Genomic DNA, 110,825 nt, shown 5'->3' on the forward strand with positions numbered 1-110,825 from the left:
GGCCGCGCCGCCAAGAACTGGCGAGAGGCAATGAACCAATTTGCCATCCTCTACGCAGACCGATTCACCAGGACCGGCTCGTAGCCTCGTAGAAGCGCCTCAAACACAGAATTCCTGACACTCCCTCGCGTGGTACCTCGACAGATACCGCGAGTTCTCCCGTGAGGAACTGGAGGCACTGCTGCAATTGCTGATGCAGCACGCCCCTGATCGAGAGATCAGCGTTTCCGTGTACCACGACATCGACACCGGCCACCGTCACCTCTGGTTCACTGTCTGGGGCTTCTCGGATGACGATTGGGATGACACTTCGGCGTTGATGCTGGCATTCGCAACGCACTGGGCCTCCATGCCCGGACTGAATCATCTTCTCTGGACGATCGATGTTTCCGCACAGCCGGGGTCGTTTGAAGCCAGGGAGCAAGCGGGGAGCAAGTAAATGATGCAGACACAAGTCTTTGACCCGCAAGAGCTTCTGGAACTTGCTGAGGACCTGTCCAGGCAACCGGGTGAAGCGCGTGAGCGCAGCGCCATCTCGCGAGCCTATTACGGTGCGTTCCTCATGGCTCGCGACGCCGCTGGCATCCAGGACGAGACGTCGGAGGCGCATTTCGCAACTTGGAGGCACTACGCTGATCGCGGCGAGACGCAGCTTGCCAAGGACCTGCGAAAGTTGCGGAAGGCGCGAAATCTCGCCGACTACAAGACCGACGTCCATGTCTTGCCTCACGTCTGCGACGAGGCGATGCAAGCTTCTCGCCGCATCAACTCGATGCTGAAGCGCATGCTCGGGCGCAGGGACTATCACGCTCGGCTGGCTCTCAGTTCGGTGAACGACTGACGCTCGCGGGTCAGTCCTGGCGCATCGATGTCGGCCCCGCTCAGACCTTCCCCGGCTCTGCCATCTTCCGATGCTGCTCCGCCAGCACTTCGGCCGGCGTGACGTTGGCCAGCACCGCTTGCAGCTTGTTCTTCCACCCAGCGACCACCGCGCTCTCGCCGTCTTCCATCGCCTCGTAGCCGGTCTTGGCGACTTCCTCGGGCGGCTGCTTCTTGTCGGTGCCGACCTTGGTGTCCATCAAGCCGGCGCGGTGGAAGAACTCGGTATCGGTCGGCCCCGGCATCAGCACCGTCACCGACACATTGGTGTCCTTCAGCTCGTTGCGCAGCGCGTAGGCAAAGGAATCGATGAAGGCCTTCGTGCCGTTGTAGACCGCCTGGAAGGTGCCCGGCATCAGTCCCGCGATGGAGCCGGTGATCAGGATCTTTCCCGCGTTGCGATCACGCATCCCCTTGCCGACGCGCTGGATCACGTCGAGCGTGCCCGTCACGTTGGTGTCGATGACGTGCCGCACCGCGTTGAAGTCCTGGTCGAGGAACGCATGTCCCAGGCCGTGGCCCGCGTTGGCGAGCAGCGCATCCACCGCCCGGCCGCCGATCGCCGCATGCAGCGATTCAACGCCCTGGGGCGTCGCCAGGTCCGCCTCGACAGTCTGCACTTGGGCCCCTTCGGCGCGGCACGCCGCCGCGCTCTCCTCCAAGGGCCGGTCGGCGGCGATCAGCAGGTCATAGCCATGCCGCGCGCATTCCAGCGCCAGCTCGCGGCCAATGCCCGACGACGCGCCCGTGATCACGGCCAGCGGCCGTCCCGAGATGTCATTCATGGCTCACTCCGTTCTGCCATGGGCGCCGCCTGCGTCAGCGGCGGCTCGAAGGGCGAGAGCACCACCTTGCGGCAGTCCTCTTCCTTCTTGTTGAAGATCTCGTAGCCGCGGGCCGCCTCGACCAGCGGCAAGCGGTGACTGATGATGACTTCCGGATTCAGCGTGCCGCGCGCGATGGCGCCGAGCAGCTCCGGCATGAAGCGCTGCGCGTGCGTCTGACCGCTCGCGAAGCTCAGCCCCTTCTCGAAGGCGTCCCCGAACAGGAAGCCATGGATGAAGCCGGCATACACGCCGGGCACGCTGACGGTGCCGCCGCGGCGCGTCGCCGCGATCGCCCAGCGCAGCGAGGTCCCGCTCGAGCCCTCCAGCTTCAGCGTCGACAGCACCGTCTCCACGGTGCTGCCCTTGGCCTCGAAGCCGACCGCGTCGATCGAGGCGTCCACGCCGCGGTGGTCGGTCTGCTCGATGATGACCTGCGCCGGATCGTCGATCTGGTCGAAGTCGATCGGCAGCACGCCGTAGGTCTCCTTCGCGAACGCGAGCCGGTAGGGATGGTGGTCGATCATGAAGATCCGTTCCGCACCCATCATCCGCGCGCAGGCCGCAGCCATCATGCCGACCGGCCCCGCGCCGAAGATCGCCAGCGACGAGCCCGGCGTGACCTGCGCATTCAGCGCCGCCTGGTAGCCCGTGGGCAGGATGTCCGACAGGAACAGCACCTGCTCGTCGCTCAGCGTGCTGTCCGGAATGACCAGCGGCCCGACATTGGCCTTGGGCACGCGCACGTACTGCGCCTGACCGCCCGGATATCCCCCGTAGAGGTGGCTGTAGCCGAACAGCCCCGCGCCGGAGCGCACGTCCTTCTTGTTGAGGATCGCGCCGCGGCCCGGGTTGGTCGTCTCGCAGGCCGCGAACAGCTTGCGACCGCAGAAGAAGCAATCGCCGCAGGAGATCGTGAACGGCACGACGACGCGGTCGCCGCGCTTGACGTTGACGACGCCGCGTCCCACCTCCTCCACCACGCCCATGAACTCGTGACCGAGGATGTCCCCGTCCTTCATGTCGGGGATCTTCCCGCGATAGATGTGGAGGTCGGAGCCGCAGATCGCCGTCGCGGTCACGCGCAGCAGGAGGTCGTCATCCGCGGCGAGCACGGGATCGGGCACGGTCTCGACGCGCACGTCGTGCGCGCCGTGGTAGGTCAGAGCAAGCATGGAGGGCCTTTCAAACGGGAGGACAGCAGCGTCTGGCGTTGATCAGGCAACGCCAACTCCCGCCCCCACCCGCCCGCGCCGGCATCCGCTGCCGACGCCTTGACGGCAAGGAATCGCGCTTCTGAGCCGCGGGGGCGAGGCGCCGCGCCGTCAGTGCTTCATCTGCTGCTCGGCCATCAGCTCGTCCTTGCGCTGTTGCAGCCGCTCGCCGAGTTCGGCCAGGTCCAGCCCCGCCTTCTTCGCCTTGGGGAACATCTCGTTCTGTTCCTCCTTGACGTGGTGCTTGACCCACTCGCCCATGACAGTGACCTTGGCGTCGTAGTCCTCGCCGTCGGGCGCGACACCTTCGACGGCGGCGATCAGGTCCTTGATGCTCTGGTGCTCGACCTTGGCTTCGGGCACCAGCTCCTTGTCCTTCAGCGCGGCCTGCACTTCGGGATAGAAGATCTCTTCCTCGATCTGCGCATGGACGGTCAGGGCGATGCAGATCTGCTCGACCAGCTGCTGCTTCTTCGCGGTCGAGCGCGCCTTCTCGAACTGTTCGAACAGGGCGCTGACCTCCTTGTGATCGGCACGCAGCAGGCTGATGGCGTCCGGGGTCTTGCTCTTGGCCGCGGTGCGGCGCGTCGTGGTTTTCCGGCTGGCGGTCCCGGTGGAGGAAGAAGGCATGAGAAGTCTCCTGGCGTTGATGGATGCTGGGAGGCGCGCCCTCGCGGCACGCCGGCACACAGGCTCTGGCAAGGCCGATGCCCACCTCAATCCCCCGTATCAGCGCAGGTACGCCCCTTGCTGGATGAGTCGCCTCAGCGCTTCTCCCCTCATTCAGGACCCTTCCATGAGCAGTCGTTTCGTCACCGAAGATCTGGCGCGCGCCGCGTTCGACGCGATCACGCCGGCCATCGCCGCGCAGCTCGCCTCGCCCGACATCAGCGGGCTCGGCGTGCTGCATCTGGTCGTGCTCGATCCCTCGGTGCCCTGCATCGATGCGGCCTCGCAGCCGAAGGTGCTGGCCGAGCACTCGATCGGCGACCGCGCCCGCTGGGACGTCGACTACGCCGACTACGCGCGCCGCAAGGCGCTGCTGTCCTGGCGTCACCGGATGGACAGCCGGCGCCTGCAGCTGCTGGAGCCGCACCGCCTGACCAGCGACGACAGCCTGCTGTGGGGCGGCATCTGGCTGGACGGGCTCGTCGTCGCGGCCAGTGGCGCGTTTCCGATCTGGGACGAGTGCTTCTCGATGATGGTCGCGGTGCAGCTGCGCGCCCGCGCCTGCGCCGCCGCCGAGCGCGCGCGCTGAACGCGCCCGGGAACGCGCGTCCCCGCATTCCGCTTCCTTCTCCCTTCTTTTCTCCCTGCTTCATCCACCCTGCCGGAGTTCCGACATGATCGACAGCCCTTCGACGAGCGCCACGGCCGCCTCGTCCGCCACGACTTCCACCCGCGCCGATTCCCAAGCCATTCCCCAAGCCATTCCCCAAGCCGAGCTCCAGGCCGCCGACGCGCCATCGCTCCATGGCCAGATCGCGCTCATCACCGGCGGCAGCCGCGGCCTGGGCGCCGCGATCGCGCAGGTGCTGGGCGAGTCCGGCATGCGCGTGCTGTTGGCCGACATCGACCTGGACCGCGCCAAGGACCGCGCGGCACTGCTCGGCGAGCGCGACATCGAGGCCGTCCCCCTCTCTCTGGACGTCTCCGACCCGCGCCAGTGCGAGGAGGTCATCGCCGCCGCGGTCCGTGACTTCGGCCGTCTCGACGTGCTGGTCAACAACGCCGCGGTCGACGTCACGGCGCCGCTGACCGAGCTCGCGGTCGAGGACTGGCAGCGCGTGCTCAACACCAACCTGTCAGGCCCGCTGCTGATGACGAAGTACGCCTCGGCACGGATGCTGACCCAGCCGCGCGGCGGCCACATCGTGAACATCGCGTCCACGGCGTCCAAGCGCGCCTGGCCCAACGCGAGCGCGTATCACGCCACCAAGTGGGGCCTGCTGGGCCTGTCGCACGCGCTGCACGCGGAGCTGCGCGCGCAGAACGTGCGCGTCTCGGCGATCGTGGCCGGCGGCATGAAGACGCCTTTCCTGCTCGACCGCTTCCCGGGCATCGACGAGACCAAGCTGCAGGACCCGATGAACGTGGCCCGCGCGGTGCGCTGGGTGCTGCAGCAGCCCGAGGGCACGGTGATTCCCGAACTCACCGTGCTGCCCACCCAAGAGACGTCCTGGCCGTGAGCACGCCCGTCGACCCCGTCAGCATGCTGCCGGTGCAGGACCTGGACCTGTCCGCGGCGCCCGGCGAGCGTCTGCCCGCCGGGCCCCTGCGACCCTGCCTGTTCATCGACAAGGACGGCACGCTGATCGAGAACGTGCCCTACAACGTCGACCCGGCAAAGCTGCGCTTCATGCCCGGCGCGGGCGAGGCGCTGGCGCGGCTGGCGCGGGCCGGCCTGGCGCTGGTGATCGTCACCAACCAGAGCGGCCTGGCGCGCGGCTACTTCACGCGCGCGCAGTTCGCGCAGCTGCAGGACGCGCTGCTCAAGCGGCTGCGCGACGAAGCCGGCGTCGTCATCGACGACGTGATGCTGTGCCCGCACGAACCCGATGCCCAGGGCCGTCCCGCCTGCCTGTGCCGCAAGCCGGCCCCCGGCATGCTGATCAGCGCCGCGCGCCGTCATGGTCTGGACCTGACGCGATCGTGGATGGTGGGCGACACGCTGGACGACGTCGAGGCGGGCCGCCGCGCCGGTGCGAGCGGCCTGCTGTTCGACAGCGGCGGCGAGACGGTGTGGCGCCGCTCGCCGCTGCGCGAGCCGCAGGCGGTGTTCACCGACTGGACCTCGCTCGCGGCGCATGTGCTGGCCGGGCTCGCGCTGCAGGACGCCGCCGGCAGCGCGCGCTCGGGAACGCCGGCTGCTCCGGCATCGGCATGACCCCTCGCCTCCTTCGCCCCGACACCCTGGCCCCGCCCCCTGGAGACCGTCATGCTCGATAAATGGGACAGCTCGCTGAAATGCCTGCCGCCCGAGCGGCTGCAGGAGATGGTGCCGCGCCTGGCGCGGCCGCTGGTCTTGACCAATGGCGTGTTCGACATCCTGCATGCCGGCCACATCCGCAGCCTGGAAGCAGCCAGTGCGCAGGGCAGCAGCCTGGTGGTCGCGCTGAACACCGATCGCTCGGCCCGCGGGCTGGGCAAGCGCGGCGACCGGCCCTATCACCCGCTCGAGGACCGCGCCCGCGTCGTGGCCGCGCTGGCCTGCGTCTCCTGGGTGACCTGGTTCGACGATCCGACGCCCGAGGCGCTGCTCAGCGCGCTGCGGCCGGACGTGTACGTCAAGGGCGGCGACTACCGCGTCGAGGATCTGCCCGAGACGCCGCTGGTGCGCAGCTGGGGCGGCCGCGTCTCGATCGGCCCCTATCTGCCGGGCCACTCCAGCACGCAGTTGATCGAGCACCTGAGGGCCGCCGCGCCATGAACAACGCCCTGCCGCCCGAACTGGCGCCGCCGCAGGTGCTCATCGTCGGCGACTGCATGCTGGACGTGTACCTCGAAGGCGCGGTGCATCGCATCTCGCCCGAGGCGCCCGTGCCCATCCTCCGGCTGCATCGGCAGTCGCAGCGGGCCGGCGGCGCGGCCAACGTGGCGCTCAACCTCGCGCGGCTGCGCTGCCCGTGCACCGTCAGCGGTCTGGTGGGCACCGACACCGCCGGCGCCTGCCTGGCGGCGCTGCTGGACCAGCCCGGCATCACGCAGCACTTCGTGCGCGGGCCCGACATCGACACGATCCAGAAGATCCGCATGGTCAGCCAGCGCCAGCAGCTGCTGCGCATGGATGTCGAGTCCGAGCCGCCGCAGCGCCGCATCGACGAGCTCACCGCGCTCGCCGGCGACCTCGCGGCCCGGCATCGGTGGATCCTCGTCTCCGACTACGCCAAGGGCGCGCTGCGGGAGGTGCGCACGCTGATCGAGCGCAGCCGCGGCCTGCCATGCCGCGTGCTGGTCGATCCCAAGCGCAAGGACCTTGAGGCCTACCGCGGCGCCTGGCTGATCAAGCCCAACCTGGCCGAGCTGCGCGAGGCGGTCGGCGACTGGCGCACCGAAGACGAGCTCTGCGAGCGCCTGGCCGCGCTGCAGCAGCGGCTGGACATCGACCACGTGCTGCTGACGCGCGGCGAGCAGGGCATGAGCCTGTACTCGCGCGGCGGCGGCTGTCTGCACATTCCCACCGAGGCCCGCGAGGTCTACGACGTCAGTGGCGCCGGCGACACTGTGCTGGCCGCGCTGACCTGCTTCCTGGCCCGCGGCGCGGCGCTGGAGGACGCGGTGCGCGCGGCCAACCGCGCGGCTGGGCTGGTCGTGGGCAAGTTCGGCACGGCCTCGGTCACGCTCGAAGAACTGGGAGTCCCCGCATGAGTGCCCTGCCCCTTTTCCCGCCCGCCGTGGAGGCGCCGTTCGAGGACGGCCTGCGCGAGCATCGCGCGCTGTTCGACCGGCTCGGCGCGATGGGTCCCGAGATCCTTCGCGCCGCCACCATCATGGCCGACACGCTGCGCGCCGGCCGCAAGCTGATGCTGCTGGGCAATGGCGGCTCGGCCGCCGACTGCCAGCACCTGGCGGCCGAGTTCACCGGCCGCTTCAAGCTGGAGCGCGCGCCGCTGGCGGCGGTGGCGCTGACAACGGACAGCTCGGCGCTGACCTGCATCGGCAACGATTACGGCTTCGAGCAGGTGTTCGCGCGGCAGGTGGCCGGCATCGGCGCGCCGGGGGACTGCGTGATCGGGATCTCGACCTCGGGGCGCTCGCCCAACGTGCTGCGCGCGCTGACGCAGGCGCGCCAGCTCGGCATGACGACGATCGGCCTGTCCGGCCGCGATGGCGGCGAGATGCACGCGCTGTGCGATGTCTGCCTCGTCGTGCCGCATGCGGACACGGCGCGCATCCAGGAAGCGCACATCTTCATCGGCCACACCTGGTGCGCGCAGGTGGAGCAGATGCTCATCGCGCAGCCGTGAGCGCCGGATCGACCGGGCGCGCGCCGTTCCGATCGTTCTGGATGGGCGGCTATGAGGGGGCCGACCACGTCAATGGACGAGGCGACGCGCTGGACATGGTGCGTGCGACGGGACATGACCGGTTCCTGGCGCTGGACTACCGCGAGGCGCGCCGCCACGGGCTGCGCTGCGTGCGGGAGAGCGTCGGCTGGCGCCTGAGCGAGCGCGGGCCGGCGCAGTGGGATTTCAGCCGTGCGGAGCGGATGGCGCGGACCGCGCGCCGTCATGGCGTGCAGGTGCTGTGGACGCTGATGCATTACGGCGTGCCGCCGGATCTGAGCTTGCTCGACGACGCATTGATCCCGCGCTTCGCGCGCTTCGCGGCGGAGGCGGCGCGCGCGCTCAAGCCGCTGTCGCCAGGGCCGCGCGTGTACACGCCGATCAATGAGATCAGCTTCCTCGCCTGGGCGGCGTCGTCGACGAACGCGATGGGACCGGCGGGCGCGCATCCCGATGACGCCGGGAAGGAAGATTCGCGCATCAGCGGCTACGAGATCAAGCGGCGCCTCGTGCGCGCGGCATTGGCCGGCATGGCGGCGATCCGCGATGTCGATCCCGAGGCGCGCTTTCTCCACATCGATCCGGTGATCCACGTCGTGCCGTCGGACGATGCGCCGGAGCACCAGGAACTCGCCTCGCGGATTGCGTCCTACCAGTGGCAGGCGTTCGACATGCTGGCGGGCATGCAGGAGCCGGAACTCGGGGGATCGATGGAAGCGCTCGACTGGGTCGGGCTCAACCACTATCACAGCAGCCAGTGGGAAGTGCCGAGTGAGAAGCGGCTGGCGTGGCACCTCGGGGATCCGAGGCGGGCCCCGTTGTCGGCGTTGCTCGGGCTGGTGTGGGAGCGCTATCGGCGGCCGTTGATCGTCGCGGAGACGGGGCACATCGGGCGCGGGCGCGCGGACTGGCTGAATGACATCGCCAGGGAAGCGCGGCGGGCGATCGAGCGGGGGATTCCGCTCGCCGGGGTGTGCCTGTATCCGATGCTGGACCGGCCGGATTGGCATGAGCCGCAGCGCTGGCATCGCAGCGGGCTCTGGCATGTGCCGCGCGATCCGCGCGGCCGACCAGCCGGGCGACGGCTGGTTCGGCCCTATGCGCGGGCGCTCGCGAGTTGGACACGGGGGTCCCGCCTGGGAGGCGTGGAGACGGAGCGGTAAGGCGTTCTTGACGGGACGACGGTCAGGCCACCGTCACGCTCCGCTCGCCCAGCACGCCGCGGAAGTGTTCGATGGTGCGGCGCAGGCCATCCTCGAGCGGCACCTCCGGCGCCCACTTCAACAGCGTCTTCGCCCGCGTGATATCGGGGCAGCGCCGCCGCGGATCATCCTGCGGCAGCGGCCGGAACACGATCCTCGACCGGCTCCCGGTCAAACCCAGGATCATCCGCGCCAGCTCCAGCATCGTGTGCTCCCCCGGATTCCCGATGTTGATCGGACCGAGGTGCTCCCCCTCCATCAACCGTATCAAGCCCTTCACCGTGTCGTCGACATAGCAGAAGCTGCGCGTCTGCGTCCCGTCCCCATAGACCGTCAGATCCTCGCCCTGCAGCGCCTGCACGATGAAGTTGCTCACCACGCGCCCGTCCCCGGGCCGCAGCCTCGGTCCATAGGTGTTGAAGATCCTCGCCACCCGCACATCGACGCCGCGCTCCTGGTGATACGCCATCAACATCGCTTCCGCGCAGCGTTTCCCCTCGTCGTAGCACGACCTTGCGCCATTCGGATTCACATGGCCCCAGTACTCCTCATGCTGTGGATGGCAGTCCGGGTCCCCATAGACCTCGCTCGTCGACGTATGCAGCAGGCGCGCCCCGCTCTGCTGCGCCAGCTCCAGCAGCCGCCACACCCCCAGCACGCTGCTGAGCACCGTGTCCACCGGCGCGGTCTGGTAATACGCCGGACTCGCCGGACATGCCAGGTTGTAGATGCGGTCCGCCTGCATCATCTCCGGCGTCGGTTCCAGGCACACGTCACGGCGATGGAAGGTGAATCCCTTGTGCCCCAGCAGCCGGTCGAGGTGGTCGATGTCGCCGGTGCTGAGGTTGTCGACGGCCATCACCCGATGGCCGCGCGCCAGCAGCGCCTCGCACAGATGGCTGCCGACGAAGCCGGCCGCGCCGGTGACCAGCACCGTGCGCGGCGCCTCATGGAGAGCGTCTTGAGCTTGGTTCATGTCGTGACCTCGTGAAGGACCTGCATCCAGTCGGCGACGAAGCGGTCGATGTTGAAGCGCTCGCGCGCCAGTTGCCGGCCGCGCTCGCCCCATTCGCGCGCCAGCCCGGGATCGCGCAGCAGCCGCCCCATCGTGTCGGCGAGCGCCTCCGGCCGGTTGTCGATGTAGCCGTTCTCGCCGCTGCGGATCACCGTCGCCAGCTCCGTCGTGGCCAGGCCGACGACGGGCTGCCCGATCAGCATCGCCTCGATCAGCGCGAGCCCCAGGCTCGTGTACCGGACCGGGTGCAGGAAGAACCGGTGCGAGGCCATGTGCTTGGGCAGCTCCAGCTGCGACGCCTCGCCCCAGCCGCCCGGCATCGTCTCGCTGCCCATGCCCACCAGCGTCAGCGGCACGCGCTCGATGAGCTGCTGATAGAGATCGGCCCCGAGCCGCCGCCCGCGCCGCTGCAGATGGTTGACGACGACCAGCCCGCGCTCCACGTCGCCGCGATAGACGTCCTGCGTCAGCGGCCGCACGCCATGCTCGACCACGCGTGTCGGCGTCACGCCGGCGTTCCACATCAGCGCGTTGAAATGGGTGCAATGCACCAGCAGCGCGCCGGGATCCTGCACCCAGTGCAGCGTCTCGGTCGGATGCTGCTGCGGCGGGTCGTGCTCGAGATAGATCGTCGGCAACTGGCGCTGCGCCTCGGACAGCCAGCGCGGACGATCCTCGTCCCAGCCGGCGCGATGCTGGTACAGCACGACGTCGAACGGCAGTTTCGCGATCTGATCGATCGGCGCCTCATGCACGTTGTCGCCCCACGGCAGCGTGCCCACGCGCCCCACCCGGCCCGGCGTGCGCGCCGGATCCGTCACCAGGTGGAAGTCATGCGGTACCTGCGTGAGGTTGTAGAGGTAGTTGCCGTGGACGTGCCAGGTCAGGATGCGCAATCGGCGGGGCATGGGCGCCCTCCTTCGGAATCGATGAGGAATCGGATGAGGACCCGCCGCCATCCGGCGCGGCGAGCGGCTGGCGGAGCACCTCCTGCAGCGCCTGCAGCACGTCGAAGACCGACAGCGCATGCGCGCAGGCATGGCCGTTCGGGCATTCCGGATAGGCGCAGGGCCGGCACGGCGCGGGCTTGGCCAGCACGCGGTGGCGAGCGCGGTCCGGCGGCGCCCAGCGCATCGGCTCGCTGCCGCAGGACAGCACCACGCTGGGCACGCGCAGCGCCGCCGCGATGTGCGACACGCCGGTGTCGTTGCACACGAGCACCCGCGCCCCGCGCAGCAGCGCGCCCAAGGTCCAGAGCGTGGTCTCGCCCGCCAGATCGACGCAGGGCACGTCGAGCGCGGCCAGCATCCCGGCCAGTTCGGCGGTCAAGGCGCGCTCGCCCGCGGTGCCTGTCAGCACGACCGTGTGGCCACCGTCATGCAACGCCTGCGCCACCGCCGCGAAGCGGCGCAGCGGCCATCGCCGCGAGGCGAGCTGTGCGCCCACGTGCAAGCAGGCATAGGCGCCCACGCCGGCGCGGCCGGGCCAGGCGCGCAGCAACTCGTCGTCATCGGCCTCACGCAGGGGGAACTCCAGATGCTCGTCCTCGACCGGCAGGCTCAGATGCCGGCACAGCGACAGCAGCCGCTGCGTCTCGTGCCCCAGCAGCGGCCACGGCGCGAAGCGCTCCGCATCCGCCGGCGGCGCCCAAGCCGCCGTGCCGCGGAAGCCCGCGTTCCAGCGCGCGCCGAGCAGCGCCACGAACGGATTGGTCGACTCGCCGCTGCCGTGCAGCTGGATCGCGAGATCCCACTCGCTGGCATGCATGGCCGACAGGAAGGCCGGCAGCTCCCGCACATCGACGCCGCGCTCGGGCAGCCCTGGCCAGCCGGGAAATGGCCGCCATTCGTCGACGCAGTCCAGGCGCGACAGGTACTCGCGCGCCACCGGCAACCCCATCAGCGCGATGTGGGCCTGCGGCCAGGCACGCCGGATCGCTCGCAGCGCCGGCACCGCGCAGATCGTGTCGCCCAGCATCAGCGCGCGCAGCACCACGATGCGGCGGACCGCGCCGTCGATGAAGGCCGGCGGCGGCGATGACGGGGACGAGGCATTCATGGCGGACTCACAGGAAAGGCGTCCGGAAATGCCACGCGCCGCGCAGCCGCCAGTACACCGAGAGGAAGGGAATCGCCGCCGAGGTGCAGAGCATCTCGCACACATGCGACGGCGCGAGCGAGGTCCGGCGCAGCCGCTTCACCGCGATGCGCAGGACCAGCAGCAGCGCGGCGGCCAGCATCAGCGCCGCGGCGCGCGGCTCGCCCCGCATCTCGACGAAGGGCGCGGCAACCGTCAGCGCGACGATGGCGTAGTAGTCCCACGGCGGCACCGGCCGCACGCGGGCGCGGTAGATCGCCGGATGCTTGCGGTACAGCAGCGCGTCGAAGAAGACATTGCGCTGCTGCCGCAGCGACACGCCCCAGCGCTCCGGCCGGACCGGATGCCACACCAGCGCGTCGTCGATGCGGCCCACGGGCCCCTGCGCCTGCAGCCGGAACTGCAGGTCGGAGTCCTCTCGCCACGCGCGCAGGAAGCGCTCATCGAAGCCTTCGATCGCCACCAGCACGGGGCGCCGCACGAAGGCGTTGGCGGTGACGAACTCCGCGGTCTCCAGGCCGCGCGTCATCAACTCGTGATCGGTGGGACGCGCCGGCCGGTCCGCGCCGCCGAGCTCCAGGGGCGGCGGCACGCGCACCTGGCCGGCCGCGGCGACCCATTGCGGATTCGCCCGCATCGCCGCCAGGCCGCGCGCGAGCCACGCCGGATCCGGCATCGTGTCGTCATCGGTGAAGGCCACCAGCGGCGCCCGCGCCGCGCGCCAGCCGGCATTGCGCGCCACCGCCGGACCGCGGCCGACCGCGGGACGGCGGTACATGATGGTCGGCTGCGGCGTCATCGCGGCGATGCGCTCGACCTGCTCGCGGCAACGGTCCTCCTTGCCGTCGTCGACGACCACGATCTCGTAGCGGTGCGGCTCCAGCGTCTGCGCGAGCAGCGCCTTCAGACAGCGCGCCAGCAGGTCCGGCCGCCGGTAGGTGGGCATCACGACGCTGATCTCGGGCGTGGACGCGCTCATGCGGCAGCCCCCAGCGCCGGCTCCGCAAGGGCTGGCTCGCACGTGCGCCGCGGCATCAGGGTGATCGCCGCATCGGCCACCTCGCGCGGACTGACGCCGCGCAGACAGGTGTGATGGGCTTCAGGACAGACGCTCTTCTGGCAGAAGCGGCATGGCACGTCGCGGAACAACACGCGCGATGGGATCTGCCACGGCATGTGCTGCGGATTGGTCAGCGCGTACAGGTCCACGACCGGCGTGCCCACCGCTGCGGCCAGGTGGACGGGACCACTGTTGTTGGCGATCAGCAGGCTCGAGGCCTCGACGAGCGCCGCCAGCTCGCCCAGCTTGGCCGGAGGCGGCGGCAACAGCGCCTCGCCGCCCAGCGCGTCCAGCGCTTCGCGCACCAGCGGCTCCTCGCCGGGGCCCGCGCAGAGCACGATCGCCGGCGCCGGCCGTCCGCTCAGGCTCGCCTCGGCCGTCAGCGCCTGACGCAGCAGGCGGGCCGATTCGCCGAGACGATCAGCGGGATAGCGCCGTGACGGCGCGCTCGCGCCCGGATGCAGCAGCACGAAGGACTGGTTCGGGCGCAGACCCGCGGCTTGAAGCCCGCGACGCACGGCGACCCGATCGTGTTCGAGCACGCGAAAGCGCAGACGCTCGTCCTGCGTCCTGAAGCCGGCGGCGGCCACCAGATCGAGCTGCCGCCTCACCTCGTGCCGCATGCCTTCGGCGACCACGTCGCGATCCGCGATCTCGTCGCTGAGCAAGCCATAGGCGCGTTCGCGCGCATGACCCAGCACGTTGGGGATGCCCGCGAGCCGGCACAGCGTCGCCGCCGGAAAGACGCTCTGGGTGCACACGGTGAAGATGATGGCCGCGTCATAGCCCTCCACCGTCAGCCGCGCCAGCAGCCGGCGTTCGTGTCCGCCGCGCGAGATGACCCCCGGATCCAATCCCGAGGTGCCGCCGGCGTCGAGCGCATCGAGCGCGTCCAGTGCCGCGGCGCCCGCCTTCATCCACGGCGCGTGGAAGCCGACGATCTCGTCCACCTGCGGCAGGTGCGGCGCGAGCGCCTTCATCGCGGGCGCCGCGAGCAGCGTCAGATGGGCCTCAGGCAAGGACTCGCGCACCGCCGCGATGGCGGGCGTCGTCATCAACACGTCGCCCAGGTTGTCGAGCCGGATCAGCAGCACACGGCGCGCCGCGCTCCAGCGCTGGATGCGATCCCGATCGACCGCCGCCTCGCCGCTCATCCCTGCGCCCCCGAGGTCTGCAGCGGCATCGGCACGACGCTGCCATCGATGCTCTCCGCCACGGTCGCGAGATGCGGCCGCGACAAATGACGCAGCGGCATCGCCTCGGCGCCCGCCGCCGCGTCCAGTGCCGGTTCGAGCAACCGGATGGGCTGCGCGCCGAGCATCGCCCGCCGCGCCGCGACTTGCGCATAGATGCCCGCGAGGCGGAAGGCGACGCTGTCCCAGGTGAACTCGCGCTGCACGCGCAGCAGGCCCGCGCGGCCCATCAGGCGGCCGATCTCGGGATGGCGGCGCAGATCGTCCAGTCGCAGCGCCAGGGTCTCCGGATCCTGCGCGGGCACCAGATAGCCGGTCAGCCCGTCCACCACCGTGTGCTGGATCCCGCCGACCGCCGCGCCGATCACCGGCGTGGCGCAGGCCATCGCCTCCAGCGGTGTGATGCCGAAAGGCTCGTACCAGGGCGTCGTCACGAACACGTCCGCTGCGCGGTAGTAGTCGCGCAGCTGGTCGCGATCGCGACGCCCGACGAAGGTCACGCGCGCGTCGACGCCCGCTTCCTGCGCGATGCGGCGCAGCCGGCCGATCTCCGGTGTGCGCGTCTCGTCGGGCACCGTCGATTCGCCACCGACGATCAGCAGCCGGAAGGCCCGCCGCTCCGGCATGCGCTGCATCGCCGCGACCGCGCGGATCACGTTGTCCACGCCCTTGCGCGGGACCAGCCGGCCCAGCTGCAGCACGATGAACTCGTCCTCCGGCAGATGCAGCTTGCGGCGCGCCTGCAGCTTGTCGCCGGGACCGAACTCGTCGAGATCGACGCCGCAAGGCACCTGCGCGATGCGGTCGGGCGACGCGCCGCAATGCTCGATCAGGTCAGCCGCGTCCTGTGGACATTCGGCGACGACGCAATCGGCTTCGCGCGCGATGCGGCTCTCCAGCTCGATGCGCTCCGGCGGAAAGCGGTCCGCCTCCTTCTGATGCAGGCGGCGCACCGCGCCGAGCGCATGGAAGGTCTGCACCAGCGGCAGATTCAGTTGCCGCTGCAGCCGCAGCCCGACCAGCCCCGACATGAAGAAGTTGGCGTGCACCGCGTCATGGCGCAGGCTGCGGCGCATCAGCCGCAACGCCGCCGTGCCGAACGCGCGCATGTGCGGCAGCAGCTGCTCCTTGGGCACGAACTCCGGCGGGCCGGCATCGATGTGCAGGACGCGCACGCCGGGCCGCATGTCCACGGCGGTCGGCAGCGCGCGGCTGTCGCGGCGCGTGAGCACGTCCACGTGATGGCCGCGCCGCGCCAGCGCCGCCGCGACATGAGCCACGTAGACGTTCTGGCCGCCGGCATCGATGCCGCCCTGCTGGGCCAGCGGGGAGGCGTGTTCGCTGATCAGCGCAACTCTCAAGGGGGCTTCGATCATGACTGCTCCATCTGCCCCGGACCGGTGCCGGGCTCGTGCTTGAAAGGCAAATGACATGCCGCTTCCCGGCGAAGCGGCGCAGGCGCGGTGATTCCCGCACCTGCGTCGTTTTTCCCCGTGCTCATCGGGCCTTCCGGCCGCCGGCCTGCGCGGGTCCGGCCGCCATGCGCGGAACGCGTGCCACGGCAAGGGTCGACGCGGCACCTGCCGGCCGCGCGATCGCGCGCATCCGGTCCGCGAGCCGTTCCAGCGCGCGGTCCAGCCGGTGATGGCGCTCCATCCGCGCGCGCGCCGCCTCGCCCATGCGGCGGCGCAGTTCATGCAGCGTCAGCATCTGATGCATGCGGCCGGCCAGGTCTTCATAGTCGCGCGGCGCCACGAGCCAGCCGGTGCCGCCGTGCTCGACGATCTCCGGCACCCCGCCCACGCGCGTGGCCACCACCGGCAACCCGCTGGCCATGCCTTCCATCAGCGCCAGCGGCATCGCCTCCGAGTTGGAGCTCGACACCAGCAGGTCCAGGTCGCGAAGGACCGGGCGCACGTCGTCGACACCGCCATGCAGGTGGATGCGCGAGGTCAGCCCCATGCCGGCGATGGTCTCGCGCAGCTGGGTCTTCATCGGCCCCTCGCCGATCAGCACGAAGTGCGCGTCCGGCAGTCGTTGCAGCAACAGCGCCGCGCTGCGGACGAAGACCTCGGGCGCCTTCTCCGGCGAGAGGCGGCCGACGAAGCCGGCCAGCAGCGCATCGCCAGCCAGGCCCAGCGCGGCGCGCACGCCCTGCGCGGGGCGCGGCCCGGGGCGGAACTCGTCGACATCGACGCCGTTGGGCTCCAGGCTCACGCGCTCGCGATCCACGCCCAGGCCGAGCGCGTGGTAATAGCTCTGGCGGCAGACGACGCTGAGATGGCTGCCGACCATGCGGTGGATCTCCAGGTCCGGCAGGATCACCTGGCGGCCATGGATGGTCGTCATCACCGGCACGCCGGCCAGCCGCGCCGCCAGGCCGGAGAGCAGATGCGCGTTGGGCAGATGCGCATGGACCAGGTCCACGCGCTCCGCCGCGATCAGCGACGCCACCATCTGGATCGACGCCCAGGGCGGGTCCTCCGGCATGGCGACGATGCCGATCTCTGCGCCAGCGGCCCGGATGCGTCCGGCGAAATCGCCTTCCGACGGGCACAGCACGGTGAAGCGGAAGGCGCCGGTGCGGCCGAGGCCGGCCACCAGGCGTTCGACACAGCGCTCCATGCCGCCAACGATGCCGTTGCCGACGATCTGCAGCACATGCAGTGGCGCGAGGGAGGGAGGAGAAGGCGGCACCGAGCGCAGCGGGCTGTCGGAGGCGATGTCCATGGTGGAGGCAGGTTCGTCAATGGGCACCGCGCCGGGATTGAAGGCGCGGTGGGCGATGCGGATCAGCAGCAGAGGGGACGCCAGGGCCGCGGCGCGTAGTCGCCGCCGCTGCCCGACAACGAGGCGCCGGCCAGCAGCCCGGCATGGGGGCGGCCGGCATGCGGTCCCTGGCCTTGGAGCCCGGGATGGGCGCGATCGAGATGAGGCTTCTCCTCGATGCCCAGCCAGGCCGCGGCCGTGCCGCTCCACAGGCGCTGACGCGTGTCGGCGCCGAGATCGAGCTCATCCATCAGGTCGACGACCCACTGCTTGCGCTCCAGCACATGCGCGCCGGAACACGGCAAGAAGCAGTCGCTGCCGAACTGCAGCGAGCCCGCGCCCAGCACGTCGAGCATCCGTGCCAGCACCTCGCGGCGGTACGGCGGCGGCGGGCCGAAGGAGATGTCCAGCCGGAACTGCGCCTGCTCATGCGGCACGCCATGGATGCGGTCGATCAGCGCGACGGCCAGGGCCTCGTCGGTCCACGGCCAGCCCATGTGGGCCAGCGCGACCCGCGTGCGCGGATGGTCGCGCAGCGCCTCGAAGTAGGTGGGCCGGCAGAAACGGCCGGAGCGGCCGTCGATGAAGATGCCGCTGTGGAAGAGCAGCGGCAGCGCATGCTCGTTGGCCACCGCGAAGACGGGCTGCACCCGTTCTTCATAGGGATACCAGCCCGTGGGGACCATCTTGCAGCCGCGCAGTCCGAGGTCCTCGATCGCATGGCGCAGGTCGTCCGGAGCGTCGGCATGACGCGGGTCGACGACCGCGAAGCCGATGAGGCGGTCGGGATGATGGCGCACCAGCGCCGATAGGTGCGCGTTGCCGCGGCGCAGCGAGGCCGCGTCGTCCAGCGAGTAGCCGTCGCCGAGGAACGGCGCCAGCAGCACGCCGACGTCAATGCCGGCCTCGTCCAGTGTGCGCAGCACGTCGTCGGCCGTCTCGCGGCCGGTGCAATGGAGGTGGGCGTCGATGATCATGACGATCCCGCCTCAGGCGGCGCGCAGCGCGTGGCCGATGATGGGCGCGTCCGGCCGCGCGGGCCGGGCGACCTCGTCCAGCCACGCGCGCACGCGCCGCGCGCCCGCGTCCCACGAACTGGCTTGCACCACCGCCGCGGCGCTGCCGTGCCAGTACTCGCGGGAGGCCGCGTCCTCGTCCAGCACCTCCTCGCACGCGGCCACGAAGGACGCCGCATCAGCGCCGATGCGCACCACGTCGCCATAGAGGCCCACCACGTCCCGGATCGGCGTGCTGACCACCGGCTTGCCGCCGGCCAGGTACTCCAGCGTCTTGGTCGGGCTGATGAAGCGCGTGGAGTCGTTCATCGCGAACGGCATCAGGCACAGGTCCCAGCCCGCCAGCAGATACGGCAGCAGCTCGTAGCGCTGCATGCCCAGCCAGTGGATGTTGGGATGACGCGGCAGATCGCGCTCGGAGATCTTCACGACCGGCCCGACCATGACCAACTGCCAGTCGGGCCGCGCCTGGGCGACGGCCGAGACCAGCGCGAGGTCCATGCGCTCGTCGATGACGCCGAAGAAGCCCAGTCGCGGGCGCGCGATGTGGCCCTGCAGCTCCTGAGCGCGCCGCGCGAGGGGATCGTCGGGGCGGGTCGCCGGCGGCGCGAAATGCGCCGCGTCGACGGCGCTCGGCAGGCAGTGCAGATTCGGATGCTGGCCGCGCCGTGCTTCGTACAGCGCCGGTCCGCCGCAGAGCACCAGGTCGGCCGCGCTCATCAACGCGTTCTCGCGCTGGCGCAGCTGCGCCGGCGCATTCTTGAACGCGGACAACTCGTCCATGCAGTCGTAGACCAGCGCGCGCGGGTGCATGCCGGCGATGAGCGGCAGCGCCATGGGCGTGTACAGCCAGATCAGGTAGTCGCGGATCTCGCGCTGCGCGAGCTCGCGCTCGAGCAGCGGCAACAGCAGCGGGAGATGCGCGTCATCGAAGCCGGGGGCCGCCACCGGGGTGAACGGAATCATCACCTCGATCTCGCCCGCGGGGCCGACACGCCGCGTCTCGACGCGCGGCGGGCCGGCGGGATCATGCACCGGCTCCTCGATGAAGATCACGCGATAGCCGGCGGCCAGCCGCGACATGAGGTGCTGGGGCCGCTGGAACACGAAGTCCCAGCGCAGATGCGAGAACACAAGGAGGTGAGGCTGTGGCATGGAGGGTCTCTTCGGGTGTGCGTGACCACCGGTTCGGCAAGCCCGAATCCCGAGGTGTTGCCGTACACCGCTCTCCATCGCATCGGAGCGCGCCCGTCGCGCGTTCACGGGACTGTCATGCGCATGAGTGCGGCGGAGCACATCGCTTCGCACCGCGCTTGCCGGAGCGCCGCTTTTGCCGAAGCGCTTGCGGCTCCCTCTTCACGCTGGATTACCGATGAACAGGGACCTCCCGGCCTTTCCACGCTGTCCCAGCGTGTTCCCGTACCGATGACGTGCCGCTGACCTCGCGCCGTCCAGGCATCCCGCTTGCGAAGAGGCGCGTGATGGACGCCGCCCCCGCCGCCCCCACTGCCCTCCCCGAACGCTCTTCCTCGCGCCAGGTCTTCGCCGGCCTGGCGCAGGCGCTGTGGCGCTGGCGCGCGCGCACGCTGCTCGCGATGGCGCTGCTCATCCTGTCCAAGCTGGCGGCGGTGGGCGTGCCGGCGATGCTCAAGGCCATCGTCGATCACCTGACGCCGGCGCAGCCCGCGGCCACGGGGGCCTCGGCGGCAACCGCGCTGGCGGTGGGCCTCTCCGTGCCGGTGTGGCTGCTGATCGGCTATGCGCTGCTGCGCTACGCGAGCACCCTCTTCACCGAGCTGCGCGACCTGGCCTTCGCGCGCGTCGGCAAGCAGGTCGTGAGCAGCTTCTCGGAACGCGCCTTCGCGCATCTGCTGGCCATGAGCCCGCGCTTCCATGCGCAGCGCAACACCGGCTCGCTGGTGCGCGAGGTCGAGCGCGGCACCGACGGCCTGGGCTATCTGCTCGGCGCCGGCGTCTTCACCGTCGTGCCCACCGCGGTGGAATTCGGCGCCGTGCTGGTGATCATCCTCAGCGGCTACGGCGCCAAGTTCGTCCTCATCATCGCGGGCGCGATGGCGGCGTACAGCGTCTGGACCGGCTGGATGACGCGCAGCCGCGTCGAGAAGCAGCGCGTGATGAACGAGTACGACTCGCGCGCGCACGGGTTGCTGGTCGACACGCTGCTCAACTACGAGGCCGTCAAGACCCACGGCCGCGAGGACAGCGAGCGCGCCCGCTACGGCGGCGTGCTGGCGCAGTGGGTCGAGGGCAGCGTCAGCAGCCAGCGCACGCTGTCCACGCTGCATCTGGGACAGGCCGCGATCATCGCCGTGGGCGTGGGCTGGGTGATGCTGCTGGCCGGCTTCGACACCGTCGCCGGCCGCATGAGCATCGGCGACCTGGTCATGGTGAACGCCTACCTGATCCAGGTCTTCCTGCCGCTGAATACGCTGGGCTTCGTCTTCCGCGAGACACGCGATGCGCTGCTCAACACCGAGATGCTCTTCAAGCTGCTCGCGCGCGCGCCCGAGATCCAGGATGCACCGGGCGCGCGGCCGCTGCCGCCGGGCGACACGACCGTGCGCTTCGACGACATCCGCTTCGGCTATGAGCGCGAGCGGCAGATCCTCAAGGGCCTGACGCTGGAGATCCCGCATGGCCAGACTTTCGCGGTGGTGGGCAGCAGCGGCTCGGGCAAGTCGACGCTGGCGCGGCTGCTGATGCGCATGTACGACCCCGACGCCGGCGAGGTCAGCATCGGCGGCCAGCCGCTGACGGCGCTCACGCAGCAGAGCCTGCGCCAGGCGATCGGCGTGGTGCCGCAGGACCCGGTGCTCTTCAACGACACCATCGCCTACAACATCGGTTACGGCCGGCCCGAGGCGGGACGCGAGGCCATCATCGCGGCCGCGCGGGCGGCCCAGGCCGACGAGTTCATCAGCCTGCTGCCCGAGGGCTACGAGACGCGGGTCGGCGAGCGCGGCGCGCGGCTGTCCGGCGGGGAGAAGCAGCGCATCGCCATCGCGCGCGCGTTCCTGAAGAATCCGCCGATCGTCGTGCTCGACGAGGCCACCTCGGCGCTGGACACCAAGGCCGAGCGCGCGATCCAGGGCGCGCTCGACGAGGTCGCGCGCGACCGGACCTCGCTGATCATCGCCCACCGCCTGTCGACGGTGGTCGACGCGGACCAGATCATCGTCATGGACCGCGGCGAGATCGTCGAGCGCGGCCGGCATGACGAGCTGCTCGAGCGCCGCGGGCTGTACGCGCAGCTCTGGGAACTGCAGCGCCAGCAGCAGCAGACCGAATCGCTGGAGCGGCGCATCGCCCAGCATCCGGTCAACGTCGCCGGCCTGCTGGTGCTCAGCCTGGACGGCCTGCGCGACACGCTGGCCGACGCCGACATCGACCTCTACACCGACATCGACCTGAACGTCGCCAGCATCCACGGCGACGCGAGCCGCATCGCGCGCATCGTGCAGCTGGTCTGCCTGCTGGCGCTGCGCGGCGCGACGCAAGGCCGCATGGAGGGCCGGCTGCTGCGCGTGGACCGCACCAGCCAGCTGACAGTCGGATTCCATGGCCGGCTCGACCCCGACACCGGCCCGCCGGACACGCTGGAGCTGCGCACGCTGGTCAACGAGGCGGGCGGTCATCTGGGCATCGAGCGCGACCCGGACGCCGGCGTGCAGCAGTACATCGTCGACTTCCCGCTGCCCGCGCTGGCCGAGGCGCCGCTGTCCGAGGATGAGCTGCGCGCCGCGCCGCCCGAGCTGGCGCAGGCGGCGATGGAGCAGCGGGAGACCGCGCTGGAGACGGTGTTCGGGCTCGATCCGCATCCGCTGTCGGGCCTCAACGTCATGTGCGTCGATGACGACGAGGACGCGCTGGAGTCGCTCGGACAGCTGCTCGAACTCGACGGTGCGCGCACCGAGCGCGTCACCTCCGGCCGCGAGGCGCTGCGCCGCCTGGCCGAGCGCGATCCATCGGCCTGGCCCAATGTCTTCGTCTGCGACATCGCGCTGGGGCCGGAGGATGGTCACGCGGTGGTCCGCGGGCTGCGCACGCTGGAGGCGCAGCGCCAGGTGCCGCTCGAGCGCCGCCTGCCGGCGATCGCGCTGACCGGCATGGCCCAGCCGGAGGACCGGCTGCGCGCGCTGGTGGCCGGCTTCCAGCGCCACATGGCCAAGCCGGTCGTGCCCGAGGACCTGATCCGGGCGCTGCACGACCTCGCGCACGTGCCGGCCTGAGCGGCGGCCGCATCGGTCGATCTTTCCGGACATCGGCACGAACTTCAAATCTGCAGAAGCTTCTTCACCCCTTGGAGCCCTCATGAACCCGACATCACCCCGCCCCTTGCTGACGCTGGGCATCAATGCGAGCTTCCACGACTCCGCGGCGGCGCTGATGCGCGACGGCGAAGTCATCGCGGCCGCGGAGGAGGAGCGCTTCACCCGCATCAAGCACGGCAAGCGGCCCGTGCCCTTCACGGCCTGGGAGCTGCCGTACCACGCGATCGACTACTGCCTGAAGGAGGCCGGCGCGACGCTGGCGGACGTGTCGCACGTGGCGTACAGCTTCGACCCGGCGCGCTTCCTCGGCGACCGCGCACCGGACGGCCGCTTCACGCTGCCGCTCAAGCCGTCGGACTTCGACGCCGGGCCGTGGGAGAACCCGTGGGATCCGCTGTTCGCGGCCTATGTGCTGAATGCGCCGCGCATGCTCACCGACGCCGTGCCGCACCACTTGCGCAAGCGCTTCGCCGGCGTGAAGCACGCGAGCGCGCCCTATCGCTGGCACTTCGTGCCGCACCATCTCTGCCATCAGGCCAGCGCTTTCCTGGCGGCGCCGTTCGACCGCTGCGCGGTCATGACGCTCGACGGCCGCGGCGAGCAGGCCAGCACCTGCTACGGCCGCTACCGCGACAACCGCTACGAGCCGCTCGGCGAGGTGCATGTGCCGCATTCGCTGGGCCTGCTCTACGAGCGGGTCACGGCCTACCTGGGCTTCCTGCATTCGAGCGACGAGTACAAGGTGATGGCGCTGGCCGCGCTGGGCACGCCGCGGCATGCCGACGTGCTGCGCGAGCATCTCGCCGTCGGGGCCGACGGCCAGTACCGCAACCTGCCGCTGGATCTGGTCGAGCGCTTCGGACCGGCGCGGGTGCCGGGCACCAAGATGACCGAGACCTGTCTGGACCTGGCCGCGTCGCTGCAGGACGTGCTCGAGGAATCGGTGCTGCAGCTGGCCGTCTGGCTGCGCGAGCGCAGCGGCGAGGACCAGCTCGCCATGGCGGGCGGCGTGGCGCTGAACTGCGTCATGAATTCACGCCTGCGCGACGCAGGCATCTTCCGGCGCGTCTGGGTGCAGCCGGCGGCGGGCGACGCGGGCACGGCCCTGGGCGCGGCCCTGTGGGTCGACGCGCGCGAGCGCGCCGGGCAGCCCGCCGAGGCCGGCGAGGACCAGCCGCTCGAACTGGCCGAACGCCGCTGGCACATGGATCACGCCTACCTGGGCCCGGCGTACGACGACGGCGACATCGAGGCGCTGCTCCAGTGGGCGCAGCTGCGCTACCGCAAGGTCGAAGACGTGGCGAAGGAGACCGCGACGCTGCTGGCGCAGAACAAGATCATCGGCTGGTTCCAGGGCCGGATGGAGTTCGGGCCGCGCGCGCTCGGGGCGCGATCGCTGCTGGCCTCGCCGGTCGATCCCCACATGCAGGCGCGCCTGAACGAGCTCAAGGACCGCGAGGACTTCCGGCCGGTCGCCCCGGCGGTGAACCGCGAGGACATGGCGGACTGGTTCGAGCCGGCCGACGCCAACGAGGGCGAGTCCCCCTTCATGCTCTTCGTCTACCGCGTCAAGCCGGGCCAGTCCGAGCGCATCCCTTCGGCGCTGCACAGCGACCGCACGGCGCGGGTGCAGACCGTGGATGCGGCGACCAACCCGGTGTTCCACGATCTGCTCACGGCGGTCGGCGAGAAGACCGGCGTGCCGGTGCTGGTGAACACCTCGTTCAATGTGCGCGGCGAGCCCATCGTCGGCACGCCGAAGGCGGCCATCGAGGCCTTCTTCAGCACGCCGCTCGATGCCCTCGTCATCGGCTCCTTCATCCTCGAGAAGTAGGGGCCGCGGCGCGCGCCAGCCGGCTCAATGCGCCAGCAGATAGCGCGCCATCAGGCGCGCCTGGGTCTCGCTGATGCCCAGCGCCGGCATCGCGGAGTGGGCGTCGATCGCCTGCGGATCGCGGATCCAGGCAGCGATGCCGTCCTCGGTGGGAAAGGCCTTGCCGCCGATGCGATCGCGGCCGGCGAGTCCGCTCAGCCGCGGTCCGTTCGAGGTGTCGGGGCCGACCACGCCGGGAATGACATGGCAGGCGGTGCAGCCGTGCTGGCGGAATGCGCGCCGCGCGAGCTCGACGGTCGTGAGCGGCGGATCCAATGGCGCGGGCGCATCCACGATGCCGTCGCAGCGTGGCGCCGCCGTGAGCGCCCGGTACTGGTCGGGCGTCATCAGAGGCAGTGCGTCGAGAAACGCGACCACGGACCAGAGTTCGCGCTCGTCGAGCCGGTATTCCCACGCCGGCATGCCGCTCATCTTGATGCCGTTGCGCGTGATCCAGTACAGGTCCTGCCGGCGCCAATGGCGGGTCGCCTCGATCAGCGACGTCGGCACCGGCTGCATGCCGAGCGCGAACCGTTCAGGCGCCACGCCAGGCGCGCCATGGCAGGCGACGCAGCGATCGCGGAAGCAGGCGGCGCCCTGCATCACGCGGGCCGCGGTCACCAGATCGGGCGGCGGCGGGTGGGCGTCGGCGCGGCGCTGGACCGCGCGCTTGAGCGCGAGCTCCAGCAGCGAGTGCACGGGTTGAAGGTGGGGGCCGGTCGCGGACACGTCGTACACGCCGAACCAGACGAAGGCCGCCGCGCCGGCAGCGCCCAGCACGCCGGCCGCCGCAAGCGCGGCGAGCGCTGCCATCGCCGGGCGCGCGGCGCGCGCGCTTGCGCCGTCCGAGGGTCGTGGGGGATCGCTCATGGCCGCAGCAAGGCAAGCGCGATGCCGGACTGCTGCCAGGGCAGGCACTTCGTGTGCCGGGGAGCGCGCATGACCCGCCTTGACAGCAGTCACCGCCTCCACCGGAAAGACCGCCCCGCTCGTCAGCCCCTGCCCCGTTCGCCGGCGGCGGTCCTGGCCGCGGGGGCGCTGCTGCTGGGCGTGGCGCTCGCCGCCTGCGGTCCGGCGCCTGACGAGCCGATGCAGCGCTGGCAGGTGGAGACCGCGGATCTCGCGCGCGGACGCCAGTTGATGGCGCATTACCAATGCGGCTCCTGCCACGCCGCGCCCGGCGTGCCGGGCAATGGCCAGCGCGCGCCGGAGCTGTACCGATTCGGCCGCCGCAGCTACATCGCCGGCCAGGTGCCCAACACGCCCGAATCGCTGCAGCGCTGGCTGCAGGATCCGCCCGCGCTGGTGCCGGGCACGACGATGCCGCGGCTCGGGGTGTCGGAGCGCGATGCGCGCGACATCGCCGGCTACCTGCTGTCCCTGCAATGAAGGCCCGGCCATGAACGGCGGCGTGCTCGGTCCGGCGGGTCCACAGGCCGAGGCGCTCGCCGGCGTCATGAACACGGCGCTGATCGTCTGCGCCCTCGCCTTCGTCTTCGCGATGGTCTGTCTCGCGGCGGCGCTGTGGTGGCGAGGCCGGCGCCCGGTGCCGGCGGCGCTCTGGTTGTGGGGCGGCGGGCTGGTGCTGCCGGTGCTGGTCTTCGGCGGCCTGCTGCTGCACGGTGAGCGCGCGGCGCAGGGGCTCGACGGGCCGGCGCCGCCCGGCGCGCTGCGCGTCGCCGTCACGGGCCACTTGTGGTGGTGGTCGCTGCGCTACGAGGCCGAGGGCGACGCCGCCGCCTTCGCCACTGCCAACGAACTGCGCGTGCCGGTGGGGCGTCCCGTGACGCTGACGCTCGCGTCGGAGGACGTGATCCACAGCTACTGGGTGCCGGAGCTCGGCGGCAAGGTCGACCTGGTGCCCGGACGCCTGAACCGCCTGACCTTCACGGCCGCGCGGCCGGGCGTGTTCCGCGGACCGTGCTCGGAGTACTGCGGGACGCAGCATGCGGCGATGGTGCTGCAGGTGGTGGCGATGGCGCCGGAGGACTTCGCGCGCTGGCGCCGCGCGCAGGCGGGCGACGCGCCGGAGCCGGTCTCCCGCCAGGCCCTGCGCGGCGCGGCGCTCTTCCGCGAGCACGGCTGTGTCGCCTGCCACGCGGTGCGAGGCCTGGATCGCGCCGGGGACGGGCGCGAGGCGGCGCGCGGGGCGCTCGATCCGCCGCCGCTGGGTCCGGACCTCACGCATGTGGCGGACCGCCTGTGGCTGGGCGCGGGCGCGCTGCGCAACCGCGATCCGCTCGGCGATCCGCGCACGGCGCTGCGGCAATGGATCTCGGACGCGCAACAGGCCAAGCCCGGTGTGCGCATGCCTTCCTACCAGCAGATCCCCGCCGATGAGATCGATGCGCTGACCGAGTTCCTCGCAGGACCGCCGCCCGCGGGCAGTGGCACGGAGCGGCCCCTGGTGGCCGCGGCGCCATGACCGGGCCGATTCCCGCCCGCCCGGCCAGCCGGCTGCCGCGCCCCGACGGCGAACTCGAGCGCCTGCGTGCCGCGTGGGCGCCGCCGGCAGGCTGGCGCCGCATCAGCAGCGTCAACAACGTCTTCATCGGCAAGCTCTACATCGCGACAGCCTTCCTCTTCCTGCTGCTGGGCGGCGTGCTGGCGCTGCTGATGCGGGCGCAGCTGGCGGCGCCGTCGCAGACGCTCATCGGCGCGCCGCTGTTCCAGCAGCTGTTCACCATGCATGGCACGGTGATGATGTTCCTGTTCGCGGTGCCGATGGTCGAGGCCATCGCGGTCTACCTGCTGCCCAACATGCTGGGCGCGCGCGACCTGCCCTTTCCACGCCTGTCCGCCTATTCGTTCTGGATGTACGCCTTCGGCGGCCTGGCCTTCTACGCGACGCTGTTCTGGGGCCTGGCGCCGGACTCGGGCTGGTTCATGTATCCACCGCTGAGCAGCGCGGCCTACTCGCCGGGACTGAACGCGGACTTCTGGCTGCTGGGCATCGGCTTCATCGAGATCTCCGCGATCGCCGGTGCCATCGAACTGATCACCGGCACGCTGATGACGCGGGCGCCGGGCATGACGCTGGGCCGCATGCCGGTCTATGCATGGTCCATGCTGGTGGTGGGCGGGATGATCGTGCTGGCTTTTCCGGCCGTGATCGCCGGCACCGCGCTGCTGGAGATCGAGCGCGCCTTCGACTGGCCCATCTTCGATGCCACGCGGGGCGGCGATCCGCTGCTGTGGCAGCACCTGTTCTGGTTCTTCGGTCATCCGGAGGTCTACATCATCTTCCTGCCCGCGGCGGGACTGGTCTCGACAATGGTCCCGGCGCTGGCGAGGACCTCGCTGATCGGCCGGCAGGCGGTGGTGGCGGCGCTGATCGCGATCGGGGTGGTCAGCTTCCTGCTGTGGGCGCATCACATGTTCACGGCGGGACTGGGCGGGCTGGGCATGAGCGTCGTGTCCATCCTGAGCGTGGCCATCGCGATTCCCGGCGCGCTGCAGGTCTTCGCGTGGATCGGCACCTTGTGGCGCGGCCGGCTGCAATGGACCACGGCGACGCTGTTCCTGATCGGCTTCCTCGTCACCTTCGTGCTGGGCGGACTGACCGGCGTGATGCTGGCGTTGCTGCCGATCGACTGGCAAGTGCACGACAGCTACTTCGTCGTGGCGCATTTCCACTACGTGCTCATCGGCGGCATGGTGCTGCCGATGTTCGCGGCCATCTACCACTGGCTGCCGCTGTGGAAAGGCCGCGCGCTGTCGGAACGCGCCGGACGCTGGGTCTTCGGGCTGGTGGTGGGCGGCTTCCATCTGACCTTCTTCCCGATGCACATCGCCGGGCTGCTCGGCATGCCGCGGCGCGTGCATACCTATGCGGCGGGGCTGGGACTGGAGTGGCCGAATCTGCTGTCCTCGCTGGGCGCCGCGGTGATCGCGGCGGGCGTGCTGCTGTTCGTCATCGACGTCGTGCGCAGTCAGCGCGGACCGGCGCGGGAGCATCACGATCCGTGGACCTCGTCGACGCTGGAGTGGCTGCCATCGGAGCTTTACGGCACACGCAGCATCCCGCAGGTGGAGCATCACGAGCCGCTGTGGCATCGGCCCGAGCTGCATGAGGAGGTCGAAGCGGGCGCGCATTGGCTTCCCGGGACGATCAGCGGCGGGCGGGAGACGCTGCTCACGAGTCCGGTGCAGGCGCGCCCGCTGCGGGTCGTCGTGCTGGCCAAGGACAGTCTGTGGCCCTTCCTCGCGGCGGTCGGCACCGCCGCGTTCTTCCTGCTGATGACGGTGAAGTCGGTGGCGGGCACGGTGGCGGGCGGCGTGCTGGCGATCGTCGCGCTGTGGGCGTGGCTGTGGCAGACGGATCGGGCGCCGCCGGTCGAGGACGCAGAGGCCGCGGCCGGCGTGCTGCTGCCGATGGGCGCTTCGGGGCGGCAGTCGCCGTCGTACTGGGCGGTCGTGATCCTCATCGTGGTGGAGGCGACGATCTTCGCGTCGATGGCGTTCGCGCATCTGCATGTCGCGATGCGGCTGGAGGTGTGCCCGCCGCCGGGCGTGGGGCTCGCGGACACAAGCACGCTGGCGATGCAGACACTGGGCTATGCGCTGAGTCTGGCTTTCGCCGCGTGGGCAGGCGCGGGCGCGTGGCGCGCGCCGGTGCCGAGATGGCGGGGAGCGCTGATGGCGCCAGCGTTCGCGATGGCGGCACTGGCCTTCCACGATGGATTGAGAACGGCCTGGCCAGCGGAACGGCCGCCGACGCTGGATGCCTGGACAGGGACACTGGCCGCGCTGCATGGGCTGCAGGGACTGCAGTTGGCGGTCGCGGCGATGCTGGCGCTTTACTACGGCGCGCGTCTGGCGAGCGGCTTGATCCGGCCGAGGCAGCATGCGACGCGAGAGGCCGTGGTGCTGCTGTGGGCGTGGATCTGCCTGCAGGGCGTGGCCACGGTCTGGTGGCCGCGTCTGGCGCCTTGATCGCTTGTTCGGGCGCTGCTGCCCTTCCACGACCCCCTCTCCCCTGCCCTCTCCCCCTGTGGGGGCGAGGGAGTTCATGCAGAGGCTGGGGAATTCATGCGGGGGCGAGGGAGTTCATGCGGGGCGGTACAGGTCTTTGCCGACCGCGCGGACTTCTTGAAGCAGCGCGCGGGCGCCGGGGGATAGTAGGTGGTCCTCGCGCGTGATGATGCCGAAGGCATCCATGCTGCACGGCAGCTCGATCGGCAGGATCGCCAGCGCCCGCAGCGACGCGTAGTAGCGCGCCACCTCGACCGGCATCACGTGCAGCGCATCCGTCTGCTGCAGCAGCGCCGTGATCACCAGCAGCGCCGTCGTGTCCACCGCATCCGCCGGCGGATCGATCGCCGCCCGCCGGAACATCAGCTCCCATCGGTGGCGCAGCACGCTGCCCGGCGGCGGCAGGATCCACGGCTGCGTCGCCAGGTCCTGCAGCGTCAGGTCCGTGCGCGCCAGCAGCGGGTGACCGAGCCGCGCCACCGCGCAGGCCGGCTCGCCGCTCAGCTCCTCGTATTGCAGGCCGCCCGCGCTGTCCTCCTCCAGGATCCGGCCGATCATGAAATCGAGCGTCCCCCGCTTGAGCTGCTCCAGCAGTACCTTGCTGGTGTCCATCTGCACGCCGATGCGCAGCAGCGGCGCCTGCGCCTTCACGCGCGCGATCGCGCGCGGCAGCAGCGCCATCCCCGGCGTCATGATCACGCCCACCTCGACCTGGCCGGTCAAGCCCTTCTTCAGCGCGACGATGTCGTCATGCGCTGCGGCCAGACTCGTCAGCGCCATCCGCGCATGGCGGATCATCGTCTCGCCGAACAGCGTCGGCTCCATGCCGCGCGGCAGGCGCTCGAACAGCCGCACCTCCAGCATGTCCTCCAGGTCCTTGAGCTGCTTGGAGGCCGCCGGCTGCGTCATGCACAGCGCCTCCGACGCCCGGTGGATGTTGCGGTGGTCGTCCAGCGCGATCAGCAGCAGCAGTTGGCGCGTCTTCAGCCGCGCGCGCAGGAACCAGTTGGGATTCGGGGCGTCGTCCATCACAGTGCTCCGTCAGGCCAGGTCCACGATGCCCTTGGTCGACAGCACGCTGCTCAGGTCGTCGCCCGTTTCCTGCAGCTGGACCAGCGTGGCCTGGCGGGCGCCCAGCGGGTCGCGGTTGCGGATCGCCGTCAGGATCGCCTCGTGGCGCGGCAGGGACAGTTCGTGGGTGTTGGGCAACTGGCTGCTCAGGATGATGGATTCGCGCAGCGCCAGCGACAGCATGTTGCCGATGTAGGCCATCAGGTCGTTGTTGGTCGCCTCGGCGATGTGGCGGTGGAAGGCCAGGTCGGGCTCGAGCAGGTGCTCGGTGTCGGTGGCCGCGGACATGCCGTCGAAGGCCTGCTCGATGCGCTCGAGCTGCTCGGGCGTGGCCGCCTTCGCGGCCAGCGCGGCCGCGGCCGGCTCGAACACGCGGCGCACCTCCATCAGCGTGTTCAGGAATTCCTGCTGCGGCTTGGACTGGATCAGCCAGTACAGCACGTCGGGATCCAGCAGATGCCACTCGTTGCGCGGCCGCACGATGGCGCCGGCACGCTGGCGCGACACCACCAGCCCCTTGGCCACCAGCACGCGCACGGCCTCGCGCAGCACCGGGCGGCTGATGTCGTAGCGGTCCAGCAACTGCTGCTCGGCCGGCAGCCGGTCGCCGGGCCTGAGCTCGCCCGAGACGATGGCCAGCCCCAGCTCGCTGACGATGCGGCCATGCTGGCTCTTGCCCTCCGCGCGGCGCGCGCGCGGGTTGTAGGTCGAATGATCGGCGCGGGTCTTCATATCGGGCGGCAGGCTATCACGGGCGCCCGCCCTCGAAACTCGCGACAAATCCTCCCTTGGCGCGCCGCGCCGCGCGTTGCAGGCCAGCGCCGGCCCGCCCGGCCAGTGGCGGCGCGGCATGCCGGCGCGTCATGCCTGCGCCTCCTGAACCGGGCCGTCGGGCTGCGGCTGGCCGAACGCCGGCAGGCCGTCGGCACGCCATTCGAAGGGCTGCACGCGGGCATGGCGGTTGGGATCATGCAACGGATCGCCCACGATCTCCCGGTAGTTGCGCGCGTGATAGACCAGCAGGTCCGTCTTGCCGTCCGGCGTCGTCGTGAAGCTGTTGTGGCCCGGGCCGTACTGGCCGTTGGCGCTGGCGAAGACCGGCACCGGCGACTTGTGCCAGACCGAGGCATCCAGCAGCTCCGCCGCCGCGTCCGCCCACAGCAGGCCCATGCAGTAGTTGGCGTCGGTCGCCGCCGCCGAGTAGGCGATCAGCACGCGGCCATGCCGCTGCAGCACCGCCGGCCCCTCGTTGACGGCGAAGCCGACGCGCTCCCAGGGCAGCACGGCCTCGCTGATCCGCGTCGGGGCGCTCTTGAGCGTCCAGGCATTGGCCAGCGCGGCGAGATAGAGGTTGGTCTTGCCCTGGCGCGAGGGATCGGCCTCGGCCCAGCACAGGTACTGCTCGCCGCCATGGGCGAACGTGGTCGCGTCGAGCGCGAAGTCATCCAGCGGTGTGCGGATCTGGCCGCGCTCGATCCATTCGCCTTGCGCCGGATCCTCGTGCGCGTTCTCCAGCACATGCATGCGGATCTTCCAGATGTCGTCGCGCTCGCCGCCGGCGAAGTAGATCAGCCAGCGTCCATCGACGCGATGCAGCTCCGGCGCCCAGATGTGCCAGCTCGCCGGTCCTTGCACGCGGCGCGTCCAGATGGTCGTCGGCGCCGCGTGCGGCAGATCCTCGATGCGCGCCGCGCTGCGCAGCTCGATCGCGTCGAAGCCCGGCACCGACGCGGTGAACCAGTAGCGGCCGCCATGCAGCGACAGGTGCGGATCGGCACGCTGGGGAATCAGCGGGTTGGACCAGTTCAGCGTCATGGCGTCGTCTCGCGCTTTCATCGTCTGACCTTCTTCAAGGCCTTGTTGACCTGCTTCTCCACGTCGGCCTGCACCTCGGCGATCGGCTTGTTGGAGACCATCAGATTGCTCACGTCCTCGCCGATCAGCAGCTCGATCGCGCGCTGAGTCGGCACGTTGCCCGGCATCGACGTGCCGGTGCGGGTGATCTCGGTCAGGTTCTGGCGGAACGGCAGCGCCTTGAACGCGGCGCTGTCCGCCACCGAACGCCGCACCGGCAGGTGTCCCGTGCGCGCCCACTCGGCACTGCGCTTCCAGATGAACTGCAGCAGCTTGAGCGCGGCCGCATGCTGCTCGGGCGTTGCGGCGCCGCCCTTGAACAGCGCCCAGCTGTGACCGTCGGCGAACACCGCCGGCCGCTGGTAGAGCTGCGGGAACGGCACCACGGTGTAGCCGCCCTTGAGTGGCGAGCCGGGCTTGCGGGCCTCGCGCAGGAACTGGTCGATGGTCCAGGTGCCCACGACCACCACGCCCGCCTCGCCGTTCAGGAAGGCCTGGTTGGCGCCGCCGTAGTCGAGGTTGGGTTTCACCAGCCCCTCGGCATAGAGCTGCTGCATCAGCGCCAGCGCGTTGACCACCTGCGGCTGATGCATGTCGATGCGCTTGCCGTCCTCGCTGAAGAGCGGGGTCTCCTGCTGGGCGATCAGCGTCTGGAAGGTGCGGTTCGTGGCCGCCGTTTCCTTGACGATCGCCCACGCGAAATATGGCTTGCCGGTCCGCTGCTTGAATTGCCGCGCCATCGCCAGCAGCTCGTCCGGCGAATGCGGCAGCTTTGGCTTGCCGTCCGCGCCCATGAGGCCGGCCTGGGACATCAGCGTCGTGTTGACGTGCCACAGCCAGGCCCAGGTGTCGAAGGGCAAGGCGTAGATCTGGCCGTTCAGCGTGACGCCGCGGCGCGCGTGGTCGGTGAAGTCGGCCGTGTCGATGCCCAGCGCGGGAAGCTCGGCGTCCAGCGGCTCGATCAGCCGGCGGCGCACATAGTCGCCCAGCGCCGATTCATGCATCACCGCCACCGTCGGGATGTCCTTGGCCACCAGGCGCGCGGTCAGCTGGTCGTAGTACGGCGCCCATTCGGCGACCTGCGTCTTCACGACGATGCCGTCGGGATTGGTCGCGTTGAACTCGTTGACCATCGCGGTCACGATGCCGCACTCGCCCACGCCCTGGCTCGCGTCGTTCACCGCGCCGAACTTGGCGTCGCAGCTGCCGAAGAAGCGCATCAGCGTGATCTCGGTCTTCGCCTTCGCGCCCGGGCCTGCCGCCGTCACGGCGCGGTCGCCACAGCCGGCGAGCAGCGCCGCGCCCGCCAGCGCCGCCATCCACAGGGAGCGTTTCATCATGACCGCCCCGTTCCCGCCACCGCGGTGACCAGGTGCTTCTGGAAGAAGAGATAGATCATCAGCACCGGCGCGCCGGCGAACACCGCCTGCGCCATCAGGAAGCCCAGTCCCTCGGACTGCGCGAAGTTGGTCTGCGTCGACGCCAGGCCACGCGTCAGCGTGTACATCTCGGGCTGCGTCGCGATGACCAGCGGCCAGAGGTAGTCGTTCCAGCAGGCCAGGAAGGTGAAGATGCCGAGCGTCGCCTGCGCCGGCAGCGTCAGCGGCAGCACCACGCGCAGGAAGGTCTTGAAGCGCGAGGCGTTGTCCAGCAGCGCCGCTTCCTCCAGGTCGATCGGCACGGCCTTGAAGTACTGCGTCATCAGGAACACGCCGAACGGCGCCGCCAGGCCCGGCAGCGCCAGGCCCGCGTAGGTGTTCTGCAGGCCCCAGTCGGAGAACAGCCGGTGCAGCGGGATGAAAACGCTCTGCGACGGCACCGCCAGGCCGAACAGCACCAGCGGGAACAGCCAGCGCCGCCCCGGGAACTCGCAGCGCGCGAAGCCATAGCCCGCCAGCGACGACAGCACCAGCACGCCCAGCGTCTGCAGCGCCGCGACCAGCGCGCTGTTGCCCAGCCAGCGGAACACCGCCGAGGTCTGCAGGATGTCCGCGTAGTTGGCCAGCGTGTACGGTGGCGCGAGGAAGACGTCGGTGCGCACCATGAGCAGTTCGTTGGGCTTGAACGACAGCGCCAGCACCCACAGCAGCGGCAGCATCCACAGCGCCGCCAGCACGATCAGCAGCGCCATCACCGCGCGGTCGAACCAGCCCTTGCGCAGCATCGGGGTCATCGGCGCACTCCTTGCGCGGCCTCGCGCCGCTCCAGCCACATCTGCACCGAGACGCCCACCAGCATCACGGCCAGCAGCACCTGCGACACGGCGGTCGCGTAGCCCAGCGAGAGCTGCATGAAGGCCTGTTCGTAGATGAACTGGACGATGGGCCGCGTCGTGTTGTTGGGGCCGCCGTTGGTCATCAGCATGATCTGCGGGAAGACCTGGAACTGGCGGATCACCTCGATCACCGCCACCAGCGCCACCGTGCGCTTGAGCGCGGGCAGCGTGACATGGGTCAGCGTGCGCCAGCGGCTGGCGTTGTCCAGCGCGGCGGCTTCGTAGACATCGGAGGGGATCTGCTGCAGCGCCGACAGGAACAGCATCATCGGCAGGCCGATGATCCACCACACCGTCACGAGCGCCAGCGTCGGCAGCGCCAGCAGGTCGCTGGTGAGCCAGGGCAGTTGAGGCAGGCCCAACGCCGCGCTGCCCTGCGCGACCAGACCGCGCTCGGGCATCAGCGCCAGCTGCCAGACCAGCGTGATCAACGTCACCGAGAAGACGCTGGCGCAGAAGAAGATCGCGCGCAGCACGGCCGCGAGCCGGCCGGGGCGGTTCAGCGCGAGCGCCAGCATCAGCGACAGGACGACGAAGACCGGCACGCTGATCAGCACGAAGCGCAGGGTGTTCCAGACGACCTGATGGAAGACATCGTCGTCCAGCAGTTCGAGGTAGTTCTGGAAGCCGACGTAGAAGCTGTCGTTGGACAGCAGGTCATGGTCGTGGAAGCTGATGAACCAGCCCTTGGCCAGCGGCCAGAGCAGCAGCAGCGCGTAGACCGCGACGAAAGGCAGCACGAACAGCGCGTGCGCCGGACGCGAGGCGCGAAGACCCACCGCCGCGCGCGCGCGGCCGGCGGCCTCCGCACCGCTCGGGATCTCTGGGCTCATGCCGCAGCCCCTTGCGCCACCGCATGGTGCGCCAGTCCCTGCTTGTCGAAAAGATGCGCCTCATCCATGACGAGATCGAGCTGCACCAGCTCGCCCGCCGCCGGCGACGCGCCCGCGACGGTGGCGATCGCGCGCGTGCCGTCGACGAGCCGCACATGCGCCAGGCTGCGTTCCCCGAGGAATTCGACCATCTCGACCTGCGCCGGCAGCGGCCCGCGCGCCGCGGTGACCAGATGCTCGGGCCGGATGCCGAGCGTGAGCTCGCTGCCCGGCACCGCCGCCGGCACGCGGGTCAGGAGTTCCTGCCCGCCAGGCAGCTCGATGGCCGCCAGGCCCTGCCGGTCCGCCAACCGCCGCACCGGCACGAAGTTCATCCCCGGTGTGCCGATGAACCCCGCGACGAATCGCGTCGCCGGACGCCGATAGAGCTCGGACGGCGGCGCCACCTGCTCGATGCGGCCCGCGTTCATGACCACGATGCGGGTCGCCAGCGTCATCGCCTCGATCTGGTCGTGGGTCACGAAGATCATCGTCGCGCCCAGCCGCCGGTGCAGCTGCGCCAGCTCCAGCCGCGTGCGGCCGCGCAGCGCCGCGTCGAGGTTGGACAGCGGCTCATCGAACAGGAATAGCGCCGGCTCCTTGACCACCGCGCGGCCGATCGCCACGCGCTGCCGCTGACCGCCCGACAACTGCCCCGGCTTGCGCGCCAGCAGCGCGTCCAGCTCCAGCATCCGCGCCGCCTCCTGGATGCGGCGATCGATCTCTTCCTCCGCCAGCGCGATATTGCGCAGGCCGAAGGCCAGGTTCTCGCGCACCGTCATGTGCGGGTACAGCGCGTAGTGCTGGAACACCATCGCCAGCTGCCGCTGGCCCGGCGCGGCATGGGTCACGTCCTTGCCGCCGATCTCGATGCGGCCGCCGCTGACCTCCTCCAGGCCCGCGATCATGCGCAGCAGGCTGGTCTTGCCGCAGCCCGACGGGCCGAGGAACACGATGAACTCGCCCGGCGCCACGTCGAGCGACAGGTCGGGGATGACCTGCACCGCGCCATAGCGCTTGCAGATCTGCTCCAGCTTGAGGGCTGCCAACGGAATGTCTCCTGATGTCTTCTTGTCTTCTTGAAGCGCCGCGGCCTTCTGCGGGCCGCGTGCCGGTCTAGCGCTCGCCGGAGGCCAGCGCGGGCCAGCCGTCGCCGGTCCATCGCAGCTCACCCAGACGCAGCTTGGGCTTCCCGCGATCTTCGCCGTCATAGGCATGCCGGACGATCCATCGGCCAACGACGTCCTGATGGCCCGGCCCGATCCAGCGGCCGGCACCCTGCTCCACCAGCGTGCCGCCGCCGTCCATCAGGTCGCGCCCTTCCTGGTCGAGGAAGGGCCCTTGCGCCGAGCGCGAGCGCCCGACGCGGATGTTGTAGGTGCTGGCCGTGCCGCGGCAGCACAGGTCATGCGAGACGAACAGGTAGACCCAGTCGCCGTGCCGCACCATCGTCGGCGCCTCGATGCCGGCCTTGCGCCGCGCGATGAAGCGCGCCGGACCGCTCGGCCGCATCGTCTCCGGGTCGAAGGCGGTGACGCGGATCCCGCCCCAGAACGAGCCGTAGCTGAGCCACAGCCGGCCATCGCCGCCCTGCTCCTTGGCATCGATGAAGAGGTCCGGATCGATCGCATTGAAGTCGTCGCCTTCGACGCTTCGCGCGACCATGCCCTCGTCCTGCCAGGGGCCGTCGAGCGCCGCGCTGCTCGCCAGACCGATCGCCGAGCGGTTCTTGCCGAAGGTCGAAATCGAGTACAGCAGCCAGTAGCGCCCCTTGAGCGCGAACACCTTCGGCGCCCAGACATCGAGCCCGCGATGCGCCGGCACCGCCTCGGCCCACCAGGCCGGGGCCTCGGTGAGGGCCGGCGCCAGCCGCCGCCACTGGCGGCCGTCCTCCGAGCGCAGGTGTTGGATGCCGGGCCCCGTCGTGAAGACGTGGAAGGCGCCGCCCTGCTCGATCAGCGTCGGATCGTGCGCGCCGGCGGGGTCCTCAAGGCCCGGAGCGGGCACGCCCGCGGTCGAGCAGGCCGGCAGCACCGCCGCGGCGATCACCGCCGCGGCGCCGCGGACCCGAGGCGCGATCGTGGCCATCAGCCAGCGAACGTGTAGGCGGTCTTGACCGTCGTATAGAACTCGCGCGCGTAGCTGCCCTGCTCGCGCGGACCGTAGCTGGAGCCCTTCGTGCCGCCGAACGGCACGTGGTAGTCCACCCCCGCCGTCGGCAGGTTGACCATCACCATCCCCGCCTGCGAGTGCAGCTTGAAGTGGGCCGCGTGCTTCAGCGACTGCGTGCAGATGCCGGCGGACAGGCCGAACTCGGTGTCATTGGCCAGCGCGAGCGCCTCGTCGTAGTCGCGCGCCCGCACGACGTTCGCCACCGGGCCGAAGACCTCCTCGCGGCTGATCGTCATCGCGTTCGTGGTGTCCGTGATCAGCGCGGGCAACTGATAGAAGCCGGCCGTCTCGCGCTCGACGACCTCGCCGCCGAAGGCCAGCGTGCCGCCTTCCCGTTTCGCGATCTCGACGTAGCGCAGGTTCTGGTCGAGCTGGCGCTGGTCGACGACCGGGCCGATGTCGGTGCCGGCCTTGAGCGCGTGATCGATCTTCAGCGTCCGCAGCTTCTCGACGACGGCCTGGACGAAGCGGTCGTGAATGCCTTCCGTGACGATGATGCGGCTCGACGCCGTGCAGCGCTGCCCGGTCGAGAAGAACGCGCTCTGCACCGCCGAGTTGACGGCCACCCCGAGGTCCGCGTCATCCAGCACGATCAGCGGGTTCTTGCCGCCCATCTCCGCCTGCACCTTGGCCTGGCGCGCGGCGCAGGCCGAGATGATGCGGCGGCCCGTCGCCACCGAGCCGGTGAAGCTCAGCGCCTTGACCTTGGGCGAGTCCACCAGCGTCTGCCCGACCTGCGAGCCCGCACCCATCACCAGGTTGAAGGCGCCCTTGGTGAGCGCGGTGCGCGACAGGATCTCGGCGATGGTCCAGGCGCAGCCAGGCACCAGCTCGGCCGGCTTGAAGACGACCGTGTTGCCGTAGGCCAGCGCCGGCGCGATCTTCCAAGCGGGGATCGCGATCGGGAAGTTCCATGGCGCGATCAGGCCGACGACGCCCACCGGCTGCCGGATCACGTCGACCGACACGCCGGGCCGCACCGACGCCAGCGTCTCGCCGCCGCAGCGCAGCGCCTCGGCGGCGAAGAACTTGAAGATCATCGCGGCGCGGTGCGTCTCGCCCAGGCCTTCGGCCAGCGTCTTTCCCTCTTCGCGGGAGAGCAGGCGGCCGATCTCGTCGCGGCGCGCGAGCAGCTCGTTGCCGACCGCGTCCAGCACGTCGAAGCGCTGCTGTGGCGTGCTCGAGGCCCAGGCCGGGAACGCCGCCTGCGCCGCGGCGATGGCGGCCTCGGTCTGCGCCGCATCGGCCTGCGCGTAGAGGCCGATCACGTCGCTGGTGTCGGACGGATTGATGTTGGGACGCTGGTCGACGCCGGCGACCCATTCGCCGCCGATGTAGTTCTTGAACTCGGGAATCTGGCTCATGACAGGGCTCGGGTTGATGTCGAAGGGATTCAGCGCGCCCAGCGCAGCACCAGCGGATCGAGGCGCCTGGCCGCGTCCAGCAGGCCCGCGCGCACGTACGGGTTCATCGTCGGGAACGGATGGCGCGGCAGGTCGCAGGCGATCACGCCGCCTTCCTTCATCAGCGCCTTCGCGGTCAGGATGCCGCCCTGGCGGTTCTCGTAGTTGATCAGCGGCAGCCAGCGGCCGTACTCGGCCACGGCGGTTTCGCGGTCGCCGGCGGCGTAGGCATCGACGATGCGGCGGATGCCGTCGGGGAACGCGCCGCCCGTCATCGCACCGGTCGCGCCGGCGTCGAGGTCGGCCAGCAGCGTGATCGCTTCCTCGCCGTCCCACGGGCCTTCGATGGCGTCACCACCCAGCGCGATCAGCTCGCGCAGCTTGCTCGCGGCGCCAGCGGTCTCGATCTTGAAGTAGCGGATCTGCTCCAGCTCCTTGGCCATGCGGGCCAGGAACGGCGCCGGCAGCGGCGTGCCCGACATCGGCGCGTCCTGGATCATCACGGGGATGCCAATCGCATCCGACAGGCGGGCGTAGAACTCGTGGATGCCGGCTTCGCCCACACGCAGCGTCGCGCCGTGGTAGGGGGGCATCACCATCACCATCGCCGCGCCCAGCGACTGCGCCATGCGGCTGCGCTCGATGCAGATCTGGGTGCTGTAGTGCGTCGTCGTGACGATCACCGGCACGCGGCCGCCGACATGCTCCAGGATGGTCCGCGTCAGCACGGCGCGCTCGTCGTCGCCGAGCACGAACTGCTCCGAGAAATTGGCCAGGATGCACAGTCCGTTGGAGCCGGCGTCGATCATGAAGTCGATGCAGCGCTTCTGGCTCTCGAGGTCGAGACCGCCCTGCTCGTCAAACGTGGTCGGGACGACCGGGAACACGCCCTTGTAGGGCCGAGGGAAGCTCAGGCTCATGTTGTCTCCAGGGTTCTCAGGACTCTTGTTGGGATCGAATTAAAGTATTACTTTATGACGACTCGTATCCGGGCAAACCCTCAATCGAATGGATTTGACTTAAGAAATAGTCAGACTTATAGAATCCGGACTCCAGGAGCCGCCCGCGTCGCGGCGGCTTCGCGCATGACCCCACGAAGAGGCGCGACACTCGCGCCCGCAGACACGGAGACGACATGACCAGCGCCATCTATCCCAGCCTGCGCGAGCAGCGCGTGCTCATCACCGGCGGAGCGACCGGCATCGGCGCGACGCTGGTGGAGCGCTTCGCCGCGCAGGGCGCGCGGGTGGGCTTCATCGACATCGCGGCCGAAGCCGGCCACGCGCTCGCGGCAAAGTTGCCGGGCAGCGCCTTCGTCGCCGCCGATCTGACCGACATCGCGCAGTTGCGCGGCGCCATCGCGACGCTGCGCGAGCAACTGGGCGGGCCCTTCAAGGTGCTGCTGAACAACGCCGCCAACGACAAGCGCCATGCGCTGGAGGACGTCACGCCTGAGTTCTGGGACCAGGCGATCGCCGTCAACATCAAGCATCAGTTCTTCGCCGCGCAGGCGGTCGCGCCCGACATGAAGGCGCTGGGCGGCGGCTCCATCATCAACTTCGGCTCGTTCAGCTGGATGCTGATGCAGGGCGGCATGGCGGCGTACACGACGTCCAAGGCCGGCGTGCAGGGGCTCACGCGCTCGCTGGCGCGGGACCTGGGTCCGTTCAACATCCGCGTGAACACGCTGGTGCCGGGCTGGGTCATGACCGAGAAGCAGCTCCAGCTCTGGGTCAACGACGAAACCAAGAAAGAGATCGACGCCAACCAGTGCCTCAAGCAGCCGCTGATGCCGGACCACGTCGCGGCGCTGGCGCTGTTCCTGGCGGCCGACGACAGCGCGATGTGCAGCGCGCAGGACTACATCGTCGACGGGGGCTGGGCATGACGGCGCCGGACCGCGCGGCGGCCGCGGCCCGGGTTCACGTCGATTGCCGGGAGCGGCTCGGCGAATGCGCGCTGTGGTGCGAGCGCGAGCAGGCGCTCTATTGGACCGACATCGATGGCCAGAGGCTGTCGCGCTGGCAGGCGGCGCAAGGCGACGCTGACGGTCAGATCACGCACTGGGCCATGCCGGAGCCGCTGGGCAGCTTCGCGCTGTGCGATGCGCCGGGACGGCTGCTGCTGGGACTGGCGTCGGGGGTGGCGCTGTTCGACCTGGCGAGCGGGGAAATCGGCCCGCTGGTGCCGGTCGAAGCCGACGAGCCGCGCACGCGCATCAACGACGGCCGCTGCGACCCGCAGGGGCGCTTCGTTTTCGGCATGTTCAATCCCCATGGCGCGTCCGTCGGCGGCTACTACCGCGCGGAGATGGCGGGCATCGGCGTCGGGCGCGGCCTGAAGGTCGAGCGCCTGCCGCTGCCGCCAGCGATCGTCGGGAACTCGCTGAACTTCAGCCCCGATGGGGGAACGCTCTACTACACGGATTCCCCCACGCGGACGATCTGGGCGATGGACTATCACGCCGATGGGCGGCTTGGCGAGCGGCGCGTCTTCGCGCAGCTGCCGATGGACGGCGGCGAGCCCGATGGCGCAGCGGTCGACACGGACGGTGGCCTGTGGTCGGCGATCTGGGGCGACGGGATCGTGATCCGCTTCGACGCGCAGGGCCGCGAAACCCTCCGTCTGCCCCTGCCCGCCTCGCAGCCCACCTGCCCCGTGTTCGGCGGACCGGCGCTGGACCGCCTCTTCGTCACCACCGCCCGCAAGCAGTGCGAACATGAGCCGCTCGCGGGCGCGCTGTTCGAGCTTGACCCGCAAGGCCATCGCGGCCTGGCGCCTCACCGATTCCAGATCACATGACACCGATTCAACGCAAGGTCTATGGTCACCTGCCCGACGGGCGGCCGGTGCACGAGTACACGATGGACAACGGCCGCGGGCTGCGGCTGTCGGCGATCACCTATGGCGGGCTGGTCACGCGGCTGGAGGTGCCGGACGCGCGCGGCGAGCTCGCGAACGTGGTGCTGGGGCTGCCGACGCTCGAGGACTACGTGCTGCGCAATCCGCACTTCGGCGTGATCGTGGGCCGCTACGGCAACCGGATCGCCGATGCGGCGTTCCGCCTCGATGGCGAACGCCATGCGCTGCAGGCCAACGATGGCAGCAACTGCCTGCATGGGGGGCCGCGCGGCTTCGGTCTGCAGCTCTGGCGCGCCGAAGCGGAGAGCGACAGCTGCCTGCGCTTCGATCTGGACAGCCCTGACGGGGATCAAGGCTTCCCGGGACGGCTGCAGGCGGTGGTGCGCTACCGGCTGGTCGAGGACATGGGCTGGCAGATCGAGTACGAGGCGACGACCGACCGGCCGACGGTGGTCAATCTGACGCACCACGACTACTTCAACCTGGCGGGGCATGGCTCCGCGCTGGGTCACGAGCTGCAGATTCCCGCGAGCCGGTACTGCGAGGTCGACGCGGCGGCGATTCCGACCGCGATCGCGCCCGTGGCCGACACCCCTTTCGATTTCCGCGAGCCCCGGATCATTGAATCGCGCCTGCGCCACGCGCATCCGCAACTGCAGCGTGGCAAGGGCTATGACCACAGCTGGGTGTTCGATGCGCCATTCGACGGGGAACTCCACCTGGCCGCGCGGCTGCGCGATCCGGTGTCAGGCCGGACGATGGAGGTGCTGACGACCGAGCCGGCGATGCAGTTCTACTCGGGGAATTTCCTTGACGGGAGCCTGCTCGGCAGCGGCGGGGAGTTTCATCGCCAGGGCGATGGCATCTGCCTGGAGACGCAGCACAACCCCGACTCGCCGAACCGTCCGGTCAGCCCGGACTGGCCGTCCACCGTGCTGAGACCCGGGGAGGTCTATAGGAGCCGGACGCTGCATCGGTTCTCGGCTCGATAGGTTCCGAGGGACCCGCAGACTCTCGATCCACCCGCAGCAATTCAGCATCGGGGAGCTTTGCTGCACGCCTGTCGAAGGTGTGAAAGGGCCCTTTCCCTTCCCACGCGGTAATTCGAGCGTGCATGCAATCCGCAAGGTCGGCATCGCTCAACTCGAACAGTCGCAGGGCATCGTCCATTGCCCATTCCCGGTCGATGTCCAGGTCCTCCGCTTGGAGGACTTGAGTCATCGCATCAATCACCTCCGTCTTGCTGAAGCCCAAACAACTCCGAAGCACCCACTCGAGTTCCAGCAGGACGGTGATGGGAACGAACAGCTTGCAGGCTTCGCGAGCATAGCGCTGGCGAAGACAGGAGACCGCTTCGACCTGATGTGGGTCGTCCTGGACGATGCAACGAACCAGGACATTGGTATCGACAGCACCCATCAACGAAATGGACTCATGTCTTCAATAGACACGCGCTTGCCGTCGCGCGGCGTCAGGATGCCCGCCAAGTCTTCCAGCGCCAGCGTCTTGGCTCGCACATAGAGGCTCCCGTCCTCCCTGACATGCCACACGAAGCGGGTGCCGGGCTTTGCCTTCAAGGCTTTCAGGACTTCCTTGGGCACCCGCAAGGTGCCCCGCGTGGTCAAGAACGTGTCATGCATCGTCAACTCCATTCTCTGAATCGCCAACTTCCGATCGCGCCTCTTCCGGCGCCTTGAACCTTCTTGCCTTCGCAGTGACGCGAACGCTACCGTCGTCCATCATTTCCCAAATGAACTTTGTTCCCAGCTTGGCACCAACGGCCTTGCGGATGTCCTTGGGGACCACGATGCGGCCGTTCATCTCCATCCTCGATGTCGACAAAGCGCTCTCCTTTCGAAGCGAGGCACCCACTGTAGGAACACCCCGACGCCGGTTCCATGACTCGGACCTGTGGACCTGGGCTCAGGCCGACTCGGACGAGGCATCCCGCTCCCGGGGATGAGTCGTGTCGCTCGACACCCGGAAGGCCCGCATCTCGTCCACCTGCGTCGCCAGGTGCAGATTGACGCGCACCGCCGTCCACGCCTCCCGGCCACGCGCGTACACCCGCCCGTTCGAGGCCTCCTGGATCTCGTGTTCGCCCCACAGGCCGCGCTCCCCGAACGACGGCGCCGCCGCGACGATCGCCAGCGCCGCGTCGCGATTGGCCTCGTCGCTGGTCTCGCGGCGGCGGCGCTCGAAACGCCACTCGCCCTGCCACGGATAGTCGATCCGCACCACGCCGCCCGGCAGCTCGGGCCCCGGCTCGCTCGGCACATGGATGGCGCCGTGGTCGCCGTAATCGACCAGCGGCCATCCGCCCAGCCGCTGATGCAGCTCCCGCTCCAGGATCACGAGCCGCCCCGAGCGCGGCGTCTCGCCCAATGGCGCCCTGCCCACCCACTGCGCGGTCGCAGGAAAGCTATTGCCCATCGCCACCACCCGCAGCCGCGGCCACCGCGCCCGCCAGCGCGCGAGCAGCTCCCGCCCGTTGCCCGCGCAGCCCAGCAGCCATTCGCGCTCGGTGCCGAAGTCCAGCACCACGATCGCCCGCTCGGGCCGGGCCAGTCCGTCGATCGCCCGCTCCATCGCGGCCGCCGATGGCACCGGCCCCCGCAGCCGGAACACCACCAGACCGAAGTCACGCTCGATCCAGGCCGCCTGCTGCGCGATGGCGCGATCACCCGCGACGGCGCTCAACTGCACGACCGGAATGCCGTCGTGCCGAAGCCCGCGCGCGAACTCCCGCCAGGCGCGGAAACCCTGCGCCGGATCCGCCAGGCGGCGCCAGGCCAGCGCATGCTGCAGCGGCGCCCGCCCGAGGTCGATCAGATGCGGCAAGCCCTGCATCACCTCGGCGGCCTGCTGCGCGGCGCGGCGGAAATCACCGGCATCCGGCATGCGCGCCTCCGGCACGAGCTGCATCAGCGGCAGCATCCCGCGCTTGCGCGCCTTGTCCAGCTCGCGCAGCGCGCGCAACTCCGCCGGCTGCGTGCGCAGCGACGGAAAGTAGACGATCTCGTCCAGCGACACCTCGACCATTTGCATGCTCCTCGGGCCCTCGCCCCGTCCACCCGGACGCACCGCGCGCCCGGACGCGCAGGCTAGGAACGCCTGAGCCCGAAAGCCAGGGGATGGTTTGATCGATGTCAGAGATCGCGACGGTCAGGGTCTCCTCGCCCTGCTTCCCTCGCCGCGTCAGCGTTTGTATGGCCGTGTATCAGCGCCCATGCCGCTCACAGCCCCATGCAAATCTGCCTGCCAGTCGACAACGCGGAGATACGCCGCGCCGGTCCACTGCGGTTGTCGCCACCCCACATCGAGACCGACATGACCGACCCGATCCAGACTCCCCTGCCCCGCCGCCAGTTCCTGCGCCTGGGCGCCTCCTTGAGCGCAGCCGCTTCGGCCGCCACCGTCCTGCCGCTGGGCGGCCTGCTGCCCAGCGCTGCGTTTGGCGCCGCGGCCGGCGCCCCGCCCGCCGGCGGGCCAGCCATCGCGATCGCGCCCGCGTTCGGGACGCTCAAGCACATCGACGCTGGCGACCTGCGCGTCGGCTACGTCGAAGCCGGTCCCGCCGACGGCCCGCCCGTGCTGCTGCTGCACGGCTGGCCCTACGACGTCCATACCTATGAGGAGGTCACCCCGCTGCTGGCCGCCGCCGGCTATCGCGTGATCGCCCCTTACGCCCGCGGCTACGGCACGACGCGCTTCCTCTCGGACACGACGCCGCGCAACGGTCAGCAAGGGGCGCTGGCGCTCGACGCCATCGCGCTGATGGACGCGCTGCGCCTGCCCAAGGCGATCGTCGCCGGCTGCGACTGGGGCGCGCGCACCGCGGGCATCCTCGCCGCGCTGTGGCCCGAGCGCTGCCAGGCGCTGGTGTCCGTCAGCGGCTACCTGCTGGTCAGCCGCAAGGTCAACGAGCAGCCGCTCCCGCCCGCCGCCGAGCTGCAGTGGTGGTACCAGTACTACTTCGCGACCGAGCGCGGCCGCCTCGGCTACGAGAAGTACCGCGCCGAGTTCTCCAAGCTGATCTGGCAGCTCGCCTCGCCCCAATGGCGCTTCGACGACGCGACCTTCGCCCGCAGCGCCGCCGCCTTCGGCAACCCCGATCACGTCGCGATCGTGGTCCACAACTACCGCTGGCGCCTGGGCCTGGCCGAGGGCGAATCCCGCTTCGACGACATTGAGGCCCGTATCGGCGCCGCGCCCCGGATCACGCTGCCGGCGATCACGCTCGAGGGCGACGCCAATGGCGCGCCGCATCCGGCGCCATCGGCCTACCGGACCAAGTTCGCGGGCCGCTACGAGCATCGCGACCTGAGCGGCGGCATCGGCCACAACCTGCCGCAGGAAGCGCCGAAAGCCTTCGCGCAGGCGGTCATCGACGTCATCCGGCTCTGAGCCCGCGCGCGGCCGGCGCGTTCCGGCCTCCGCCAAATGAAAGCGGGGCTCCCGCGTGGGAGCCCCGTTGCTCGAAGTGGAGGATCGTTCGTTCCTGGTCGGATCCTCCCGGCGTCTGTCCTTCGGTCCGGCTGGCCGGCACGGTCTCGCTCGGACCCGGCGTGCGGATCGTCGCGGCCGGTGCCGCGCAGACGGAGCGTTCAAGGACGCGACGAATGCGCCGCCTCGAACTCCGGCGCATACCCCTGCTCGCTCCACATGCGGTCCAGCGACCCATCGGCGCGAGCGCGTTCCAGTTCATCGATCACCTGGGCACGCGTCTTGCCGCCTGCCGCTGGAGCCCCGAAGCGCAGCTCCGAGTTCGTGTCTGAAGACATGCCCACCGTCGTGTCGGCCTCGGCCTGCCGGTTGGAGTAGTGGACATCCATGCCCCTGGCTTCATCGAAGTCGGGCGCGTAGGTCTGTTCGCCGCGCATCTTGTCGAGCGCACCATCGGCCCGCGCCTGTTCAAGCTCGGCGATGACCTGGTCACGCGACTTCGGGCCGGACATGATTTCCTCTTCGACCTGCGCGAACGCAGGCACAGCCAGCGCCGCGGTCACCGCGGCGATGCCGATCGGGATCGACAGCTTCTGGAAGTGACGCATGGTGAAACTCCTTTCAAACACGTTGGGATCCACTCTACGGCCCGCGTGCTGACGCGAGGCGGACATGCGGATGACCGTTTTGTCATCGCTGCGCAGCGCCGGCGGATTGCTGCGCGCGCTGCGTCGGCGCGTGGATCAACTCAACGCGATGCTCGAACGCCAGCGGCGCTCGTACGCGCAGATGGAGGCCTTCAGCGCCAACGTGGCGCATGAGCTGCGATCGCCGCTGGCGTCGCTGATCACGGGCACTGAACTGGCGATGCGCGACCGCGAGCTGCCGCCGCAGGCGGTGGACCGGCTGGGTGCCAACCTCGAGGAACTGCGGCGCATGGACGGCATCGTGGGCGACATGCTGTTCCTGGCGCGCGCCTACGGCGGACAGCGCGCCCGGCGCGAGCGCGTGGACAGTCTGGCCGCGCTGGCCCGGGAGGTGGTCGAGTTCCACGACGCCGCGCTGGAGGATGCCGGCCTCTCCTGTCGCGTCGAGGGCGAGGCCGCCGGAGACTTCGACGCGGCGCTCCTCAAGCGCGCGTTGTCCAACCTGATTGGCAACGCGACCCGCTACGCGCCCCCGGGCAGCACGCTTCGCGTCGGCATCGAACGCTCGCGGTCGGCGCTGGTGCGCCTGTGGGTCGCGAACCAGGGCCCGGTCATTCCGGCCGATCGCCTGCCGCGTTTGTTCGACCGCTTCTACCGCGCCGAGCCCACACCGTGCCGCGCCCGCGGGGCGGACCACCTCGGCCTGGGTCTGTCGATCGTCGACGCGATCGCCCGGATGCATGGCGGCGCGCCCTTCGCGCGCTCGGACGCGGCGCAGACCCGCATCGGGTTCACCTTGACTGGCGGGGACACCACGCGCGCCTACACTGCGCGCCGCTCCCAACCCGCGCCGGCCTCCGCGCCCACACCGCCGACATGACCGACCGCCTGCTCTCGTTCGTCCAGCATCCGCTGGGCCGCCGCCTCGCGCGCGCCCTGAACCTGCCCCAGCCCGTGACGCTTGCGCGGCGTCAGGATGCCTGGACGGACAAGGAGCTCGCGGGCCGGACGGTCCTCGCCATCGCGCCCGCCAGCACGGCGCCGATGCCATCGCTGCTGGCCGCGATCGTCGCGGAGGGCGGCTCGTCCAGCGGCGACGCTCCGGTGCAATCGCTGATCGTCGATGCGACGGGATGCCGCGACGTGGCCGCGCTGCATGCGCTGTTCGAGCAGGCGCAGCATGCCGTCGCGCGCCTGGCGCCGCGCGGGCGTGTGCTCGCGCTGACCTCCAGCGGCGTCACGAGCGCTGCCGAGGCCGCCTGCCTCCAGGCGGTGCAAGGCTTCATCCGCGCGCTGGCCAAGGAGATCGGCCGGCGCGGCGCGACCGCGAACGCGCTCGTGCTGCAGGAAGGCGCCGCCTCCGCCACGGCGCTCGCGGGCGCGCTGCGCTTCTTCGCGACGGACCGCTCGGCCTATGTGTCGGGCCAGGTGCTGGCGTGGCGCAAGGAGCCGGACCCATCCACCGCCGCCTCGATCGACGCCACCGATCGGGTCCGCGTGGCGCTGATCACCGGCGCGGCCGGCGGCATTGGCGCGGCGACGGCGCGCCGGCTCGCCCTCGACGGCTGGCGCGTCCTGGGCATCGACGTCCCCGCCGCCCGCGCGCCGCTGGAAGGCCTGGCGCGCGAGATCGGCGGCGCCCTGCTGGCCGCCGATCTCACGGCGCCGGGCGCGCTCGATGAACTCATCGACGCGGTGCGGCGCCTGGGCGGCATCGACCTGCTGGTGCACAACGCTGGCATCACGCGCGACCGCACGCTGGCGCGGATGTCAGTGGCGGAGTGGGATGCGGTGATGGCGGTGAACCTCGCGGCGGTCCTGGCGATCGACGCCAGGCTGGACGAGGCGGGGCTGCTCAACGCCGGCGCGCGCGAAGTCTGCCTGTCGTCGATCAGCGGCATCGCGGGCAATGCGGGACAGACGAACTACAGCGCCTCGAAGGCGGCTTTGATCGGCTACGCGGCAGCCCGGGCAGCCGCGATGGACGCGATCGGCGGCACGATCAACGCGGTCGCCCCAGGTTTCATCGAGACCGCCATGACGCGCCGCATGCCGGTGATGGTGCGCGAGGCCGGCCGGCGGCTCAACGCGCTCAAGCAAGGCGGCACGCCAGGCGACGTGGCGGAGGCGATCGCCTTCCTCGCGTCGCCGGGCGCGCGGGCGCTGACGGGCCAGGTCTTGCGCGTGTGCGGACAGTCGCTGCTGGGCGCCTGAGCCGCACGAGCCGGCATTGGCGCGATGACGCCGTCAGATGTAGCCCAGCAGCAGCAGGATGATCAGGATCACCACCACCAGGCCCAGACCGCCGCTGGGGTAGTAACCCCAGCCGCGGCTGTGCGGCCACGACGGCAACGCGCCGATCAGCAGCAGGATCAGGACGACAAGCAGGATGGTGGTGATCATTCGGACCTCCGGGTCTCGTGAATCGGATCCGCGTCCGGACGCCAGCGCGCCGCGACGCGGGGATGTCCGGGACTTGGCAACCCCTGTGCCCGCCATGCGGACGCGACCGGGCGCACACGCGGCGTGATTCGGGCGCGCGGCTTGCTCGTAAGGCGCGGCCTGCCCTTGGCCCAGCTCCCGACACCCTCATGCCCGCACGCCGCCGACCGCCCGCCGAGAAACTCGTCCAGCAGCAACTGCGCCGCTTCGGGCTGCGAGTCTGGCGGCCCGGACAGAAGGACGTGGTGGACCGGGTGCTGCGCGGACTCGGCACGCTGGCGGTGATGCCCACCGGCGCCGGCAAGTCGCTGTGCTATCAACTGCCGGCGGCGCTGCTGCCGGGGCGCACGGTGGTGGTGTCACCGCTGATCGCGCTGATGAAGGACCAGTGCGAGCGGCTGCAGGCGTTGGGCATCCCGTCCGCGCAGGTGCACAGCGGCCTGGATGCCGCCACGGCCGCGGAGCAGGAACGCGCCGCGCTGGACGGCAGCGCGCGGGTCGTCCTGCTCACGCCCGAGCGCCTGGCCGATGACGACTGGCTGGACCGCCTGGCCGAGCGGCCGACCGATCTGCTGGTGGTCGACGAAGCGCATTGCATCTCGGCCTGGGGCCACGACTTCCGGCCCGCCTTCCTGCGCATCGGCCAAGCGCGCGAGCGCCTGGGCAGGCCCCCGGTGCTCGCGCTGACGGCAACCGCCAGCGCCGAGGTCGTCGAGGACGTCGCCCGCCTGCTCGACATTCCGGCGGCGGGCTGCCTGGTCGGCGGCAGTTTCCGGCCCAACCTCCACTACCGCGTCGAGCCGCTCGTGGACGAGGAGGACAAGCGGCGGCGCCTGCTGGCGCTGTTCGAGGACGCCGCGGATCCGCCCTCGACGATCGTCTACACCGCGACCGTCAGGGCCGCCGAGTCGGTGCATGAGGCGCTGCTCGGCGCGGGCGTCGCGTCGACGCTCTATCACGGCCGGCTCCGCGCGGCGGCGCGCCATGAGGCGCAGGACCGGTTCATGCGCGGCCAGGCGCGCGTGATGGTGGCGACGAACGCCTTCGGCCTGGGCATCGACAAGCCGGACATCCGCCGCATCGTCCACTACCAGGTGCCCGCCGGGCTGGACGTCTACTACCAGGAATCGGGACGCGCCGGCCGCGACGGCGAGCGCGCGGACTGCACGCTGCTGTTCGTTGCCGGGGACCGGTCGTTGCAGCAGTTCTTCCTCAACGGCCGCTATCCGTCCGAGGCGGATGCGCAGGCCTTGATGGAGGCGCTGCGCGCGCCGCCGCCCGATGGCGCCGGCTGGACGCTGGAGGCGCTCAAACAGCGCACCCGGCGCCCGCTCACCAAGCTGAAGGTGCTGGCGGGGCTGCTCGCCGGCGAAGGCTGGCTGGCGCAGGAGGACGGAGCGCTGCGCGCCATCGCGCAGGGGCCGGAAGCCGCCCGCACGCTGGCCGAGGCGATCGCGCGCTACGAGGCCAAGGCGGGCCTGGATCGCCGGCGGCTCGAGCAGATGGTGGACTACGCCCAGAGCGGCCGGTGCCGGTGGCGGCTGATCCTGGAGGCCTTCGACGAACCGGCGGCGTTCGAGCGCTGCCATGCCTGCGACAGCTGCGAGCGGATGGACGCGCACGAACGCGAGACCGCACCGCGCGCATGAGGCCGGCCCTCCGGCGCCGGTGGCGTCCCCACGCGGCGCGCGGCGCGGTTAGGATGGCCGCTCCCGCGCTCATCCGATGGAACGACCAGCCCCCTACACCCCTCGCTCGCTGACCCGGCTGGCCGCCTGGCTGGCGGCGGGCAACCTCGTCATCGCCGCGGCCATCATCACCGCGACCTGGCTGGCGCTGCAGGCCGGCCGCGAATCCGACCTGACCCGCGCCCGCGAGACCACCGAGAACCTCGCGGCCAGCCTCAGCATCGAGATCGGTGCCGAACTCAAGCAGGTGGACAACGCGCTGTCGACGCTGGCGCTCCAGTACCGCCGCACCGCCGGCACGCCGGAGCAGGTCGCGCAGACGCTGGAACGCGCCCTCGCCGACCAGCGCAGCCTGCTGCCGCAGGTCGACGCGATCCGGATGACCGACGCGCGCGGCCAGGTCGTCCACGGCCTGTCGGCGGGCGAGAGCGCGGTGAATGTCGGCGACCGCGATTACTTTCAGCGCGCCCGCGATGGCGACGGCGCGGTGATCTCCGAGCCGCTGTTCGGACGCGTGCTGCGCAAATGGGGCATCGTCGTCGCGCGGCGGCTGGAAACCGATGACGGCGCCTTCGCCGGCGTGGTCTACACGACGCTGTCGACCGAACACTTCATCGAGGGCTTCAAGGGCCTGACCATCGGATCGGAGGGCGCCATCTCGCTGCGCACGCGCAGCCAGCGGCTGATCGCGCGCTATTCGGCCGCCGAGCCGCACTCGATCCGCGGCGTGGGCGACGTCATCGTGTCCGAGGACCTGATGCGCAAGATGGCGGCCAACCCGCAGCAGGGCTGGTACATGACGCGCACCAAGCTCGACAACATCGAGCGCATCACCTGCTACCGGCAGGTGCGCGGCTATCCGCTGGCGGTCTTCACCGGCGCCAGCACCGCCGACTTCCTGGCCGCCTGGCGCGGCGAGGCGCTGCAGCAGGCCGCGCTGGCCGCGGCGGTGATCCTGACGGTGCTGGGCTGCTCGGTGCTGGTGTTCCTGCAGCAGCGCCGCGACCGGCGCGCGGCCGCCGGGCTGCAGCGCCTGGCGCTGGAGCAGGCGCTGATGCTGGACAACGACATGGTCGGCATGATGCGGCTGCGCGATCGCACGGTGGTGTGGAAGAACCGTGCGATGGCGACGCTGTTCGGGTATGCGCCAGGCGAGTTGATCGGGCAGCCGACGCGGCTGCTGTATCTGGACGACGAGAGCTTCCGCGAGGTCGGCGACGCCGCCTATCCGGCGATCGAGTCGGGCCGGCGCTTCCGGCGGCAGCTGCGGATGCGGCGCAAGGACGGCACGCCGGTGTGGATCGACCTGAGCGGCGCGTCGGTGTCGGCGAGCGAGTCGCTGTGGATGATGGTCGACATCACCGCGCTCAAGGAGAGCGAGGCGACCGCGCAGCATCTGGCGGTGCATGACGGCCTGACCGGCCTGCCCAATCGCGTGCGTTTCACCGAGCGGCTGGCCGGCGCGATGACGCTCCTGGGCGAGCGCGTCGGGCTGGTGGCGGTGTGCTGGGTCGACCTGGACCACTTCAAGGAGTTGAACGACGAGTTCGGCCATGAGGCCGGAGACGTCGTGCTCCGGGTGGTGGCGCAGCGGCTGCAGGCCGGGGTGCGTCAGCACGATCTGGCCGCGCGCATGGGAAGCGACGAGTTCGCACTGCTGCTGACCGCGCTGCGCGCCGAGCATGAAGCGGAGCCGGCGCTGCGGCGCATGCTGGACGCGCTGCGGGAACCGGTGCGGCTGCCCGACGGCGGCCATTGCGTGGTGACGGCCAGCATCGGCATCGCGTTTGCCCCGCACCATGGCCGCCAGGCCGAGGCGCTGATGCGCCTGGCCGAGACGGCGATGACCACGGCCAAGCGCGCCGGCAAGAGCCGGATCGTGTCGGCCAGCAGCCTGCCGGGAAACACCATGAACGCCACGAACGCGCCCGCGACCTCGGTCGGACCGGATGCGCCAACACCGGTCGACGCGATCGACACCAATTCGAGCCCTGCGCCGGAACCGGGGACGGATCGGGCGGCAGGGGCGGAGCCGCCCAGGCCCAAGGATCCGGGGCCGCCGGCCGTACCGGACCATTCATTCGACGAATCCGTCGCCGGGGAGGAAGATCCCGGCGCCACGCTCGATGGCGAGGACAGCAGCCGGCTGCCGCCGTCGAAGAAGGCCCCTTGAGGGAGAGCGCCATGACCGAGGAAACCTCCAGCCCGCACGCCAGCGACCGGCATCGGGTCAACGTGCAGGACGACTATGAGCTGCGCTATTGGGGCGAGCGCTTCGGGGTCTCGCCGGAGTTGCTGCGGCACGCGGTGGATGCGGTCGGGACCAGCGCGAAGTCGGTCGAGGAGTGGCTGCAGGCCCATCGCTGACCGTCTTGCGTTCTCGCTGTTCTCACTGCACCGGGGGGGCTCGGAAGTTCGTCGCCTCGACCTCCGCCAGGAACATCGATTGCTGCATCTCTGGTTTGCCGATCCCGGCCAGCCAGGAGTGCCCAGCATGGATGCCGACACGGACCTCGCGTCTTCCCTGTCTCCCCCCGACCCCATCCCATGCGACGCTGACGCCCGCGCGATCTCGCGCCGGGGCCTGCTGATCGCCGGAGCGGGCGCCTCCGCGGCGGTCGCCGCCGGCGCGCCGCTCGACGCCGCCGCCCAGCCGGCCGCCCGCTCCGTCCCGTCCCCTCAGGAGAACCTCGTGGCCAGCACCCGCGTCACGCTCACCGTCAACGGCCAGCCCCACACGCTGGTCGTCGACAACCGCACCTCCCTGCTGGACCTGCTGCGCGAGCACCTGCAGCTCACCGGCACCAAGAAGGGCTGCGATCACGGCCAATGCGGCGCCTGCACCATCCATCTGGACGGGCGCCGCGTGAATGCCTGCCTCACCCTCGCCGTGATGCATGAAGGCGCCGCCATCACCACCATCGAAGGCCTGGGCACGCCGGAGAAACTCCACCCGATGCAGTCCGCCTTCGTCCGCCACGACGGCTACCAATGCGGCTACTGCACACCAGGCCAGATCTGCTCGGCGGTCGCGGTGCTCGACGAGATCAAGGCCGGCCAGCCCAGCCACGTGACGCCCGACCTGAGCACGCGCCCGCTGCTCTCCATCGACGAACTCCGCGAGCGCATGAGCGGCAACCTGTGCCGCTGCGGCGCCTATTCCAACATCATCGACGCGATGGCCGAGGTGGCCGGCGTCCCCGTGCCGGGCGCCGGCGACCGGAGGCCGGCATGAAGCCCTTCACCTTCGAGCGCGCGCCCTCCCCGGCCGCCGCCGTGGCCGCCGCCGCGCGCCAACCCGGCGCGCGCTTCATCGCCGGCGGGACCAACCTGCTCGATCTGATGAAGCTGCAGATCGAGACACCCGCCCACCTGATCGACGTCAACGGCCTCGGCCTGGACCGCATCGAGCCCACCACCGAGGGCGGCCTGCGCATCGGCGCGCTGGTGCGCAACACCGACCTGGCCGCCGATCCGCGCGTGCGCCGCGATTACGGCGTCCTCTCACGGGCGCTGCTGGCCGGCGCGTCGGGGCAACTGCGCAATCGCGCCACAACCTCCGGCAATCTGCTGCAGCGCACGCGCTGCCCCTACTTCTACGACACCGATCAGCCCTGCAACAAGCGCCGGCCGGGCAGCGGCTGCTCGGCGATCGGCGGCATGAGCCGGTCGCTGGCGGTGATCGGCGTCAGCGACGCCTGCATCGCGCAGCATCCGAGCGACATGGCCGTGGCGATGCGCCTGCTCGACGCGACCGTCGAGACCTCGCGCGCCAATGGCGCCCCGCGGCGCATCCCGATCGCCGATTTCCACCGCCTGCCCGGCGACACGCCGCACATCGAGACGGTGCTGGAACCCGGCGAGCTGATCACCGCCGTCACGCTGCCCCGCCCGCTCGGCGGGACGCAGCTGTATCACAAGGTCCGCGACCGCGCGTCGTATGCGTTCGCGCTGGTGTCCGTCGCCGCGGTGATCCAGCGCGATGGCAGCGGCCGCTTCGCCGTTGGCGGCATCGCGCCCAAGCCGTGGCGCGTCGAGGCCGCGGAGGCGGCGCTGCGCCAAGGGGCCGCCTCGGCGGCGCGCCTCGTGCTCGCCGGCGCGAGGCCGACGGCGGACAACGCCTTCAAGCTGCCGCTGGTCGAGCGCACGCTCGCCGCCGTGCTGGCGCAGGCCTCGACCTCCGGGAGGACCGCATGAAGTTCGACACCCCCGCCACCACCAATCCGATCGACCAGGGCCGGATCGTTGGCCGGCCGACCGACCGCATCGATGGACCGCGCAAGACCACCGGCACCGCGGCTTACGCCTATGAGCGCCACGACGTCGCGCGCAACGCGGCCTATGGCGTCGTGGTCGGCGCCGGCATCGCCAAGGGCCGCATCGCCGCGATGGACGTCCATGCCGCGGAGAACGCACCTGGCGTGCTCGCCGTGGTCACCGCGAAGAACGCGGGCAAGCTGGGCAAGGGCCGCATGAACACCGCCTCGCTGCTGGGCGGCCCGGCGATCGAGCATTACCACCAGGCCATCGCGGTCGTCGTGGCCGAGACCTTCGAGCAGGCGCGCGCCGCGGCGGCCTTGATCCGCGTCGACTACGCGCCGGAGCCCGGCGCCTTCAGCCTGGCCCGCGCGAAGGATCAGGCCAAGCCGCCCAAGCAGGACGACGGCCCTGGCGGCACGCCGGCCGAGACCCGCGTCGGCGACTTCGACACCGCCTTCGCGCAGGCTGCGGTGAAGCTCGACGAGACCTACACGACGCCCGACCAGACCCACGCGATGATGGAGCCGCATGCGACGCTGGCCGTGTGGGAAGGCGAGCGGCTGACGGTCTGGACCTCCAACCAGATGATCGACTGGGGCCGCGGCGACCTGGCGCGCACGCTCGGCCTGCCGCGCGACAAGGTGCGGCTGATCTCGCCCTTCGTCGGCGGCGGCTTTGGCGGCAAGCTGTTCCTGCGCGCGGACGTGCTGATGGCGGCGCTCGGCGCCAAGGCCTCAGGCCGGCCGGTCAAGGTCGCGCTGCAGCGCCCGCTGATGATGAACAACACGACGCACCGGCCCGCGACCATCCAGCGCATCCGTATCGCCGCCGGCCGCGACGGCCGCATCACCGGCATCGCGCACGAGAGCTGGTCCGGCGATCTGCCCGGAGGCAGCCCGGAGACCGCGGTCGCTCAGACGCGGCTGCTGTACGCCGGCGCGCACCGGATGACGGCGATGAAGCTGGCGGTGCTCGACCTGCCGGAAGGCAACGCGATGCGCGCGCCCGGCGAGGCGCCCGGGCTGATGGCGCTGGAGATCGCGATCGACGAGATGGCGGAGCGGCTCGGCATGGACCCGGTGCAGTTCCGCATCCTCAATGACACGCAGGTGGATCCGGAAAAGCCGGAGCGCCCCTTCTCGCAGCGGCGCCTGGCCGAATGCCTGCGCACCGGCGCCGAGCGCTTCGGCTGGAGCCGCCGCGCCGCGCCCGGCCAGCGGCGCGAAGGCCCCGGCGGCCGCTGGCTGATCGGCCTGGGCATGGCGGCGGCCTTCCGCAACAACCTGGTGATGAAGTCCGCCGCGCGCGTGCGCCTGGACCGCCATGGCCTGGTCACCGTCGAGACCGACATGACCGACATCGGCACCGGCAGCTACACCATCCTGGCGCAGACGGCGGCGGAGATGATGGGTGTCGGGCTCGAGCAGGTCGTGGTGCGGCTGGGCGATTCGGCGCTGCCGGTGTCGGCGGGCTCGGGCGGCCAATGGGGCGGCAACAGCGCGTGCTCCGGCGTCTATGCGGCCTGCGTCGCGTTGCGCGAGGCCGTGGCGAAGAAAGCGGGACTCGATCCGAAGGACGCGGTGTTCGCCGAGGGTCAGGTGCGCGGCGGCGGGCGCAGCGCCGCGCTCGGCGACGTCGCGGGCGTCGAGGGTCTCGCGGCCGAGGACCGCATCGAGTTCGGAGAACTCGACAAAAAGTACCAGCAGTCGACCTTCGGCGGCCATTTCTGCGAAGTGGCCGTCGACGCCTACACCGGCGAGGTGCGCGTGCGCCGCATGCTGGCGGTGTGCGCGGCGGGCCGGATCCTGAATCCGAAGTCCGCGCGCAGCCAGGTCATCGGCGCGATGACGATGGGCGTGGGCGCGGCGCTGATGGAATCGCTGCACGTGGACGAGCGCCGCGGCTTCTTCGTCAATCACGACCTCGCCAGCTACGAGGTGCCGGTCAACGCCGACATCCCGCACCAGGAGGTGATCTTCCTGGACGAGACCGACCCGATCTCATCGCCGCTGAAGGCCAAGGGCGTCGGCGAACTGGGCATCTGCGGCGTCGCGGCGGCCGTGGCCAACGCCATCCACAACGCCACCGGCGTGCGCGTGCGGGACTATCCCGTCACGCTGGACAAGCTGTTGAAGGGCTTGCCAGCGTAGAGACTTCACTCGGGATCGTCGTCCTAGTCCTCGCCATCGGAAATGATCTCCACGTCATAGGTGTAAGCCGGCGCCGTAGCCGGCTTCGATGGCGAGCGCGCCAGGACTGGAGAGCCACCAGCAAGGCCACGCGCATCGCCCGACGCCGAAGTGGTGGGTCGCGGCGCACCGATCGTGCACTGCAAAGGTCCGCGGAGGTGGCGCAATTCAATGGTCCGTCCAAGGGTGTCCAACTGCGCCAGACGGATGTACGCGTCGCGCCCCAGGTCGAGTCGCAGCGCGCTGCCCTCCACGTGCAGCACATCCAGTTCAGTCCCGTCACCCAGCGTCAGTTCCTGCTGCGCGCCGCTGGGCGCGCTGTGCCGGATCCTCATCACGATCTCTTTCACACTGGACCGTGCGCCGACGCGCAGGCCGAGCGCCTGCAGCGTCAGCTTGCCATCGATGTGAACGCCGTACCCGAGACCGACATCCCCTCGCTCGGAGGTCACGTCCCCTGCGATCATGCAATGGTCGAGTTCGATGTGCCCCCGCTCGGTGCAGATCGATCCTTCGAGTGAAGCGCCCTTGCACAACGTCACTGGACCGTCCTCCGTCCGAATGGCGATCGGATCCTGCCTGCGAACCAGGGCATCTTTGAGGACCATGGCGTTCTCGAGCGTGACGCCTCCGTGCGTGGCCACGATGCGACCTCGGTGCGTGTGACCGTTGCGCAGGATCAGCGGGCGATCTTCGCGTTCCAGCAGGCCATTTGTTTCTCCCCTGCCTTCATGGACAAGGGGACGAGGCCTGCGGATTTCAGCATCCGCGTTCGAGGCTGAAAGAGACGATTGCGCGGTCGTCGCAAGAGAAATCGACTGAGGAAACATCGCGGGCGTCCGAAGCTGGAAAGCCCATCAGTTGGCATCTCACCGGTTTCTGGTTCAGGAGCGGCGACAGTGCGAACAGTCCGGCCCGCCGCTTGCCCACCCCATCGCCAAGGATCACCTCCGATGAAACTGCTGCTGATCGAAGACGAAGACAAGCTCGGCGACTACCTGCGCAGCGGCCTGACGCAGGAGGGCTATGTCGTGGACCTCGCGCGCGATGGCGTCGACGGCCTGCACCTGGCCAGCGAAGCGGCCTACGACCTGGTGTTGCTGGATGGCGTGCTGCCGGGCATCGACGGCTTGGCGGTGCTGGCCGCGCTGCGCCAGCAGGATCACACCCGAGCCCTCCCCGTGCTGATGCTCACCGCCCGCGCCGAGGTCGAGGACCGCGTCCGCGGCCTGCAGGCCGGCGCCGACGACTACCTCGTGAAGCCCTTCGCGTTCTCCGAACTGGTCGCACGCATCCAGGCGCTGCTGCGCCGCGCGAACGCGGCCCCGCCCGCCGAGGCGGCGGTGCTGCGGCTCGCCGACCTGGAGGTCGACCTGCTGCGCCGCAAGGTCCATCGCGCAGGACAGCGGCTCGATCTCACACCCAAGGAACTCGCCCTCCTGACGCTGCTGCTGCGGCGCGAGGGACAGGTCTTGTCCCGCACCGAACTGGCCGAGCAGGTCTGGGACATGAACTTCGACAGCGAGACCAACGTGGTCGAGGTGGCCGTGCGGCGCCTGCGCGGCAAGCTCGACAAGCCTTTTGGCCGGCCGCTGTTGCACACGGTGCGCGGCATGGGCTACGTGCTCGAGGACCGCGCACCGGCAACCGCCGGCATCGCCTGATCTGAAACGTTTCGCCACACCTGTGACGGCGGCGCAAGGCCACCGGGCACGCCGATTGCCATGCGTCCTGGTTGGAACAGAGGTCCCGTTCCAGGAGCGATTGATGTCCTTGTCCCTTTCCGAAAATCCTGTTGCCGCACCCGCGCGCGCGAACTACCTGCTCGCCCAGATGCCGGCGGAGGACCAGGCGCGCTGGGCCTCGCAGCTTGAGACCGTCGAGCTGCTCAAGGGCCGCGTGCTGTTCGAGGCGGGCAGCCCTGCGCTGCACGTGTACTTCCCCATCACGGCGATCGTGTCGATGATCCACACGACGCATTCCGGCGACGCGGCGCAGGTCGCGATGATCGGTGTTGAGGGGGCCGCCGGCCTGGCCGCGGCGATGGGCGGCGAATCGCCGGCCTGCCGCGCCGTGGTGCAGCGCGCCGGTCTGGCGTTCCGCATGCGCGTCCCGGCGGTGCGCGAGGAGCTGCTGCGCAGCGGCCCCGTGGTGCAGCGCCTGCTGCGCTACCTGCAGTCGCTGATCACGCAGATCGCGCACACGGCGGTGTGCAATCGCCATCACTCGCTGGAACGTCAGCTGTGCCGCTGGCTGCTGCTGTGCCTGGACCGGCAGCATGGCCATTGCGAGCTGTCGGTGACGCAGGAGCTGATCTCGAACCTGCTGGGCGTGCGCCGCGAGGGCGTCACCGAAAGCGCCCAGCGCCTCCAGGCCGCCGGCCTGATCCGTTACTCCCGCGGACATATCGCGGTGCTGGACCGGCCGGGGCTGGAGGCCCGGGCTTGCGAGTGCTACGCCCTGCTCAAGCAGGACTTCCTTCGCTTGCTGCCCCAGGAACCCGACGGCGTGGACGCGGCCACCTCTGCCACCTTCGCGCCCGTCGCCGTGCAGGCCTGAGGACCACCAGCCCCGGGATCGAGGGCACCCGCATGCCCTGTGGGGATCCCGGGACCTGCGACCGGCCCGCGCGGGGCCGGTCTCCCGATCACTTCTCCGACCGGGTGCGGCGACGCGCCACGAAGCCGACCGCGCACAGGCCGGCCAGCAGCATCGCGTAGGTCGAGGGCTCCGGCACGGCAGCCGCGAAGTTGATCGAGCCACCGCCCTGACGGATGCGGAAGCCGCCGGCAAACGGCTCCACCTGCGAGGTCGTGTTGGAGAACGACGTCAGCGCCATGTTGTAGAGCGGCAGCGAGGTCTGGAAACCGGGCACCAGCCAGTTCATGGTCAGCTTGGCGTTGGCCGACGGGTTGAAGGTGCCGTCGCCCAGCGGCGTGGTCGCCACGGTGCCCAGCACCAGCGAGCCCGAAGCCAGCGCGACCTCATTGGCGGCCGTTTCGGTCGGGTTGTTGCCGCTGAAGCCGAACGATGCCGTGCCGTTGTAGCCGTACAGCGTGTAGGTCAGCGAGGTCAGCGTGCCGCTGGTGGACACCTGGCCGGGGTTGCCGTTCTGCGTCAGCGTGCCGGCGCCGTCGAAGCGGATGTAGAACCCGTAGTCCGAGTTCAGACCGCTGGAGGGCAGCGTGGTGCCGCCCAGCTGAGCCGCGCTGACCGACAGGTAGCCCGATTCAGTGAACGAGTCGTTCGCGCCGAAGGTGATGGTCGAATAGTTGGAGACCAGCAGGTTGTCGGCGGTGAACGAGGAGCCGTTCAGGCCGGCGGCGGCCGGGTCCCAGGTGAATTGCGGCAGCGCGGAGGCGCTGGCGCTTGCAGCCGCGAGGGCGAGGGCCAGCAGGGTACGCTGGAACGCCACGGGCTTGCGGGAGAGCAAAGGCAGGGTCATGGTGGTTGCTCCGATAGAAAGATGTCCGCACATCGCGGACGCTGAAGTTCACCACCCGCTACAGAGGGAGTCTGTGCGTCCACCCACATAAAAAACCGCCCCTGCGCGGATGTACCGCGAAGGTGCGACGAAAGGGGGACGCCGTGCCTGGAAGGCCCCCGCATTCGCGGGGATGGGCCGCGTGGCGAAAATCCCGCAGCCCCCGATGCCATCGGGGCCAAATCGAATCACGAGGCCGCGAATTACTGCGCTCGCGAACGCCTTTTCCGCGTCTCCGGACAGGGACCCGCGCCGGAGAATCGCGCATCCCGACGTTCATTCCCCGCGCCGCCCCGGGCGCCCGCACCTCTTGTCCGCCATGCCGCAGTCGCCTCGCTCCGCCGCTTCCTCCGCTCTCTCCTCCACGGCCGCTTCCGGCATCGCCGGGCTGATGCTCGGCCAAGTGGTGCTCGCGCTCGCGATGCATCACGGACGCTCGGTGGAGGGTCTGGGCTTCGCGCTGGTGTTCCTGCTGGCGGGCGGTGCGGCGGTGGCCTGCTTCCTGGCGCATCGTCATCAGCAACGCCGTCCCAAGACCGAGCCCGCGCCGCTGCGCTTGTGGATCGCCGCGCTCGCCGCGGGCGTGCTGGCTTCGATCTACGCGACCGGGTCGCTCTGAGGTGCGCCGTGGGAAGCGTGGCGGGCACAGTGCTTGCCATCCATCGCGCGATGCCAGCCTTCTGTCACATCGCTACCTCCCCCATCGTCGCGTCGCTCGCCCGTGAGTGCTCCGCGCCGGTGACACCTTGGTGTGGTGGAAGGCCGGCTTCGCCGCACCGGCCCCGCAACCGGCGCGGCTGAGCAGCGCCGGCGGCGCCCGGGCGCTGCCGGCGGCTTCTCTCGCCGCCTCGTCCTTCTGAACCGCGTTCGCTAGTCCTTATCGGCGTCGGCGTCGGCGTCATCCGCGTGCTCGGGATCGGGGCCCGCGGACGGATCGTCGCCGCTGGCCAGGTCCTCGACGTCGATCGACGCATCGATGTCATCGGGCTGCGGCTCGCTGCTGACGCGGTCGGGCAGGATGTCCGCCGCATCCAGCTCCCCGCCGGGCGTGGCCGAGGCCCGCTCGCCGGTGCCGAAGCGATCGGTATCGCTGCCCTTGTCCGCCGGCGTCGCGCCCAATTCGTCCGGATCGTCCGGTCCGGTGCTCATGCGGCGCTCGCCAAGCACATCGCTGCCACTGTCGGAGCTGTCGCTCGGACCGAGCGCGTCGGTCCCGCGCCCCTTGGACTGCTCCGGCGCCGGCGTGCCGCCAAGAATGCTGCTCGTGGCCATCATGGTTCTCCTTTGCAAGACCTCGCGGTCGTTGCAGGAGATTCGGCAAGCTTGGGGCCCGCGGCACCAGCGCGCGCGACGCGCAATCTGCGCGCGATTGACGCGCGCTCAGTGCGCGCTCAATGCGAGCTCAATGCGAGCTCAGTGGGCGTGCTCACCGTGGCCCATCTCCTTGGCTTCCTTGCCGTCCTTCGCCATTGCCGGCGTATTGAGCGCGCGCGCCGTCGCCTTCACTTCGACGGTCTGGCGAGCGCCGGACTTGTCCTCGAAGGTCAGTGTCAGCGGCACCGTGTCACCGGCCTTCACCTGCGCGGGCAGGTCCAGCAGCATCACGTGGTAGCCGCCTGGCTGCAGCGCGACCGGCTTGCCGGCCGGCAGGTCCAGCGCGGTGATCTGGCGCATGCGCATGACGTTGTCCTGCATCGCCATCTCGTGGACTTCCGCCTTGGGCGTGAGCGGCGTGCTGACGCCAACCAGCCGCGTGTCCTTCGCTGCGGTGAGCTGCATGAACGCGCCGGTGGCGCGCTGCTGCGGCACGGTGGCGCGGACCCAGGCGTCCTTGACGACCACCTGCGCCTGCACGGCGGCCGCCAGGGTGAGGCCTGCGATGAACGTGAAGGCGCGAGCGGGGTGCTTCGAAGAGATCAGGGAAACGGTCATGGGAATGTCCTTGTTGAAACGAGGCATGGGAGGAAGAAGGAGAAGACAGCGAGGAAGGGGCTCACGGGATCAGCAGCTGACGCACGTCGCTGGCGACGTCGGCGGCGCTCATGTCGCGCTTGATGGCCAGGCGCAGCCGCCCCTGAGGGTCGAAGAGGTAGCTGAGCGTCGTGTGGTCCAGCGTGTAGCTCGAGCCGGTGGGCATCTTCTCGAAGTAGACCTTGAAGTCCTTCGCCACCGCGGCCGTGCCGGGCAGGTCGGTCCACAGGCCGAGGAAGCCCGGATCGAAGGCGGTCGTGTAGCTGCGCAGCACCGCCGGAGTATCGCGCTCGGGATCCAGCGTCACGAACAGCACCTGCAGGTGGTTCGCGTCCTTGCCGAGCAGTTGCCGCACGGCGGCGGCGCGGGTCAGCGCGGTTGGGCACACGTCGGGACATTGCGTGAAGCCGAAGAACAGCAGCACGGCCTTGCCGCGGAAGTCGGCCAGGCGGCGAATGCGGCCATCGGGATCCTTCAGCGCGAAGTCGCGCCCATAGGACGCGCCGGTGAGGGAGACGCCGTGGAACGGCGGTTCCTTGTCCTGGCACGCGGCCAGGGCGGAGAGAGCCGCCAGCGCGCTCACGAGAGCGGCGCGGCGGCTCATGTCGGTGTTCAACATGAGAGGGTCCTGTCGGAACTCGGGCCCCCGGGCGAGCAAGCGCGCAGCCTCACCGCCTTCCGGGGGATCAACGGGGGTTCAGGCCAGGAGGGGCGGCGCGCGCGCGAGGGCCGGCGTCCACGCGAAGAGCGGACGCGGCGAGGACAGGAACAGGCGAGGCGCCTCGAACCGCAGCGCGTCCGGCGGCGTCCACTGGACGCCGGCTGGCGGCAGCGCCGGCGCGCCATGGTGGATGGCGCAGTACGGGCATTCCATGGCCGCCTTCATCGGCGTGTGCTCGCCGGAGCCGGAGCCAGCATTGGCCGCGGCCTCGATCAGCACGAACCTGGCGCCGGTGGCGGAGCAGATCTCCGCGAAGGTCGCCCCCTGTTTCGCGAGCACCGCATGCGACAGCGACGGCAGCATCGCCGCCAGCAGGATCGTGAAGGCCACGAGCCATGCCAGGCGTTGGATCGAGGTCCGCGTCGCGTGCATGGGGCGGCATTCTAGGGGCCGGAACCGGATCATGCCGGCGCCCGCTCATCCGCCGGAGCGCTTCTGGTAGATCCGCTCCTTCGCGGCGATCTCGACGTACTGGCCCGCATGCTGCGAGAAGCGCAGCGTCTCGCGCGACCCCAGGCCCAGGAAGCCGTTGCGGCACAGCGCCTCGGTGAAGAGGCCGAAGGCACGGTCCTGCAGCGCGCGGTTGAAATAGATCAGCACATTGCGGCAGGACACCAGCTGCACCTCGGCGAACACGCTGTCGGTGGACAGGCTGTGATCGCTGAAGACAATGCGGTCCTTCAGCGACTTGTCCATCAGCACGTGGTCGTACGCGGCGGTGAAGTGCTCCGAGAGCGCGCCCTTCCCGCCTGCCGCGCGGTGATTGGCCGAGAAGCCCGCCGCCAGATCCAGCCGGTACACCCCCGCCTGCGCCTGCGCGAGCGCCTCCTGGCTGATGTCCGTCGCGTAGATCAGCGTGCGTTCGAGCAGGCCCTCCTCCTTCATCAGGATGGCCATCGAGTACGCCTCCTCGCCCGCGCTGCAGCCCGCCACCCAGATGCGCAGCGACGGAAAGGTGCGCAGCACCGGCACCACCTGCTCGCGCAGCGCGAGGAAGTACTCCGGGTCGCGGAACATCTCGCTGACCTGCACCGTCAGGTCGGCCAGCACCGAGCGGAACACCTCCGGCTCGCGCAGCACCCGCCCCTGCAGCACCGAGAGGTTGCCGCAGCCAAAGCGCTGCATCGCCGCGCGCAGCCGGCGCCGCAGCGAGCTGCCGGCGTAATCGCGGAAGTCGTAGTGGTAGCGCTCGTAGATCGCTTCGAGGATCAGCCGGACCTCGATGTCCTGCTCATGCGATCCCGGCGGGCCGGCGGGTCCGTGCGCCATCGGCCGCCGGTCCTCAGCGCGGCATCCAGACGCGGACCAGCGAGAGCAGTTTCTCGATGTCCAGCGGCTTGGCGATGTAGTCGTTGGCGCCAGCGGCCATGCACTTCTCCTGATCGTCCTTCATCGCCTTGGCGGTCAACGCGATGATCGGCAGCCGTTTGAGCTCAGGCCGAGCGCGGATCTCGCGCATTGCGGTGTAGCCATCCATCTCCGGCATCATGATGTCCATCAGCACGAGGTCGATCGGCGCCTTCGCGCCGGGCCCCTGCAGCGGCGCATCGAGCCGCTCCAGCGCCTCGCGCCCGTTGCGCGCGATGTCGACCTTCACGCCCTTGGGCTCCAGCACCGCCGACAGCGCGAAGATGTTGCGCACATCGTCCTCGACGATCAGCACGCGCCGCCCCTCCAGCATGTTGTCGCGCGCGCGGACCTCCTTGAGCATGCGCTGGCGCTCGGGCGGCAGCTGCGATTCGACCTGGTGCAGGAACAGCGTGACCTCGTCCAGCAGGCGCTCCGGCGAGCGCGCGCCCTTGATGATGATGGAGCGCGAATAGCGCCGCAGCTGCTGCTCCTGCTGCGGTGACAGCGAGTGCCCCGTGTAGACGATCACCGGCGGGAAGGCCACGTCCTCCTGCCGCGCCATCTGGTCGAGCAGGTCGTAGCCGCTCATGTCGGGCAGGTTCAGGTCCATGACCATGCAGTCGAAGGTCGACTGGCGCAGCGCGTCCAGCGCCTGGGCCGCGGTCGCCACGCCCTGGATGCGGACCTCGTCCGCGGCCAGCAGGTGACGGATGCTGTCGAGCTGGCGCGCATCGTCCTCGACCACCAGCACCGTGCGCATGCGCTGGGAGAACTTGGCCTCGAGCTTCTTCAGCGCGGCCTCCAACTCCTCGCGCTTGACCGGCTTGAAGGCGTAGCCGATGGCGCCGCGCTCCAGCGCCTCGTGCGTGTAGTCGGCCACCGAGATCACGTGCACCGGGATGTGCCGCGTCAGCGGCTCGCGCTTGAGCCGGTCCAGCACCCCCAGGCCCGAATGATCCGGCAGGTTCATGTCGAGCAGGATCGCACTGGGCGCGTAGCGCTGCGCCACCGACAGGCCGTTCTCGGCCGTGTGCGCCATCAGGCAGACGAAGCCCATCTCGCGGATCAGGTCGCGCAGGATCAGCGCGAAGCGCGGATCGTCCTCGATGACCAGGATCGCGCGGTCGCCCGGCACCCAGGACAGGCGGTCGTCGTCGAGCTGCGGCAGGCGCGGATCGGGCGCGGCGGGCGCCGGCTCGCGCAGCAGCGAGACGGCCAGGTCGTCGGCCGCTTCCTCGTCGGAGCCGGCCGGCAGCACCGCGCCGAACGTCGATGCCGAGACCGGCGCCATCGCGGGCGGCGCCGTCAGCGGCGCCTGCGCGGGCGACAGCGGCCGCGGGCGGTCCTCGTCGGCGGGCGCCTCGTGGCGCAGCGGCAGCACCAGGCTGAAGGTCGAACCCTGCCCCGGCTCGCTCTGCAAATGGATGTCGCCGCCCAGCAGGCGCGCCAGGTCGCGCGAGATCGAGAGCCCCAGCCCGGTGCCGCCGTACTTGCGATGCGTGCTGCCGTCGGCCTGGCGGAAGGCCTCGAAGATCAACGCCTGCTGATGCGGCGCGATGCCGATGCCGGTGTCCTTCACCGCGAAGGCCACGCGCCCGTCCGCAGTCGCGCCGACCTCCATGCGCACCGAGCCGCGCTCGGTGAACTTGAGCGCGTTGGACAGCAGGTTCTTCAGGATCTGACCCAGCCGCGACTCGTCGGTCTCGATCCACTCCGGCGCCCCCGGGGCCATCTGCAGTCCGAAGGCCAGGTTGCGCTGCGCCGCGATCGGCGCGAACACCTGCGTCAGCTGCTGCAGCAGGCGCGGCAGCGACACGCGGTCGACCTGCATGTCGACCTTGCCGGCCTCGATCTTGGACAGGTCCAGGATGTCGTTGATCAGCGTCAGCAGGTCGTTGCCCGCCGAGGTGATGGTCTGCGCGAAACGGACCTGCTCGTCGGTCAGGTTGCCTTCCTTGTTGTCGGAGAGCAGCTTGGCCAGGATCAGTGTCGAGTTCAGCGGCGTGCGCAGCTCGTGGCTCATGTTGGCCAGGAACTCGCTCTTGTACTGGTTGGAGCGCTCCAGCGCCTCGGCGCGCTCCGTCAGCAGCGTCTGCGCCTGGGTCAGCTCGCTGCGCTGCATCTCCAGCTGCCGCGCCTGCTCTTCCAGGCGCACGTTGCTTTCCTCCAGATCGGTCTGCTGGCGCTCCAGCCGCAACTGCGAGTCGCGCAGCGCATTGCCCTGCTCCTCGAGCTCCTCGTTGGATGCGCGCAGCTCTTCCTGCTGCATCTGCAGTTCCTCGGCCTGGCGGCGGCTTTCCTCGAGCAGCGATTCGAGCCGGCTGCGATCGCGCGCGGCGCGCAGCGCCATCGCGACGGGCTCGGCGACGCGAGCGAGCAGCTCGCGCTCGGCCTCACCGACCCGGTGCAGGTAGCCGAGCTCGACGACGCCGTGCACGCGGCGATCCAGGCCGACCGGCGCGATCAGCAGCTCGGCCGAGCCGGCGCGGCCCAGCGACGAACTGACCGGCAGGTAGTCCGCCGGCAGCGCCGTCACATGGGCCGGGCGGCGATCGCGCACGGCCTGGCCGAGCAGCGTGTCGCCGCCGCGCACCACCGGCGGCGCATCGGCCTGCGGCACCGGCAGCGCATAGCCGCCCACGCGCAGGAAGCTGCCATCCTCCTGCGACACGTAGAAGGCGCCGACCCGCGCGCCGGTCCAGCGCGCCAGGAAGCCGGTGGCGATCTCGGCCAGGCGCTCCACATGCGGATCGCCTTGCAGCTCGGTGCCCAGGTGGGCCAGGCCGGCCTTGATCCACTCCTCCGTCTTGGCCGCGCGATAGGCGCGCGAGCTCAGCACCGCCGCGACGATGGTCAGCACCAGCAGCAGCGCCGATCCGCCCCACATGACCGCGGTGGTCTGCTGCACGGCCGCGTCCCAGAGCGCGCGCCGCTCGGTCGCGCGTTCGCGTTCCTCGCGCTCCATTTCGCCAAGCAGCGTGCGGATGCGTTCCATCAGGATGCGGCCGCGGTCGCCCTGCACCACCGTCACGGCGCCGACGCCATCGCCCTTGCGGCGCATGACGATCGATTCCTCCATCTCGCCGAGCTTGGCCTTGAAGAGCTGCTCGACGGTCTCGAGCCGCGCCAGCTGCGGGCGGTAGTTCTGGAACGCGGCGCGCAGGCGCTCGGTCGCCGCGGGGATGGTCACCTGCGCGGTGTTGAACGGAATCAGGTAACTGTCCGAGCCCGTGATCAGGAAGCCGCGCTGGCCGGTCTCCGCGTCCTTCACCGCGGAGCCGAGCGCCTGGATCTGTTCCTGTACCGCGAGCGAGCGCGCCATGGCGTCGGCCGATTCCGACTGCCATTGCTGAGAGCGCCAGGAGAACCACGCCGTGACCAGGATGGTCAGCGCGGCCACGATGAAGCCCAGCAGCGTCGGCAGCGGCAGCCAGTCCAGATGACGGGGCGTCGATCCGCGAGAGAAGCCGGAATCCAGGGGAGTCTTCGTACCGTTCATTCGTTCATTCAATCATTCGCGGGGCTCGCCGCGGGCGTTGACGGTCACGGTCGCGCCCGGCGGCTGGCGGGTCTGCATGTAGTGATCCTGCCCCTTGAAGCGATAGGTGACGTCCCAGTACTGCGGCGCGCCTCGGTCCGGCACCGCGCCGCAGCGCTGCACGTTGCGCACGTCCTTGCGGTTCACGTTGCTGCCGACCACCGCGCCGCCGATGGCGCCGGCCGCGGTCGTCACCGCCTGACCGCTGCCGCCACCGAACTGGTGCCCCAGGATGCCGCCCAGCACGCCACCGATGACGGCGCCGCCGACGTTGGGCCGGTCGCGCACTTCTTTCTGCTCGATCCAGCAGCGCTGTTGCTCGTCGCCCATCACCGCGCGCACGGACACGACCTGCGCCTGATAGAGCGCCTCCTCGCCGCGGCGATAGAAGGTCGGCTCCGGGTCGGGGCCGTAGCGATCGCGCCCGACGTCCATCTTCTCGTCGACGCGGCGCGCGGAGCTGATGCGGTTGTCCAGGCCCATCGAGCGCAGCGACGGATAGCTGCCCGGCTGCAGCACCCGGCAGCGGCCGTGGTAGCCGCGGTCCTCGCAGACCTCCCAGCGCTCGCCGCGCACCTCGATCGAGGACGCGCGGTCGTCGAAGCCGATCTCCTTCAGAAAATTCACCTGCGAGTCGATGCCGGCCGTGCGGCCGCGGAAGTTCTCGTTCTCGTAGAAGGTGATGTCGGCCATCGCCTGGCTGGCCAGCGCGCAGGCGGCGGCCGCGACGGCCGCCTTCATCGCGCGAACGGTGCTTCGGTTCATGACGGTCCCCATCGTGGTTGGAATCAACGCTCCGACTGCAGCCGGGGCAGGAGCAGCTCGAACAGCGTGCCCTGCCGGGCTCGCGAGGCGCCGATCAGCGACCCGCCATGCGCGCGCGCGACCCGCTCGGGCTCCTGCAGGCCCGGCCCCACCTGGGCCGCGGACATGCCCGAGACCGGCTCGCCGCCGCCGAACAGATGCAGGGAGGCCTCGGTGTCCAGCACGTTGTCGAAGCTGATCCGCAGCGCCAGCGAGCGCTGCGCGCCACCGTCGACCTGGATGCGCAGCGTGCTGTCGCCGGCATGGGTGGCGGCCTGCATCAACAGCTGGTCGACGGCCTGGGCCATCAACTCGGGATCGAAGTCGCCGCGCGTGTCCCCGATGCGCTCGAAGGCCGGCGGCGACCACAGCACCGTCTGGTTGCTCTCGATGTCCAGCCGCTGCGCGGCCAGCGTGGCCAGATCGCCGCTCACCGCCCGCACCTGCAGCAGTTCGCACGGGCGGCGCGCCAGGCTGCCCAGGTGGTCCACCTGGCGCCCCAGCAGCGTCGCCGCCGCCTTCACGCGCTGGCCGGCCTTCTGCAGCGAGGGGGACTCGGTCTGGCGCAGCAGCAGTTCGGCGTTGAGCATCATCACCGACAGCGGGCTGCGGATGTCGTGGCTGAGCGCGCTCAGCATCAGCGCGTTCACGCGCGCCAGGCGCTCCTGCTCGACGATGCGCTCGGCCAGCAGCAGGCGCTGGCGATGCAGGTCGGCGAAGACCGCGACCTTGCTGCGCAGCACATGCGCGTCCACCGGCTTGTAGATGAAATCGACGGCGCCGGCCTCGTAGCCCTTGAAGCTGCGCAGGGTCTCCTGCGAGCCGGCGGTCAGGAAGATGATCGGCACGTGGCGCGTGCGCTCCGCGCCGCGCATCAGTTCGGCGAGCGTGAAGCCGTCCATGCCCGGCATCTGCACGTCCAGCAACGCCAGCATGACGTCGTGCACGAGCAGCAACTCCAGCGCCTGCGCACCGCTCTCGGCGGTCAGGACCTGCAGGCCGGAATCGGCCAGCAAGGCTTTCATCGCGAGCAGGTTCTGCGGCTTGTCGTCCACCACCAGCACGCTCATCGCTTGCGTCACATCACTCTCCCAATCGTTGGTCTTGTCGTCGATGACAGCGGCAACCGGCAAGGGACGTGCCCACGACATCTCGGGAGAAACCCGCATGCCGCACGGTGGATGCCGCGGCTCGAACCCGCCGGCGAGTTCGGTCGCATTTTCCACGCGACGCGATCGGCGGATGACGGATGTCAACGTTCGGAGTCGACCGACAACGTGCCGGCGGAGGACACAAGGTGCCTGTCCAACAACGGAGATGCGGCATGCAATCCGGTTTCCATGGCGCGCAGCGATGCTGGTCCGCCGCCGCGCGGCGCGTGCAGGCGTCGCTCGATGACCTGACCCCGGTGGTCCGCGAGCGCTGCGCACCGCTGCCCGACGCCGCCACCATCGACGAGGCGCTGGCGGACGCGATCGACGAGATCACGGCCGGCCTGGAGCGCTTCGGCGAGGCGCTGGCGATGCTGGGCGATGCCGATGCCGATGGCGGCGCTGCTTCCCAAGACCCGGCTGCCGGCCTGCGCGCTCTGCTCTCGCGAGCCGGCGAACTGCTGCCGCCCTCCGACCTGATCCAGCTGATGGACGAGAACGGCTTCATTGAGCTTTCGCTCGAGACGACGCTGAAGGCGGCGCTCCGCGACCTGGAGCGCTTCGCGCAAGGAGATCGTGCCCATGCTTCCCGTTGATCCCTTCCAACAACACGCCGTCCCAGCGCAGGACGAGGACACCCAGGACGCCGTCGGCGACGAGGGCTTCACCGAGTTGAGCGCCGAGGCGCCGGAGCTCGACGACCCGCTGGCCGTAACCGCGTGGTGGCGTCAGGAGGCGCGGCACGGCAAGCTCCGAACCTGGCCGGAGCGGAGCGCATTCCAGCGTTTGTGCAAGGCCGGGACCGGCGCGTACGTGGCCGCTGCGATCGCGCAGGCCGCTCCGGAGCAGTACGTGGAGAAACTGCGCCAGACCATCGCCGATGCCGATGGCTACCTGGAGGAATCGAATCGCGGCCAATGGGACGAGTCCCGTCGCCATAAGGCGGAGGCAGTGAGACACGCCGCGCGTGTTCGATTGAGCGCCTTTCATCAGGAGCGCTTGACACAAGCGCTGGCGCGCCCCGGTGCCGATCCCGTTGCTGCACACAAGGAGCACGCGATCGCGTTGCTCGGCGACTTCGGCGGGCAGCCCCTCGATGGACGCCCTTCCATTCATGTCATCCAGGACGCGCATCGACCGCGCTACTTCTTCCGCATGACCTTGCGCCCAAGCGGCATCGTCGATATGACGGCGGTCGCCAATGCCTGCGGCGATCGCATCCGTTCGGTGGTGCTGCGGGAGATCGCACAATGGGCCGGATGGACAGCGGTGCCGTTCTGCGGCCATTGCACGCTGCCGGACCGCGGCATCGGAACGCTCACGCGCATCGAGACGGGTGACCTCGCGCGCCTGTCCGACCTGCTTTCCCTGACGACGCCGGGGCTTCAGCATCCGAATGCGGAATTCGATCTCTACCAACCGCCCGCCAAGTCCCTTGCGGAGTGCCTGTCGACGGGGCTCGCACAAGCGATGCAGCCGGTCGATCTCATCGCGCTCTCCGGCTGGATGGAACTGGAACGTCAGAACGCACTGGCCGATTTCAAGATCTCCCTGTGTCTCGATCAGGAGGAGGCCGAAGCGCTGCTGCCTTCGCAACGGCTCGAGGGCCTTCGGGCCCAACTGCAGAATCTGAAAGACCGTGCAGATCAATGGCTCGCCAGCACAGCTCCCGGGATCTCGGCGGCAGGGTCGCCCCCACCGGACTCCGAGAGCCTGCAGGCGCCGATCGATCCTGCCGCACATCGGGAAGAACTCCGCCTGGAGGACCGTGCACGTCTGCGCGGGATCGAGGACCAGGCCATCCTCGACTTTCGACGGCGTATCGCGTTCCGGGAAGGCATCGTGCTGCCACCTTCCCCGCAGGTGTGGCCCCAAGACCACCGCGACGCGGTCAAGGCCGCCTACGTCCACGACTGCGTGCGCCAGTACGACGAAGCGCCCCCCATTCGTCAGAAGGTCCATCCCATGGGGGACACCGAACTCCGCAGGCTGCATGCACAAGTCGCGCCAGCGCGCTGGACGAAGCCTGGCCGCGATTCCGAACTGGCGGCGTTCTGCGTGCGCGGCCTGCAGCTCTCCGAAATGCATCGGAAGTCCCCGGGCAGCGCGGTCGAGTCGGCGCTGGTGCTCATGGCAGACATCGGCCGGCTGATGACACAGGTCCACAACGCCCCGATCGCCGTCACCGCGCGGCAGGACACGCTCGAGCGCGTGCGCAGGCTGGAGGCCCTGGCCGGCCATGCCCGCGCCTACTGTTGGGAGCTTCCTCGCGCGCTCAGCGACAAGCCGATCCAGAAAGCGCGCCCGGGCGCCGGCTCGTAGAAGCGGCCGTTGCCGTCGTTGACGATGACGCTGCCGGCATAGCGGCGGCCGGCGGCGTTGTCGACGCGAGCGATCAGCTCCGCGCGTGTCGCCCCGATGCTCCACGCGCGGCGCGCGCGCAGGTTGAGCACGCCGTAGCCCGCCGCCCATTCGCTGTTGACGTCATTGACGGCGGTGCGCTTCACGCCGCGCCATTCGAGGGCGAGCTCGCCCTCCTTCACCGCCGCGAAGGGGCGCCAGGCCAGTTCGGCGTACGCGCTGCCGCCGTTCGTGCCCGCGATCCGGTTGCCGGCGGCGACCGGCGCGTTGGCCGCCGCGCAGGGCGAGCCCAGGCAGGTCAGGAAGCCGTCGCGGTAGCTCGCACTGAGCGTGCCGACAGCCCCCATCGCCCGCCACCGCGCCGCGAAGTCCCAGGCGCCGGACAACTCCAGGCCGCTGCGCCGCGTGCGTCCGACGTTCTGATAGCTCGACCGGCCGCCGCTGTTGGACAGCACGGCGATCTCGTCCCGCGTGGCGACATGGAAGGCGGCGATGTCCCACTCGACCTCCTGTCCGCGCCACTTGGCGCCGATCTCCTGTTGCAGGCTCTTCTGGGGCCGCAAGCCGCCGTTGAATCCCCCCAGCCCATCCGCGCGGTAGGCCAGTTCGTTGAGCGTGGGCGACTCGAAACCGCGGCCGACCGCGGCATGCAGCAACAACGCCGGCGTGATCCGCCAGCCCAGCCCCGCCACCGGGTTCACGTAGCCGTAGCGGCGCGAACCCGAGTCGTCGCCGTTGGACAGGAAGCGATCCCGCGCCGACAGCGTCACGCGCCCGGCGCGCGCGCCGGCGCTCGCGCTCAGCGTCTCGGAGAGCGGCAGCTCCAGTTGCGCGTAGGCCTCGCGCGTGACGGCCTCGTTCGCTTCATCGCGCCGCCGGGCCCCGGTCACGCCGAGCTGCTGGGCGGCACCGGTGCCGATGAAGTTCTCGTAGCCCTGACGGTCATCGCGCTGGCGCTCGACATTGAGACCGGTGGCCAGCCGGGCATCGCCGATCCGCCACACCGCCCGCGCATCGGTGCCGCCATACCGCCGCGCGAAGTCCACGACACCGCCGCCGCTGCCCGGAGGCGTCTGCGCACCGATCGGAATGGCTTGCCACTGCGCGACCGCGCGGCGCCCGGCATAGGCGGTCAGCGCGGTTTCGGCCAAGGGCCCGGGCACGTCGAAGCGATGGCGCCAACGTCCACCCAACTGGGTTTGACGCGCGTTCTTGCGGGTGTTGAATTGCTCCGCCTGCGGCGCCGTCTGATCCGGATCGGCGGCCATCTGCGCCGCGGTCAGGCCGAGCGGATCCTGCGCGCGCTGATCGATGCTGTTGAGCAGCACCAGTACCTGGTCGCGCGGGCCGTTCCAGGCCAGGCGCCCCTCGGCCAGCGTGCGGCGCGCGGCACTGTGCGGCCGCTGGCCATCGAGTTCCAGATGCGATGCGCCGACTCGCGCCTCCCAGCCGTTGCCGAATGGCAGTCCCGCGGCGATGCGCGTCTGACGCAGTCCCGCATCGCCGGCGTCGAGTCCGACTTCGGCGAAACGCTCCCGGACCGGCGCGCCGACCAGCGCGATGACGCCGCCGGAGCTGTTGCCGTATAGCGCGGAGAACGGGCCGCGCAGCACCTCCACGCGCTCGGCGCCGGCCAGGTCGAAATGGGTGACCTGCCCCTGGCCATCCGGCATGGTCGCGGGAATGCCATCCGTGTACAGCCGCAGCCCGCGCACGCCGAACGGCGCGCGCGCGCCGAATCCGCGCGACGACAGCTGCAGATCCTGCGCGTAGTTCTGGCGGTTGTTGGCGGTGAGCCCCGGGACGCGGTTCAAAGCCTCCGACAGTTGCAGCCGGGGACCAGCGGCGCGCAGCGTGTCAGCGTCGATCACCGTGACGGCGTAGGGGGCGTCATCGCTTGCGCGTTCGGACACGCTGCCCGTCACCACCACGGCCGGCAGCGTCGCCGGGCCTGCCTGCGCGACCGCGGCGCCGGACAACAGACTGCCCAGGACCGCCAGGGCCCCCGCTCCCCGATGCATGCTCGTCATATCTCTCCTCGATTCGAACGAACCAGACGTTAAGCGAACAAGCAGCAGGTAGAGCAAGCGGGGTGCCAACCGACATCACAGCTTCGGCCTGCGACCAAGAACCCGCGGGAGGCGTGCTGAGACAGACGAGCAGGTGCTCCCGCAGCAGTTCCTCCGGATCTGGCGGCTGAGCGCCAAGAGGGGCCAGCCATGCCGCCACTGTTCTCGCTGTCGCGCACGACGCACGCCGGCACGTCCGATCCGTTCCAGGCCCCCGCCGGCAGCGGGGCCTTGCCCGCCAAGCAGCAGAAATTCAAGAAGGGTCTACTGGGTCGCTGGCGCCGTACGAAGGAGAAGGAGGCCGCCCCGATCTCGATCGAACGTCATTCGCCCGGTTTGGCGGCCGCCCGCGCCGCCCCACAGGCAAAGCCGGTGAACTACGCCGTGCTCAAGGAAATGAACCGTGACCGCTTGACGGCCGCTGAGGCCGCTCGCCACGGAGATCCGAAAGCACGGGTGAAAGCGGACGAACTCGCGCGAGCGCTCCTCCCGCTGGCGGAAGGCTATCTCGCCTGGGCGCAGCAGCAGCGAGGCCAGGACAAGGTGGCACTGCGTCGCCGCAAAGTCGCCGGCATGGTCGCCCAGACGATGGAGGCCGCGGCCGGAGGAACACGCCCGTCCACGGCGCCAGCCCCACCGGCCGGAGACAACAGCCCGCCGCGACGCTCCAGCGTGTCATCAAACGGCTCGTCGCAGCGCTCCAACGCGGCGTCAAGCAGTTCGTCGCAGCGCTCCAGCGCGGCCTCATCCGTCGGTGATCCGGAGGCACTGTCGCCGGCCCCGGCGGAGCCGTCCGGCATGTCGAAGCAGTTTTCCTTCAGACGCACCAAGGAGGCCCTGGCGAGCTTCCGCAAGACACTCACGGCGCCAGATCCGGGCACCTTCAAGGAGCTGGAGATGACCTTCAAGGAGGCGGAGAGCGCATACCCGTTCGATGAAGGCAAGGCCTTGTCCGTACGCAAGCTCGCCGGGCAATACCTGGCTCGCCACGCCAACGCAAGCGGGCAGAACGAGGTGCGGGGAGCCCAACTCGATCTTGCGCAACGCTACATTTCCCGGATCGACGCCCTTATCCTGGAAGATCGGCGGCAGCGCCAGCGAGACATCGATACCTCCTGCCCCAAGCTGCAGTCTCCAAGCCTGACGGAACGCAGCCGCCATCGGCAACGGCACGCGGCACATCTGGTCTTCAGACTGGCGGCTCTCCATGACGCCTGGGATGGCACGTCTGAGCGGATCGTGAATCAAGCCGATGGCCGCCCGCTCTATCGCTTTCGTCCCATGCCGACCCGGCAGGTCGCGGCTCAAACGAACATCGTCCCGCAATACGCGGTCCTGGCATCGGTCCTGCACCGCAAGCTCGATGAGCTGGCGGGTTTGAATCTGCGTTTCCCGTGCGCCACCCCGGCGATTCTCGACGGCGTCCCAGGCGTGCTGGCGGACGAGCGGGAATCATCACCGCCCGACGACATCCAGCTTTCAGCACTTCCGGACGCCGAACTTCAGCGCGCGGTACTGGCGCAATGGGTGTTGGGTCGACCCAGGGCGACCTGGGCGAACGTGAACGTCGAACCTCAGACGGGTCTGCTGCGTCCGGGCCGATTGCCGGATACAGCGCATGAGCCGCTCCACATCGCGCGCCAGGCGCTCCAGGGCGTGTCGCCAATGTTCTCCTACCCGGGGAGCGGAGAGCCGATTCCTGGCCTGCACCGCCCCATCGACAAAGCCCTGAGCGACAGGCTGCTCTCCCTCGACCTTGGGGCCCTGGCCGAGGCGATGGACTTGCCGCGGGACCTGATCGACGTCGCCAACGCGGCAAACGGCACGCGGGCCGGTCTGAAAGCGCGGGATCTGGCGGTTTGCGCCTCGGATGCCGTTTCGCGCCTTTTGGAACCGCTGCGCGCGTTGCAGTCGGCGTTGAGGGCGGATCCGCAGCTGCCGCTGGCGATGGTGCTTGCCGATGCCGCGGAAGCGCTGTCGCTGTCGCCGCACAGGTAGACGGTCGAGAGCGCCGCGCCGGGCACCCCGCTTGCTGACAGTTCCGCTGTCGCCGGCCGCCCTGGCACGGCGTCTCGATGGAGAAGCCGATGAACAACAAGACCTCCCTTCATGGCCGCCGCGGCGGCGCGCGGCTCCTGATCCGCGCGGCCGCGATCGCGGCCTTCGCCGTGATCGGCGCCATGAGCGCGGGCGCCGCGCTCGCGCTCGAGGCCCAGCCCGCCACCCCGCCGGGCTATGGCCCCAACCCCACGCTGCCCGAACCCCAGAAGGGCCTGCTGCCCACCATCAACGTCGCCAAGGCGGTCGGCTGGCCGGCGGGCGGCAAGCCGCAGGCCGCCGCCGGCCTGGCGGTCGCGCGCTTCGCGGACAGTCTCGATCACCCGCGCTGGCTCTACGTGCTGCCCAACGGGGACGTGCTGGTCGCCGAGACCAACGCGCCGGCGCGCCCCGACGACGGCAAGGGCCCCAAGGCCTGGATCACCAAGCAGTTCCAGAAGAAGGCCGGCGCGACGCCCAAGAGCGCCAACCGCATCACGCTGCTGCGCGACACCGATGGCGACGGCGTCGCGGACCAGCGCTTCGTCTTCGCCGAGGGTCTGAACTCCCCGTTCGGCATGGTGCTGATCGGCAACCAGTTCTACGTCGCCAACACCGACGCCGTCGTGCGCTTTCCGTATGCCACCGGCCAGACCCGGCTCGGGGGACAGCCGGTGAAGGTCGCCGACCTGCCCGGCGGCTCCATCAACCACCACTGGACCAAGAGCCTGGTCGCCAATGCCGAGGGCACCAAGCTGTATGCCGGCATCGGCTCCAACAGCAATGTCGCCGAGAACGGCATCGAGAACGAGCAGCGCCGCGCCGCGATCCTGGAGATCGACCTGCAGAGCGGCTCCACGCGCGTGTTCGCCTCGGGCCTGCGCAATCCGGTCGGTCTGGCCTGGGAGCCCACCAGCAAGGCGCTGTGGGTGGCCGTGAACGAGCGCGACGAGCTCGGCGACGACCTGGTGCCCGACTACATCACCTCGGTCCAGGACGGCGGCTTCTACGGCTGGCCCTATAGCTGGTACGGCCGGCATGTCGACGACCGCGTCAAGCCGCAGCGTCCCGAACTGGTCGACAAGGCCCTGGTGCCGGATTACGCGGTGGGCGCGCACACGGCCTCGCTGGGGCTGGCGTCGGCCGACGGCAATGCGCTCACGCAGGCCTTCGCGCACGGCATGTTCGTCGGTCAGCACGGCTCGTGGAATCGCAAGGTGCCGTCCGGCTACAAGGTCATCTTCGTGCCCTTCGTCGGCGCCAAGCCCAGCGGGATGCCGGTCGACGTGCTGACCGGATTCCTGAACGCCAAGGGCGATGCCCAAGGCCGCCCGGTCGGCGTCGCGCTCGACCGCCAGGGCGCGCTGCTGGTGGCGGACGATGTCGGCAACGTCATCTGGCGCGTCACCGCGACCGGCACCGCGGGGCCCAAGGCCGCCTTCCCGCCCGCCGCCGGCGCGGCGAGCACGCCGGCCTCGCAGTGAGCCCGCGCAGCGCCGCCGCGGCTCGATGCCGTCAGTGATGCGCCTTCGACCCTGATCGCTTGGCGGGCACCTTGGCGCCCGCCTTGCGCGCCTTGGACAGGCCGATCGCGACGGCCTGCTTCGGGTTGGTCACCTTCTTGCCGCTGCGGCCGCTCTTGAGCTCGCCATGCTTCTCCTCGTGCATGGCCTTGTGCACTTCCTCCTGGGCCTTCTTGCCGTATCGCGTGGTCATGGCCTGTCCTTTCATGTGTCAGGGGTGACAAGGGAATGCCCCGGATGCGGCAACCCGCATGCCGTGCGGCGGCATCGCGATTGCCTCCCTGGCGTGACGGCTGCTCGAGCAGCCACCCCTCCACGTCACTCAAGGACATCGCATGGCCACCAAGAGAACCGCCCCGTCCCCTGCCGCCAAGCCTGCGGCCGGCCCGTCGAACGAGGGCCTGGGCTCCGCGCTGAGCACCTTCGGCGGCCCCGCGCGCGCCGAACTCAGCGCCGCCGCGGGCCTGACCGAATCGCAGGTGCGCCTCGCGCGCAAGGCCGGCGGCACGGCGGCGCTCGCGGAATCGATGCCGGCCAATCCGCTCAAGGCGGTCGAGCACAGCCGCGACAACGCCGTCAACCCGGTGCCGGGCGCCGCCACCGGGCCGTCCGACGAACTGGTCGCCGGCAGCACGGTGAGCGAGGATTTCGCCTCCGACAAGGTCGGCGACGGCCTGCCCGAGGCCGGCTACAACGCCACCACCGAATCGCTGGACCGCGTGCGCGTGGACAGCGGCGGCCAGCCGCTCACCACCAACCAGGGCGTGCGCGTGGCCGACAACCAGAACTCGCTGAAGGCGGGCCTGCGCGGGCCGACGCTGATGGAGGACTTCATCCTCCGCGAGAAGATCACCCACTTCGACCACGAGCGCATCCCCGAGCGCGTGGTGCATGCGCGCGGCTCGGGCGCGCATGGCTACTTCGAGTGCTACGACGCGCTCAACGAGCTCACGATGGCCGCACCCTTCGCGGCGGCCGGCAAGCGCACGCCGGTGTTCGTGCGCTTCTCCACCGTCGCCGGCGAGCGCGGCTCGATCGACACCGCGCGTGACGTGCGCGGCTTCGCGGTCAAGTTCTATACCGACGAAGGCAACTGGGATCTGGTGGGCAATAACATCCCGGTGTTCTTCATCCAGGACGCGATGAAGTTTCCCGACCTGGTCCACGCGCTCAAGCCCGAGCCGCATCACGGCATGCCGCAGGCGGCCAGCGCGCATGACACGTTCTGGGATTTCGTCTCGCTGATGCCGGAGTCCACGCACATGCTGATGTGGGCGATGTCGGACCGGGCGATTCCGCGCAGCTACCGGATGATGCAGGGCTTCGGCGTGCACACCTTCCGCTTCGTCAACGCCCGGGGCGTGGCGCGCTTCGTCAAGTTCCACTGGACGCCCAAGGCCGGCACGCACTCGCTGGTCTGGGAGGAGGCGGTGAAGATCGCCGGCGCGGATCCGGACTTCCATCGCCGCGACCTGTGGGAGGCGATCGAGGGCGGCGTGCTGCCCGAGTGGGAACTCGCGGTCCAGGTCTTCACCGAGGAGGAGGCCGAAGGCTGGTCCTTCGACATCCTCGACCCGACCAAGATCGTGCCGGAGGAGCTGGTGCCGCTGCGGCCGATCGGGCGCATGGTGCTGACGCGCAATCCGGACAACTTCTTCGCCGAGACGGAGCAGGTCGCGTTCTGCACCGCGCACGTCGTTCCCGGCATCGACTTCAGCAACGACCCGCTGCTGCAGGGCCGCATCCATTCCTACGTGGACACGCAGATCTCGCGCCTGGGCGGGCCGAATTTCCACGAGATCCCGATCAACTCGCCGGTCGCGCCGGTCCACAACAACCAGCGCGACGGCATGCACCGCCAGGCGCTGAATCGGGGGCGGGTCGCGTACGAGCCGAACTCGCTCGGCGGCGGCTGTCCGTTCCAGGCCGGTGCGAGCGGCTTCATCTCGTTCCCGCAGCCGGTCAACGGCGAGTCGCTGCGCGGCAAGCCGGAGCGCTTCGCCGAACACTTCGCGCAGGCGACCTTGTTCTGGAACAGCCAGAGCGAGGCCGAGCAGGCGCACATCGTCAACGCGTTCCGGTTCGAGCTGACGCGGGTGCAGGTGCCGGCGATCCGGCAGCGGATGGTGTCCAACCTGCTGCGGGTCGACGCGGGCCTGGCCGCGCGCGTCGCCGAGGGCCTGGGCATGGAGCTGCCGGCGCCGGCGCCGGACCTGCTCGCGCCGACGGCGGTGGGCGCGGCGGTGGAGGGCTCGGTGCAGGCGCCGGAGGTGCGGCGCTCCCGCGCGCTGTCGCTGACGGCGCATCCGGGCGACGGCACGCTGCAGGGACGCAAGGTCGCGCTGCTGGTGCACCAGGGCGTCGAGGCCGACGGATTGCGCGCGGTGCATCAGGCGGTGCTCGAGGCCGGTGGCGTGCCGCGCTTCGTGGGCCACCGGCTGGGCGACGTGGTGCCGGCGGGGGGCGACGACCCGATCCAGGTCGAGGTCACGGTGGACACGGCGCCGGGGCCGGTGTGGGACGCGGTGGTCGTGCCGGCGGAGGCCGAGGAGATGCCCACGCTGTCCACCTCGACGCTGGCGGTCAACTTCGTCCAGGACATCTACCGCCACTGCAAGCCGATCCTGGTGCTGGGCGCCGAGAGCGCGCTGCTCGAGGCGGCGCGCGCGCCCTCCTCCGCCGACGAGGCCAGCGATGACGCGATGCTGTTCTTCCAGGGCGCGGCGGGAAGCGACGCGATCGCGGCCTTCGTCACCGCGCTGGGTCAGCCGCGGCGGTTTGATCGGGAGAAGGAGCCGGTGTTGCGATGATTCGGCGCCCGGCCCTCATGAGGCCGGACCGCTCATGGCAACAAAGTTCCAATTCGGCCGAAATTGGAACTTTGCTGCTGTGCAGTGGCGGTCAGCCGACAACCTTGTCGCTCACGCGTCCTGCTGCCGCTCGTACTCCGAGCTCTCCTGGCTGAGTTCATCGCGCCACTGGCGCTCGAGCTCGTCGCGGCGGCGCCGCAGCGCGATGGACAGCGAGCGCCAGTCCACCGATGACGCATGCGTGAGCCGCGGCAGGATGCCCTGCTCCACGTCCTTCGCGTGGTGCGAGACGTAGCGGCCCAGCACCCCCACCAGCGGCGCGAACTGCGAGTCGTCGGAGCGCATGCGCCGCAGCTGCGACATCAGGATGCGCACGACCAGATGCTCGATCTCGGCCTCGTTGATCAGCCGCCGCTCGACGGCGCCGATCTCCGGGCACTTGCGCACCGCCGGGTAGAACAGCTCTTCCTCCAGCGTCGCATGCACCGTCAGCAGCGCGCAGGTGCGGCGCACGAGCGCCTCGCAGGATTCGTGGTCGCCGACGGCCCACAGCCGGTCGAACTGGTGGAAGGCATGCTGCGCCCGCTGGTGGTCGTCGACCAGCAGCGCCACCACCTCGTCGCGCGCCATCAGGTCGGCACGGAAATCGCTCCGCGGCAGGACGTGGGATCTCATGCCGGCACCCCTTCCTCCGCGCTCTGACGCGCTGGCGTCGCATGGTCGTCGTGATAGCGGCGCGGGCCGTCGGGATGCACGCCGGGATCATCAGGATGCTCGTGCGGGGCCTGTTCGGGACCGGGCGGGGGCGGCTCGGCCGGGCGCTCCCGGCCGCCGGACTCCTTCCCGGCGCCGGGCTCGGGCTTGGGCGAGCCGCTCGCGGCGATCGATCCGCGCGGCAGCCGCTCCTCGGCGCCCTCGTCCCACAGCTGCTGCCAGGACGGCTCCACCGGCGCCCGCGCATCCAGCGGCACCTCGCCCAGCCCTTCGACCACGCCCAGCGTCCGCAGCGCGCCGCTGCGCGGGTCGCGCCGGCGGAAGCGCCGGTCGCGCACGCGGTAGACATGCAGATCGGCGCCGATCATGCGGTACTCGCGGACGAAGCCGTCGCCATGCGGCAGGTCGTCGGCACAGAACGGACGCGGCAACTCGCCCGCGTCCGCGGGCAGCACCGCGTGATTCCACTGGATCGGGTCGTCGATCAGCGCCTGCGCGGACAGGCCGAGCGCCTGTTCGACCGAGGCGCTGACGTGCAGCAGCCGCTGGCTGGCCACATCGGCGCACCAGACGAGTTGCCAGGGCGTGTCGAAAGCCTTGTCGTTCATGGGGCCACTCCTTGATGCGGCTGTCGGCAATCCGGATGCCGTCCCGGGACCGGGAACGCGCGCCTAGATCGCGCCGACGCTGCCCGTCACCGGCAGCACGATGCCCGTCACATAGCCCGAACACACCGGCGACGCCAGGAACACATAGGCCGGCGAGAGCTCCTCGGGCTGGGCGGCGCGCTTCATGTCGCTCTTGGCGCCGAACTCGGAGACCTTGTCGGCGGGCGCGTCGGCCGGATTGAGCGGTGTCCAGACCGGCCCGGGCGCGACGGCGTTGACGCGGATGCCCTTGGGCAGCAGGTTCTGCGCCAGCGACTTGGTGAAGGCGTGGATCGCGCCCTTGGTGGAGGCATAGTCGAGCAGCGTCGCGCTGCCCTGCAGCCCGACGACGGAGCCGGTGTTGATGATGCTCGCGCCCTGCTTCAGATGCGGCAGCGCGGCCTGCGCCATGTGGAAGTAACCGAAGATGTTGGTGCGGAAGGTCAGTTCGAGCCGCTCCTCGGTGATGTCGGCCAGACCCTGCGCGTGCTCCTGGAAGGCGGCGTTGTTCACCAGCACGTCCAGCCGGCCGAAGCGCTGCACGACCTTCTGCACCGCTTGCAGACAGAACTCCCGGTCCTGCACGTCGCCCTTGATCAGCTCGCATTGGCGGCCCTCGGCCTCGACATGGCTGGCGGTCTTGCGCGCGTCCTCGTCCTCGTCGAGGTAGACGATGGCCACGTCGGCGCCCTCACGGGCGAACAGCACGGCCACCGCGCGGCCGATGCCGGAATCGCCGCCGGTGACGATCGCGGTCATGCCTTCGAGCTTGCCGCTGCCGCGGTAGTCCGGAGCCAGGAAACGCGGCGCGGTCGCGAGATCGCCCTCTTCGCCGGGCTTGTCCAGGTGCTGCGCGGGAAAGCGGCTGGGTTCCTCGCGCGCGCCGGCCTGCACGGGCTCGTCCTTCGAGGGCTTCCTGCCGCCCTCCCTGGCCTGCTTCTCCTGGTCCTTGACGTCCTGCTGATGCTGGGCGTGCTGCTGCTTCTCCACGGTGTCCTTCGCGGTCTTCGTCGTCATGGGGGTACTCCTTGGGAACGGTCACTGGTGCCTGGAATCGGCAAGCGCGGGACCGGGCCGTCCTTGCGCCGCCACTTGAAAACCGGGCGCGCCGCTTGCAGGCTCCCGTGCGCCACAAGGACCGCCCATGACGCCATTCGCACTGCCGCTCCACGCCCACACCGTGCCGCCGAGCCCGCCACATCCGAACGAAGTGCCCTACGTCCCGCCGCCGCCGCACGGCCCCACGCCCGAGCCGGACAGCGATCCCCCGGACGTCATCGATCCCCCGATCCCAGGCGAGGACCCCATTCCGGTGCGTGAACCGCCCTACATGCCGCCGCCCACCGCGCTGAACTGATGCCGCACAGGGGACGGCACGGCGATTGCCTCTCTGGAGGGCTGTTTCCCTCTGTCACAGGAGTCGCCTTTGAATGCATTGCTGCTCCCGGCGCTGCGCCGGGCATGCGCCGACGGCGTGTTGGCCAGCCTGTTCTCGGGTCTGGCGCTGTTGCGCGGCAGCGGGTCCGACCAGGCTCATCTGGTCGGCCGTTCCGAGTACCGTGTCGGCCGTCCGCCGCTGAAATCCTCCGCCGCCAATCTCTTGTTGCACACCGCCACCGGCCTGGTGTGGGGCGCGCTCTACGACCGCTTGCGCGCGCTGCGCGACCGCCCGACCCGCGGCAACGCCGTCACCGACGCGCTGCTGCTCACCGCCGTGGCGGTCGGCGTCGATCGTGTCGTCACCCCCAGCGTGCTGACGCCGGGCGCTGACAAGCGCGCCACCGCCTCCGGCACGCGCCCGCCCTCGGCGCTGAGCCTGCTGATGGTCTATGGCGGCTTCGCGGCCGGCCTGGCCCTGGGCGGCCTGCACGCGCTGCGGGATCATCCCCGGGAGACCGGGGACGCCGGCGGCTACGGCGACTATGACGAGGACTTCAGCGTCCTGGCAGACCCTGCGCCCCGACGCGCGGGCGGCCGCGCATGAAGTCGCTGCATCTTCAGATCCGCTTCCTGGTCCCGCTGCTGATCACGCTGACCGTCGCCGCACTGCTGGCGCTGCCGCTGCTGGACCGGATGACGCTGCGCTGGTTCTCGCGCGACTTGAGCGCTCGCGGCGAGATGGTGGCCAAGACCCTCTCGGTCGCCATCGCCGACATCGACCCCACCGCCAAGCGCGACCGCCTGCGCAACCTGCTCGAGCGCGGCGTGCTCGACGAGCGCCTGGTGGGCATCGCGATGTGCGCGGCCGATGGCACGCAGGTGCTCAGCACCAAGGGCTTCCCCGACACGCTGAGCTGCAAGGAAGCCGAGATGACCGCCGCGCGCAAGGACCCGCGGCTGGAACTGGCCAGCGGCGCGGTGCACGTGGGCGTGTTCCCGGTCAATCCGCAGCAGGCCGATTCCGACCGTCTGGTGCTGCTGCACGACCTGAGCCTGCCCGACCGCCGCAGCCTGGACACGCGGCGCTACATGATCATCTTCATCACGGTGCTGGGCCTGGCGGTGGCGGGCATCACGATGATCGTCGCGCAGCTGAGCTGGCGCGGCTGGGTCTCCGGCATGCGCGCGATCCTGCGCGGCGAGGGCCTGGTGCGCCCGCTGCTGGGCGGCGCTCCCGACCGCGGCGGCCCGCAGTCCGCGCCACCCGAGCTGCAGCCGCTGGAGGTGGAAATCCGCCAGCACATCCGCGAACTCGAGGACAACCTCTACCGCGAGCACGGCCCGCTCACGCCCTGGGACCCCGACCGCCTGCGCGGGCTGCTGCGCACGCAACTGCGCGGGGACCAGGTCATCGTGGTCTCCAACCGCGAGCCCTACATCCACCAGCGCGGCCCGAACGGCATCACCGTCAGCCGGCCGGCCAGCGGCCTGGTCACCGCGGTGGAGCCGGTGATGCGGGCCTGCTCGGGCACCTGGATCGCACATGGCAGCGGCACGGGCGACCATGACGTGGTGGACGCGCAGGACCGCGTCGCCGTGCCGCCCGACACGAAGGAGTACGTGCTGCGCCGCATCTGGCTCACCGACGAGGAAGAGCGCGGCTACTACCAGGGCTTCGCCAACGAGGGGCTCTGGCCGCTGTGCCACGTCGCGCACGTGCGGCCGGTGTTCCGCGAGTCGGACTGGGCGCAGTACCGCGCGGTCAACCAGCGCTTCGCCGACGCCGTCGTGGCCGAGGCGCGCAGCGACGACCCCGTGGTGCTGGTGCAGGACTACCACTTCGCGCTGCTGCCCGCGATGGTGCGCGAGAAGCTGCCCAAGGCGACCATCATCACCTTCTGGCACATCCCCTGGCCCAACCCCGAGTCCTTCGGCATCTGCCCGTGGCGGCGCGAGCTGCTGCAAGGCATGCTCGGGAGCACCATCCTGGGCTTCCACACCCGTTTCCACTGCAAGAACTTCACCGAGACCGTGGACCGCTATCTGGAGGCGCGCATCGAGCACGAGCACTCGACCATCAGCTACCAGGGCGAGCCGACGCTGGTGCAGAGCTATCCGATCTCGATCGCCTGGCCCAGCGACGAGGAGCGCGCCGGCTGGCCCTCCCCGGCCGACGCGCGCGCCGCGGCGTTCGAGCGGCTGGGCCTGGCGCCCGACACCGTGATGGCGGTGGGCGTGGACCGCTTCGACTACACGAAGGGCATCCTGGAGCGCTTGCATGCCGTCGAGCGCCTGCTCGAGAAGTACCCGCAGTGGCAGGGCCGCTTCGTGCTGGTCCAGGTGGCGGCTCCCACGCGCAGCGCGCTGGAGGAGTACCGCGAGTTCCAGGACCGCATCCACCGCGTCACCGAGCGCATCAACCTGCGCTTCGGCGGTGCCGGCTACAAGCCGGTGCTGCTGCTGGCCGAGCACCACGATCACTCGGCGCTGATGGAGCTCTACCGTGCCGCGCACATGTGCGTGGTGACCAGCCTGCATGACGGCATGAACCTGGTCTGCAAGGAGTTCATCGCGGCACGCGACGACGACCAGGGCGTGCTGATCCTGAGCCGCTTCGCCGGCGCCGCGCGCGAGCTGCCCGAGGCGCTGGTGATCAATCCGTACCACGTCGAGGAGACCACCGATGCGCTGCACCGCGCCGCGACCATGCCGGCGCAGGAGCAGCGTGAGCGCATGGCGAGCCTGCGCATGACGGTGCGCGAGTTCAACGTCTACCGCTGGGCCGGCCGCATGCTGGCCGACGCGGGGCAATGGCGGTTGCGCGAGCGCATCACGCGGCGCGTGCAGCGGCGCGCGCGCGAATCCGGTCAGGAGGCGCTGTCGCCATGATGCCGACCCGCTCCCTGCTCGATGCCGAGGGCCGCGCGGCGCTGGGCGATCTGATGAAGCGCCGGCCGCTGCTGGGTTTCGACTTCGACGGCACCCTCGCCCCCATCGTCATGCACCCGGACGAGGCGCGTATTCCAGAGCCCACCGCGCGCCTGCTGGAACAGCTGGCCACGCGGCTGCCGGTCGCGGTGGTCAGCGGCCGCCAGGTGCTGGACGTGCGGCACCGGCTTGGCTTCAAGCCGACCCACATCGTGGGCAACCACGGCGCGGAGGACGAGTTCGACGGCCCCGACCCGCGCGTGGTGGCCGCGCTCGCGCCCTTTCGCCGCGAGGCGCGGCGGCTCGAGCCGATGCTGAACGCGGCCGGCGCGACGATCGAGGACAAGGGCGCCTCGCTCGCGATCCACTACCGCATGGCGCCCAACCCGGTGACCGCGCGCGAGGCGATCGCCGAGCTGTTGCGCGAACTGCCGCCCGGCGTCGAAGCCGAGCACGGCAAGCGCGTCGTCAACGTGCTGGCGACCGACGCGCCGCACAAGGGCGACGCGCTGGTGCGGCTGGCGCGGCGCTACGGCACCGAGGCCGGCTTCTTCATCGGCGATGACACCAACGACGAGCCGGCCTTCGAGCAGGTCGGCGACGGATGGATCACCGTGCGCGTCGGACCGCGGCTGGACCACAGCCATGCGCGCTACTTCCTCAACGAGCAGGCGGAGATCGATGCGGTGCTGCGGCTGATGCTCGAAGCGATCGGCTGATCCGGCGTGATGCCGGGATCGATCCCGGCTTCACGGCGCCGGCGACGGCGGCAACGACGGCTTGACCACCGGCGCCGCCGGCGCGGGCAGGTCTTCCACGAGGGCCCGCACGCGCGGCAACGACTGCGGATGCGTCTTCTGCAGCCAGGCGATGAGCCCCTCGCGCAGTTCGCATCGGAGGTCGAAGGCCTTGCCAGAATCCTTCGCGCTGACCAGCACGCGGATCTGCATCGTGCGCTCGGTGGTCTCCACCACCTGCACGCCGCACACGCGGCCATCCCAATGCGCCGAGGCCTTGCACATCGCTGCCGCCTTCTCGCGCAGCTCCGACACCGGCAGCGTGAAGTCCACCCACAGCATCACCGTGCCCAGGATGCTCGCGCTGGTGCGCGTCCAGTTCTGGAACGGGTTCTCGATGAACCACTGCAGCGGGATCACCAGGCGGCGCTCATCCCAGATCTTGAGCACGACGTAGGTGGAGGTGATCTCCTCCACCCGGCCCCATTCGCCCTGGATGATGAGCACGTCGTCGAGCCGGATGGGCTGCGCCATCGCGATCTGGAGCCCGGCCAGGAGGTTGCCGAACACGGACTTCGCCGCCAGGCCGAAGACCAGCCCCGCGATGCCCGCGGAGGCCAGCAGGCTGGCGCCGACCTGTTTCGCGCGCGGGAAGGTCATCAGGATGAAGGCCAGCGCGGTCAGCATCACCGCGCCCTTGGCCACGCGCGCCAGCACCTTGGTCTGCGTCTGGATGCGGCGCGCGGAGAGGTTGTCTTCGACGTCCGCCGGATTCAACAGCGCCACGCCGTTCGCCACGCCGGTAATCGCACCGGCCGCCACGGCGGCCAGGGCGACGATGCACAGGACGCCCAGCAGATGCTGTACGCCGTCGATGCCCGGCATCGCGTCGGGCACGCCCTGCGCGGCGATCAGCAGGCCGATGAGGGGCAGCGCCCATCGGACCGGTTTGTCGATGCGCTGAACGACCGAGGTCAGCAGCGGCGAGAACCGCGCCAGGCGCTGCGCGATCGGCCGCAGGATCGCGTGCAGAAGCAGCGCGCCAGCGACGATCACAAGCGCGCCGAGCAAGAGACGCCCCCAGAGCAAGAGGTCGGCGTCCAACAGGGAGAAGCGGGATTGCCATTCATTCATGCCGCCCGGCGTGCAAGCGTCATTCCCGCTACCCGCACCCGCGCGCGGAGCGCCCGACGGGCGCTCCATGCAGGTTCATCGACCGGCGCGTTCCATCAGGGGGCCAGGATGGCGCGCCCGCTCCGCCGCCTCCAGAAAAGCGGGGCATTCAGCGTCGGACGGGCTGGGCGGGTCGAGCTGCATCAAGCCGTCGACCATGGCGGGGGCCGAGGTCCGGCCACTGTGGACAGGTTCGGTGACCGCGTGCGGCGCTCCCACGCGCGACAGACGATCGACGAATTCGAAGGCGAACATCTCCTCCTCGAGCACATCGTGACGGATCAAGTCGAACGACAGGGCCACCTGCCGCACCGCTTCGACATTGATCACCGTGCCGTCGGGCCGCCAACGCAGGGCCGCCTGCTTCAACCGTCCCTCCATGCTCTCGAGCACGGTCTGCAGTCTCCACGCATCCGGGCCGCCTTCTTGCAGCACGCCATGGATGCTCGACAGCGTCAGGCCGCTGTCGAGTGCGTTCCTGATCTCCGCACGGATGCCGAGCAACTTGCGTAGAAAGTTCGTCGCCGGGGAAGGCGGTGCCGTCCCGACGCCTTCTTCCGCCTGCGGCGTCTGGGCCAGAGCCTTCACGGACCGGACCAATGAATCGTTCATTCGGGCCAGCCGGCACTGGCGCGGGGAGGTGTCCTTCTCGTGCGGAAGCGCCGCCGCCAGTTCCTGGCACGCGGCGCCAAGCCGATCAATGGCGATCTCGCAGGCGACCAGGACGCCGTAGGCCTGGGCCAGATCTTCGAGTGCCTTGGCGCGCGCGGGGATGTCGTCGTCGGAAGCACCGGTCTTCAGCCCGTTGCCGATGCTCAGAAGTTCCGACCAGGCGGGTGCCGACCCGCCACGGCTTTCGTGGCCTCTCGCGTGCAACAGCATCTTGTCCAGCTCTGTGCGGAAGGTATCGGCCGCCCCCAACGCGCGATTCGCAGAGGCCAGGCGGAATGGCTGTTCCGGCAGTCCCTCCTTCTGGTGGCGCGCGAGGGCGTCACTGAGGATGGCGGGTGCCGCGGCCAGCGAGGCGCGCGCAGGCTCATCGCGCAGCGACGAGCAGGCGATCGGTTGAAAGTCTCTGTAGAGAGAAAGCATGTCGATGGCTGGGGCTAGGAAGTAGCCGCCTGAGAACGGGACATCATGAGTTTCAGGATGCACGCGAGGGTTCACCCGGCATGGGTGGCCCGATTGCCTGGACGACCCATCACCACGAACCAGGAGTCCGTCATGGCAGCCCCCATAGACAAGCAGGGAGCCGATCGCACCGCGAAGGCCGAGGATCCACGCCGCATGCTGGACAAGGCGCCGGTGGCTCCAGGAACCGTCGATCCAGGTGACGCCGACCCGCACGGCGACGCCCAGTTGCCGCACGAACGCGATCAAAGCATCGGCGGCGACTCGACGGGAAGCCTGGGCACCGGCGCTGCGGGCGACCGGCAGCGCGAGGTGATGGGTCAGGCCGGCAAGGACCTCAGGCAGGGCCAGGTCGATACGGACATGCGGGCCACGCCTGGCATGGACGCCGAGCGCCGGGAGCACCTCGTCAAGAACCCGCAGTCCCTTGATCGTTCGAAGGATCCTTCGGACGAATAATTTCCGGCGCGGTGTGGGCTGGCTGCGAAGGTCGTGAGGCCGGCCAATTCGGCGGATAGGCGACCCTCTTGCCGTCGACGAACTCGTACCTCACTTGCAAGGACGGCGACTCGAAGTCCGATTTCCGAATGCCCTTGAGGGACTCCCCTGCGCTGCGCACCGCTCCATTGCTCAGATCGTGCATCTTGCGGCGATCCAGCGCCCCCAGACTGCCCTCGACCCGAGGCCTTGGAAGGCGTGCTTCGACCTGCGCGCTCGCTCCGCCACCGGGCACCGGAAGGTGGTGTTCCAGCTTTTCCAACGCCGGCCACATCTGGCCGCGAAGGTTCTGCATCTTCCTCAGCACGTCCTCGCGCGTGCTCCACTTCGCCTCGGCAATAGGAGCGGCCGCTTCCCCCGTTTCCAATGCCGACTGGCGTTCAAGCTCCAAGGTCTCGTCAATGTCCCGAAGTTTCAGGTACTGCTCAACGATGCCGAGCAGCGTCTTCATGTCGAGGTCATCGTTGTCCAACTCGACGATGCGAAGGTGAGCCCACCGCAGATCTTCGGCGCTCGTGCCAGCGATCTCCTTTGCGCTGGAGGTGTTCAACTGCTGGTGGATCCAGTTCCAGAGTTGGAGCTTTTCAGAGGTCGAATTCGCAGGGAAGGAGCTTTTCTGTTCAGCGGCGTACGCCAACGCTTCGGCCCGATTCAGCGGGCGTGCGGTGACGGAGTGCACCGCGTTTTTCGTTCCTGTCAGCTGAAACGCCTGCGCGATTGCTTCTCCCCGCAGGAAATCCAAACAGGTTGGCGCGCGCGCACACGAAGTGGCGCGCCCTTCCGGGACCTCGCAGGCGGCGCGCAGCGCCTGTGCGGGTGATTGACCGATGGAAAACATGGAAAGCTCCTCAACCAGCCGCGGACGTGGAATCGCCCATGCTCGGCCGGAGCTCATCAGTTCCCTCTACGCCGGGCTGGTTCGGCCAGCGCGCTGGCGCACCGCCGGTACGCGCGATCAGCTGTGCTGCCGCCGCCGCTCCACCGCGTCGATGCGCAGCATCTGGCGGTACTTGGTCACCGTGCGCCGCGCGACCACCAGGCCCTGACGCGCCAGCTGGCGCGTGATCTCGGCGTCGGACAGCGGATTGTCCGGACGCTCGGCCTCGATGATGTCCTTGATCAGCCCGCGAATCGCCGTGCCCGAGCACGCGCTGCCGTTGCTGCTCACGATCGCGCGCGAGAAGAAGTACTTCAGCTCGTACACGCCGGTCGGCGTCGCGAGGTACTTGTTGTTCGTGACGCGAGAGACCGTCGACTCGTGGATGCCGACCTCGTCGGCGATCTCCTTGAGGCCCAGCGGCTTCATCGCCATCGCGCCGAACTCCAGGAAGTGGCGCTGCCGGCGCACGATCGCGCTGGCCACGTCCAGGATGGTCGAGAAACGCTGCTCGATGTTGCGCATCGTCCAGCGCGCCTCCTGCAGGTGGTTGGCCATCTCGGCATGCCCCTGCTGGCGATGGCGCTGGAACAGCTCGGCATAGACCTGGTTCATCCGCACCTTGGGAATCACCGCGGGATTGAGCTGCACGCGCCACTGGCCGCGCACCTTGGTCGTCAGCACGTCCGGCACGATGTACGCGGCCTGCGTCGTCTCGTAGCGCCAACCCGGCCGCGGATCGAAGCGGCGCAGCTTCAGGCAGACCGCCTCCGCTTCCGCCACGCTGACGTCCAGCAGCTGGGCCAGCGCCGGAATGTCGCGCGAGGCCAGCAGGTTCAGATGCTGCGTGATGATGCGTTCGGCCAGTTGGCGGCTGCGCGGATCCTCGATCTTGGGCAGCTGCAGCAGCAGGCATTCGGCGACACTGCGCGCGCCCACGCCCAGCGGATCCAGCGCCTGCACGCGCTTGAGCGCGATCTGCATCTCCTCGATGGCCACCGGCGGCTGCATCTGCGCCACCGCCACGAGCTCCTCGAGCGAGCTGCGCAGATAGCCGTCGTCATCGACCGACTCGGCCACGATCGTCGCCAGCACCAGGTCGCGCGGCGACAGCCGCAGCACGTTGAGCTGGCTGCGCAGGTGCTCGCGCAGGCAGGTCTGCGCGGCCGTCATCTCCAGCGCGCTGAGCTCGCCGTCATCGGCGCGCCGCATCGAGCCGGCGCTCTCCGCGCGCCAGATCTCGCGGTCGTCGGGCAGGGGCTCCGGTGTCTCGGCCATCACCGGCGACGGCGCCACCGGCACATCGGCGTCCAGCGGCAGCGCGTCGTCGCTGCCTTCGGTCACCTCCAGGAACGGATTGCGTCCCAGCATGTCGGTGACCATGGTTGAAAAGTCCAACGAGGACATCTGCAGCAGCCGCACGGCATGCTGGAGGCGGGGCGACAGCGTCTGGGTCTGTTTGTGCTCGTGCCTGAGTTCCATTGCTCCCACTTGCGAGACTCCTGTGCGAAAGGGATTGAAACCGCCTGCAACCGATTCCGGCGTTTCCGCGCAAGAAGGAACAGGTTGTAGGCAGTGCCGATGAACGGCCCGATGGAACCCACTGCGCAAGGACCATGCCATCGCCCCGGCGCGGTTTCACATCGCGGACCTGCCGTCATGCGGCGTGCCTGCCCATGTCCCGCAAACCCTTTAGGCACGGGGCCTGCCGGCTTTTCGTCCGCCCATGCGACGCCGCGCGGGCGCGGGCGGCGAAGACGCCGAGTCCGGGATGACCCTCGGTCGCTCACGGCCGCGTCGCGGCAAGGCTTTCCGCACCGTTTACCGATCGGGCCCGCCGATTGCCCTGCGGTCCACGCCGTAACGCCTCGTACCCGCGTCCGCGTGGCGCTTGGCCCGGCGCTTGCTTGGAAGGGCTCGCCCCGTTCCCGTGACGTCATCCTTACCATCTTGCGTTCCGCCGCCCTGCCCCCGATCGCGATGCGCCGCTGGGCGACGCGCGGCCTGCTGTTGATCGCGCTGGTCTTCCTGCTCAAGGAAGCCAGTGCGATCGTGCTGCCCGTGCTGGTCGCGCTGATCCTGACCTTCGTCCTCGCGCCGGTGGTGCGGACCATGCGCCACCACGGCATGCCGGAAGCGGTCAGCGCCGCGATGCTGGTGACGACGCTGGTCGGCTGCACGGTGCTGAGCGTGGCGCTGCTCGCCGAGCCGGTGGCCGACTGGTGGCAGCGCGCGCCGGTGGCGGTGTCGCAGGCGCTCAACCGGGTCGACCGCTGGCGCGCATCCATCCCGGGCTTCGGCCCGCCGGCCGAGCGCCGCGCCAGCGGCCGCGCGCCGGCACCCCCCGCCGACCCGCTGCGCGAGCGCCTGGCCAGCGAGGGCGTGGCGCTGACCGCGCAGGTGCTCGGCACCAGCGTGAAGTTCCTGATCTCCGCCGCCGCGACCACCATCCTGCTGTACTTCCTGCTCGCGTCCGAGCACTGGGTGCTGTCGCGCTGCATCGAGCTGCTGCCCCACCGCCCGCGCCTGCGCGCGATGGTGCTGGGCGGGCTCCGGGCCGCCCAGCGGGACATCTCGCGCTATGTGGTCTCGGCGTGCTTGATCAACTTCTGCGTGGCCCTGATCGTGGCCGGCACGATGTGGTGGGTGGATCTGCCCAATCCCGGCCTGTGGGGCGCGCTCGCGGGCCTGCTGAACTTCGTGCCCTACCTCGGTCCGCTGATCCTGTCGGGCCTGCTGCTGGCCGCGTCGCTGGCGTCCTCGCTCGGCGACGCGGGCTTCACGGCGCTGGCCGCGCCGGTGGCCGCCTACCTGTGCATCCACGCGGTCGAGTCCAACGTCGTCACGCCGATGGTCATCGGCAAGCGGCTGTCGATGAATCCGCTGTCGGTGCTGCTGTCCGTGATGTTCTGGGGCTGGCTCTGGGGCGTCGCCGGCGCGGTGCTGGCCGTGCCGCTGCTGATCTGCCTGCGCAGCATCAGCCAGCGCAACCGCCACATGCGGCCCGTGGCCGTCTACCTGCGCGGCAGCGACCGTCCCTGCGCGCCCCTGAACACGCTGTTGCGGCCTGCGGCCGCTCCCTTCCCCGCCACCAGCGCCGACGCCGCCGCTCCGCCCGGCCGCCCCGACTCCCTTGAACAGCACCGCCCATAATCTGCCGCCCCGGCGCCTCGGCGCGCGGGCACTGGCTGCCGCCTGGGCGCGGCGGTCCGACCGTTCCTCCGCCACCTCCCCCATGCCGCTGCCGATCCGATCCCGCCTGCTCGTGCTCGTCCTCTCCGTGATGCTCCCGGGCATCATCGCGGCGCTGTGGGTCAGTTGGCAGACCTGGAGCGACGAGCAGGAAGCCACCGTCCGCCACATGCGCGACAGCACGCGCGCGCTGTCCATGGTCGTGGACAAGGAACTGGCGCGCCGCGCCGGCATCGCGCGGGTGCTGTCGCTGTCACAGATGCTGGACAGCGCGCCGCAGATCGCGCCCGAAGACCTGGCCATGCTGGAACTGCAGTCGCGCCGCGCGATGCAGGGCCTGTCCGGCTGGGTCGAGCTGACCGCACCGGACCGGACCCTGTTCAGCACGCGTCTGGCCGCCGGCCGCGCGCCGGAGGCCCCGCTGAATGCTCCCGCCACCGCCGCGCAGAACACGCAGAACGCGCCGGCCGCCCCGATCACGCCGCTCACACCGGTTTCGCCGACCCCGCCCTCCACCGCCGCGTCCGCGCCCGCCGTCGCCGCGCGCCCGCCCGGCCTGCCCAACATCGCCGCTTCGCGGCCGGTGCTCGCACGAGAGGCGGTCCCGCTGCTCGAGCAGGCGGTGATCGGCGATCTCGGGCCGGATCCCGCCACGGGTCAGTTGCGCGCGCAGATCGTGCAGCCCATCGAGCGCGGCGGCCAGGTCTGGCTGAACATGAGCATCACCGTGCTGCCGCAGGAGCTGCAGCAGATCATCGACGGCCAGCGCCTGCCCGCCGACTGGACCGCCACCATCATGGATGGCCACGGCACCATCGTCGCGCGCCATCCCGGCGGCATCAGCTACGCCGGCCGGCTGCCCAGCGACGACCTGCGGCGCCTGATGGCCACGCGCGACGAGGCGCGCTTCGAGTCCGTCAACCTCGATGGCCAGCCGGTGGTGGGCTACTTCAGCAAGTCGCCGCAGGGCTGGACCGTGGTCACCGCCGTGCCGCGCGACTTGGGCCTGGGCGGCCTGGGCGGCCGCACCGCGCTGCAGCCGATCGCGATCGGCGCGCTGCTGCTGGTCCTGGTGGGCATGTTCGGGGCGCTGTGGATCAGCCGGCGGATCTCCGGCCCCATCCACGCGCTCAACGAGATCGCCAATGACCTGCGCGCCGGCGAGCCGGTGCGCGCGCCCAGGACCGGCATGCTCGAGTGCGATGAGGTCGCGCTGGCGCTCGAGGACGCCAGCGCCGCGATCCGCCAGGGACGCTCGGAGCTCGAGGAACGCGTCAACGAAGCCATCGACCGCACCCGCGAGGCGGAGCAGCTCAGCTCGCGCGCGCAGCGCATCGCCGCGCTGGGACGGCTCACTGGCGGCGTGGCGCATGACTTCAACAACCTGCTGGGCGTGATCAGCAACAGCGCCCACCTGATCCAGCGCAGCCCGCACGCGGAGTCGCTGGCGATGCCGCTGGGCGCGATCATGCGTTCGGTCGACGTGGGCAGCCGCCTGACCCAGCATCTGCTGCGCGTGGCGGGCCGGCAGTCCGTGCACCCGCAGGTGATCGACCTGCGCTCCACGCTGGGAGAGATGAACGAGCTGCTCGCGACCGTGCTCGGCAAGCGCATGCAGCTGACGACCACGATGGCGCCGGACCTGCCCAGCGTGCGCGTCGATCCCTCGGAACTGGAACTGGCGCTGATCAACATCGCGCTGAACGCGCGCGACGCGACGAGCGGCATGGGCGAGATCACGCTCGAGGCCGGCCGCGCCGCGCCGGGCGACACGCAGGACCTCGCGCCGGGCGAGTACGTCGCGATCAGCGTCACCGATCGCGGCCCCGGCATTCCGGACGACATCCTGTCGCGCGTCTTCGAGCCCTTCTTCACGACCAAGCAGGTCGGCAAGGGCACCGGCCTGGGACTGAGCCAGGTGATGGGCTTCTGCGTCCAGGCCGGGGGCACCGCGCGCATCGCGAGCCAGCCCGGCGCCGGCACCACGGTGACGCTGCTGCTGCCCTCGCAGACCAGCGCACCGGCGCGCGAGCGTCCCGCGCAGCCGCGCGAGGCCGCGCCGCCCAACCAGCTGGCCGGTACGCGGGTGCTGCTGGTGGAGGACAACGAAGAGCTCAACCGCGTCACCGCCAGCCTGCTGCGCAGCTTCTCGTGCCAGGTGCTGTCGGCCAAGGACGCGGACGAGGCGCTGCAGCTGTTCGGCAGCGGCGCCGCCGTCGACGTGGTGCTGTCGGACGTGGTGATGCCGGGCTCGATGGACGGCCAGGCGCTGGCGCGCGAGCTGCGCCGCCGCCGCGCCGGCCTGCCCATCGTGCTGATCAGCGGCTTCAGCGAGGCGCTCACCGCCGAGTCCTCGTTCATCGTGCTGCGCAAGCCGGCCTCGCCCGCGCAGATCCTGCAGGCGCTGCAACGCGCGATGGGACTGCCCACGGGAATGTGACTTGCTGATTCCCTGGCATCTCCACTCCCTTTCTGGAAAGGACTGCCATGGACAACAAGGACGTGATCGACGAGCTGAACACGCTCATCGAAACCTGCAAGGACGGCGAATACGGCTTCCTGAGCAGCGCCGAGCACGTGAAGAGCGCCAGCCTGCGCGAGGTCTTCGCGCAGCGCGCCGCGGACTGCCGCCAGGCCTGCGCGGAACTGCAGCAACTGGTGCGGCAGCACGGCGGCCAGCCCGAGGACGAAGGCAGCACCAGCGGCGCGGTGCATCGCGGCTGGGTCGCGGTCAAGGGCACGCTGACCGGCTACAGCGACAAGGCCATGCTCGAGGAATGCGAACGCGGCGAAGACGCCGCGGTGGCGCGCTATCGCAAGGCGGCGCAGAAGGACCTGCCGGCCGGCGTGCTGGAAGTGGTCCAGCGCCAACTGGCCGGCGCCCTGCGCAACCACGACCAGATCAAGATGCTGCGCGACCAGGCGCGCAACGCCGAGAAGGTCTGAGCCACTCCCGGCGGTTAGGGCGCCGCGGGCCGGTCCTGACCGGCCCGCTCCGGCCCCTGTGGCCCCTTTTGACCGTCCTCCTCGCGCCGCTGCTTGCGGCCGTGCAGGAAGCCGGCGATGACGCCCAGCAGCAGCTGGGTCAACTCCGGACCGACGCGTCCGCGCAGGCTGGCCGGCGCGAAACCCCACAGCACGGTGAGCAGCTGCAGCATGCCCAGTTCCGGGCGCTCCGCATCCGGCCCGGGGGCCTGCGCGTGCGGCCCGCGGGGCGCGCGCGGCGCATGCCCCTCATGGCCGTGTCCGTCGAAGCGCTCGCGGCGTCCGTGGCGATGCCGGCGGCCCCGCACCAGACGCCAGAACAGCCAGCTCGCGCCCGTGCCCAGCGCCGGCAGCAGCCAGCGGCTGGGCACCATCACGGCCTTGCCGCGCTGTCGCAGCGAATCCCAGTGCAACTGGAATTCAAGGTCGCGCCGGACCACGCGCAGCTCAGCCATCTCGATGCGCAGGGTCAGGTCCTCGATGGTCTCAGGCAGGTCCGGATCGGGCAGGTCCGGAATGCGGCGCGGATCAGGGCGATGCGGGGGGGCGGACATCGGGGCTCGACTCCTCGGGATCCATCGGATCGTTGAACAGCCAGTGGAACTGGCGTCTGGACGCGGGCAGCGACAGCATGGGCGCGAGCGCCTTCATCGCGGCGGCGACCCACAGCAGCACCAGCAGGTTGAGCACCAGCACGCCGGCAAAGGCCCAGGGCCAGCTCAGGCCGAAGTGCACCGCCAGCGCCGCCAGCAGCGCCCACAGCGCCAGCCAGGCCGTGGCGCCCGCGATCGCGGCGATCACGCCGAGGATCGCCAGGCTGATCAAGCCGTGCCTGGCGCGGCGCAGCTCCAGTGCCAGCAGCAGCAGGCGGCCGGACACCATGCCGCGCGCGGCGCGGGCCATGCCCTGCAGGTCGCCGAGCCAGCCGGTCTCGGGCGGCGGCGCTGAAGCGCCTGGCGGCGGCGCCGGCGGCGATGAGGCCGAAGGCGGCGGCGGAAATGGCGGAGGCGGAGGCGGAATGGGTGGCAAGCCGCCAGGAGAAGCAGCCGCCGAAGCGGCTGCGGAAGACGCGGACGTGCCGGCGCTGTCGCTCATGGGCACGCCGGACTCAGCGCGTCAGGCGCGCGATCAGCATGCCCACCGCGAGCGCGGTGCCCACGGCCATCAGCGGATGCTCGCGCACGTTGGTGCGCAGGCTGTCGCACCATTCGTTGCCGGTCGTGCGCAGGCGGTCGGCGCGCTCGTGCAGCAGGTCGTTGGTGTCCTCCAGGCTTTTCTGCAATTGCTGCGCGGCCGGCGCGGCCGTGGTCGCGAGCCGGTCGATCGTCGCGTGCGCCTTGTCGGCGACGCGGTTCACCAGGTCGACCGCCGCCGTGCTGGACGGCGTGCTCCCGTTGGCGGCCTTGGCGGCGTCCTCGGCCGTCGTGAACGGCACGGTCTTGTCGCTCTTCTCATTGTTCGGCGTGGTGCTCATGGCGTGGATCCTTTCGTCGTGCACTGGGCAGTGGGTGGAACGTGGTGACTGGATCGATGGCAAGCGGCGTACCCCCTTGGCGCGGGCTGCGCGCCTCACCGCCGCCGCGCCCAGCTACGCGCTTCTCCGTCAGCGCGCGCCGCGCGTCAAGCGTCATCGCGGCAGTGGGGGCTTGGGATGGGCGTCCAGACCGCGATGCGGCGACTCGGCCACCTGCGGCCGGCCGCCTTCGGGTTCCAGCATCTCCTCGATGATGAAGTGCCCGTAGTACTGCGCGCGCTCGGCGCGGTTGCGGCGAGCGATCTCGGCGATCTCGCGGGCCTGCTGGTCGTCCCTGGCCTTGACGACCAGGAAGTGATAACCGCGCTGCGCCAGCTCGCCGTGGCTGCGCAGCAGGTTGATCTCCTGGCCGATGGCGGCGAGCGGGCTGGCCCGCTTCAGGTCGCGCTCGACCAGCGTCACCATCTCCCGGTCGTCGATCGCATGCAGATCCCCGTCGGCGATGCCGTGCGCGCTCAGGGCCGCGCGCGCCTGGGCCGCATCGGCGGCGCTCGCGAAGCTGATCACGAGGTGATCCACCGGCTTGTGGACGCCGAAACTGGTGGGACGCTCATCGTCGCGGCCGGATGCCGCGCCGGAACGGATGCTGGTGGCCATGTCGGTCTCCTTGAAGTCGGACGGACTCTCCCTGGCAAGGCAAGCCTCATACCCAAGACGCGGTGTGCCTTTCCGGCGCACGAAGCGACGGCGCGCCCATGTCCCCGCTTGCGTGTCGGCCCCGTTGACGATCGGGTCATCGCAGGGTTACACCGGACGCGCTGAATCCCCTGAATTCCTCTTGAAATCCCCAAGCTTGGGGAGTCCGCCGGGCATGGCGATTGCCATGTACACCGACCAACTATCGAGCCAGGGAAGGAGCGAGCGATGAATGACGGCCTCACGTCGGTGCTGTACGTCGAAGACAGTCCGCTCAACGTCATCGTGATGGAGGCGATGTTCGAGCAGCGCCGCGACCTGCGGCTGCACGTCGCCGAAGCCGGCATGCCTGCCTGGCGCTTGAGCGCGCAGCTGCAGCCCGCCCTGCTCCTGGTCGACTTGAATCTGCCCGACTGCCACGGCTCCGACCTGCTGAAGCTGCTGCGCATGCGGCGCGGCTGGGCGCAGGTGCCGGCCATCGCGGTCACCGCCGATTCCGATTTCGATGCGCTGGGCGCGGGCTTCCTCGAGCTGTGGGCCAAGCCGCTGGACGTGCGCCGGACGCTGGACCGGCTGGCCGAGTTGCTGCCGCCGCCGCGCGGCGCTCTGCTCGCGGCGAGCCCGAGACCGGCCGCCGCGCTGGAATCCGGCGGCGGACCGTCCGGCGTCGCGATCGATCCGGCCGCCGACGGCGGGCGCCGCGAGCCCGGCATGATGGCGCGGCACAAGCAGTCGCTGGCGCCGCGCCAGACCGATTACGGCTGGGTGCGCTGAACGCCGCGCGGAGGCCCTGTGACCGCCTGGCTCGATGCGCCGCTGAGCACCCTCTCCCTCCACCACATCGACTTCTCCGGCGAGACGCGCGAGGCATCGCCGCGCCTGCGGCCGGCCGTGTTCGTCGACAAGGACGGCACGCTGGTCGAGGCCGATGAACAGGCCGCGGCCGATCCCTCGCGCCTGCGCTGGATGCCCGGCGCCGGCGAGGCGCTCGCACGGCTGCAGGCGGCGGGCTTGGCCCTGGTGCTGGTCACCAACGAGAGCGGCATCGCGCGCGGCGCGTTCACGCGGGCCCAGTTCGCGCGGCTTCAGGGCACGCTGCTGCAGCGGCTGAAGGACGAGTTCGGCGTCACGCTCACGGATGTGGCGGTCTGTCCGCATGCGCCCGATCCGCAGGGCCGCCCGGCATGCCTGTGCCGCAAGCCCGCGCCCGGCATGCTCACGCGCGCCGCGCGGGCGCATGGCCTGGATCTGACGCGCTCGTGGATGGTGGGCGACCTGCTCGACGACGTCGAGGCCGGCCACCGCGCCGGCGCATCGGGCCTGCTGCTGGACACCGGCGGCGAGACCGTCTGGCGGCGCTCGCCGCTGCGCGAGCCGGACGGCCGCTTCAGCGACTGGCCGTCGCTGGCCGATCATCTGACGCGCGTGTCCGCGACGACGAACGCGCCGCCCGGCGAGGCGCTGGCACCGGCGTAGCGACCTCCACGCGAGGCTGGGTCTTCAGCAGCCCCATCAGACGGCGTTCCGCGACGCTCAAGCCCTGCGCGGCCATCGGCGCGCGCACCCAGCGCTGCGATGGCAGCTCCGCCAGCCGCTGCGACTGCCCCCATTCGAGCACCGCAGGATGGATGTAGGACTTGCGGCACACCGCTGCCGTATTGCCGAGCCGCGCGGCCACGTCCTTGACCGTCTGCTTCAGCGCGTCCACCGGCGCGGTGCCGGCGCGCGCATGGTCCACGAGCAGGTCGAGCGCCAGCACGCTCGCGTGCCAGGTCCGGAACACCTTCGCACTGCAGGTCGGTCCGCCGACGGCGGCGAGCCAGTCGTTGACGTCGGCCGCATCGATGCGGTGCGGCTGGCCGGAGTCGTCCTCGTAGCCGAACAGTTCCCGTCCCGGCAGGTCGCGGCAATGGCGCACCAGCGCCGCGACGCGATCGTCGCGCACCGCGAGCTGATGGCGCACCCCGCTCTTGCCGGGGAAGCTCAGCAGCAGCCGGTCGCCGCTCACCTTCACGTGCCGCGAGAGCAGCGTGCTCAGGCCATAGGAGCCGTTGCTGCGCGCGTACTCGCGGTGCCCGATGCGCATCCAGGTGCGATCGAGCAGCCGCACCAGCGCGGCGATGACGCGATCGCGGTCCAGCCCGCCCTCGCGCAGGCGGCGCTGCACCTGGCGGCGCAGCCGCGGCAGGCGCTGACCAAAGTCCAGCAGCAGGCCGAACTTGTTCTCGCCGCGCAGCGCCATCCAGTCGGCGTGATAGCGGTACTGCTTGCGGCCGCGCGCGTCACGGGCCGTGGCCTGGATGTGGCCGTCGTCGCGCGCGCAGATCCAGACGTCGACATAGGCCGGCGGAATCGCCAGCGCGCGGATGCGCCGCAGCGTGCCTTCATCGCGCACCGGGCGGCCCTGATCGTCGACATAGCGGAAGCCCTTGGCCGCGCGCAGGCGGCGCAGCCCGGGATCGCAATCGGAGACCCAACGAAGCGGCATGTCTGTCCTCCTTGCCCAGGCAAGGCAGGCCGCATGCCGCGATCCCCGCTTACTGCGCGGCCTTGTCCGCCGCGGCCGCATCCTCGGCCGCGTATTCCTTCAAGCGGTTGTAGAGGGTCTTCAGGCTGATGCCGAGCACGGCCGCCGTCTGCTCCTTGTGATGCTTGTAGTGCTGCAGCGTCGCGAGGATGAAGGCCTTCTCGACCTGGGCCATCGAACTGCCCAGGGGCATCGTGACCGACGGTCCGGAGGACTCCGACGCCGGCGGCGCCCCGGCGGTCCCATGGGCCGCGTAGCCGGTCCCTGACGCGGCCGGCGCCGCTGGCGCGGCCGGCGCGGCGATCGTCGTCGATGCGGCACTGGAGGCCGCCGTCGACTGCGGCTCGGCGCCCTCGCCCTTGGGCAGCCACTGCTCGTCGACCACCTCGCCCGCCGCCATCACGTAGGCGCGCTGGACCGCGTTGCGCAGCTCGCGCACGTTGCCCGGCCAGTGGTAGGTCTGCAGCTGCGCCAGCGCCTTGGCGGTGAAGCGCTTGTTCTTGCCTTCCTTGGCCGCGATCTGGCGCAGGAAGTGGTCGGCCAGCAGCGGCACGTCGTCGAGGCGATCGCGCAGCGGCGGCATCTCGATCGGGAACACGTTCAGCCGGTACAGCAGGTCCTCGCGCAGCTTGCCCGCCTGCACCGCCTGCAGCAGCGGACGGTTGGAGGCCGCGATCACGCGCACGTCGGCGTCCAGCGTCGTCGTGGAGCCCACGCGCATGAAGCGGCCAGTCTCCAGCACGCGCAACAGCTTGACCTGCAGCTCCATCGGCATCTCGGTGAGCTCGTCCAGGAACAGCGTGCCGCCGCTGGCGCGCTCGAAGAAGCCTTCGTGCTGCTTGTCCGCGCCGGTGAAGGCGCCCTTCTCGTGGCCGAAGATCTCGCTCTCGATCAGGTTGGGCGAGATCGCGCCGCAGTTCACCGCCAGGAAGGGCTTCTTGCGGCGCCGGCTCAGGTCGTGCACCGTCTGCGCGACCAGCTCCTTGCCGGTGCCGCTCTCGCCATTGATGAACACCGAGACGCTGGTCCCGGCCACGCGCGAGATCTGCTCGTAGATGCGCTGCATCGGCGCGGTGCGCCCCCACAGCAGGCCGAAGTGGCCGCTGTGCGCGAGGTTGGCGGTCAGATCCGCCACCTCGGCCTGCAGCGCCGCCGGCTTCATCACGCGCGAGAGCACGCCCTGCAGCTGCGTGATGTTGATCGGCTTGACCAGATAGTCCGCGGCGCCCATGCGCAGCGCCTGGATCGAGGTGTCCAGGCTGGCATGGCCGGTGATCAGCACCACCTCCGAGTTGGCCACCAGCTGCGGATCCTGGAACAGCTCCATGCCGTTGCCGTCCGGCAGCTGCAGGTCCAGCAGCACCACGTCGGGCTGCTGCAGCGCGATGTGCCGCCGGGCATCGCGCAGGGTGTGGGCCACCGACACGGTGAATTTCTCGCTCGCAATCAGCTCCTGCAGGGTGGCGACGGAATCGACATCGTCATCCACGATCAACGCATGGGTCACCGGTACATCCTTGATGGTTGGGAGTCGCCGGCATTGGCGCTCCGGGCGGCGGGCCGGCCGTCAACGACACAATTCGTTGCCCGGCGCCTGCCGCCTCTTGGTTTCTGTCTGTGACGCGCGCCCTCGATGCCTGGGACATCGCCTCCGCTTGCACGCATCACGCGCGGTTCAGTTCTTCGTGAGAAATGTCTGCTGAACCTCCATAACTCATTCTTGCAGCAAGCGGACCGATTGCCAGCCCCCTGGGGGATTCGATTTGAAAAAAATTCCGGCGACGCCGGGCGAGCAAGGCCTCATCGCGAGCGCGATGCGAACAACAGGCACGAAAAAGCGGCACCGGAACGCCGTGTGAAAACGGGCGGAGTCCGGTGCCGCGCGCGGTCAATGACCGCGATGGGTAGCGGAGTCGGGTTCAGGCATCCCGGCGCCGGCGCTGGATCCAGCCCACCAGCGCCAGGGCGACGACCAGGGTGAGGAAGTTGCGGATCTCGAAGGTCGTGCCTGGGTCGGCGTCCGCGTCGCGCGCCGGCGCCGGAGCCGCCGTCACCGAGGTGGGCGAGGCCGGCACCTGGCCCTGGGGGGCGGTTCTGGCGCTGGCCGGAAGACGATGGGAGGGGCCGGCCGCCGGAGTCGTGGTCTCCGGGCGCGTCAGCGCCGCGAGCTTGGCACCCTCCAGGAAACTGCCCGAGCCTTCCGCGTGGACCGCGGACGCGGCCAGCAGCAGCGGCGTCGCCCAGGCGAGCTTGCGCAGGTGCATGAAAACCTCCTGTGATGAAGACGAGCCGAGGAAGCCGGCTCCGTCTGCGGCGGCTGGACATCCGTCCGGCCGCCACGGTCGCCGCACGTCCACGCGCGGCCGGGACAGGAGGCAAGCACCGTGCCTGGAAAAACGATCGGTGACGATTTCGACCCTGTTTCCGGGACATGCCGAGGTGGCGGTCCGGTGATCAGGAGCAGGTCATCTCGCGCCGCAGCGCCTGGCCAGGCAGGACGGCCGGCACGCGCGCGGCGGCGGCGATGGTGAGCGGCAGGTCGTCGGTGGCCACCAGCACGCGGGCGTCCGCCGCGAGCGCGGCCAGCTCACCGATCGAGCGCACCGGGGGCAAGGCCTGGCCCCGCGCGGGCATCGCGGCCCGGAGTTCGACAAGCGCGGCCTCGTCGCCGGGCAAGGCGCACAGCACGATGGCGGTGTCGTCGGCCCAGGTGTCGACGAGCGCTTCGGCGGCCGCCGCGAAGGCGGCGGCCGGACAGGCGCGGGCCCCGCCGCCGCCCGGGCAGACCAGCACGTAACGCTGACCGAAACGCAAGCCGGCTTGCTGCAAGGCGCTGCGCATGTGGTGACTGTCCTTGGGCAGCAGGCGCAGGCGCGGACGCTCGTCCGCCGTGCGCATGCCGATGTGGGCCACCAGGTCGAGCTGCCGGCGCGTGTCGTCGTGGACGAGCGCGTCATCGAGGAGTCCGTCGCTGAGCAGGCCGTGCGCCGGCTCGCGCACATGGGCGAGCACCAGCGGGATGCCCGCCATGCGGCACAGCAAGGCGGCTGGCAGCGCGTCCTGCGGCGTGGGGGAGAACAGCACCGCCGCATCGAAGTGACTGCGCCGCAACCGGCGCACGAGATGCATCTCCGCGTCGCCACGCATGGTGGGCGGCTCGGCGCTGAGCGCGGCCGCGCCGGCGGCGGTCCACGGCGCGTTGAAGGTCATCACGTCGTCGATGGCCTGCAGGTGCGGGCGCAGCGCCAGCGCCTGCGGCGCGGCCAGCAGCGTGAGCTGCGTCCACGGCATGGTCTCGTGCAGGGCCGCGAAGGCGGCCGTCGAGGCGAGCACGCCCGTCAGGCCATCCAGACGCACCAGCAGCACGCGCCGCACGTTGCACCAGCGGCGGTGGCGTTCGCTGGCCTGCGCGGCAGCGTCGGCCGGCGCCAGCGCCTCGAGCGCGGACACGCCCGCGTCACCGGCCCCCGAAGGGTCCTGCGAGCGGGCGCGCAGTTCGAGGGAGGTCGCGATCATGGCGCTGGTTCCGGCAAGCGGCATGCCGGACGAGGAACGAGCAATGACGCGCCCTCGCGCGTGATCGCCCGCTCGCGTTCCGTCGGGTTACTTCGTCTTGCCGGACGAACTGCCGGAGGAAGAGCCCGTCGAACCCGGCGATGTGCCGGTGGAGGCGCTGGACAAGCTGGACGAACCGGTCGAGGTCGACAGACTGCCCTCATTCGTCCCCGTGCCGCTGCCGAGCGAATTGCCGCCCTGCCCGTAGCGCGTCGAATCCGAGGCGTCCTGCTGACCCGAGGACGAGCCTGCGGAGCCGAACTGGCTCGACGAGCCCGGCGACCCCGAGGAGCCCGGGGTGCCGGTGGATCCCGACGAACTCATCGATCCCGACGAGCCCTGACGGCCCGAGCGCTCCGAGCGCCACTTGTTGAAGTCCTCGGAGAACTTCTGGTACCGGTCCTGGCGCCAGCTGTGATAGTCGTTGTCCAGGTTGCGCACCTGCTCCGCGCGCCACTGCTGATAGTCGGGGTCGTGCGGATGCTGGCCTTGCGAGCCGCCTTGGTACCCGCCCTGGCCGCCTTGATACCCCTGGCCGCCCTGATAGCCGCTCTGGTAGTCCCCCTGGCCGCCTTGTCCGCCGTAGTGCTCGCCCAGCGAGCTGCCGTAGCTGCCCGAGCCGCCGCCGGACATGCCGCCGTAGTCGCGCCGGCCGATGTCTTCGCGCCAGCCTTCATGACGGGGTCCCTGGTCGCGATAGCCGCCCTGGCCACCCTGGCCGCCGGGGCTGCCCTGGCCGTAGCCGCTCGAGGCGCCATAACTGCTGCTGCCGTAGTTGCCCGAGCCGCTATAGCCGCCATAGCCGCCCGATCCGCCGTAGCTGCCGCCGCCATAGTTGCCGCTCATCGAGCGCTCGCGGCCGCCACCCCAGCCTTCGTTCTCGTAGCCGCCGCGATAGCCGCCCTGGCTCTGCATGTCGCCGTGGCCGCGGTAGTCCTGGCGGTACTCATCGCGGTAATCGCGTCCACCGCCCTGCCCGCCGCCGCCATAGCCGTAACCGCCGCGCTGGTCCTCGCGATCGGCCTGGAAGCTCGAGCCCTGGTAGGCCGGCTGCTGGTCCTCGCGCGAGCGGTCCTGCGACCGGTAGCTGCCGCTCTGGGCGCCGTAGTTCGGTCGGTCGCGATCGTTCTGATCCCATTGGCTCTCGTGACGCTGGTCTTGTCGTCCTCGTTGCCCATACTGGTTCATGGCGCTTCCTTTCAAGCGTTTGGCCGGTTGTACAAACCCGGCGGCCCACGCCGCCGAATCCGCTTTGATCAGGCAAGCACCATGCCTCCTTCCCGCCGATCGAATCACGAGAGATCGCCGTGTTCATCGACCATTCCGTCAATTCGGCGAGCGCACGGAGATGCTTGCCGGGGCGGAGATTCAACCGGCTTCGAGCGTCCGTTCCGCCGTCGCTGCGGCCTGCTCGCGCAGGCTGTGGCGCTTGGCGAAGGCCCAGCTCAATTCGGCGCCCATCAGGAACACCTGGGTCGAGTAGTAGACCCACAGCATCATGACCACCAGCGAGGCGGCGGCGCCGTAGGCCGAGCTCACGCCGCTGCGGCCGATGTAGAGCCCGATCAGCGTCTTGCCCAGGCTGAACAGCGCCGACGTGATGAGTGCGCCGACCCAGACGTCGCGCCAGCGCACGGGAACGTCGGGCACCCATTTGTAGATGACGGCGAACATCACCGTGATCAGTCCATAGGTCAGCGTCGCATTCAGGATCTGCGCGAGCAGCACGAACTCGGAGCCCAGCCACGGCGTCCACCATTTGCTGATCGCGGCCAGCGCCGCGCTCGCGACCATCGAGATCATCGACAGGAAGCCCAGGCCCAGGATCAGGCCCAGCGACAGCAGCCGCTTGCGCAGCAGCGTCAACAGGCTGCTCCAGACCGGGCCGGAGCGCGCCGGCGGCGCCTTCCAGATGCGGTTGAGCGCGTTCTGCAATTCCGCGAACACCGAGGTCGCGCCGATCAGCAGCACGGCGGTGCCGATCACCGCGGCCCAGCCGCCCTCCTCGGGCCGGTTGACGCGCTTGAGCAGGTCCTCCACCGCCATCGCGCCCTGCAAGCCGATCAAGTCGGAGAGCTGGTCCATGACCTCGCCGCGCGCGGCCTGCTGGCCGAACACGAGCCCGGCCACGCTGATGACGATCAGCAGCAGCGGCGCGATCGAGAACAGCGTGTAGTAGGCCAGCGCCGCGCCCATGCTGGGGGCGTTGTCGTCGCTCCAGCCCTGCGCGGCCTCGCGGACGATCTCGACGGCTTCGTGGACGGGAGTCGGGAGCTTGGGCATGCGGGAAGACCGCGCGGCGGTGCGCGGCGGGCAATGGACTTATCCATTGTTCAGGCAAGGGAAATACCCGCGCGGCCGCACGCGGCGGAGGCACGCGATTTGCCTCGATGACCATGTCCCAACTGACTAGGAGATTTCCTCATGGCCAGCACCACCATCGCATCGGACCGCGTGGAAGGCACGAAGGTCTACAACGGCAACGGCGACAAGCTCGGCTCGATCGACAACCTCGTGATCGACAAGCGCTCGGGCCTTGTCCGCTATGCGGCGCTCGAATTCGGCGGCTTCATGGGCATCGGCACGGACCGCTATCCGATCCCTTGGAACATGCTCAAGTACGACACCAGCCTGGACGGCTACGTCGTGCCGCTGCGCGAGGACCAGCTCGAGAAGGCACCGCGCTACGCGCAGACCGACCGGCCCGAGTACACCGACGAGTACGGCCGCAAGGTCTACGACTACTACGGCGTGGCCTGGATGTGACGGCTTGACGATCCCGCGGGCCCGTCATCGCGCGGGCCTGCGGCACTCACGTCAGCATCCCCCTGCCCGGCATCACGGCTTGGCCGTTTGAACCTCGTCGAGTCGCCCTTCTCTTGGCCTCCTGACTGTCCGGTCCCTGCATCCGGCACCACCCGAACCGGGGGGAGGTCAACGCTTCCCGCAGGGGCAAGGTCAGGCTCGCCGCCGCGGCGCGCCTCAGCGTCTTGCCGAGATCGGGCTTCCGAAAATCTGAGGCGGCGGCGCCGCGATGCCGAGAAGGCGCGGCCGCCGCGCGCAACGTATTTGCGCCCGTCTTCCCGACATGGCGACCCCTGTTCGGCTCCTGCAAGGTCTCACAGGTTGACGCTGCTCACAGGGGCTCACTACCCTGCGCGTCCGCCCTCGCAGAGCGGCTGACACGGCAGCACGCCGGCAGGGAGGACCCATGCAGGAACTGACCCAACTGTTGACGCAGGCGCTGCTTGCGCTCGAGCACGCCCACCCGCCCTCGTCCGCCGCACTGCGGACCCGGCACCTGCTGTCCGAGGCGCTGGCCGCCAGCCGCGCGCCCGTGCGCGCGGCCCCCGCCACCATGCTGCGCGTGATCGTCGCCGACGACCATCTGCTGGTGCGCGAGGGCCTGGTGGCGCTGCTGCAGCGCGAGCCCGACATCGACGTGGTCGCGCAGGCCCGCGATGGCCTGGAACTGGTGCGCCTGACCCGCGAGCATCGCCCCGACCTGCTGCTGGTGGACACCGACATGCCGGTCATGAACGGCCTGGAAGCGCTGCGGCGCATCCGCGCCGAGCCGATCGCGTGCAAGGCCGTGTGCCTGTCCTCGCGGCCGCTGCCGCGCGAGGTCGTCGCCGCCATCGACGCCGGCGCCCAGGGCTTCGTGCTGAAGGACAACTCCTTCGACGAGCTGGTGCGCGGCGTGCGCCGCGTCATGCAGGACCAGATCTTCATCAGCGGCGAGCTGCTGCAGGGCACGCTCGCCGGCATGCGTCAGGACCCGCGCGAGCTCGCCGTCACGCAACTCACGCCGCGCGAGCGCGAGATGGTCCAGCTCTTTGCCGAGGGCTACAGCGCGCAGCAGATCGCCGACCAGCTGCACGTCAGCGCCAAGACCGTCGCGACGCATCGTGAGCATGTCTACGCCAAGCTGCGCATCCAGAGCATCGCGGAGCTGACCCGCTTCGCGCTGCGCGAGGGCCTCACGACCCTGGACGCGCGCCCGCCGCGGTGAGCGGCGGCGGCCGCGCGCGGGCCGGCGACCAGCGCCCGCCGCAGCCGGAAGAGGTTCTTGAAACAGGCGTGGCGCTCGTGCCGCGGCGGACGCGACGGCCTCGTGACGGCTTCGTGACGGGAGGCGCTCGTGTTGAAATGCGCCGCCCGCCCCGTTCCGAAGGACCGCCCATGATTCTCGAAGTCGCCCCCTTGCCCGTGCGTCCCGGCCAGGAGGCGGCCTTCGAGGCCGCCTTCGCCCACGCGCAGAAGATCATCGCCGCCATGCCCGGCTACCTCGGCCACGACCTGCAGCGCTGCCTGGAGCGCCCCGGCGAATACCTGCTGCTGGTGCGCTGGCGCTCGCTGGAGGACCACGAGGTGGGCTTCCGCAAGTCGGCCCACTACCAGGAATGGAAGACGCTGCTGCACCACTTCTACGACCCGTTCCCGGTGGTGTCGCATTACGAGGCGGTCGAGGGCGCCGAGGGCTGAGGCGCCGCGCCGGCTGGGCTAGGGCGCGCCCAGTTCCGGCACGCGCGCGTCGAGGTGGCGCGCGAGCGCCTGCGCGATGCGCTCGTCGTCCGCCACGCTGGGGTGGAAGTTGCAGCCAGCCATCGACAGGCCCGGCACCGTCACCAGCCCGATCCGCGCGTCGCCCGACTGCCGGACCAGCCGCAACACCTTGCGCACCTGGATGACCAGCTCCGAGTCCTCGCCCGCCGCGGCCCACAGCAGCAGATAGGCCTGCGGATGGCGCTTGCGCAGCGCCTGCAGGAAGTCGACATAGCCGGCCACGTAGTCAGCCTGCAGCCGCTCCCGCGCCGTCCATCGCTCCCCGTCGCGCAAGGGCGTCGCGAAGTCGTTGGTGCCCAGGTTCACCATGACGGCCCGCGGCCGCCACGCC

The 110,825-nt window shown here is 70.2% G+C and carries 105 protein-coding genes (1 of these 105 running past the window's edge); 47 read left to right on the top strand and 58 right to left on the bottom strand.

Features of this window, described 5'->3' with window-relative positions; genetic code table 11:
- Nucleotides 1-193: 193 nt before the first annotated feature.
- Nucleotides 194-439 carry a hypothetical protein gene (locus tag ABDW61_RS18400; RefSeq protein WP_343640720.1) on the top strand — a complete coding sequence of 82 codons (246 nt, stop codon included), beginning with the start codon at nt 194-196 and terminating at the stop codon, nt 437-439.
- Nucleotides 440-841, top strand: coding sequence for a hypothetical protein (locus ABDW61_RS18405; RefSeq protein WP_343640722.1), 402 nt, complete (start codon nt 440-442; stop codon nt 839-841).
- A 40-nt stretch (nt 842-881) separates the two neighbouring features.
- Here ABDW61_RS18405 and ABDW61_RS18410 read toward each other — a convergent pair whose 3' ends face one another.
- The 3 genes from ABDW61_RS18410 to ABDW61_RS18420 all read right to left on the bottom strand — a co-directional run bounded on the left by ABDW61_RS18410 (nt 882) and on the right by ABDW61_RS18420 (nt 3,547).
- A complete protein-coding gene (locus ABDW61_RS18410) occupies nt 882-1,664 on the bottom strand; it encodes an SDR family NAD(P)-dependent oxidoreductase (protein ID WP_343640724.1) in 783 nt (260 codons plus the stop codon).
- Nucleotides 1,661-2,878, bottom strand: a complete 1,218-nt coding sequence (locus ABDW61_RS18415) for a zinc-dependent alcohol dehydrogenase (RefSeq protein WP_343640725.1) — start codon at nt 2,876-2,878, stop codon at nt 1,661-1,663. The genes ABDW61_RS18410 and ABDW61_RS18415 overlap by 4 nt, the downstream gene beginning before the upstream one ends.
- Before the next feature lie 150 nt (nt 2,879-3,028).
- The gene (locus ABDW61_RS18420) at nt 3,029-3,547 is read right to left on the bottom strand and encodes a hemerythrin domain-containing protein (protein WP_343640727.1); all 519 of its coding nucleotides are present in this window, start codon (nt 3,545-3,547) and stop codon (nt 3,029-3,031) included.
- 166 nt (nt 3,548-3,713) lie between these two features.
- Here ABDW61_RS18420 and ABDW61_RS18425 point away from each other — a divergent pair, with 166 nt between their 5' ends.
- The 7 genes from ABDW61_RS18425 to ABDW61_RS18455 all read left to right on the top strand — a co-directional run bounded on the left by ABDW61_RS18425 (nt 3,714) and on the right by ABDW61_RS18455 (nt 9,086).
- On the top strand, nt 3,714-4,175 hold the full coding sequence (locus tag ABDW61_RS18425) for a hypothetical protein (RefSeq protein ID WP_343640729.1): 462 nt from the start codon (nt 3,714-3,716) through the stop codon (nt 4,173-4,175).
- A gap of 85 nt (nt 4,176-4,260) precedes the next feature.
- Nucleotides 4,261-5,106: an SDR family oxidoreductase gene (locus ABDW61_RS18430; protein WP_343640731.1), complete on the top strand. Its 846-nt coding sequence runs from the start codon at nt 4,261-4,263 to the stop codon at nt 5,104-5,106.
- A complete protein-coding gene (locus ABDW61_RS18435) occupies nt 5,103-5,804 on the top strand; it encodes an HAD family hydrolase (protein WP_343640733.1) in 702 nt (233 codons plus the stop codon). The genes ABDW61_RS18430 and ABDW61_RS18435 overlap by 4 nt, the downstream gene beginning before the upstream one ends.
- Nucleotides 5,805-5,855: 51 nt before the next feature.
- On the top strand, nt 5,856-6,347 hold the full coding sequence (locus ABDW61_RS18440) for an adenylyltransferase/cytidyltransferase family protein (RefSeq protein ID WP_343640735.1): 492 nt from the start codon (nt 5,856-5,858) through the stop codon (nt 6,345-6,347).
- On the top strand, nt 6,344-7,285 hold the full coding sequence (rfaE1, locus tag ABDW61_RS18445; RefSeq protein ID WP_343640737.1) for a D-glycero-beta-D-manno-heptose-7-phosphate kinase: 942 nt from the start codon (nt 6,344-6,346) through the stop codon (nt 7,283-7,285). The genes ABDW61_RS18440 and rfaE1 overlap by 4 nt, the downstream gene beginning before the upstream one ends.
- A complete protein-coding gene (locus ABDW61_RS18450) occupies nt 7,282-7,884 on the top strand; it encodes a D-sedoheptulose 7-phosphate isomerase (RefSeq protein WP_343640738.1) in 603 nt (200 codons plus the stop codon). Before rfaE1 ends, ABDW61_RS18450 begins: the two co-directional genes overlap by 4 nt.
- Nucleotides 7,881-9,086, top strand: coding sequence for a hypothetical protein (locus ABDW61_RS18455; protein WP_343640739.1), 1,206 nt, complete (start codon nt 7,881-7,883; stop codon nt 9,084-9,086). The genes ABDW61_RS18450 and ABDW61_RS18455 overlap by 4 nt, the downstream gene beginning before the upstream one ends.
- A 22-nt stretch (nt 9,087-9,108) precedes the next feature.
- Here the strand turns inward: ABDW61_RS18455 and ABDW61_RS18460 are convergent, their stop codons facing one another.
- The 9 genes from ABDW61_RS18460 to ABDW61_RS18500 form a co-directional block, all read right to left on the bottom strand.
- Nucleotides 9,109-10,101, bottom strand: a complete 993-nt coding sequence (locus tag ABDW61_RS18460) for a UDP-glucuronic acid decarboxylase family protein (protein ID WP_343640741.1) — start codon at nt 10,099-10,101, stop codon at nt 9,109-9,111.
- Nucleotides 10,098-11,048 (bottom strand): glycosyltransferase family 4 protein, encoded by a 951-nt coding sequence (locus ABDW61_RS18465; protein WP_343640743.1) that lies wholly within the window; start codon nt 11,046-11,048, stop codon nt 10,098-10,100. Before ABDW61_RS18465 ends, ABDW61_RS18460 begins: the two co-directional genes overlap by 4 nt.
- Nucleotides 10,972-12,198, bottom strand: coding sequence for a glycosyltransferase family 9 protein (locus ABDW61_RS18470; protein WP_343640745.1), 1,227 nt, complete (start codon nt 12,196-12,198; stop codon nt 10,972-10,974). Before ABDW61_RS18470 ends, ABDW61_RS18465 begins: the two co-directional genes overlap by 77 nt.
- 7 nt (nt 12,199-12,205) lie before the next feature.
- Nucleotides 12,206-13,216 carry a glycosyltransferase gene (locus ABDW61_RS18475; protein ID WP_343640746.1) on the bottom strand — a complete coding sequence of 337 codons (1,011 nt, stop codon included), beginning with the start codon at nt 13,214-13,216 and terminating at the stop codon, nt 12,206-12,208.
- Entirely contained in the window at nt 13,213-14,451 is a 1,239-nt protein-coding gene (locus ABDW61_RS18480; protein WP_343640747.1) for a glycosyltransferase family 9 protein, read from the bottom strand. Before ABDW61_RS18480 ends, ABDW61_RS18475 begins: the two co-directional genes overlap by 4 nt.
- Nucleotides 14,448-15,866: a glycosyltransferase family 1 protein gene (locus tag ABDW61_RS18485; RefSeq protein ID WP_343640749.1), complete on the bottom strand. Its 1,419-nt coding sequence runs from the start codon at nt 15,864-15,866 to the stop codon at nt 14,448-14,450. The genes ABDW61_RS18480 and ABDW61_RS18485 overlap by 4 nt, the downstream gene beginning before the upstream one ends.
- A 121-nt stretch (nt 15,867-15,987) precedes the next feature.
- Nucleotides 15,988-17,220 carry a glycosyltransferase gene (locus ABDW61_RS18490; RefSeq protein ID WP_343640750.1) on the bottom strand — a complete coding sequence of 411 codons (1,233 nt, stop codon included), beginning with the start codon at nt 17,218-17,220 and terminating at the stop codon, nt 15,988-15,990.
- Nucleotides 17,221-17,282: 62 nt separating this feature from the next.
- Entirely contained in the window at nt 17,283-18,236 is a 954-nt protein-coding gene (locus ABDW61_RS18495) for an amidohydrolase family protein (RefSeq protein WP_343640751.1), read from the bottom strand.
- A 12-nt stretch (nt 18,237-18,248) separates the two neighbouring features.
- Entirely contained in the window at nt 18,249-19,430 is a 1,182-nt protein-coding gene (locus tag ABDW61_RS18500; protein WP_343640753.1) for a glycosyltransferase, read from the bottom strand.
- A 326-nt stretch (nt 19,431-19,756) separates the two neighbouring features.
- Here ABDW61_RS18500 and ABDW61_RS18505 point away from each other — a divergent pair, with 326 nt between their 5' ends.
- Nucleotides 19,757-22,525, top strand: coding sequence for an ATP-binding cassette domain-containing protein (locus ABDW61_RS18505; RefSeq protein ID WP_343640756.1), 2,769 nt, complete (start codon nt 19,757-19,759; stop codon nt 22,523-22,525).
- A gap of 82 nt (nt 22,526-22,607) precedes the next feature.
- Nucleotides 22,608-24,401, top strand: a complete 1,794-nt coding sequence (locus tag ABDW61_RS18510) for a carbamoyltransferase C-terminal domain-containing protein (protein WP_343640758.1) — start codon at nt 22,608-22,610, stop codon at nt 24,399-24,401.
- 24 nt (nt 24,402-24,425) lie between these two features.
- Here ABDW61_RS18510 and ABDW61_RS18515 read toward each other — a convergent pair whose 3' ends face one another.
- Nucleotides 24,426-25,253, bottom strand: a complete 828-nt coding sequence (locus tag ABDW61_RS18515; RefSeq protein ID WP_343640759.1) for a c-type cytochrome — start codon at nt 25,251-25,253, stop codon at nt 24,426-24,428.
- Nucleotides 25,254-25,379: 126 nt separating this feature from the next.
- Here ABDW61_RS18515 and ABDW61_RS18520 point away from each other — a divergent pair, with 126 nt between their 5' ends.
- The 3 genes from ABDW61_RS18520 to ABDW61_RS18530 are packed head-to-tail and all read left to right on the top strand — an operon-like array spanning nt 25,380 to nt 29,375.
- Nucleotides 25,380-25,829: a c-type cytochrome gene (locus ABDW61_RS18520; protein ID WP_343640760.1), complete on the top strand. Its 450-nt coding sequence runs from the start codon at nt 25,380-25,382 to the stop codon at nt 25,827-25,829.
- Nucleotides 25,830-25,839: 10 nt separating this feature from the next.
- Nucleotides 25,840-26,865, top strand: coding sequence for a c-type cytochrome (locus ABDW61_RS18525; protein WP_343640762.1), 1,026 nt, complete (start codon nt 25,840-25,842; stop codon nt 26,863-26,865).
- Nucleotides 26,862-29,375 carry a cbb3-type cytochrome c oxidase subunit I gene (locus ABDW61_RS18530; protein WP_343640763.1) on the top strand — a complete coding sequence of 838 codons (2,514 nt, stop codon included), beginning with the start codon at nt 26,862-26,864 and terminating at the stop codon, nt 29,373-29,375. Before ABDW61_RS18525 ends, ABDW61_RS18530 begins: the two co-directional genes overlap by 4 nt.
- Before the next feature lie 114 nt (nt 29,376-29,489).
- Here the strand turns inward: ABDW61_RS18530 and ABDW61_RS18535 are convergent, their stop codons facing one another.
- From ABDW61_RS18535 to ABDW61_RS18580, 10 genes are all read right to left on the bottom strand, one after another.
- Complete coding sequence (locus tag ABDW61_RS18535) at nt 29,490-30,443, bottom strand: LysR family transcriptional regulator (protein ID WP_343640764.1); 954 nt, start codon at nt 30,441-30,443, stop codon at nt 29,490-29,492.
- A 12-nt stretch (nt 30,444-30,455) separates the two neighbouring features.
- The gene (locus tag ABDW61_RS18540) at nt 30,456-31,217 is read right to left on the bottom strand and encodes a FadR/GntR family transcriptional regulator (protein WP_343640765.1); all 762 of its coding nucleotides are present in this window, start codon (nt 31,215-31,217) and stop codon (nt 30,456-30,458) included.
- 129 nt (nt 31,218-31,346) lie between these two features.
- Nucleotides 31,347-32,321 carry a family 43 glycosylhydrolase gene (locus tag ABDW61_RS18545; RefSeq protein WP_343640766.1) on the bottom strand — a complete coding sequence of 325 codons (975 nt, stop codon included), beginning with the start codon at nt 32,319-32,321 and terminating at the stop codon, nt 31,347-31,349.
- Entirely contained in the window at nt 32,318-33,679 is a 1,362-nt protein-coding gene (locus tag ABDW61_RS18550) for an extracellular solute-binding protein (RefSeq protein ID WP_343640767.1), read from the bottom strand. The genes ABDW61_RS18545 and ABDW61_RS18550 overlap by 4 nt, the downstream gene beginning before the upstream one ends.
- Entirely contained in the window at nt 33,676-34,512 is an 837-nt protein-coding gene (locus tag ABDW61_RS18555) for a carbohydrate ABC transporter permease (protein WP_343640768.1), read from the bottom strand. Before ABDW61_RS18555 ends, ABDW61_RS18550 begins: the two co-directional genes overlap by 4 nt.
- The gene (locus tag ABDW61_RS18560) at nt 34,509-35,447 is read right to left on the bottom strand and encodes a sugar ABC transporter permease (protein ID WP_343640769.1); all 939 of its coding nucleotides are present in this window, start codon (nt 35,445-35,447) and stop codon (nt 34,509-34,511) included. The genes ABDW61_RS18555 and ABDW61_RS18560 overlap by 4 nt, the downstream gene beginning before the upstream one ends.
- Complete coding sequence (gene ugpC, locus ABDW61_RS18565) at nt 35,444-36,535, bottom strand: sn-glycerol-3-phosphate ABC transporter ATP-binding protein UgpC (protein ID WP_343640770.1); 1,092 nt, start codon at nt 36,533-36,535, stop codon at nt 35,444-35,446. Before ugpC ends, ABDW61_RS18560 begins: the two co-directional genes overlap by 4 nt.
- A gap of 67 nt (nt 36,536-36,602) precedes the next feature.
- Entirely contained in the window at nt 36,603-37,574 is a 972-nt protein-coding gene (locus ABDW61_RS18570) for an arabinan endo-1,5-alpha-L-arabinosidase (RefSeq protein WP_343640771.1), read from the bottom strand.
- Nucleotides 37,574-39,022, bottom strand: a complete 1,449-nt coding sequence (locus ABDW61_RS18575) for an aldehyde dehydrogenase family protein (protein WP_343640772.1) — start codon at nt 39,020-39,022, stop codon at nt 37,574-37,576. The genes ABDW61_RS18570 and ABDW61_RS18575 overlap by 1 nt, the downstream gene beginning before the upstream one ends.
- 29 nt (nt 39,023-39,051) lie before the next feature.
- Nucleotides 39,052-39,981 (bottom strand): dihydrodipicolinate synthase family protein, encoded by a 930-nt coding sequence (locus tag ABDW61_RS18580; RefSeq protein ID WP_343640774.1) that lies wholly within the window; start codon nt 39,979-39,981, stop codon nt 39,052-39,054.
- 215 nt (nt 39,982-40,196) lie between these two features.
- Between ABDW61_RS18580 and ABDW61_RS18585 the strand changes: the two genes are divergently transcribed.
- From ABDW61_RS18585 to ABDW61_RS18595, 3 genes are read left to right on the top strand one after another with little or no spacing between them, the layout of a single operon-like run.
- Nucleotides 40,197-40,949: an SDR family oxidoreductase gene (locus ABDW61_RS18585; RefSeq protein ID WP_343640776.1), complete on the top strand. Its 753-nt coding sequence runs from the start codon at nt 40,197-40,199 to the stop codon at nt 40,947-40,949.
- Nucleotides 40,946-41,863, top strand: coding sequence for an SMP-30/gluconolactonase/LRE family protein (locus tag ABDW61_RS18590; RefSeq protein WP_343640778.1), 918 nt, complete (start codon nt 40,946-40,948; stop codon nt 41,861-41,863). Before ABDW61_RS18585 ends, ABDW61_RS18590 begins: the two co-directional genes overlap by 4 nt.
- Nucleotides 41,860-42,915, top strand: coding sequence for an aldose epimerase family protein (locus ABDW61_RS18595; protein WP_343640779.1), 1,056 nt, complete (start codon nt 41,860-41,862; stop codon nt 42,913-42,915). Before ABDW61_RS18590 ends, ABDW61_RS18595 begins: the two co-directional genes overlap by 4 nt.
- A gap of 426 nt (nt 42,916-43,341) precedes the next feature.
- Here ABDW61_RS18595 and ABDW61_RS18600 read toward each other — a convergent pair whose 3' ends face one another.
- The 3 genes from ABDW61_RS18600 to ABDW61_RS18610 all read right to left on the bottom strand — a co-directional run bounded on the left by ABDW61_RS18600 (nt 43,342) and on the right by ABDW61_RS18610 (nt 44,965).
- Nucleotides 43,342-43,563: an AbrB/MazE/SpoVT family DNA-binding domain-containing protein gene (locus ABDW61_RS18600; RefSeq protein ID WP_343640781.1), complete on the bottom strand. Its 222-nt coding sequence runs from the start codon at nt 43,561-43,563 to the stop codon at nt 43,342-43,344.
- Entirely contained in the window at nt 43,556-43,744 is a 189-nt protein-coding gene (locus ABDW61_RS18605; RefSeq protein ID WP_343640783.1) for an AbrB/MazE/SpoVT family DNA-binding domain-containing protein, read from the bottom strand. The genes ABDW61_RS18600 and ABDW61_RS18605 overlap by 8 nt, the downstream gene beginning before the upstream one ends.
- Before the next feature lie 102 nt (nt 43,745-43,846).
- Nucleotides 43,847-44,965, bottom strand: coding sequence for a hypothetical protein (locus tag ABDW61_RS18610; protein ID WP_343640785.1), 1,119 nt, complete (start codon nt 44,963-44,965; stop codon nt 43,847-43,849).
- Nucleotides 44,966-45,253: 288 nt separating this feature from the next.
- On the opposite strand from ABDW61_RS18610, the gene ABDW61_RS18615 reads away from it, so the two are divergent.
- Entirely contained in the window at nt 45,254-46,330 is a 1,077-nt protein-coding gene (locus tag ABDW61_RS18615; RefSeq protein WP_343640787.1) for an alpha/beta hydrolase, read from the top strand.
- Nucleotides 46,331-46,530: 200 nt separating this feature from the next.
- Here the strand turns inward: ABDW61_RS18615 and ABDW61_RS18620 are convergent, their stop codons facing one another.
- A complete protein-coding gene (locus ABDW61_RS18620; RefSeq protein WP_343640789.1) occupies nt 46,531-47,043 on the bottom strand; it encodes a DUF4148 domain-containing protein in 513 nt (170 codons plus the stop codon).
- 4 nt (nt 47,044-47,047) lie between these two features.
- Between ABDW61_RS18620 and ABDW61_RS18625 the strand changes: the two genes are divergently transcribed.
- Both ABDW61_RS18625 and ABDW61_RS18630 read left to right on the top strand, forming a co-directional pair.
- On the top strand, nt 47,048-47,896 hold the full coding sequence (locus tag ABDW61_RS18625) for an ATP-binding protein (RefSeq protein WP_343640791.1): 849 nt from the start codon (nt 47,048-47,050) through the stop codon (nt 47,894-47,896).
- Nucleotides 47,893-49,230 carry a 3-oxoacyl-ACP reductase gene (locus ABDW61_RS18630; protein ID WP_343640792.1) on the top strand — a complete coding sequence of 446 codons (1,338 nt, stop codon included), beginning with the start codon at nt 47,893-47,895 and terminating at the stop codon, nt 49,228-49,230. Before ABDW61_RS18625 ends, ABDW61_RS18630 begins: the two co-directional genes overlap by 4 nt.
- 33 nt (nt 49,231-49,263) lie before the next feature.
- Here ABDW61_RS18630 and ABDW61_RS18635 read toward each other — a convergent pair whose 3' ends face one another.
- The gene (locus ABDW61_RS18635) at nt 49,264-49,419 is read right to left on the bottom strand and encodes a DUF3309 family protein (protein ID WP_343640794.1); all 156 of its coding nucleotides are present in this window, start codon (nt 49,417-49,419) and stop codon (nt 49,264-49,266) included.
- Nucleotides 49,420-49,607: 188 nt separating this feature from the next.
- Between ABDW61_RS18635 and ABDW61_RS18640 the strand changes: the two genes are divergently transcribed.
- The 6 genes from ABDW61_RS18640 to paoC all read left to right on the top strand — a co-directional run bounded on the left by ABDW61_RS18640 (nt 49,608) and on the right by paoC (nt 57,556).
- Nucleotides 49,608-51,107, top strand: a complete 1,500-nt coding sequence (locus ABDW61_RS18640) for a RecQ family ATP-dependent DNA helicase (RefSeq protein ID WP_343640795.1) — start codon at nt 49,608-49,610, stop codon at nt 51,105-51,107.
- Nucleotides 51,108-51,183: 76 nt separating this feature from the next.
- Complete coding sequence (locus ABDW61_RS18645; RefSeq protein WP_343640797.1) at nt 51,184-53,319, top strand: diguanylate cyclase; 2,136 nt, start codon at nt 51,184-51,186, stop codon at nt 53,317-53,319.
- An 11-nt stretch (nt 53,320-53,330) separates the two neighbouring features.
- The gene (locus tag ABDW61_RS18650) at nt 53,331-53,513 is read left to right on the top strand and encodes a DUF3606 domain-containing protein (protein WP_343640798.1); all 183 of its coding nucleotides are present in this window, start codon (nt 53,331-53,333) and stop codon (nt 53,511-53,513) included.
- Nucleotides 53,514-53,640: 127 nt separating this feature from the next.
- Complete coding sequence (gene paoA / locus ABDW61_RS18655; protein WP_343640799.1) at nt 53,641-54,381, top strand: aldehyde dehydrogenase iron-sulfur subunit PaoA; 741 nt, start codon at nt 53,641-53,643, stop codon at nt 54,379-54,381.
- Nucleotides 54,378-55,343: a xanthine dehydrogenase family protein subunit M gene (locus tag ABDW61_RS18660; RefSeq protein ID WP_343640801.1), complete on the top strand. Its 966-nt coding sequence runs from the start codon at nt 54,378-54,380 to the stop codon at nt 55,341-55,343. Before paoA ends, ABDW61_RS18660 begins: the two co-directional genes overlap by 4 nt.
- Nucleotides 55,340-57,556, top strand: coding sequence for an aldehyde oxidoreductase molybdenum-binding subunit PaoC (gene paoC, locus ABDW61_RS18665; protein ID WP_343640803.1), 2,217 nt, complete (start codon nt 55,340-55,342; stop codon nt 57,554-57,556). The genes ABDW61_RS18660 and paoC overlap by 4 nt, the downstream gene beginning before the upstream one ends.
- A 23-nt stretch (nt 57,557-57,579) precedes the next feature.
- Here paoC and ABDW61_RS18670 read toward each other — a convergent pair whose 3' ends face one another.
- Nucleotides 57,580-58,425 (bottom strand): hypothetical protein, encoded by an 846-nt coding sequence (locus ABDW61_RS18670; protein ID WP_343640804.1) that lies wholly within the window; start codon nt 58,423-58,425, stop codon nt 57,580-57,582.
- Between the two features lie 123 nt (nt 58,426-58,548).
- Between ABDW61_RS18670 and ABDW61_RS18675 the strand changes: the two genes are divergently transcribed.
- Together ABDW61_RS18675 and ABDW61_RS18680 are read left to right on the top strand one after the other, a co-directional pair.
- The gene (locus ABDW61_RS18675; RefSeq protein WP_343640806.1) at nt 58,549-59,259 is read left to right on the top strand and encodes a heavy metal response regulator transcription factor; all 711 of its coding nucleotides are present in this window, start codon (nt 58,549-58,551) and stop codon (nt 59,257-59,259) included.
- A 103-nt stretch (nt 59,260-59,362) separates the two neighbouring features.
- Nucleotides 59,363-60,154, top strand: a complete 792-nt coding sequence (locus ABDW61_RS18680; protein WP_343640808.1) for a Crp/Fnr family transcriptional regulator — start codon at nt 59,363-59,365, stop codon at nt 60,152-60,154.
- A gap of 88 nt (nt 60,155-60,242) precedes the next feature.
- On the opposite strand, the gene pepA is transcribed toward ABDW61_RS18680, so the two are convergent.
- The gene (gene pepA / locus ABDW61_RS18685; RefSeq protein ID WP_343640810.1) at nt 60,243-61,040 is read right to left on the bottom strand and encodes a flocculation-associated PEP-CTERM protein PepA; all 798 of its coding nucleotides are present in this window, start codon (nt 61,038-61,040) and stop codon (nt 60,243-60,245) included.
- A gap of 358 nt (nt 61,041-61,398) precedes the next feature.
- Here pepA and ABDW61_RS18690 point away from each other — a divergent pair, with 358 nt between their 5' ends.
- Nucleotides 61,399-61,698 carry a hypothetical protein gene (locus ABDW61_RS18690; protein WP_343640812.1) on the top strand — a complete coding sequence of 100 codons (300 nt, stop codon included), beginning with the start codon at nt 61,399-61,401 and terminating at the stop codon, nt 61,696-61,698.
- Nucleotides 61,699-61,949: 251 nt separating this feature from the next.
- Here ABDW61_RS18690 and ABDW61_RS18695 read toward each other — a convergent pair whose 3' ends face one another.
- The 8 genes from ABDW61_RS18695 to ABDW61_RS18730 form a co-directional block, all read right to left on the bottom strand.
- Entirely contained in the window at nt 61,950-62,351 is a 402-nt protein-coding gene (locus ABDW61_RS18695) for a hypothetical protein (RefSeq protein ID WP_343640814.1), read from the bottom strand.
- A 141-nt stretch (nt 62,352-62,492) separates the two neighbouring features.
- The gene (locus ABDW61_RS18700) at nt 62,493-63,011 is read right to left on the bottom strand and encodes a copper chaperone PCu(A)C (RefSeq protein ID WP_343640816.1); all 519 of its coding nucleotides are present in this window, start codon (nt 63,009-63,011) and stop codon (nt 62,493-62,495) included.
- A gap of 61 nt (nt 63,012-63,072) precedes the next feature.
- Nucleotides 63,073-63,669, bottom strand: a complete 597-nt coding sequence (locus ABDW61_RS18705) for an SCO family protein (protein ID WP_343640818.1) — start codon at nt 63,667-63,669, stop codon at nt 63,073-63,075.
- A gap of 78 nt (nt 63,670-63,747) precedes the next feature.
- Nucleotides 63,748-64,143: a DUF2946 domain-containing protein gene (locus ABDW61_RS18710; RefSeq protein ID WP_343640820.1), complete on the bottom strand. Its 396-nt coding sequence runs from the start codon at nt 64,141-64,143 to the stop codon at nt 63,748-63,750.
- Between the two features lie 45 nt (nt 64,144-64,188).
- A complete protein-coding gene (locus tag ABDW61_RS18715; protein ID WP_343640821.1) occupies nt 64,189-65,040 on the bottom strand; it encodes a protein-glutamate O-methyltransferase CheR in 852 nt (283 codons plus the stop codon).
- 13 nt (nt 65,041-65,053) lie between these two features.
- A complete protein-coding gene (locus ABDW61_RS18720) occupies nt 65,054-68,620 on the bottom strand; it encodes a response regulator (protein ID WP_343640822.1) in 3,567 nt (1,188 codons plus the stop codon).
- A 12-nt stretch (nt 68,621-68,632) separates the two neighbouring features.
- Nucleotides 68,633-69,424, bottom strand: a complete 792-nt coding sequence (locus ABDW61_RS18725; protein WP_343640823.1) for a beta/gamma crystallin-related protein — start codon at nt 69,422-69,424, stop codon at nt 68,633-68,635.
- A gap of 23 nt (nt 69,425-69,447) precedes the next feature.
- Nucleotides 69,448-70,545 carry a response regulator gene (locus ABDW61_RS18730; protein WP_343640825.1) on the bottom strand — a complete coding sequence of 366 codons (1,098 nt, stop codon included), beginning with the start codon at nt 70,543-70,545 and terminating at the stop codon, nt 69,448-69,450.
- Between the two features lie 242 nt (nt 70,546-70,787).
- Here ABDW61_RS18730 and ABDW61_RS18735 point away from each other — a divergent pair, with 242 nt between their 5' ends.
- Both ABDW61_RS18735 and ABDW61_RS18740 read left to right on the top strand, forming a co-directional pair.
- Entirely contained in the window at nt 70,788-71,210 is a 423-nt protein-coding gene (locus ABDW61_RS18735) for a hypothetical protein (RefSeq protein ID WP_343640826.1), read from the top strand.
- Nucleotides 71,197-72,936, top strand: coding sequence for a hypothetical protein (locus tag ABDW61_RS18740; RefSeq protein ID WP_343640828.1), 1,740 nt, complete (start codon nt 71,197-71,199; stop codon nt 72,934-72,936). Before ABDW61_RS18735 ends, ABDW61_RS18740 begins: the two co-directional genes overlap by 14 nt.
- On the opposite strand, the gene ABDW61_RS18745 is transcribed toward ABDW61_RS18740, so the two are convergent.
- The gene (locus ABDW61_RS18745) at nt 72,864-75,005 is read right to left on the bottom strand and encodes a TonB-dependent receptor (protein ID WP_343640830.1); all 2,142 of its coding nucleotides are present in this window, start codon (nt 75,003-75,005) and stop codon (nt 72,864-72,866) included. The genes ABDW61_RS18740 and ABDW61_RS18745 overlap by 73 nt on opposite strands.
- Nucleotides 75,006-75,194: 189 nt before the next feature.
- Between ABDW61_RS18745 and ABDW61_RS18750 the strand changes: the two genes are divergently transcribed.
- Complete coding sequence (locus ABDW61_RS18750) at nt 75,195-77,042, top strand: hypothetical protein (protein WP_343640831.1); 1,848 nt, start codon at nt 75,195-75,197, stop codon at nt 77,040-77,042.
- Between the two features lie 182 nt (nt 77,043-77,224).
- Complete coding sequence (locus tag ABDW61_RS18755; RefSeq protein WP_343640888.1) at nt 77,225-78,565, top strand: sorbosone dehydrogenase family protein; 1,341 nt, start codon at nt 77,225-77,227, stop codon at nt 78,563-78,565.
- Between the two features lie 31 nt (nt 78,566-78,596).
- Here ABDW61_RS18755 and ABDW61_RS18760 read toward each other — a convergent pair whose 3' ends face one another.
- On the bottom strand, nt 78,597-78,797 hold the full coding sequence (locus ABDW61_RS18760) for a DUF6496 domain-containing protein (protein ID WP_343640832.1): 201 nt from the start codon (nt 78,795-78,797) through the stop codon (nt 78,597-78,599).
- A gap of 142 nt (nt 78,798-78,939) precedes the next feature.
- Here ABDW61_RS18760 and ABDW61_RS18765 point away from each other — a divergent pair, with 142 nt between their 5' ends.
- Nucleotides 78,940-81,414, top strand: coding sequence for a catalase (locus tag ABDW61_RS18765; RefSeq protein ID WP_343640833.1), 2,475 nt, complete (start codon nt 78,940-78,942; stop codon nt 81,412-81,414).
- A 111-nt stretch (nt 81,415-81,525) separates the two neighbouring features.
- Here ABDW61_RS18765 and ABDW61_RS18770 read toward each other — a convergent pair whose 3' ends face one another.
- The 3 genes from ABDW61_RS18770 to ABDW61_RS18780 form a co-directional block, all read right to left on the bottom strand.
- On the bottom strand, nt 81,526-82,089 hold the full coding sequence (locus tag ABDW61_RS18770) for a hemerythrin domain-containing protein (RefSeq protein WP_343640834.1): 564 nt from the start codon (nt 82,087-82,089) through the stop codon (nt 81,526-81,528).
- Nucleotides 82,086-82,736, bottom strand: a complete 651-nt coding sequence (locus tag ABDW61_RS18775) for a hypothetical protein (RefSeq protein WP_343640835.1) — start codon at nt 82,734-82,736, stop codon at nt 82,086-82,088. The genes ABDW61_RS18770 and ABDW61_RS18775 overlap by 4 nt, the downstream gene beginning before the upstream one ends.
- Nucleotides 82,737-82,799: 63 nt before the next feature.
- Entirely contained in the window at nt 82,800-83,792 is a 993-nt protein-coding gene (locus ABDW61_RS18780; RefSeq protein ID WP_343640837.1) for an SDR family oxidoreductase, read from the bottom strand.
- Between the two features lie 127 nt (nt 83,793-83,919).
- Between ABDW61_RS18780 and ABDW61_RS18785 the strand changes: the two genes are divergently transcribed.
- The 4 genes from ABDW61_RS18785 to otsB all read left to right on the top strand — a co-directional run bounded on the left by ABDW61_RS18785 (nt 83,920) and on the right by otsB (nt 87,802).
- Nucleotides 83,920-84,132 carry a hypothetical protein gene (locus ABDW61_RS18785; protein ID WP_343640838.1) on the top strand — a complete coding sequence of 71 codons (213 nt, stop codon included), beginning with the start codon at nt 83,920-83,922 and terminating at the stop codon, nt 84,130-84,132.
- 69 nt (nt 84,133-84,201) lie between these two features.
- Complete coding sequence (locus ABDW61_RS18790) at nt 84,202-84,759, top strand: hypothetical protein (RefSeq protein WP_343640840.1); 558 nt, start codon at nt 84,202-84,204, stop codon at nt 84,757-84,759.
- On the top strand, nt 84,756-87,044 hold the full coding sequence (locus tag ABDW61_RS18795; RefSeq protein ID WP_343640841.1) for a trehalose-6-phosphate synthase: 2,289 nt from the start codon (nt 84,756-84,758) through the stop codon (nt 87,042-87,044). Before ABDW61_RS18790 ends, ABDW61_RS18795 begins: the two co-directional genes overlap by 4 nt.
- Nucleotides 87,041-87,802, top strand: a complete 762-nt coding sequence (gene otsB, locus ABDW61_RS18800; RefSeq protein WP_343640842.1) for a trehalose-phosphatase — start codon at nt 87,041-87,043, stop codon at nt 87,800-87,802. Before ABDW61_RS18795 ends, otsB begins: the two co-directional genes overlap by 4 nt.
- A gap of 30 nt (nt 87,803-87,832) precedes the next feature.
- Here otsB and ABDW61_RS18805 read toward each other — a convergent pair whose 3' ends face one another.
- Together ABDW61_RS18805 and ABDW61_RS18810 are read right to left on the bottom strand one after the other, a co-directional pair.
- Complete coding sequence (locus ABDW61_RS18805; protein ID WP_343640844.1) at nt 87,833-88,891, bottom strand: mechanosensitive ion channel domain-containing protein; 1,059 nt, start codon at nt 88,889-88,891, stop codon at nt 87,833-87,835.
- A 138-nt stretch (nt 88,892-89,029) separates the two neighbouring features.
- A complete protein-coding gene (locus ABDW61_RS18810) occupies nt 89,030-90,085 on the bottom strand; it encodes a hypothetical protein (RefSeq protein WP_343640846.1) in 1,056 nt (351 codons plus the stop codon).
- Nucleotides 90,086-90,217: 132 nt separating this feature from the next.
- Between ABDW61_RS18810 and ABDW61_RS18815 the strand changes: the two genes are divergently transcribed.
- The gene (locus tag ABDW61_RS18815; protein WP_343640847.1) at nt 90,218-90,583 is read left to right on the top strand and encodes a hypothetical protein; all 366 of its coding nucleotides are present in this window, start codon (nt 90,218-90,220) and stop codon (nt 90,581-90,583) included.
- Here ABDW61_RS18815 and ABDW61_RS18820 read toward each other — a convergent pair.
- Nucleotides 90,534-91,460, bottom strand: coding sequence for a hypothetical protein (locus tag ABDW61_RS18820; RefSeq protein ID WP_343640848.1), 927 nt, complete (start codon nt 91,458-91,460; stop codon nt 90,534-90,536). The two genes, ABDW61_RS18815 and ABDW61_RS18820, sit on opposite strands and share 50 nt — an antisense overlap.
- A gap of 117 nt (nt 91,461-91,577) precedes the next feature.
- A complete protein-coding gene (gene rpoN / locus ABDW61_RS18825) occupies nt 91,578-92,981 on the bottom strand; it encodes an RNA polymerase factor sigma-54 (RefSeq protein ID WP_343640849.1) in 1,404 nt (467 codons plus the stop codon).
- Nucleotides 92,982-93,449: 468 nt separating this feature from the next.
- Here rpoN and ABDW61_RS18830 point away from each other — a divergent pair, with 468 nt between their 5' ends.
- From ABDW61_RS18830 to ABDW61_RS18840, 3 genes are all read left to right on the top strand, one after another.
- The gene (locus ABDW61_RS18830) at nt 93,450-94,652 is read left to right on the top strand and encodes an AI-2E family transporter (protein ID WP_343640850.1); all 1,203 of its coding nucleotides are present in this window, start codon (nt 93,450-93,452) and stop codon (nt 94,650-94,652) included.
- A gap of 112 nt (nt 94,653-94,764) precedes the next feature.
- Entirely contained in the window at nt 94,765-97,131 is a 2,367-nt protein-coding gene (locus tag ABDW61_RS18835; protein ID WP_343640851.1) for an ATP-binding protein, read from the top strand.
- 47 nt (nt 97,132-97,178) lie between these two features.
- Nucleotides 97,179-97,637 carry a PA2169 family four-helix-bundle protein gene (locus ABDW61_RS18840; RefSeq protein WP_343640852.1) on the top strand — a complete coding sequence of 153 codons (459 nt, stop codon included), beginning with the start codon at nt 97,179-97,181 and terminating at the stop codon, nt 97,635-97,637.
- 14 nt (nt 97,638-97,651) lie between these two features.
- On the opposite strand, the gene ABDW61_RS18845 is transcribed toward ABDW61_RS18840, so the two are convergent.
- The 4 genes from ABDW61_RS18845 to ABDW61_RS18860 form a co-directional block, all read right to left on the bottom strand.
- Entirely contained in the window at nt 97,652-98,230 is a 579-nt protein-coding gene (locus tag ABDW61_RS18845; RefSeq protein WP_343640853.1) for a hypothetical protein, read from the bottom strand.
- A complete protein-coding gene (locus ABDW61_RS18850; RefSeq protein WP_343640855.1) occupies nt 98,205-98,579 on the bottom strand; it encodes a hypothetical protein in 375 nt (124 codons plus the stop codon). Before ABDW61_RS18850 ends, ABDW61_RS18845 begins: the two co-directional genes overlap by 26 nt.
- A gap of 205 nt (nt 98,580-98,784) precedes the next feature.
- Nucleotides 98,785-99,150: a hypothetical protein gene (locus tag ABDW61_RS18855; RefSeq protein ID WP_343640857.1), complete on the bottom strand. Its 366-nt coding sequence runs from the start codon at nt 99,148-99,150 to the stop codon at nt 98,785-98,787.
- A gap of 153 nt (nt 99,151-99,303) precedes the next feature.
- Nucleotides 99,304-99,807 carry a hypothetical protein gene (locus ABDW61_RS18860; protein ID WP_343640859.1) on the bottom strand — a complete coding sequence of 168 codons (504 nt, stop codon included), beginning with the start codon at nt 99,805-99,807 and terminating at the stop codon, nt 99,304-99,306.
- Between the two features lie 267 nt (nt 99,808-100,074).
- Here ABDW61_RS18860 and ABDW61_RS18865 point away from each other — a divergent pair, with 267 nt between their 5' ends.
- Both ABDW61_RS18865 and ABDW61_RS18870 read left to right on the top strand, forming a co-directional pair.
- The gene (locus tag ABDW61_RS18865; protein ID WP_343640860.1) at nt 100,075-100,620 is read left to right on the top strand and encodes a response regulator; all 546 of its coding nucleotides are present in this window, start codon (nt 100,075-100,077) and stop codon (nt 100,618-100,620) included.
- An 18-nt stretch (nt 100,621-100,638) separates the two neighbouring features.
- Nucleotides 100,639-101,322 (top strand): HAD-IIIA family hydrolase, encoded by a 684-nt coding sequence (locus ABDW61_RS18870; RefSeq protein ID WP_343640861.1) that lies wholly within the window; start codon nt 100,639-100,641, stop codon nt 101,320-101,322.
- Here the strand turns inward: ABDW61_RS18870 and ABDW61_RS18875 are convergent.
- The 6 genes from ABDW61_RS18875 to ABDW61_RS18900 form a co-directional block, all read right to left on the bottom strand.
- Nucleotides 101,234-102,334, bottom strand: coding sequence for a DNA topoisomerase IB (locus ABDW61_RS18875; protein WP_343640862.1), 1,101 nt, complete (start codon nt 102,332-102,334; stop codon nt 101,234-101,236). The two genes, ABDW61_RS18870 and ABDW61_RS18875, sit on opposite strands and share 89 nt — an antisense overlap.
- Nucleotides 102,335-102,383: 49 nt before the next feature.
- The gene (locus ABDW61_RS18880; RefSeq protein ID WP_343640863.1) at nt 102,384-103,880 is read right to left on the bottom strand and encodes a sigma-54 dependent transcriptional regulator; all 1,497 of its coding nucleotides are present in this window, start codon (nt 103,878-103,880) and stop codon (nt 102,384-102,386) included.
- 412 nt (nt 103,881-104,292) lie between these two features.
- Entirely contained in the window at nt 104,293-104,637 is a 345-nt protein-coding gene (locus tag ABDW61_RS18885; protein WP_343640865.1) for a hypothetical protein, read from the bottom strand.
- 190 nt (nt 104,638-104,827) lie between these two features.
- The gene (locus ABDW61_RS18890; protein WP_343640867.1) at nt 104,828-105,889 is read right to left on the bottom strand and encodes a glycosyltransferase family 9 protein; all 1,062 of its coding nucleotides are present in this window, start codon (nt 105,887-105,889) and stop codon (nt 104,828-104,830) included.
- Nucleotides 105,890-105,976: 87 nt separating this feature from the next.
- Nucleotides 105,977-107,116, bottom strand: coding sequence for a hypothetical protein (locus tag ABDW61_RS18895; protein WP_343640868.1), 1,140 nt, complete (start codon nt 107,114-107,116; stop codon nt 105,977-105,979).
- Between the two features lie 180 nt (nt 107,117-107,296).
- Nucleotides 107,297-108,211: a YihY/virulence factor BrkB family protein gene (locus ABDW61_RS18900; protein ID WP_343640869.1), complete on the bottom strand. Its 915-nt coding sequence runs from the start codon at nt 108,209-108,211 to the stop codon at nt 107,297-107,299.
- Nucleotides 108,212-108,352: 141 nt separating this feature from the next.
- Between ABDW61_RS18900 and ABDW61_RS18905 the strand changes: the two genes are divergently transcribed.
- From ABDW61_RS18905 to ABDW61_RS18915, 3 genes are all read left to right on the top strand, one after another.
- Nucleotides 108,353-108,694: a PRC-barrel domain-containing protein gene (locus ABDW61_RS18905; protein ID WP_343640871.1), complete on the top strand. Its 342-nt coding sequence runs from the start codon at nt 108,353-108,355 to the stop codon at nt 108,692-108,694.
- Nucleotides 108,695-109,139: 445 nt separating this feature from the next.
- Complete coding sequence (locus ABDW61_RS18910; protein ID WP_343640873.1) at nt 109,140-109,940, top strand: response regulator transcription factor; 801 nt, start codon at nt 109,140-109,142, stop codon at nt 109,938-109,940.
- A gap of 170 nt (nt 109,941-110,110) precedes the next feature.
- Entirely contained in the window at nt 110,111-110,413 is a 303-nt protein-coding gene (locus ABDW61_RS18915; RefSeq protein WP_343640874.1) for an antibiotic biosynthesis monooxygenase, read from the top strand.
- Nucleotides 110,414-110,431: 18 nt separating this feature from the next.
- Here the strand turns inward: ABDW61_RS18915 and ABDW61_RS18920 are convergent, their stop codons facing one another.
- Nucleotides 110,432-110,825: the final stretch of a GDSL-type esterase/lipase family protein gene (locus ABDW61_RS18920; protein ID WP_343640876.1), read on the bottom strand. 704 nt of this gene lie beyond the right edge of the window; 394 of the gene's 1,098 nt are visible here — the last part of the coding sequence; the start codon falls outside the window, past its right edge; it ends in the stop codon at nt 110,432-110,434.

The sequence above is a fragment of the Roseateles sp. genome (assembly GCF_039595595.1).
Taxonomy (GTDB): domain Bacteria; phylum Pseudomonadota; class Gammaproteobacteria; order Burkholderiales; family Burkholderiaceae_C; genus Roseateles.

What these genes read in the sequence shown, in the direction of transcription:
- ABDW61_RS18460 (WP_343640741.1), bottom strand. Translation starts at nt 10,101, where the DNA reads ATGAACCAAGCTCAAGACGCTCTCCATGAGGCGCCGCGCACGGTGCTG.
- ABDW61_RS18725 (WP_343640823.1), bottom strand. Translation starts at nt 69,424, where the DNA reads ATGAACCGAAGCACCGTTCGCGCGATGAAGGCGGCCGTCGCGGCCGCC.
- ABDW61_RS18745 (WP_343640830.1), bottom strand. Translation starts at nt 75,005, where the DNA reads ATGACGAGCATGCATCGGGGAGCGGGGGCCCTGGCGGTCCTGGGCAGT.
- ABDW61_RS18780 (WP_343640837.1), bottom strand. Translation starts at nt 83,792, where the DNA reads ATGACGACGAAGACCGCGAAGGACACCGTGGAGAAGCAGCAGCACGCC.
- ABDW61_RS18545 (WP_343640766.1), bottom strand. Translation starts at nt 32,321, where the DNA reads ATGAAAGCGCGAGACGACGCCATGACGCTGAACTGGTCCAACCCGCTG.
- ABDW61_RS18645 (WP_343640797.1), top strand. Translation starts at nt 51,184, where the DNA reads ATGGAACGACCAGCCCCCTACACCCCTCGCTCGCTGACCCGGCTGGCC.
- rfaE1 (WP_343640737.1), top strand. Translation starts at nt 6,344, where the DNA reads ATGAACAACGCCCTGCCGCCCGAACTGGCGCCGCCGCAGGTGCTCATC.
- ABDW61_RS18515 (WP_343640759.1), bottom strand. Translation starts at nt 25,253, where the DNA reads ATGGCAGCGCTCGCCGCGCTTGCGGCGGCCGGCGTGCTGGGCGCTGCC.
- ABDW61_RS18850 (WP_343640855.1), bottom strand. Translation starts at nt 98,579, where the DNA reads ATGGCCCGCGCCGCGCGCGGCATGGTGTCCGGCCGCCTGCTGCTGCTG.
- ABDW61_RS18595 (WP_343640779.1), top strand. Translation starts at nt 41,860, where the DNA reads ATGACACCGATTCAACGCAAGGTCTATGGTCACCTGCCCGACGGGCGG.
- paoA (WP_343640799.1), top strand. Translation starts at nt 53,641, where the DNA reads ATGGATGCCGACACGGACCTCGCGTCTTCCCTGTCTCCCCCCGACCCC.
- ABDW61_RS18555 (WP_343640768.1), bottom strand. Translation starts at nt 34,512, where the DNA reads ATGACCCCGATGCTGCGCAAGGGCTGGTTCGACCGCGCGGTGATGGCG.
- ABDW61_RS18465 (WP_343640743.1), bottom strand. Translation starts at nt 11,048, where the DNA reads ATGCCCCGCCGATTGCGCATCCTGACCTGGCACGTCCACGGCAACTAC.
- ABDW61_RS18425 (WP_343640729.1), top strand. Translation starts at nt 3,714, where the DNA reads ATGAGCAGTCGTTTCGTCACCGAAGATCTGGCGCGCGCCGCGTTCGAC.
- ABDW61_RS18620 (WP_343640789.1), bottom strand. Translation starts at nt 47,043, where the DNA reads ATGTCCGCCTCGCGTCAGCACGCGGGCCGTAGAGTGGATCCCAACGTG.
- ABDW61_RS18690 (WP_343640812.1), top strand. Translation starts at nt 61,399, where the DNA reads ATGCCGCAGTCGCCTCGCTCCGCCGCTTCCTCCGCTCTCTCCTCCACG.
- ABDW61_RS18765 (WP_343640833.1), top strand. Translation starts at nt 78,940, where the DNA reads ATGGCCACCAAGAGAACCGCCCCGTCCCCTGCCGCCAAGCCTGCGGCC.
- ABDW61_RS18820 (WP_343640848.1), bottom strand. Translation starts at nt 91,460, where the DNA reads ATGTTTTCCATCGGTCAATCACCCGCACAGGCGCTGCGCGCCGCCTGC.
- ABDW61_RS18405 (WP_343640722.1), top strand. Translation starts at nt 440, where the DNA reads ATGATGCAGACACAAGTCTTTGACCCGCAAGAGCTTCTGGAACTTGCT.
- paoC (WP_343640803.1), top strand. Translation starts at nt 55,340, where the DNA reads ATGAAGTTCGACACCCCCGCCACCACCAATCCGATCGACCAGGGCCGG.
- ABDW61_RS18875 (WP_343640862.1), bottom strand. Translation starts at nt 102,334, where the DNA reads ATGCCGCTTCGTTGGGTCTCCGATTGCGATCCCGGGCTGCGCCGCCTG.
- ABDW61_RS18810 (WP_343640846.1), bottom strand. Translation starts at nt 90,085, where the DNA reads ATGCTTTCTCTCTACAGAGACTTTCAACCGATCGCCTGCTCGTCGCTG.
- ABDW61_RS18660 (WP_343640801.1), top strand. Translation starts at nt 54,378, where the DNA reads ATGAAGCCCTTCACCTTCGAGCGCGCGCCCTCCCCGGCCGCCGCCGTG.
- ABDW61_RS18430 (WP_343640731.1), top strand. Translation starts at nt 4,261, where the DNA reads ATGATCGACAGCCCTTCGACGAGCGCCACGGCCGCCTCGTCCGCCACG.
- ABDW61_RS18475 (WP_343640746.1), bottom strand. Translation starts at nt 13,216, where the DNA reads ATGAGCGCGTCCACGCCCGAGATCAGCGTCGTGATGCCCACCTACCGG.
- ABDW61_RS18500 (WP_343640753.1), bottom strand. Translation starts at nt 19,430, where the DNA reads ATGCCACAGCCTCACCTCCTTGTGTTCTCGCATCTGCGCTGGGACTTC.
- ABDW61_RS18760 (WP_343640832.1), bottom strand. Translation starts at nt 78,797, where the DNA reads ATGACCACGCGATACGGCAAGAAGGCCCAGGAGGAAGTGCACAAGGCC.
- ABDW61_RS18700 (WP_343640816.1), bottom strand. Translation starts at nt 63,011, where the DNA reads ATGACCGTTTCCCTGATCTCTTCGAAGCACCCCGCTCGCGCCTTCACG.
- ABDW61_RS18505 (WP_343640756.1), top strand. Translation starts at nt 19,757, where the DNA reads ATGGACGCCGCCCCCGCCGCCCCCACTGCCCTCCCCGAACGCTCTTCC.
- ABDW61_RS18490 (WP_343640750.1), bottom strand. Translation starts at nt 17,220, where the DNA reads ATGGACATCGCCTCCGACAGCCCGCTGCGCTCGGTGCCGCCTTCTCCT.
- ABDW61_RS18440 (WP_343640735.1), top strand. Translation starts at nt 5,856, where the DNA reads ATGCTCGATAAATGGGACAGCTCGCTGAAATGCCTGCCGCCCGAGCGG.
- ABDW61_RS18715 (WP_343640821.1), bottom strand. Translation starts at nt 65,040, where the DNA reads ATGGCGCACGGACCCGCCGGCCCGCCGGGATCGCATGAGCAGGACATC.
- ABDW61_RS18625 (WP_343640791.1), top strand. Translation starts at nt 47,048, where the DNA reads ATGACCGTTTTGTCATCGCTGCGCAGCGCCGGCGGATTGCTGCGCGCG.
- ABDW61_RS18855 (WP_343640857.1), bottom strand. Translation starts at nt 99,150, where the DNA reads ATGAGCACCACGCCGAACAATGAGAAGAGCGACAAGACCGTGCCGTTC.
- ABDW61_RS18420 (WP_343640727.1), bottom strand. Translation starts at nt 3,547, where the DNA reads ATGCCTTCTTCCTCCACCGGGACCGCCAGCCGGAAAACCACGACGCGC.
- ABDW61_RS18575 (WP_343640772.1), bottom strand. Translation starts at nt 39,022, where the DNA reads ATGAGCCAGATTCCCGAGTTCAAGAACTACATCGGCGGCGAATGGGTC.
- ABDW61_RS18530 (WP_343640763.1), top strand. Translation starts at nt 26,862, where the DNA reads ATGACCGGGCCGATTCCCGCCCGCCCGGCCAGCCGGCTGCCGCGCCCC.
- ABDW61_RS18615 (WP_343640787.1), top strand. Translation starts at nt 45,254, where the DNA reads ATGACCGACCCGATCCAGACTCCCCTGCCCCGCCGCCAGTTCCTGCGC.
- ABDW61_RS18695 (WP_343640814.1), bottom strand. Translation starts at nt 62,351, where the DNA reads ATGGCCACGAGCAGCATTCTTGGCGGCACGCCGGCGCCGGAGCAGTCC.
- ABDW61_RS18680 (WP_343640808.1), top strand. Translation starts at nt 59,363, where the DNA reads ATGTCCTTGTCCCTTTCCGAAAATCCTGTTGCCGCACCCGCGCGCGCG.
- ABDW61_RS18550 (WP_343640767.1), bottom strand. Translation starts at nt 33,679, where the DNA reads ATGATGAAACGCTCCCTGTGGATGGCGGCGCTGGCGGGCGCGGCGCTG.
- ABDW61_RS18600 (WP_343640781.1), bottom strand. Translation starts at nt 43,563, where the DNA reads ATGCATGACACGTTCTTGACCACGCGGGGCACCTTGCGGGTGCCCAAG.
- ABDW61_RS18510 (WP_343640758.1), top strand. Translation starts at nt 22,608, where the DNA reads ATGAACCCGACATCACCCCGCCCCTTGCTGACGCTGGGCATCAATGCG.
- ABDW61_RS18750 (WP_343640831.1), top strand. Translation starts at nt 75,195, where the DNA reads ATGCCGCCACTGTTCTCGCTGTCGCGCACGACGCACGCCGGCACGTCC.
- ABDW61_RS18410 (WP_343640724.1), bottom strand. Translation starts at nt 1,664, where the DNA reads ATGAATGACATCTCGGGACGGCCGCTGGCCGTGATCACGGGCGCGTCG.
- ABDW61_RS18540 (WP_343640765.1), bottom strand. Translation starts at nt 31,217, where the DNA reads ATGAAGACCCGCGCCGATCATTCGACCTACAACCCGCGCGCGCGCCGC.
- ABDW61_RS18560 (WP_343640769.1), bottom strand. Translation starts at nt 35,447, where the DNA reads ATGAGCCCAGAGATCCCGAGCGGTGCGGAGGCCGCCGGCCGCGCGCGC.
- ABDW61_RS18635 (WP_343640794.1), bottom strand. Translation starts at nt 49,419, where the DNA reads ATGATCACCACCATCCTGCTTGTCGTCCTGATCCTGCTGCTGATCGGC.
- ABDW61_RS18650 (WP_343640798.1), top strand. Translation starts at nt 53,331, where the DNA reads ATGACCGAGGAAACCTCCAGCCCGCACGCCAGCGACCGGCATCGGGTC.
- ABDW61_RS18785 (WP_343640838.1), top strand. Translation starts at nt 83,920, where the DNA reads ATGACGCCATTCGCACTGCCGCTCCACGCCCACACCGTGCCGCCGAGC.
- rpoN (WP_343640849.1), bottom strand. Translation starts at nt 92,981, where the DNA reads ATGGAACTCAGGCACGAGCACAAACAGACCCAGACGCTGTCGCCCCGC.
- ABDW61_RS18740 (WP_343640828.1), top strand. Translation starts at nt 71,197, where the DNA reads ATGCTTCCCGTTGATCCCTTCCAACAACACGCCGTCCCAGCGCAGGAC.
- ABDW61_RS18605 (WP_343640783.1), bottom strand. Translation starts at nt 43,744, where the DNA reads ATGAACGGCCGCATCGTGGTCCCCAAGGACATCCGCAAGGCCGTTGGT.
- ABDW61_RS18480 (WP_343640747.1), bottom strand. Translation starts at nt 14,451, where the DNA reads ATGAGCGGCGAGGCGGCGGTCGATCGGGATCGCATCCAGCGCTGGAGC.
- ABDW61_RS18905 (WP_343640871.1), top strand. Translation starts at nt 108,353, where the DNA reads ATGGCCAGCACCACCATCGCATCGGACCGCGTGGAAGGCACGAAGGTC.
- ABDW61_RS18735 (WP_343640826.1), top strand. Translation starts at nt 70,788, where the DNA reads ATGCAATCCGGTTTCCATGGCGCGCAGCGATGCTGGTCCGCCGCCGCG.
- ABDW61_RS18910 (WP_343640873.1), top strand. Translation starts at nt 109,140, where the DNA reads ATGCAGGAACTGACCCAACTGTTGACGCAGGCGCTGCTTGCGCTCGAG.
- ABDW61_RS18710 (WP_343640820.1), bottom strand. Translation starts at nt 64,143, where the DNA reads ATGCACGCGACGCGGACCTCGATCCAACGCCTGGCATGGCTCGTGGCC.
- ABDW61_RS18890 (WP_343640867.1), bottom strand. Translation starts at nt 105,889, where the DNA reads ATGATCGCGACCTCCCTCGAACTGCGCGCCCGCTCGCAGGACCCTTCG.
- ABDW61_RS18865 (WP_343640860.1), top strand. Translation starts at nt 100,075, where the DNA reads ATGAATGACGGCCTCACGTCGGTGCTGTACGTCGAAGACAGTCCGCTC.
- ABDW61_RS18590 (WP_343640778.1), top strand. Translation starts at nt 40,946, where the DNA reads ATGACGGCGCCGGACCGCGCGGCGGCCGCGGCCCGGGTTCACGTCGAT.
- ABDW61_RS18450 (WP_343640738.1), top strand. Translation starts at nt 7,282, where the DNA reads ATGAGTGCCCTGCCCCTTTTCCCGCCCGCCGTGGAGGCGCCGTTCGAG.
- otsB (WP_343640842.1), top strand. Translation starts at nt 87,041, where the DNA reads ATGATGCCGACCCGCTCCCTGCTCGATGCCGAGGGCCGCGCGGCGCTG.
- ABDW61_RS18495 (WP_343640751.1), bottom strand. Translation starts at nt 18,236, where the DNA reads ATGATCATCGACGCCCACCTCCATTGCACCGGCCGCGAGACGGCCGAC.
- ABDW61_RS18640 (WP_343640795.1), top strand. Translation starts at nt 49,608, where the DNA reads ATGCCCGCACGCCGCCGACCGCCCGCCGAGAAACTCGTCCAGCAGCAA.
- ABDW61_RS18845 (WP_343640853.1), bottom strand. Translation starts at nt 98,230, where the DNA reads ATGTCCGCCCCCCCGCATCGCCCTGATCCGCGCCGCATTCCGGACCTG.
- ABDW61_RS18535 (WP_343640764.1), bottom strand. Translation starts at nt 30,443, where the DNA reads ATGGACGACGCCCCGAATCCCAACTGGTTCCTGCGCGCGCGGCTGAAG.
- ABDW61_RS18675 (WP_343640806.1), top strand. Translation starts at nt 58,549, where the DNA reads ATGAAACTGCTGCTGATCGAAGACGAAGACAAGCTCGGCGACTACCTG.
- ABDW61_RS18630 (WP_343640792.1), top strand. Translation starts at nt 47,893, where the DNA reads ATGACCGACCGCCTGCTCTCGTTCGTCCAGCATCCGCTGGGCCGCCGC.
- ABDW61_RS18775 (WP_343640835.1), bottom strand. Translation starts at nt 82,736, where the DNA reads ATGAACGACAAGGCTTTCGACACGCCCTGGCAACTCGTCTGGTGCGCC.
- ABDW61_RS18670 (WP_343640804.1), bottom strand. Translation starts at nt 58,425, where the DNA reads ATGTTTCCTCAGTCGATTTCTCTTGCGACGACCGCGCAATCGTCTCTT.
- ABDW61_RS18485 (WP_343640749.1), bottom strand. Translation starts at nt 15,866, where the DNA reads ATGATCGAAGCCCCCTTGAGAGTTGCGCTGATCAGCGAACACGCCTCC.
- ABDW61_RS18720 (WP_343640822.1), bottom strand. Translation starts at nt 68,620, where the DNA reads ATGAACGGTACGAAGACTCCCCTGGATTCCGGCTTCTCTCGCGGATCG.
- ABDW61_RS18815 (WP_343640847.1), top strand. Translation starts at nt 90,218, where the DNA reads ATGGCAGCCCCCATAGACAAGCAGGGAGCCGATCGCACCGCGAAGGCC.
- ABDW61_RS18470 (WP_343640745.1), bottom strand. Translation starts at nt 12,198, where the DNA reads ATGAATGCCTCGTCCCCGTCATCGCCGCCGCCGGCCTTCATCGACGGC.
- ABDW61_RS18885 (WP_343640865.1), bottom strand. Translation starts at nt 104,637, where the DNA reads ATGCACCTGCGCAAGCTCGCCTGGGCGACGCCGCTGCTGCTGGCCGCG.
- ABDW61_RS18415 (WP_343640725.1), bottom strand. Translation starts at nt 2,878, where the DNA reads ATGCTTGCTCTGACCTACCACGGCGCGCACGACGTGCGCGTCGAGACC.
- pepA (WP_343640810.1), bottom strand. Translation starts at nt 61,040, where the DNA reads ATGACCCTGCCTTTGCTCTCCCGCAAGCCCGTGGCGTTCCAGCGTACC.
- ABDW61_RS18705 (WP_343640818.1), bottom strand. Translation starts at nt 63,669, where the DNA reads ATGTTGAACACCGACATGAGCCGCCGCGCCGCTCTCGTGAGCGCGCTG.
- ABDW61_RS18520 (WP_343640760.1), top strand. Translation starts at nt 25,380, where the DNA reads ATGACCCGCCTTGACAGCAGTCACCGCCTCCACCGGAAAGACCGCCCC.
- ABDW61_RS18895 (WP_343640868.1), bottom strand. Translation starts at nt 107,116, where the DNA reads ATGAACCAGTATGGGCAACGAGGACGACAAGACCAGCGTCACGAGAGC.
- ABDW61_RS18770 (WP_343640834.1), bottom strand. Translation starts at nt 82,089, where the DNA reads ATGAGATCCCACGTCCTGCCGCGGAGCGATTTCCGTGCCGACCTGATG.
- ABDW61_RS18915 (WP_343640874.1), top strand. Translation starts at nt 110,111, where the DNA reads ATGATTCTCGAAGTCGCCCCCTTGCCCGTGCGTCCCGGCCAGGAGGCG.
- ABDW61_RS18525 (WP_343640762.1), top strand. Translation starts at nt 25,840, where the DNA reads ATGAACGGCGGCGTGCTCGGTCCGGCGGGTCCACAGGCCGAGGCGCTC.
- ABDW61_RS18400 (WP_343640720.1), top strand. Translation starts at nt 194, where the DNA reads ATGCAGCACGCCCCTGATCGAGAGATCAGCGTTTCCGTGTACCACGAC.
- ABDW61_RS18580 (WP_343640774.1), bottom strand. Translation starts at nt 39,981, where the DNA reads ATGAGCCTGAGCTTCCCTCGGCCCTACAAGGGCGTGTTCCCGGTCGTC.
- ABDW61_RS18610 (WP_343640785.1), bottom strand. Translation starts at nt 44,965, where the DNA reads ATGGTCGAGGTGTCGCTGGACGAGATCGTCTACTTTCCGTCGCTGCGC.
- ABDW61_RS18570 (WP_343640771.1), bottom strand. Translation starts at nt 37,574, where the DNA reads ATGGCCACGATCGCGCCTCGGGTCCGCGGCGCCGCGGCGGTGATCGCC.
- ABDW61_RS18900 (WP_343640869.1), bottom strand. Translation starts at nt 108,211, where the DNA reads ATGCCCAAGCTCCCGACTCCCGTCCACGAAGCCGTCGAGATCGTCCGC.
- ABDW61_RS18860 (WP_343640859.1), bottom strand. Translation starts at nt 99,807, where the DNA reads ATGGCCACCAGCATCCGTTCCGGCGCGGCATCCGGCCGCGACGATGAG.
- ABDW61_RS18795 (WP_343640841.1), top strand. Translation starts at nt 84,756, where the DNA reads ATGAAGTCGCTGCATCTTCAGATCCGCTTCCTGGTCCCGCTGCTGATC.
- ABDW61_RS18755 (WP_343640888.1), top strand. Translation starts at nt 77,225, where the DNA reads ATGAGCGCGGGCGCCGCGCTCGCGCTCGAGGCCCAGCCCGCCACCCCG.
- ABDW61_RS18585 (WP_343640776.1), top strand. Translation starts at nt 40,197, where the DNA reads ATGACCAGCGCCATCTATCCCAGCCTGCGCGAGCAGCGCGTGCTCATC.
- ABDW61_RS18840 (WP_343640852.1), top strand. Translation starts at nt 97,179, where the DNA reads ATGGACAACAAGGACGTGATCGACGAGCTGAACACGCTCATCGAAACC.